Here is a 96,894-nt window from a genome sequence, read left to right on the forward strand (position 1 = left end):
CCCTCCAGCGCCGATGGTACTGCACTCGGGAGGGTGTGGGAGAGTAGGACACCGCCGGACAATCTTTCAGTTCAGGGCCACCCCTTTTCGGGGTGGCCCTGAACTGCGTTACGGCCCATTTTGGCGTGGCCGAGAGCCGAACCCTGCGGGGGGCCGGAGGCCGCAAGCCGGATCCCCCGGGACCGGAGCAGGGCCGATCGAGCGGCGGAATCGTTTCAGGGCAGGCCGCGGGTTCCCCGCCAGGAGCCGGGGACGCTCCGCCCGCACCACCTGCACTCCGCCCGCACCACCTGGACACCGCCCGCACCACCTGGACACCGCCCGCCTCACTTGGACACCGCCCGCCTCACTTGGGCTCGGGGCCGCACCCATCTGGACTCGGGCCGGGCCGCCAGAGCGTCAGCCTCGGGTCTGGATCTCCTCGCGCATGACGCGGAACAGCCCGCCGGAGTCGTCGACGGAGCGACCCGGGAACATCGCCATCACGACGCTGCCGTGGTCGGCCCACCCGCAGACCGCGAAGTCGCCGCCGTCGCCGCTGGTGGTGCCGCACTTCATCACGCCGCCGAAGCGCCCGGCGGGCACCTCGCGCAGCCCCGTCACCTTGCCGGTCTCGTCGGTCAGCAGGCCGAAGAGGCTGTCCAGGTCCCGCTCCGGCTGCCAGAGCAGGGTCGTCCCGCCGAAGACGAGCACCGAGCGCTTGTCGTCGGCGGGATCCCGGTAGACGGTGCCGAAGCTGCTGTCCAGGTCGATGTCGGCGGCGAACCCGCTGCGCAGGTAGTCGGAGGTGCTGCGGGCCCGGTCGCTGTCGTCGCGTACGAGGCCCGCCACCCGGTCCGGGGTGGCCAGATCGGCGTCCTTCTGCTGGGCGACCCGCCAGCCGGCCGTGCCGAGCACCGCGGCCCCCGCGAGCCCGACCACCGCCGCCACGGCCCACGCCACCCGCCGGCGCCCCGACCACGTCCCCCGCCGCTCCGGGGCGCTCTCCGGGTCCCGGTTGCTGAGCTGGATGGGCTCGTCGGTCAGGTCGATCGGTTCGGGCCCGTCGGCGACGGGGCGATCGGTGAGATGTGCGTCGGACATAGCCGACACCGTACGCGAACGGCAGGTGGCGCACGTCGGGTCCCGGGAAGCGCTCCGTAGACTTTCAGGGTGACCGAGAGACTGGATGCCCGACGCCCCGACGCCCCGACCCTTGCCGGCCAGTACCAGCCCGGCGAGGTGGAGCAGCGACGGTACGAGCAGTGGGTAGCCGCCGGCCACTTCCGGGCGTCGGCGGACAGCGACAAGCCCCCCTTCACCATCGTCATCCCGCCGCCCAACGTCACCGGCTCCCTGCACATGGGCCACGCGCTGGACCACACCGTCCAGGACGCGCTGGTGCGGCGCAAGAGGATGCAGGGCCACGAGGCGCTGTGGCTGCCGGGCATGGACCACGCCGGGATCGCCACCCAGAACGTGGTCGAGCGGCAGCTCGCCGGCCAGGGCCTGTCCCGGCACGACCTGGGCCGGGAGAAGTTCGTCGAGCGGGTGTGGCAGTGGAAGGCCGAGTCCGGCGGCGCGATCCTCGGCCAGATGCGCCGCCTCGGCGACTCCGTCGACTGGGACCGTGAGCGCTTCACCATGGACGAGGGCCTGTCCCGGGCCGTCCAGACCATGTTCAAGAAGCTCTACGACGATGGGCTGATCTACCGGGCCAACCGGATCATCAACTGGTGTCCGCGCTGCCTGACCGCGCTGTCGGACATCGAGGTGGAGCACACCGACGACGACGGCGAGCTGATCTCGATCCGGTACAGCGACGACGTCGTGGTCGCCACCACCCGGGCCGAGACGATGCTCGGTGACACCGCGGTCGCCGTCCACCCGGACGACGAGCGCTACCGGCACCTGATCGGCACCGAGGTGGCCGTGCCGTTGACCGACCGGCGGATCCCGATCGTGGCCGACGAGCACGTCGACCCGAGCTTCGGCACCGGCATGGTCAAGGTGACGCCCGCGCACGACCCGAACGACTTCGAGATCGGCCAGCGGCACGACCTGCCGTCGCTGACGATCATGGACGAGCGGGGCGTCATCACCGCGCACGGCCCGTTCCAGGGCCTGGACCGGTACGAGGCCCGCCCCGCGATCGTCGCCGCGCTGCGCGAGCAGGGCCGGATCGTCGCCGAGAAGCGGCCGTACGTGCACGCGGTGGGGCACTGCTCCCGGTGCCGGACGACCGTCGAGCCGCGGCTGTCGCTCCAGTGGTTCGTCAACACCGCCCCGCTGGCCGAGGCCGCCGGCGACGCGGTGCGCGACGGCCGGGTGAAGATCGAGCCGGCGGAGCTGGCCAAGCGGTACTTCGCCTGGGTCGACAACATGCACGACTGGTGCATCTCCCGCCAGCTCTGGTGGGGTCACCGCATTCCCGTCTGGTACGGCCCGGACGGCGAGATCGTCTGCGTCGGCCCGGACGAGGAGCCGCCGGGCGGCGAGTGCTGGCACCAGGACGAGGACGTCCTGGACACCTGGTTCTCCAGCGGCCTGTGGCCGTTCTCCACGCTCGGCTGGCCGGAGCAGACTCCCGACCTGGCGAAGTTCTACCCGACCAGTGTGCTGGTCACCGGCTACGACATCCTCTTCTTCTGGGTCGCCCGGATGATGATGTTCGGCCTGTACGCGATGGACGGCCGGCCGCCGTTCCACACGGTGGCCCTGCACGGCATGGTCCGCGACCAGCACGGCAAGAAGATGTCCAAGTCGTTCGGCAACGTGGTCGACCCGCTGGACTGGATCGACCGGTACGGCGCCGACGCCACCCGGTTCACCCTGGCCCGGGGCGCCAACCCGGGCGGGGACGTGCCGGTCAGCGAGGACTGGTGCCAGGGCTCCCGCAACTTCTGCAACAAGCTGTGGAACGCCACCCGCTTCGCGCTGCTCAACGGCGCGCACACCGAGGGGCCACTGCCGGGGGCCGACACGCTGTCGACCGTCGACCGGTGGATCCTGTCCCGGCTGGCGCACGTCACCGCCGCCGTGGACGAGCAGTTCGAGGCGTACGAGTTCGCGAAGGTCTGCGACCTGCTCTACCACTTCGCCTGGGACGACGTCTGCGACTGGTACGTGGAGCTGACCAAGCCGGTGCTCGCCGAGGGCGGCCCGGCCGCCGAGGCGACCCGCCGGGTGCTCGGGCACGTGCTGGACCAGCTGCTGCGGCTGCTGCACCCGGTGATCCCGTTCGTCACCGAGGAACTGTGGACCGCGCTCACCGGCGGCGAGACGGTGATGACTGCCGCCTGGCCGGTGGCCGACCGTACCGGAGTCGACGACGCCGCGGAGGTCGAGGTCGGCACCCTCCAGCGGGTGGTGACCGAGATCCGGCGGTTCCGCTCGGACCAGGGGCTGCGCCCGACGCAGCGGGTCGCGGCGCGGCTCGACGGCCTGGCCGCCGCCGGCATCGCCGCGCACGAGCCGCTGATCCGGTCGCTGGTGCGCCTCGACGCGGCCGGCGACGGCTTCCAGGCCAGCGCGACGCTCGCCATGCCCGGCGAGGTCAGCGTGGCCCTGGACACCCGGGGGACGATCGACGTGGCCGCCGAGCGGGCCCGGCTGACCAAGGACCGGGCCGCCGCCGAGAAGGAGGCCGCGCAGGCCCGGGCGAAGCTCGGCAACCCGGCGTTCGTCGACAAGGCGCCGGAGCCGGTGGTCGCCAAGATCCGCGACCGGCTCGCCGTCGCCGAGGCCGACCTCGTCCGCATCGACGCTGCTCTGGAGGCGCTGCCCTCGTGACCGACCGCACCGATTTCGCCGCCGTCGAGGCCGAGCTGGCCGAACGCGGGTTCACCCGCATGGCCTTCGAGCTGGACAAGATCGAGTCGCTGCTGGACCTGCTCGGCAGCCCGCAGCGGGCGTACCCGTCGATCCACCTGACCGGCACCAACGGCAAGACCTCCACGGCCCGGATGATCGACTCGCTGCTGCGGGCGTTCGGGCTGCACACCGGCCGCTACACCAGCCCGCACCTGGAGAGCGTCCGGGAGCGGATCAGCCTGGACGGCGAGCCGGTGGACGAGGGGCGGTTCGCCGCCACGTACCGGGAGATCGAGCCGCTGGCCCGACTGGTCGACGAGCGCTCGGCGGAGCCGCTGACGTACTTCGACCTGACGACCGCGCTGGCCTTCGCCGCGTTCGCCGACGCCCCGGTCGACGTGGCGGTGGTCGAGGTGGGTCTGGGCGGCGCCGAGGACGCGACCAACGTGATCCAGGCCGGGGTGTGCGTGCTCACCCCGGTCGGGCTGGACCACACCGAGTGGCTCGGCGACACCATCCAGGACATCGCACTGGCCAAGGCGGGGATCATCCACAAGGGCGCGACGGTGATCTCCGCGGCGCAGGAGGAGGAGGCCGCCGGGCCGATCCTGGAACGCTGCGCCGAGGTCGGCGCGACCATCGCCCGGGAGGGCGCCGAGTTCGGGGTGCTCCGGCGGGCCGTTGCCGTCGGCGGGCAGGTGCTCACCCTCCAGGGTCTCGGCGGCGTCTACGAGGAGGTCTTCATCCCGCTGCACGGCGCCCACCAGGCGCAGAACGCGGCGGTGGCGCTGGCGGCGGTCGAGGCGTTCCTCGGCGCCGGGGCCAAGCGGCAGCTCGACGTCGAGGCGGTCCGGGAGGGCTTCGCCACCGCCAGCTCGCCCGGCCGGCTGGAGCGCGTACGCAGCGCGCCCACGATCCTGCTCGACGGGGCGCACAACCCGCACGGGATGGCCGCCACGGTAACGGCGCTCCAGGAGGAGTTCGCCTTCAGCAAGCTGGTCGCGGTGGTCGGCGTCCTCGCCGACAAGGACGCGGCCAGCCTGCTGGAGCTGCTGGAGCCGGTGGTCGACCAGGTCGTGGTGACCACTAACAGCTCGCCGCGGGCGCTGCCGGCCCGGGAACTGGCCGAGCTGGCGGCCGAGGTCTTCGGACCGGAGCGGGTGGAGGTGGCCGAGGAGATGCCGGACGCGATCGAGACGGCGGTGGCGATGGCCGAGGAGGACGTACCGGGGGAGCTGAGTGGGGTCGGGGTGCTGGTCACGGGTTCGGTGGTGACCGTGGCCGACGCCCGTCGGCTGCTGAAGCGATGACCGGGCCGCAAAGCGCCCCCGCGGGCGACGACCGCCCGACCGGGGCACCCGACGGGCTCCCCGGCGACCTCCCCGCCGGCACGCCGGACGGCACCCCTGACGACGGCGCGGTCCGGACGGCCGCCGGCAACCCCGCAGGGCACCCGCCGCGCCGCTCCGGGCTGCGCAACCCGGAGCGGGCGGTACGGGGTCTCGGCGCCGGCACGCTCAGCCTGGAGGCGCTGGTGCTGGTGCTGGCCATCCAGCCGATCCGGATGGTCGGCGGCGACCTGGGCGGCGCCGCGATCGGGGCCGTGGTGGCGCTGGCCGTGGCGGCGGTGCTGCTCGCCGGCATGATGCGCCGGCCGTGGGCCTGGCACGCCGGCACCGCCCTGCAGGGACTGCTCATGCTGGCCGGCCTGCTGCACTGGTCGCTGCTGGTGCTGGGCGTCGTCTTCGCCCTGGTGTGGGGCTACGCCCTGCACGTGCGCCGGGTCATCCTGGGCTGACGGGTCAGGCCTCGGCGCGTTCCCGCCACTGGGTGAGGGCGATGCCGTGGCCGTCCGGGTCGCGGAACGCCGCCGCCCACACCTCCAGCTTCGTGCCCCGGTTGACCACCCGGGGGGCGTACGTGAACCGGACGCCCGTGCCGCGCAGCCGCTCGTAGGCGGAGCCGATGTCGTCGACCTCGAGGTTGACGTGCACCAGCCGGCGGCTGATCGGCGCCGCCTCGGTCACCTCGCGCAGCACCAGGCGGGTCGTCCCGGAGGAGAGGACCGCGTTGCCGGAGCCCCGGTCGACCTCGGCGAAGCCCAGGTCGCGGTAGAAGTCCAGCGAGCGGGGCAGGTCGGTGACCAGCAGGGTCAGCCCCACGCCGGCGATCGGTGCCCCGGCCTCGTCGCCGGCCGCCGCGGTCTCCCCGGCCTCGTCGTCGGCGTCGGTCGCCGGGCCCGGGCCGAAGATCGCCTCGTCCAGTTCCTCCGGGCTGATCCGGTCGTCGCGGACCCGGTCGTCGCGGACCCGGTCGCGCGGCGGGGCGGGATCGTCCAGGGGCAGGTCGAGCGGATCCGCCGGCGCGGACGGGTCGAGGCGCTCGCCGGGCGCGTCGAACCGCTCCTCGGCGGGCGGGCGGGGCGTCGGGGTGGCCCGGCGCGGCAGGGTGCCGGTGGTGGGCTGCTCGACGAGCGTGCCCTCCAGCACGACCGGCCCACCCGGACGCTGGTGCATCACGACGGGCTCGCGCTCCTCGGGCCGCCCGACCCGGTCCCCACCGAGCGGATCGCCCAGCGGATCCCCGACGGGGTCGCCCAGCGGATCGCCCACCGGCGCCCGGAAGTCGTCGCGGTAGTCGTCGCGGTAGTCGTCCCGGAAGTCGTCGTCCGGCGCCCGGTCCGCCCACGGCGGGGCCTCCTGCTGGATCAGCACGTCGTCCAGCGGCTCGGTGCCCGCGTACTCGGGCGGCAGGTCGGCCGCGACGGCGGCGGCGGTCTCCGCGTGGGTGGGCACGTCGTCCCAGAGCACCCGGACGTGGCGCTGGTCGTCCAGGGCCACCCGGATCGGCAGCGTCTGGCCCAGCGACGGCCACTTCGCCACCGGCACCCGCGGCTCGATGATCTTCTTGGACCGGGGCGGCAGCCCCGGGGCGTCGATCACCAGCTGGAGTTCGCAGCGGCCGAAGGCGTACTGGGTGGGCGGCTCGGAGGCGCTGTGCACGTGCCCTTCGCCGATCACCCAGGTGCGACCGCCCCCGCGCACCGTGGCCAGCGCGATGGCCAGCACCAGCAGGGCGACGCCGAGCGCCACGATCGCCCAGCTCGTCATGCCGAGGCCGAAGAGGACGACGAAGGTGGCCACGGTGCCCAGCACCGCGGCGATCAGCTTGCGTACCGGTGCGATGGGCCGATTCCCGCCATTCGCCACAGTGGACCTCCCGAGGGTCAAGGGCCAGGCTAGGCCGGATCGGCTGCCGGAGGAAGGACCGGCCGCCGCGCCGGTGCCGGGACCGGGTCGCTAGGCTGACCGTACCCAGCCCGACCGTCTTCCGCGCACAGGAGGAACCCAGCGTGTCCAGCAGCAGCCCCGATGAGCGCACCCTCGTACTGATCAAGCCCGACGCGGTCCGCCGCGGGCTGGTCGGCGAGGTGATCTCCCGCTTCGAGCGCAAGGGGCTGCGGATCGACGCGATGGTGTCCCGGACGATGGACGCCGCGCTGGCCGACGAGCACTACGCCGAGCACGTCGACAAGCCGTTCTACCCGCCGCTGAAGGACTTCATGACCGGCGGCCCGCTGGTGGCGCTGGTGCTCTCCGGCGACCAGGTCATCGACGTGGTGCGCGGGCTCGTCGGCGCGACCGACGGGCGTCGGGCGGCGGCCGGCACGATCCGCGGCGACCTCTCCCTGTCCAACCGCGAGAACCTGGTGCACGCCTCCGACTCGCCGGACAGCGCGAAGCGCGAGATCGCGCTCTGGTTCCCCGAGCTGGTCTGACGCACCCGCCGTCGCGGGGCCGGTGCGCGTCGCGCGCACCGGCCGCCTGCGTCGCGTCGCGGACCGTCACACGTCCGTGGGGAGGTCGGTGCGGCAGGTCACGGCGATCCGGTTCCACACGTTGATGGTGGCGATCGCCATCAGCAGGTCGGCGAGTTCCTTCTCGGACCACACCTTCGCCGCCGCGTCCCAGACGTCGTCCGGCACGCCGTGCTCGCCGAGCCGGGTCACCGCGTCGGTGAGCGCCAGCGCGGTCCGCTCCCGCTCGTCGAAGAAGGGCGCCTCCCGCCAGGTGGCGACGGCGAAGAGCCGCCGGTCCGACTCGCCCGACGCCAGCGCGTCCCGGCTGTGCATGTCGACGCAGAACGCGCAGCCGTTCAGCATCGACGCCCGCAGCTTCACCAGCGCCAGCACGGTGTGCCCGACGTTCGCCCGGACGTACTTCTCCAGCCCCAGCACGGCCTGGTACGCCTGCGGTGCCACCTCGGCCACGTTGATCCGTTGCATGACGGCCCTCCTCGGTCGGGTCTGTGTTGACACCCATCCGACGGTGCGCGCAGGCGCGGCGTGACACCGGCGGACGTGAGCCCGGTCACGCCGCCCGACGCCGAGGCTGATCGCGATCCGGGTGCGCGCCGGCGTCGGCTCGTCCCACCTGATCCGGATCACCCCGGCACCCTGGGCAACCGGTCACCGGCGGGTTTACTCGGCGGCGATCTTCGTGCGTGGTCGGGTAACCTTGGCGGTCGTAAGGCGATGACCCGGCCATCACCGGTGAGCCTCCGGAAGAACAGCCGGCTCACCCCGGCCCAGTAGAACCGGACGGGTCCGGCCCGTCACAGCCGGCCAACGAGCGGGCGGTCGATCCTGGCCGCCAAGCGGGGTGGTACCGCGGGCCTGCCCGGGGGCGCCGTCGAGGCGTACCCGAGAAGGTTCGTCCTCGCAGACCCACACGACAGTGAGCTGCGCGAGGAGAGCGACCCCCGATGGTCTATCCGTTGCACGAACCGACCGCCGCCGGCGTCCCGGCCAGCCCGGACCTGCCCGCGGTCGAGCGCCGGGTCCTGGAGCACTGGACGGCCGACAAGACCTTCGAGGCCTCCGTCGAGGCCCGGCCGGCCTCCGGCCGGCGACCGGAGACCGGAGACGCAGCCGGAGGCGGCGTCGCGGGTGACGCCGACAACGAGTACGTCTTCTACGACGGCCCGCCGTTTGCCAACGGCCTGCCGCACTACGGCCACCTCCTCACCGGGTACGTGAAGGACGTCGTGCCCCGCTACCAGACGATGCGCGGCCGGCGGGTGGAGCGGCGCTTCGGCTGGGACTGCCACGGCCTGCCCGCCGAGGTGGTCGCCGAGAAGCAGCTCGGCATCACCAGCAAGGCGGAGATCCTCGACCTCGGCGTGGCCCGGTTCAACGAGGCGTGCCGCTCCTCGGTGCTGGAGTTCACCCACGACTGGGAGCGCTACGTCACCCGGCAGGCCCGCTGGGTCGACTTCGCCAACGACTACAAGACCCTCGACCTGGACTACATGGAAAGCGTCATGTGGGCCTTCAAGACCCTGCACGACAAGGGCCTGGTCTACGAGGGCTTCCGGGTGCTGGCGTACTGCTGGCGCTGCGAGACGCCGCTGTCGAACACCGAGACCCGGATGGACGACGTCTACCGGGACCGGCACGACCCGACGCTGTCGGTCTGGTTCGCGCTGACCCCCGACGAGAGCGCGCCGGAGCTGGTGCGCGGGCCGGTGCGCCTCGGCGTCTGGACCACCACGCCGTGGACCCTGCCGTCCAACCTGGCGCTCGCCGTCGGCCCCGACATCGAGTACGCCGTGCTGGAGCGCGACGGCCAGCGGTACGTGGTCGGGGCGGCGCGGCTGGCCGCGTACGCCAAGGAGCTGGAGGGCTACGAGCAGGTCGGCACCGTCTCCGGCCGCGACCTGGCCGGGCGCCGCTACACCCCGCTGTTCGACTTCCTCGTCGAGCAGGCCGGCCCGAACGCCTACCAGGTGCTCGGCGCGGAGTTCGTCACCACCGAGGACGGCACCGGGATCGTCCACCTGGCCCCGGCCTTCGGCGAGGACGACCAGAACGTCTGCAACGCGGCCGGCATCCCCACCATCGTCACGGTCGACGACCACACCCGGTTCACCGCGCTCGTGCCGCCGTACGAGGGCGAGCAGGTCTTCGACGTCAACAAGCCGGTGATCCGGGAGCTCAAGGAGCGGGGGGTGGTGCTCAAGCAGGACACCTACACCCACTCGTACCCGCACTGCTGGCGCTGCGACACCCCGCTGGTCTACAAGGCGGTGTCGTCGTGGTTCGTCGCGGTGACGCGGTTCAAGGACCGGATGGTCGAGCTGAACCAGCAGATCAACTGGACGCCGGGGCACATCAAGGACGGCTCGTTCGGCAAGTGGCTCGCCAACGCCCGGGACTGGTCGATCAGCCGGAACCGGTTCTGGGGCTCGCCGATCCCGGTGTGGAAGTCCGACGACCCGAACCACCCGCGGGTCGACGTCTACGGCTCGCTGGAGGAGATCGAGCGGGACTTCGGCGTACGCCTGAGCGACCTGCACCGGCCGGCGGTGGACGACCTGGTCCGCCCCAACCCGGACGACCCGACGGGGAAGTCGACGATGCGCCGGGTGCCGGAGGTGCTGGACTGCTGGTTCGAGTCCGGCTCGATGCCGTTCGCCCAGGTGCACTACCCGTTCGAGAACCGCGACTGGTTCGAGCACCACTACCCGGGCGACTTCATCGTCGAGTACATCGGGCAGACCCGCGGCTGGTTCTACACCATGCACGTGCTGGCCACCGCGCTGTTCGACCGGCCGGCGTTCCGCAACTGCCTCAGCCACGGCATCCTGCTCGGCTCCGACGGGCGCAAGATGTCCAAGAGCCTGCGCAACTACCCGGACGTCTACCACGTGTTCGACTCGTACGGCTCGGACGCGATGCGCTGGATGCTGATGTCCTCGCCGGTGCTGCGCGGCGGCGACATGGCCGTGACCGAGCCGGGCATCCGCGACGCCGTCCGGCAGGTGCTGCTGCCCCTGTGGAACGTCTGGTACTTCTTCTCGCTCTACGCCAACGCCGACGGGTACACCGCGAAGCGGAACACGACCAGCACCCACCTGCTCGACCGGTACGTGCTGGCGAAGACGAACGAGCTGGTGTCGACGGTCCAGGAGCAGATGGACGCGTACGACATCTCGGGCGCCTGCGTGACCGTCCGGTCCTACCTGGACGCGCTGACCAACTGGTACGTGCGGCGCTCCCGGGACCGGTTCTGGTCGGGCGACGCCGACGCGTTCGACACGCTGTGGACGGTGCTGGAGACGCTGTGCCGGGTGGTGGCGCCGCTCGCGCCGCTGACCGCCGAGGAGATCTGGCGCGGCCTGACCGGCGAGCGGTCGGTGCACCTGACCGACTGGCCGTCCGCCGGGGAGTTCCCCGCCGACCACGACCTGGTCGCCGCGATGGACGCCACCCGGGAGGTCTGCTCGGCGGCGCTGTCGCTGCGCAAGGCCAAGGGCCTGCGGGTGCGGCTGCCGCTGTCGACGCTGACCGTGGCCTCGCCCGTCGCGGCGCAGCTGCGGCCCTTCGGTGACCTGGTCGCCGACGAGGTCAACGTGAAGGCGGTGGAGTTCACCGACGAGGTGTCGGCGTACTGCCAGCAGGTGCTGACCGTGGTGCCCCGCGCGCTCGGCCCCCGGGTCGGCAAGCAGGTGCAGCAGGTCATCAAGGCGGTCAAGGCGGGGGAGTGGGAGCTGGTCGACGGCGCCCCGGTCGCCGCGGGCGTCACCCTCGCCGAGGGCGAGTACGAGCTGCGCCTGGTCGCCGCCGACGCCGAGCACTCCGCGCCGCTGCCCGGCGGCGAGGGCGTGGTCGTGCTGGACACCGAGGTCACCCCCGAGCTGGCCGCCGAGGGGCTGGCCCGGGACGTCGTCCGGGTGGTGCAGCAGGCCCGCCGCGACGCCGACCTGGACGTCTCGGACCGGATCGTGGTGGCGTTGTCGGCCGGCGAGGAGGTGCGCGCGGCGGTGGCCGCGTACACCGACTTCGTGGCCCGCGAGGTGCTGGCCGACTCCGTCGACTTCGCCGACGGAGTGGACGGTTTCACCGGGGAGGTCGGCGAGGGCGAGCGGGTGACCGTGGCCGTCCGCAGGGTATGAGTCGGTGAGACGGGGGTGGTCCGGCGGAGTGTCGCCCGACCGCCCCCACCTGCCCCGACAGGCCTGCTCAGCAGGCGGTCGACCCGCCACCCGGGCGACGACGCGTGGACCCGTCGGTTACGGTGACACCGCCTGTTCGCACACACTCCGCCGGAGGACCAGTGCCCCTGCTCTACACCATCGGCAAGCTCACCGTGGCGCCCGCGCTCCGGCTGGCCTTCCGTCCGACCGTGGAGGGGTTGGAGCACATTCCGGACACGGGGGGCGCGATCTTCGCGGGCAACCACCTCTCGGTCGCCGACGAGCTGTTCCTCGGCACCGTGGTTCCCCGGCACCTGGCGTTCTGGGCCAAGTCGGAGTACTTCAAGGGCACCGGCCCGAAGGGCGCCCTCTCCAAGCACGTGCTCACCGGCCTGGGCGCCATCCCGGTCGAGCGGGCCGGCGGTCGGGCGGCGCTGTCCGCGTTCGACGCCGCCATCCCGGTGCTCAAGGCCGGCGACCTGGTCGCGGTCTATCCGGAAGGGACCCGGTCGCCGGACGGCCGGCTCTACCGGGGGCGCACCGGTGCGGTCCGGCTGGCGGTGGCGGCCGGCGTGCCGGTCATCCCGGTCGGCATGACCGGCACCGACAAGGCCCAGCCCATCGGCACCCGGGTGCCCCGCCCCGGCCGCGCCAAGATCACCATCCGGTTCGGCAAGCCGCTCGACTTCACCGGCCGGTCGGACGACCGCACGTCGCTGCGCGAGATGACCGACGAGGTCATGGCCGAGATCCAGAAGCTCACCGGCCAGGAGTACGTGCCCCGCTACGCCCCGCCGCGCGGGCACTCCGCCACCCCGGGCGACGCCCCGGCCTGAGCCCGGGCGCGGGGCGGCCGGAGCCGCGCCGCTGCCCCGTCGTCGCGGCGCCGAACCGGTGGAGCCGCTACTTCTGGCTCGTCGTGACCATCTGCTCCCGCAGGGTGCCGAGCAGGGTGGCGCTGTCGTCGAGGGAGAGCCGGGTGAAGACCGCGGTGGCGATGCTGCCATGGTCGACCGAGGTGCACACCACCACGTCCTGGCCGTCGGCGCGCCCCACCGCGCACCGCTGGTGCCGGCCGCGTACGCCGGTGTCGACCACCTGGGCCTCGCCGAGGGAGTACTGCCCGGTGAGCCGGGTGATCTCGTCCTCCGCGTCGGACTCCGGGGTGAACCGGAAGCCGGTGCCGCCGAAGACCGTCACCCGCTTGCCGGCGGGCGTGGCGTAGACGCCGGCGAAGGTCTTCTCGGCCAGCCAGTGCGCCTTGCGTACGTCCGCCTCCAACTGCTTGGCGGTCGCCTTGCTGGTGTTGTCGTCGCGCAGCCGCAGGTCGGCCACCTCGGCCGGCAGGCTGGCCTCGGCCGGGTACTGCGACGCCATCGGCACCCCGTAGTAGGCCGGGCAGCCGCAGCAGCAGGCCAGCATGAGCAGCAGGTACCACGGCCAGCGGCGGCGCTTGCGGGCGGGCGTCGGGGCGTACCCCCTGGGGGCCTGCTGGCCGGGTGGCGGGCCGACCGGCGGCGCCGTCGCCCGACGTTGCCTCGGCGGCGCGGGCGGCGCAGGCGGGGGTGGCGCCGGGCGGGCCGGGGCGGGCGCCCGGGAGACCGGCGGCGGGGAGACGGGATAGGCCGCGGGCGGCGGGGAGACGGGGTACGCCGACGGCGGCGGGGCGGCCGGGTACGCGACCCGCGGCGGCGCGGGACGCGGTGGCGCGGGACGCGGTGGCTCCGGCGGCGCGGGGGAGTGCACGGGTGGCGCAGGCGGCCCGGAGTACGGCCTGGGCGACGGCGCGGCGGGGTAGGGCAGCGTCGGCGAGGGCGGCGGGGGCGGCGGCAGGTCCCACCCCCCGGTGTCGGCGCCCGCCCACGGGTCGACCGGAGTGCGGTGCTCGGCGGGCTGCTCGGGCGGGGGCGCCGGCGGAGGAGCCGGCACCGGGGGGATCACGGCCGACTCGCCCCAGGCCCGCTTGCGCGGCTTCGGCGGGGGCACCGCCGCCGAACCGCTCCACCGGGGCGCGGGCGGTTCGGGCGGTAGCTCGTCGGGGGAGAACATCCGGGTGCCCTGCGGCCCCACGGCCGGTCGCTCGTCGCCGGGGAACATCCGGGTGCCCTGCGGCCCCATGGCCGGCGGGCCGTCGTCGGGCAGCAGGCGGGTGCCCTCCGGGCCGGTGCCGGCGACCCGCCCGGGCCCGGCGTCCCGGGTGCCCTCGGCCCCGGCGTCGTCGGCGTCCTGCGGCGCGGTGGCGTCGCCCGTGTCCGGCCGGTCGGCGGCGTCGCCCGAGCCGTGCGGCGCCGTGGCGTCACCCGTGTCCGGTAGCGCGGCGTCGGCCCCGGCGTCGTCCGGGTCCTGCCCGCCGTCGGTCGGCCCGGGGTCGTCGGTGGGCAGCTTACGGGTGCCCTCCGGGCCCGTGCCGCCGGCGGGGGCGGGCGTTGCGGGGGAGGTCGGGGGCTCCTCGGTGACCGCCGGATCCGGACCCTGGTCCTGACCCGGGGGGCTCCCGTCGGCCGGCCGGTCCGTGCCCGGCTGCGGCTGCGGCATCGCGGCAATCTCCTCTCGCGCCGGTCCGAGGTTAGTACCGATGCGCCAGCGGGGCGATTCCGGCCACCTCCGTCGCCGGTACCGCAAGGCCGGACGGGCGCCGCGACGTGCCGAGGGGGGCGGCGGACCGGCGACCCGGGAGCGCGGGGACCGGCGTGCGCGCGGTGGCCGCCGCCGGGCCGCGTACCCTTGGGCATCATGAGCGTCCCGTCCACCACGCCGCGCCCCGCCGCGGCCAATTCGGTCTGGCCCCGGCTCGAGCCGCTGCTGCCCCAGGTGACCAAGCCCATCCAGTACGTCGGTGGCGAGCTGGGCGCGGTGGTCAAGGACTGGGACGCGGCGGCCGTGCGCTGGGCGCTGATGTACCCCGACGCCTACGAGGTCGGCCTGCCCAACCAGGGCGTGCAGATCCTCTACGAGGTGCTCAACGAGCTGCCCGACGTGCTCGCCGAGCGGACCTACGCGGTCTGGCCGGACCTGGAGAAGCTGATGCGCGCCCACGGCGTGCCGCAGTTCACCGTCGACGCGCACCGCTCCGTGCGCGACTTCGACGTCTTCGGCGTCTCCTTCTCCACCGAGCTGGGCTACACCAACCTGCTCACCGCGATCGACCTGGCCGGCATCCCGCTGCTCGCCGCCGACCGCACCGACGCCGACCCGGTGATCGTGGCCGGCGGCCACGCCGCGTTCAACCCGGAGCCGATCGCCGACTTCGTCGACGCCGCAGTGCTCGGCGACGGCGAGGAGGCGGTCCTGGAGATCACCGGGATCGTGCGGGAATGGAAGGCCGAGGGCTCCCCGGGCGGGCGCGACGAGCTGCTGCTGCGCCTGGCCCGCACCGAGAGCGTCTACGTGCCGCGCTTCTACGACGTGGACTACCTGCCCGACGGCCGCATCCAGCGGGTCGTGCCGAACCGGGCGGACGTGCCGTTCCGGGTGCACAAGCGCACGACCATGGACCTGGACGCCTGGCCGTACCCGAAGAAGCCCCTGGTGCCGCTGGCCGAGACCGTGCACGAGCGCTACGCCGTGGAGATCTTCCGGGGCTGCACCCGGGGCTGCCGGTTCTGCCAGGCCGGGATGATCACCCGGCCGGTACGCGAGCGCTCCATCACCACCGTCGGGCAGATGGTGCGGGAGGGGCTGGAGTTCTCCGGCTTCCACGAGGTGGGCCTGCTGTCGCTGTCGTCGGCCGACCACTCCGAGATCGGCGACATGTGCTCCGGCCTGGCCCAGCAGTACGAGGGCACCAACGTCTCGCTCTCGCTGCCGTCGACCCGGGTCGACGCGTTCAACATCGACCTCGCGCAGGAGCTGTCCCGCAACGGCCGGCGCACCGGCCTGACCTTCGCCCCCGAGGGCGGGTCGGAGCGGATCCGCAAGGTCATCAACAAGATGGTGTCGAAGGAAGACCTGATCCGCACCGTCGTCACCGCGTACACGAACGGCTGGCGGCAGGTGAAGCTCTACTTCATGTGCGGCCTGCCCACCGAGACCGACGAAGACGTCCTCGAGATCGCGGACATGGCCCACGAGGTGATCCGGGCCGGCCGGGCCGCCACCGGCTCGAAGGACATCCGCTGCACGGTCTCCATCGGCGGGTTCGTGCCGAAGCCGCACACCCCGTTCCAGTGGGCGCCGATGGAGCGGCCGGAGGTCATCGACGGCCGGCTCAGGATGCTCAAGCAGGCGATCAACGCGGACCGGTCGCTCGGCCGGGCGATCGGCTTCCGCTACCACGACGGCGAGCCGTCGCTGATCGAGGGCCTGCTCAGCCGGGGTGACCGGCGGGTCGGCGCGGTGATCCGGCGGGTGTGGGAGAACGGCGGCCGGTTCGACGGCTGGAGCGAGCACTTCTCCTACCAGCGCTGGGTGGAGGCGGCGACCGAGGTGCTGCCGGCCTTCGGCGTCGACCTCGACTGGTACACCACCCGCCGGCGCGACGAGCTGGAGGTCCTGCCCTGGGACCACCTGGACTCGGGCCTGGACAAGGACTGGCTCTGGCAGGACTGGCAGGACTCGCTCAGCGAGTACGAGCAGGACGACTGCCGGTGGACCCCGTGCTTCGACTGCGGCGTCTGCCCGTCGATGGACACCGAGATCCAGATCGGCCCGACCGGGAAGAAGCTCCTCCCGCTCACCCCGATCAACGGTCTGAAGCTCCCCACCGGCGCCCAGCAGTAGCTCCGGCGCACGGCGGGCGCGCCCGCCGTGCGCCGGATTGATCATGTGGTTATCGTCAGCGGCACGCGAGTCGCGAGCAGTGCCGTCACGATCAACCGGTTCCGACACGAGGAGCACGACGATCAGTAGGAAACCACAGCCAGAGGGCGGCCAGGCACCCGTCGTGCAGCGGGTCCGGATCCGGTACGCCAAGCGCGGCCCGCTGCGCTTCACCTCGCACCGGGACTTCGCCCGGGCGTTCGAACGGGCGCTGCGCCGGGCGGGCGTGCCGATCGCCTTCTCCCAGGGCTTCACCCCGCACCCCAAGATCTCGTACGCCAGCGCGGCCCCGACGGGCGTGGCGAGCGAGGCCGAGTACCTGGAGATCGGCCTCCGCGAGCAGGTCGACCCGGCGGAACTGCGCGCCGCGCTGGACGCCGCCCTCTCGCCCGGTCTCGACGTGCTCGACGCCGTCGTGGCCGCCGGCGGGAGTCTTGCCGACCGGATCGAGGCGTCGCACTGGCGCATCGAGCTGCCCGAGGTCGACCCGGCCGTCCTGCAACGGGCGGTTTCCGCCTTCACGGCCGCCGGGGAAGTGCTGGTCGAGCGGATGACCAAGCAGGGCCGGCGCACCTTCGACGCCCGGGCGGCGGTGATCCGCATCGATGTGATCGCGTCACCGGAGACGCCTTCCGGGGCACCGGCCGTACCGTGTGCGATACTCGAACTGGTCGTGCGGCAGGTCACCCCCTCCGTGCGGCCCGATGACGTCCTTTCCGGCCTCCGCGTGGTGGCCGACCTGGAGCCGCCGGTCTCGCCGAGGGTGATCCGGCTGGCACAGGGCACGCTGACCGCGCAGGATGCGATCGCGGATCCGTTGGAAGCGGACCGCGACGGGGCAACCATCGGTGAACGCTGACCGTCGGTCGACGTTCAAGTAGGCAGACTTCGGCGGTCGCGCACCGTGCGTGCCCGGCGGAAACACTTTTGCGGCGACCCTGCGTGGCAGCGCTCACCCGCGCCCGGGGCAGCCAGAACTGGAGAACGTCCATGCTCGAGAACGAGCCCGAGGGCGGCGAACGGACCGGTTCACAGCCGGCCGATGAGACCGCTGACAACAGCACCGTCGAGAACGCCGCCGGGGCGGAGAACGCCGCCGGCACCGCCGACGCCGACGCTGGCGGGGCCGAGCAGGCCCCGGCCGCGCCGGTCCGACGGCGTACGACCCGGCGGCGGGCCACGCCGCTGAACCAGCCGGAGCAGACCGAGGTGCCGGTCGAGGCGTCGACTGCGCCCGTGCCGGGCAGCGGCGAGGCGCTCCAGGCCGAGGTGTTCGCCCCCGTCTCCGGCGACCTCGACGCCGCCCCGAAGGCGACGCGCCGCCGCCGCAAGGCCACCACCGCGAAGGCCGCCGAGGACACCACCGCGCCGCCCGCCGAGGACACCGGGCAGGCGCCCGACGTCGCCGCGGAGGCGCCGGTCGCGGCGGACCAGGCACCCGCCGAGCCGGCCGCGCCGCCGGCCAAGGCGACGCGTACCCGCCGGAAGAAGGCCGCCCCCGCCGCGGCCGAGCCGGCCGCGGAGACCCCGACCGACGTCGTCGGGCCGCCCGTCACGGCCGACCGGACCGGCACCGCGCCCGCAGAGCAGCCGCCGGCCGCCGTCAGCATCGAGCCGGAGGCCGGCACCGGGTTCGGCGCCGCCGCCCCGCCCGCCGCGGTCAGCGGCGCGGGAAGCCGTTCCGGCGAGGTCCCGCCCGGCGTGGCGGTCACCCCGCCCGCCGAGGAGGAGGAGCCGACCGAGGCCGTCGAGCCCGAGTCGGCCGTCGAGCCCGAGCCGGTTGTCGAGCCCGAGCCGGTTGTCGAGCCTGAGCCGCGCACCCGCCGCCGGCGGGCCGCGCTCTCCGCGCCCACCGTGCTGTTCATGGCCCCGCAGCCGGAGGACGTCCCGGTCGCCCGGGTCGTGGCGCCCGCTCCGGAGCCGGAGCCGGAGGAGCCCGCCGCCGAGGAGCCGGCCGAGCCGGCGCGCCGCCGCCGGCGTGGCCGTCGCGACGTCGAGGCGGTCGAGGTCGTCGAGCCCGAGGAGCCGACCGAGGAGGCCGAGGAAGCCGCCGAGGACGAAGACGAAGACGAGGACGAGAGCGCCGCGGCCCGCCGCCGGCGCCGCCGTGGCCGCCGCGGACGCGGTCGGGGCAAGGGCGGCGCGGAGGACGCCGAGGACGAGGAGTCCGAGGAGGCCGCGCAGGCCGAGGCGGAGGAGTCCGAGGGCGACGAGGACGAGGAGGCCGAGGGTGGCGACGCGCTGACCCGTCGCCGCCGTCGTCGCCGCCGCCGGGGCGCCGGTGACGTCGAGGCGGGCGCCGACGACGGCGTGCCGACCGTCGTCAAGATCCGCGAGCCGCGCAAGACCGTCGACGAGGTGCAGGGCGTCTCCGGCTCCACCCGGCTGGAGGCCAAGCGGCAGCGCCGCCGCGACGGCCGCGAGCAGCGCCGGACCCGGCCGCCGATCCTCAGCGAGTCGGAGTTCCTGGCCCGCCGGGAGGCCGTCGACCGGGTGATGGCGGTACGCCAGCGCGGCGACCGGACCCAGATCGCCGTCCTGGAGGACGGGGTGCTCGTCGAGCACTACGTCACCCGCAACTCCTCCGGCACCATGGCCGGCAACGTCTACCTCGGCAAGGTGCAGAACGTCCTGCCCAGCATGGAGGCGGCGTTCGTCGACGTCGGGCGCGGCCGCAACGCCGTCCTCTACGCCGGCGAGGTCAACTGGGACACCAGCGGCCTGGAGGGGCGGGCCCGCTCGATCGAGCAGGCGCTGCGCTCCGGCGACTCGGTGCTGGTGCAGGTCACCAAGGACCCGATCGGCCACAAGGGCGCCCGGCTGACCAGCCACATCGCGCTCTCCGGCCGGCACCTGGTCTACGTGCCCCACGGCAACGCGTCCGGCATCAGCCGCAAGCTGCCCGACACCGAGCGCAAGCGGCTGCGGGACGTGCTGAAGAAGCTGGTGCCGGACGGCGCGGGCGTGATCGTCCGGACGGCCGCCGAGGGCGCCAGCGAGGACGAGCTGGCGCGCGACGTCAAGCGGCTCCAGGCGCAGTGGGAGGACATCCAGGCCAAGGCGGCCGAGGGTGGCGCCCCGGTGTTGCTCTACGAGGAGCCGGACCTGGTCATCCGGGTCGTCCGGGACCTGTTCAACGAGGACTTCCGCGAGCTGGTGATCGAGGGCGAGCAGTCGTACGACATCGTCGAGTCGTACCTGTCGCACGTCTCGCCCGACCTGGTCGCCCGGCTGCGCCGGCACGTCGGCACCACCGACGTCTTCGCCGAGTACCGGATCGACGAGCAGATCATCAAGGGGCTGGACCGCAAGGTCTTCCTCCCCTCGGGCGGCTCGCTGGTGATCGACCGGACCGAGGCGATGACGGTCATCGACGTCAACACCGGCAAGTACACCGGCTCCGGGGGCAACCTGGAGGAGACGGTCACCCGGAACAACCTGGAGGCGGCCGAGGAGATCGTCCGCCAGCTCCGGCTGCGCGACCTCGGCGGCATCGTGGTGATCGACTTCATCGACATGGTGCTGGAGTCCAACCGTGAGCTGGTGCTGCGCCGGCTGACCGAGTGCCTGGGCCGGGACCGGACCAAGCACCAGGTCACCGAGATCACCTCGCTCGGGCTGGTGCAGATGACCCGCAAGCGGATCGGCGCGGGCCTGCTGGAGGCGTTCAGCGAGACCTGCGAGTGCTGCAAGGGTCGGGGCCTGATCATGCACACCGAGCCGGTGCCGGAGAAGCCGCGTTCCGGCGGTGGCGGCGCAGGGGAGAAGGTCAAGGCGGTCGCCTCGGCCGTGGCCGCCCCGGCGGCGGCGGAGCAGGGCGCCGGCTCGTCCCGGCGCCGGGCGCGCAAGAGCGCGCCGGCCGAGCGCACCGTGGCCGAGGTCACCGAGACCGTCGCCGACGCCGACGCCGCCCCGGAAACCGAATACCACGACACCATGGGCTACGACCTGTCCCGCTACGAGGCGGACACGGCCGCCGTCGGAGAGGTCGCCGACAGTCAGACGGGCGAGTCGGCCCGGCTGGCCGCCCCGGACGACCCGGACGCGCTCTCCGACGCCGACGGCGACGAGTCGGAGGGGGGCTCCGGTCGGCGCCGGTCCCGCCGCAGCGGCGCGCGGCGGCGTACCCGGCCGTGACCGGCTGACCGACCCGACGTGTGACAGGACCCCTTCCCCGGTGATGTCCGGCGGGAGGGGCCCTGTCGTATGGTCGATCCCCGGCCACGATCGGCCGCCTGCGGTCAGGAGAAGAATGATGCGCCGTCTGCTCGCCGTCACCGCGCTCACCGCTGTCCTGCTCTCCGGCGCCGGGTGCGCGGCCGAGCGCCCGGAGCGGGCCGGCCCACCCGGCGGCGCACCGAGCGGCGGCGTCACGCCGGGCGGATCCGTCGGCGGCGGGGCGCCGGGCACTGGGCCGGGGGCCGGCAGCGGGGCGGCCGGCGGCAACGCGCCCGAGGTGTGTGCCGCGGCACAGCGGGCCGGCGAGACGGCCGTACGGACGTACGTCGAGGAACTCGGCAAGATGGTCGCGGCGGTCGGGGCGGACGACGCCGCGGCGGCCCGGACCGCCCGGGACCGCATCTCCACCGCGCTGACCGACTGGCGCAGCACGCTGCGGCGCGAGTCGACCCGGGCCGAGGACGCGCAGCTCAAGACCCTCCTCGCGGACATGGCGGCGGAGGTCGGCACGCTGGGCACCGACGTCGACTCGATCGACGAGACCGGGCTCGACCGGCTCCGGCAGCGCCTCGACCAACTCTGCGCCCGCTGACCGGCGGGGCCCGGTTTGGGCGTCGGCCCTCCGATGGCGTACGCTGACCTGCGGTGCACTTTGGTGTACCGAGTTCTCGCGTGCCCGCGCCGCCGTGTCTCTGCTACCCGGCGAGCCGCCGCGGGAACACCCGCCAGCAGCCTCAACGACAGGGAGTCCGCCTCCGATGTACGCGATCGTCAAGACCGGCGGCAAGCAGTACAAGGTCGCCGAGGGCGACGTGATCGAGGTCGAGAAGCTCGTCGGTGCCCCCGGCGACGCGGTGAAGCTCACCGCGGTGCTCCTCGTCGACGGTGACGACCTGGTGACCGACGCGGCGAAGCTTGCCAAGGTCGCGGTGTCCGGCGAGATCGCCGCGCACACCAAGGGCCCGAAGATCCGGATCCACAAGTTCAAGAACAAGACCGGCTACCACAAGCGCCAGGGTCACCGCCAGCCGTTGACCCAGGTCAAGGTGACCGGCATCTCCAGCGGGAAGTAGGTCGTCCTCAGATGGCTCACAAAAAGGGTGCGTCCAGCTCGCGCAACGGCCGTGACTCCGCGGCGCAGCGGCTCGGCGTGAAGCGCTTCGGTGGTCAGGTCGTCAGCGCGGGTGAGATCCTCATCCGTCAGCGTGGCACCAAGTTCCACCCCGGTGACCTGGTCGGCCGCGGCGGAGACGACACGCTCTTCGCGCTGGCCGCCGGTTCGGTCCAGTTCGGCACCAAGCGCGGTCGCAAGACCGTCAGCATCGTGCCGCAGCAGTAGTTCCAAGGCGTTGCGGGCCGCGGACCTCGTGTCCCGGCCCGCTTCGTTTTTTTCGTGCGGGGCGTGAACCTCGCTGGAAGGATTGACGCCCGTGGCGACGTTCGTTGACCGGGTCGTCCTGCACCTGCAGGCCGGCGATGGTGGGCACGGTTGTGTCTCGATCCACCGGGAGAAGTTCAAGCCGTTCGGCGGCCCCGACGGCGGCAACGGCGGGCACGGCGGCAGCGTGTCCCTGGTGGTCGACCCGCAGGTGACGACGCTGCTGGACTTCCACTTCCGTCCGCACGTGAAGGCCGAGAACGGCAAGGGTGGCGCCGGGTCGAACCGGGACGGCGCCAACGGCCACAACCTCGTGCTCAAGGTGCCGAACGGCACGGTCGTGCAGGCCCCCGACGGCACGGTCCTGGCCGACATGGTCGGTGCCGGCACGACCTTCGAGGTCGCCCGGGGCGGGCGCGGCGGCCGGGGCAACGCGTCGCTGGCCAACGCCCGGCGCAAGGCCCCCGGCTTCGCCGAACTGGGCGAGCCCGGCGAGCAGCTCGACGCGGTGCTGGAACTCAAGAGCGTCGCCGACGTCGGGCTGGTCGGCTTCCCGTCCGCCGGCAAGTCGTCGCTGATCTCGGTGATCTCCGCCGCCAAGCCGAAGATCGCCGACTACCCGTTCACCACCCTGGTGCCCAACCTGGGCGTGGTCCGGCTGGACAACCACACCTTCACCGTCGCCGACGTGCCCGGCCTGATCCCCGGGGCGGCCACCGGCAAGGGCCTCGGCCTGGAGTTCCTGCGGCACATCGAGCGCTGCGCGGTGCTGGTGCACGTCATCGACACCGCCACCCTGGAGCCCGGCCGGGACCCGGTCGCCGACATCGACACCATCGAGGCCGAGCTGACCGAGTACGGCGGCCTGGCCGACCGTCCCCGGCTGGTGGCGCTCAACAAGATCGACGTGCCTGACGGCCGGGACCTGGCCGAGATCGTCCGCCCCGACCTGGAGGAGCGCGGTTTCCGGGTGTTCGAGGTCTCCGCGGCGACCCGGGAAGGGCTCAAGGAGCTCATGTACGCCATGGCGGAGCTGGTGGAGCAGGGGCGCAAGGCCGCGCCGCCGGCCGAGGCGACCCGGATCGTGATCCGGCCCCAGGCGGTCGACGACGCCGGCTTCACCATCGAGGCCGCGCCGGACGGCGCCTGGGTCGTGCACGGCGTCCGTCCCGAGCGGTGGGTGCGGCAGACGAACTTCGACAACGACGAGGCCGTCGGCTACCTGGCCGACCGGCTGGCCCGCCTGGGTGTCGAGGAGAAGCTGGGCAAGGCCGGCGCGGAACCGGGCGACCTGGTCCGGATCGGCGAGCGGGAGTTCGACTGGCAGCCGACCCTCTACGCCGGGGCCGACTTCATCCCCGGCAACCGGGGCACCGACGTCCGGCTGGAGGAGAAGTCCAGCCGGGCGTCCGCCGCGGAGCGGCTGGCGGCCCGCAAGGCCCGCCGGCAGCGCCCGGAGGACGACGTCGAGGGCACCGACGCCGACGTCTCCGACGACGTCGACCCGGCGGACGGCTTCGGCGCCGCCGGGCCGGTCCGGGAGGCCGACCCGTCCGACGGGCCCGGTCCTTCCCAGGAGCCCGGCCCGTCCCGCATCGCGGCGGCGGGCGACGCCGAATAGCCCGCCCAGGCGGGCGACGCCGAATGGCTCGTCGCGCTCCGTGCGCGGGTCGACTGCCGGAAACCTGCCCGAAATCCCCGCCGCCTGGCGTGGCCTGATGCTGATCGAGTCGCGTCCCGCCACCGATGCGGAGATCGACGCCCTGGTCACCGCCCAGCAGCGCGAGCTGCGGGCGGCCGACGGCGGGCTGGACGGCCAGGCGACCGTCACCCACGACGACATCCGCTACCTGGTGGTGGTCGCCGACGGCCGGGCGGTCAGTCGCCGGTGTGCGCGTGTTCGGCGGTGACCGGCTTCGACTCCGGCGACGCGTGCTGACGCAGGAAGATGCTCAGCACGATCAGCGTGCCGACGGCGAGGAACTCGCTCTGCCAGTTCTGCATCGACTGGAACCAGAAGTCGCTCGTGCCGAGGAACTCCCACGCCCCGATCGGCGGCGTCCCGCTCTGCAGCGCCTGCTGCTCGTTGTAGTCGGCGGTCCCGCCGAGCAGGTGGCCGACGAACGAGCCGGCGAAGATCAGCAGCAGCGCGATGGAGAGGCTGTTGTGGTAGACCACCAGCGGCAGCCCGCCGGCGCGTACGGGCCAGGGGGAGTCCGGGGTGGCCCGCCGCCCGTCGTCCTCGGGCCGGTCGGTCTGCCCCACCGGCTTCGACTCCGCCGACCCGCGCTGCACCAGGTAGGCGGTGAGCAGGACGTAGCCGCCCATCTGGAGGAACTCCGACTCCCAGTTCTCGAAGACCGACTCCATGAAGTGCCCGGTGCCCAGGTACGCGGGCCAGCTGGTCGGCGCGGCCCCGAACTCGGCCAGCTCCTGGTTGTGCGTCTGCCAACCGAACACGCTCTGCAACACCAGGAAGACGAGAAAAGCGCCGAACATCGCCACGGTCAGGGCGTTGTCACGCAACCACCTCGGCATGACGACCTCCTCGTCGACGGGCCTCCGGCCTCCGTGCCCGAAGGGCGCGGCGGGCAAACGCCGTCCCGCGCCGCGGGTCAGGGGCGGTCGAAGGGGTCGTCGACCCGGGTGCCCGTGCCCACCTGGTTGGAGAGCAGCAGCCCGAAGGCGAGCATGCCGAAGCCGAGGACCAGGTGCAGCCAGTTGTCGGCGTCGTTGACCGGGATGAAGTTCGCCGCGCTCTCCCGGTCGATCGCGAAGCCGTACAGCCACAGGCCGAGGTAGAGGGCGCCGCCGCCGGCGAGGAAGACCCGGGCCCCGGCGACGCTGCGGGCCAGCAGCAGGCCGGCCAGTCCGAAGCCCAGGTGCAGCGCGTTGTGCAGGATCGACACCTGGAACAGGCCGAGCAGCCGGGCCTCGGAGTGGTGACCGGCGAACGTCATGTCGGCGTAGCCGATGGTGATGCCGGGGATGAACCCGAGCACTCCGATCAGGGCGAAGACCCCGGCCGCGGCCACGGCGGCGAGCTGCACCTTCGGCTTCGGGCCCGCCGGGCCGCCGCGTGCGTGTCGTGCCATCGATTCACCTCCGTGGACCCGCGGAACGCCCTGCCCGCGGCGCCGGTGGCGGGGGAGCGTCCGCCACTGTGCGTGACGGGGCCGACACGCGATCCGGCGATCCTCCATTTTGTAGCGGCCCGACGGCGGTCCGCAGGGAAAGTCACGAAGGAGGTATGGAACCGGCGACGCAGGGTAGGTCAAGAGATGCGACGGCAGGAACCGGCCGGCGCATCCCCCCAGCACACACCCGCGAAGACTTTCCGAGCGGAAGGGAAATCATGACCTACGATCTGTCACCCACGACTTCCACGTACGGGCAGGATTCGAGCAACGGCAGCGGCGTCCGCGAGCAGGCCCGTCAGGTCGGCTCGGAGGCCAAGCACGCCGGCGGCGCCGTCGCCGAGACGGCTAAGGAGCAGGGCAAGGAGGTCGTCGGCGAGGCGAAGCTCCAGGCGCGCAACCTCTACGGCGAGGCCCGCAGCCAGCTCGCCAGCCAGGCCGGCGACCAGCAGCGGCGCGCCGCCGGTGGGCTCCGTTCGCTGGCCGACGAGATGCGCTCGATGGCGGAGCAGGGCGGCCAGGCCGGCCCGGTGAGCGAGATCGCCCGCCAGGCCGCCGACCGGGTGCACGGCGTGGCCGGCTGGCTGGAGCAGCGCGAGCCCGGCGACCTGATCACCGAGGTCCGCGACTACGCGCGTCGCAACCCGGGCACCTTCCTGGTCGGCGCCGCCGTGCTGGGTGTGCTCGCCGGCCGGCTGACCAAGAACATCTCGGCCGCCGGCGACGGCCAGGGTGGCAACGGCTACCCCGCGTACGGCTCGGGTGCCGGCTACGACCCGGAGCGGACCGCGGTCATCCCGACCCCGCCGGCCCCGCGTGCGGTGCCGGACGCCGTACCGCCGGGCGGCTACCTCGACCCGACCCCGGGCGCGTACGCCGACCCGCAGACCACCACCAGCTACGCCGACCCCGCCGGTGGCGTCGGCCAGCCGCTGCCGCCGGTGAGCCAGACCGACCCGCTGCCGGGCGTGCCGTCGACCGGAACCACCCGTCCGTGAGCCCACGAATCACCCGAAGGGAGGCGGCGGCATGAGCATGCCGACGCAGGGGGCGGGGCTGGACTCCGGCTACCACCCCCACGACGCGGACGAGGTCAGGGGCAGCTCGATCGGTGAGCTGATGCGCCAGGTCACCAGCGACCTGTCGACCCTGATGCGGCAGGAGGTCGAGCTGGCCAAGGCCGAGATCCGCCAGGAGGGCAAGAAGGCGGGCAAGACCGCCGGCTTCTTCGGCGGCGCCGGCTTCGGCGGCTACATGGTGGCCCTCTTCCTGTCGCTGGCCCTCTGGGCCGGGCTGTCCAACGTGATGGACGCCGGCTGGGCGGCCCTGATCGTGGCCGTCATCTGGGGCGCGATCGCCGCGGTCCTCTACTCCAAGGCCAAGAAGAGCGCCGAGCACATCCGCGGCCTCAAGCAGACCAACGACAGCGTGCAGCGGATCCCCGACGCGCTCAAGCCCCACCCGCAGGAGGTCACCCGATGAGCACCGACCCGGACCAGATCCGCCGGGAGATCGAAGCCACCCGGAACAACCTGAGTTCCGACGTGGACGCGCTGGCGTACAAGGTCAGCCCCGCCCGCATCGTCGACGACCGCAAGCAGCGGGCCCGCAACGCACTGCAGAATGTGAGGGACAAGGTGATGGGAACCGCTTCCGACCTGGGTCACAGCACCAAGCACGGCGCCCACGCGGCGGGCGATCACGCCTCCTCGGCGGCGTCCACCGTGAGTGACAAGGCCCACTCGGCCGCCTCGACGGTCAGCGACAAGGCGCACTCGGCGGCCTCGACGGTCAGCGACGCCGCGCAGCGGGCGCCGCACGTGATCCGGCAGAAGTCCGAGGGCAACCCGCTGGCCGCCGGCCTGATCGCCTTCGGCGTCGGCTGGCTCGCCTCCTCGCTGGTCCCGGCGACCCGCCGCGAGCAGCAGGTGGCGTCGCAGGTCAAGGAGAAGGCCGGTGAGCACGCCGGGGTGGTGAAGGAGAAGCTCGGCGAGGTCGCCAGCGAGCTGAAGGAGGAGCTGCGCGAGCCGGCGCAGCACGCCACCCAGTCGGTGCGCTCCACCGCCCAGGACGCGGTGCACGCCGTCAAGGACGACACCCGTTCGGCCGCGTACGACGTGAAGGACCAGGCGCAGCAGTCCCGCGAACAGGTGCGGTACTGACCAGCCCGATCACCGTACGCCGCAGCTCGCGGCCACTCCCGGAGCACCGTCCGGGGAGTGGCCGCGAGCTTGTCGTGTGCGTCCCGGGCACGCACCGCCGTGGGCGCGGGTGACGGTGCGGAGAGTCAGCGCAGGTGGCGGCGCAGGGTGCGGTCGAAGTGGGCGGCGCGACGCACCCGGCCGCCCCCGTAGCGGACCCCGCCGAGGAGCAGGCGCCGGCCGACGGCGAGCCAGCCGCACACGCCGCGCTCCAGCACCCAGAACGGGGCCGCCAGGGTGGTGGCCGGCGGGAAGACCGCGGCGCCCCCGCCCCGGCGCCGGCCCGCCTCGGCGAGCACCACTGTGGTCACGGCCGCCCCGAGCAGCAGCCTTGGCCGCCGGGTCGCGACCGCCGCCGCCAGCGCCGGCAGGACCGCGAGCGAGGTGACCAGGCGGGCCGGCTGGGCCAGGTCGTCGTACGCCTGGCGGACCCGCTGGCCCAGGAAGTGGGCGGTTTCCGGCGGCAGCCGGCGTACGTGCAGCCAGGCGGGTGCCGCCTCGGTCCCCCCGTACGCGCGCACGGTGCGGATCAGCTCCAGGTTCTCGAAGAGCACGTCCGGGTCGTACCCGCCCATGGCGAGGAAGGTGCTCCGGCGTACCGCCAGGGTGCCGGGGTAGTCGGCGCCGAGCGCCCGGTTGAGCAGGGTGCGCCCCGTGTCCCACCACGCGTGCCAGGGCAGCGGGTCGAAGTAGTTCTGCGGCCGGACCAGGTCGACGCGGTCGAGCAGCCGGTGCACGGCGAGCAGCCCCGCCTCGTCGTACCGGACGTCGTCGTCGGCGATCACCACGTGCTCGTGCCGCGCCGCGCTGACGCCGGTGAGCACCCCGGTCACCTTGCCGTTGACGCCGCGCAGGGCGGGATCGGGCCGCAGGTGCCGGACCAGGCCGCGCCAGGCCTCCGCGTGCCGGGCGAACACCTCCGGCGGCGACCCGTCGACCACGGTCACGTCGACCAGGGCGCTCAGCCGCCGCAGGTAGGCGGTCAGTTCGGTCAGGTCGCCGTCGTCGGTCCAGCGCAGCGGCAGCACGTACGCCATGGGAAGCTGGCGGTCGTCGGCGCTCCCGGCCGTCGGCGCGCCGGTGCCACGGCCGTCGCCGCCGGGAGCGGCACCGGCCGGGCGGGCCGGGGCGCTCACGCCTGCTCCGGGCGGCGGTAGACGGACACGTGCTCGCGGCTGTGGTCGGTGAACGGCCGGCCGCTCCAGTCCTCCCACCGGTGCTCGCGGCGCAGCCCGGCCAGCTCGGCCATCAGGTCCAGCTCCGCCGGCCAGGCGTAGCGGTGGTTGGCGGGCAGCAGGTGCACCCCGCCGTTGCCGATCCGGACCTTCGTGGTGGTCATCCGCTGCTCGGCGGGGTGCAGCAGGGCCGCCTCCAGCAGCACCACGTCCTCCGTCACCCGCACCGGGCGCAGCGCGCCGCCGGCGCGGAAGGCACCCGGGTCGGGCACCCATGCCTCGACGACGAACCGTCCGCCGGGGCGCAGGTGGGCGGCGGCGTTGCGGAAGCAGGCCACCTGGGCGGCCTGGTCCGGCAGCGCGAAGATCGTGTTGAACGCGAGCACCACCAGGGCGAACTCGCCGGGCACCCGGGTCTCGGCGAAGTCGCCGACGGCCACCTCGACCGCGTCCCCGCCGGGCTTGGCGCGCAGTCCGGCGGCCATCTCCGGGGAGCCCTCGACACCGGCGACGGTCAGTCCCCGGGCGACCAGCGGCAGGGCGAGCCGGCCGGTGCCGATGCCGAACTCGCACACCGGGCCGCCGTCGGCCAGTTCGGCGAGCCGCTCCACCGCCGCGTCCGGTGTCAGGTGCGCGTACGTCTCGTCGTAGACGTCCGCGGCGTGCCGGCCGTACTCGCTGGCGTCGAAGGACACGGTGCCTCCCGGCGATGGTGGGTGCCCGCAGCAGGTGCCCGGTTATCGACCGGGCAAACCGGCGCGTCGTTTCGGTGGGGCGGTCCGGGGGGCGGCGTCGTGTTCAGGCCGTGCGGCGGACGTTGGTGACCAGGAACCCGCTCGGCGGCAGCGCCGGCATCGAACGCAGACTGAGCGCCAGGTCCTGCGGTGGCACGTCGTACCGCATCGTCGTGGTCAGGTTCGTCACGGCCCGCTTCAACAGCTCGATCGTGATCCACTCCCCGGCGCAGCGGTGACCGGTCAGGTGCTCGCCGCCGCCCTGCGGCACGAGGGCGAACGGGTCGCCCCGCCAACCGGTGAAGCGCTCTGGCCGGAACCGCTCGGGTTCCGGCCAGAGCGCCGGGTGGTGGTTGGTGCCGTACAGGTCGAGCAGCACCCGCCGGCCGCGCGGGAAGTGGTAGCCCTGCCAGTCGAACGAGCGCCGGACCCGGGCGGCGGCCACGGCGAAGAAGGGGTAGTAGCGGCGTACCTCCTGCACGAAGCTCTCGGCGGCCTCGTCGCTCTCCCGGACGCGTTCCCGCCAGGCCGGGTGGTCGTGCAGGGCCAGCGCGGCGAAGACGACGAAGCGGTCGACGGCGACCGTGGGCCGCAGCACGTTGAGCAGCTCGACGGCCGCGATCCGGCGGGGGAGCAGCCGCCCGTGGGCGTCGCGGTGTTCGGCGATCACCCGCAGCGCGCTGCCGTCGGGGGCGGGGAGCATGCCGGCGCGCTGCCGGTCGACGACCTGGCCGATCCAGCGTTCGCCCCGGCGGCGGCCCCACAGGCCACGCCAGTGCTGGGGGCCGAGCGCCGCCGGCCCTTCGATCATCGCGTGCATCTCGGCGGTACGCCGGTCCACCTCGGAGTTCGCGAGCGGCACGCCGGCCCACGCGCAGACCGCGCGGGTCAGCATCCGGCCGACCTCGTCGTAGAGCACCACCGGCCTGCCCGACTCCCAGGACGGGACGCGGGCCCGCCACTCGTCGTCGAAGAGCTGCGCGAGCTGCCGGACCGCGGCCGGCGTCATGATCGACATGAACATGGCCTTGCGGTCGGCGTGGTCCGTCCCGTCGAGGCCCTGCACACCGCCGCGACCGGTGAGGGTGCGCTGCGCCCGCTTCGGCATGGCGCCCGCCCGGACGAAGCGCTCGGTGTCGTAGAAGAGCTCCGCCGCCGCCCGGCCGCGCAGGCAGATGGTGGGCTCCAGCAGCAGCCGGGCCTGGAAGATGTCGGTGCCGTGGCGGTCGCAGCGTCGGCCCACGAAGCGGTAGCCGTCGCGCAGGAACGCCACCGAGCTGTCCGGGCTGCGCTCCGTCGGGATGGTCGCCATCGGGCCTCCTGACCGAAGGTGGCGGCCGTTGCCGGCCGGATGCTGTCCGTGCCTCTGCGTCTACCCCGGCCGGCGTGCCTGAACCCCGCCGCCGGGTCGGCCGCGGCGCGGGGGGTGCCGGGGAGGGGCCAGCGGACGACGTGTCTGCTGGCCCCTCCCAGGGACGCGGCGAGCTGGTTGTCTCGGGGGAGCGGTCCGCGCCGGTCCGCCGCCGGCACGACCCCGGCGGTGGCCCGGACGGAACGCGGGCGGCCCACCGGAGGACGAGGCCGCCCACGATCGCCACGGGGAGGACAGATGCGTGACAACAGGCCGGCGTACTGGCGGCAACGGCAGGCACGGGAGGCGCTCGGCGCGGCCGGGGAGGCCGCCGGCGCGTCGTTGATCGCGCCGCCCCGCCGCTCGGCCCGGCCGGGCCGCTTCTTCACGGTGCACCTCGGCTTCACCGCCGCCGACCTGGCGTCGGCCCGGGAGCTGGCCGTCGGGTACGCGGAGGCGCTGAGTCTGCTGCGCCCCGAGGTGGCCCTGGGCGCGTCGGCGCTGTCGCCGGCCGAGGCGTGGCAGCAGGCCGAGCGGTTGTTCTGCGGCGCGTCCGGCCCGGACGGCGAGCGCTGCGCCGACGTCGCCGGCCATCCCGGTTTCCATCACGCTCCGGGGCCGGGCGGGCTCGGCTGGGGCGACGGCGACTAGCCCACCAGGCGGAACACCGACGAGGACACCCGGTCCCGTGCCCGCCGCGGGCCGGGGGAACGGCCAGTCCATCGATGATGTCCTATTGCGAAGCCGGCGTGACCACGAGTAGCTTGGCACCGTTGCAGAGCCGAGCCGGCCTCGCACCCGTACGTCGCACTCGTCACGAGCGCGCCGCGCACCGCGATCCGCGTGCGCCTGGGCAGGCGTGCCTGTGCCCCGATCCGTCGGGGCCTCACCCTGAGGTAGGCCATGAAGAGAAGGCTTCTCTCCGTCGGCGCTGCGTTGCTCGCCGTCGCCGCGTCCGTCCTGTTGTTCGTCAAGCCGGCGGACGCGGCCGTGGGACTGCACGTCGACGGACGCAACATCGTCGAGGCGAACGGCCAGCCGTTCGTCATGCGAGGTGTCAACCACCCCCACGTCTGGTACACGGGCGAGACCGACTCGTTCGCCGACGTCAAGGCGCTCGGCGCCAACACCGTCCGGGTGGTGCTGGGCAGCGGCAAGCGCTGGGGTCCGTCCACCGACGTCGCCGACGTGATCTCACTGTGCAAGCAGAACCGGCTGATCTGCGTACTGGAGGTCCACGACACCACCGGCTACGGCGAGGAGGGCGCCGCCGCGTCGCTCGACGAGGCGGTCGACTACTGGATCAGCCAGAAGAGCGCGCTCGTCGGCCAGGAGAACTACGTCGTCATCAACATCGGCAACGAGCCGATCGGCAACGTCAACGCCGGCCAGTGGACCGCCGCGACCACCGCCGCGATCACGAAGATGCGCGCCAGCGGCTTCGAGCACCTGCTCATGGTCGACGCGCCCAACTGGGGTCAGGACTGGCAGTACGTCATGCGGGACAACGCGCAGGCGATCCTGGACGCTGACAGCCGGCGGAACACCGTGCTCTCCATCCACATGTACGCGGTGTTCAACACGGCCACGGCCATCACCGACTACCTGGACCGGTTCGAGGACAACGGGTGGCCACTGGTCATCGGCGAGTTCGGCTGGCGGTTCAACGCCAACGAGGTCGACCACGAGACGATCCTGGCCGAGTCGCAGGCCCGTGGGCTGGGCTACCTCGGCTGGTCCTGGAGCGGCAACACCGACCCGATCCTGGACATGGCCACCAGCTTCGACCCCGCGCGGCTCACCAGCTGGGGCGAGCGGATCTTCAACGGCGCCAACGGCATCAGGGCCACCGCCAGGGAGGCCACGATCTTCGGCGGTGGGCCGAGCCCCACCGCGACGGTGACGCCCACGGTCAGCCCGACGGCTCAGCCGACCCCGACGGCTCAGCCCACCCCCACCCCCACGCCCACCGGCGGCAGCAAGTCCTGCACCGCCGCCTACCGGATCGTGGGCCAGTGGCCGGGCGGCTTCCAGGGGGAGATCCGGATCACCGCCGGGAGCGCGGCGATCAGCGGCTGGACCGTGACGTGGGACCTCGCCTCCGGCCAGGCCGTCAACCAGGCATGGAACGCGACGGTCACCACCAGCGGATCCGCCGTCGCCGCGCGCAACGTGAGCTACAACGGCAGCCTCGGCCCGGGTGCCGACACGGTCATCGGCTTCCTCGGCTCGTGGAGCGGCACCAACCCCGTTCCGCCGCTGACCTGCGCCGCCACCTGACGGCCGACCGTGCGGGCCGGGCGTGGTCAGCCCGGCCCGCACGGTCGGGCAGGCAGCGGTCGGCCCGACCTCAGTCCAGGTCGAACTCGCCGTCCTGGGCGCCGGCGACGAAGGCGTCCCACTCGGCCTGGGTGAAGACCAGGACCGGGCCCTCCGGCTCGGCGGAGTTGCGCATGCCGATCAGATCGTCGACGAAGGCGACCTCGACGGCGCTCTCGGAGGTGTCGCCCTCGGCCCGCTGCCAGACCGCCCGGGAGAGGTCGAAGTCACCCTTGGGGTGCGAAGCCATCGTTCAGTCCTCCAGTGCCAGGGGGTCATGAGGGAAACACGCACGGTTCCCCATCGGGCAGGATAAGCGGATGCCGAGCCTGACCCGTGTAGAGGCGACCGCGCGTGGCGCGGCGATCACCGTCGAGTCCTATCACGTGGACCTCGACCTGACCGGCGACGGCGAGCGGTTCCGCTCCGACGTCACCATCCGCTTCCGGGCGACCCCCGGCGCGGAGACCTTCGTCGAGGTCCAACCCGCGAAACTGCTGGCGGTACGACTCAACGACCGCGACGTCGACCCGGCCACGCTGGACGACAACCGGCTGCCGCTGACCGGGCTGGCCGAGGCCAACACGCTCACCGTCGCCGCCGAGATGGCGTACTCGAACACCGGGGAGGGGATGCACCGCTTCGTCGACCCCGCCGACGGCGAGACCTACCTCTACGCGATGTCCTTCCTGGACAACGCGCAGCGCATCTTCGCCGCCTTCGACCAGCCCGACCTGAAGGCCCCGGTCACCATGTCGGTCACCGCCCCGCCGGAGTGGACCGTCGCGGCCAACGGCCAGCTCGCCGCCACGCCGCGCCCCGGGCGCTGGGAGTTCGCCCCGACGGCGCCGCTGGCCACGTACTTCGTCTCGCTGATCGCCGGCCCCTGGCACATCCGGCGCGGCGAGCACGACGGCATCCCGCTCGGCGTCTACTGCCGGCGCTCCCTGGCGGCCCACCTGGACGCCGACGCCGAGGAGATCCTCACGGTCACCGGGCAGTGCCTCGACCGGTTCCACCAGCTCTTCGCCGAGCGCTACCCGTTCGGCAAGTACGACCAGGCGTTCGTGCCGGAGTTCAACGCCGGCGCGATGGAGAACCCGGGCCTTGTCACCTTCCGCGACGACTACGTCTTCCGCTCCGCGGTCACCGACACCGAGCGGGAGCAGCGCGCCACCACCATCGCCCACGAGATGGCGCACATGTGGTTCGGCGACCTGGTCACCATGCGCTGGTGGGACGACCTGTGGCTGAACGAGTCCTTCGCGGAGTACCTCGGCACCCGGGTGACCGCCGAGGCGACCCGGTTCGACCAGGCCTGGACGACCTTCGCCCTGCGGCGCAAGGCCTGGGGCTACGCGGCCGACCAGCGCCCCTCCACCCACCCCGTGGCGCCCGAGGAGGTCGCCGATGCCGCCGAGGGTCTGCTCAACTTCGACGGCATCTCGTACGCCAAGGGCGCCAGCGTGCTGCGGCAACTGGTCGCCTGGCTCGGCGACGACGCCTTCCTCGCCGGCCTCAACGCCCACTTCGCGAAGCACCGGTTCGGCAACGCCACCCTGACCGACCTGCTCGGCAGCCTCGCCGCAGCCGCCGGGCGCGACCTGTCCGGCTGGGCGGAGCGCTGGCTGCGTACGGCGCAGGTCGACACGCTGCGCGCCGAGGTCAGCGTCGACGCGGACGGCCGCTACAGCCGGGTGGCGATCCGGCAGAGCGCCCCCGAGTCGCACCCGGTGCTGCGCCCGCACCGCATCGGCGTCGGCCGGTACGCCGCCGACGGGACGGTCGTCCGGGCGGAGGTCGACCTCGACCCGGACGCCGACAACGGCCGTACGGTGCTCACCGGGCTGGTCGGCGAGCCGGCGGCCCGGCTGCTGCTGCCCAACGACGGCGACCTGACGTTCGCCAAGATCCGGCTCGACCCCGCGTCGGCGGACGCCGTGCCGCTGGTGCTGCCCGGCCTGGCCGACCCGCTGGCCCGGGCGCTGCTCTGGGGCGAGGCGCTGGACGCCGCCACCGACGGGGAGCGTCCGGTCGCCGGCCTGGTGGCCCTGATCGCCGCCGCCCTCCCCGCCGAGACCGAGGTGATCATCGCCGAGGACGTGCTCGCGCTCAGCCGCTCGCTGGTCGACCGCTACCTCGACCCGCCCGCCCGCGAGGCCGCCCTGGCGCAGGTCGCCGCCGCCTGCCGGAAACTGCTCGACGGCGCCCCGGCGGGCGGCTCGCTCCAGCTCGCGGCGGCCCGGGGCTGGATCGCCGCCAGCACCGACGCGGACCGGCTGGCCGGCTGGCTCGCCGGCCGGGACGTCCCGCCGGGGCTGGCGGTCGACGCCGAGCTGCGCTGGGCGCTGCTGCTGCGGCTGGTGGTGCTCGGCGCGGCCGGCGCGGCGGAGGTCGACGCCGAGGCCGCGGCCGACCCGAGTGCCGCCGGTGCCGAGCGGGCCGCCCGCTGCCGCGCGGCGCTGCCCGATCCGGCCGCCAAGCGGGCCGCGTGGGAGATCGTCGTGTCGAACACCGAGCTGTCGAACCGGCTCGTCGAGGCGACCGCGGAGGGGTTCTGGCAGCCGGAGCAGGCCGGGCTGACCGCCGGCTACGTCGAGCGGTACTTCGCCGACATGCCGGCCGCCGCGCGGGCGCGTACGCCCTGGGTGGCCGACCATGTCGCGAGACTGGCCTTCCCCCGGCACGCCGTGGCGCAGCCCACCCGGGAGGCGGCCGCGGCGCTGCTGGCCCGCGACGACGTCACCCCCGGCCTGCGCCGCGTGGTGACCGACGCGGACGACGACCTGCGCCGCGCCCTGGTCGCCCGGACGGCGGTCGCCGCGGCGGCGGCCTGACGGCCGACGGGGTGGCCGCCGGCGGCCACCCGAGGGCGCCGAGGCTGAGCCGCCGGACGGGGACGGTCCGGCGGCCCCTCGGGGCCGCCGGTTCCGCCCGGCCTAGGATCGCGGGGTGGAGGAAGACATCCGGCGGGTCGGGATCATGGGCGGCACCTTCGACCCGATCCACCACGGGCACCTCGTCGCGGCCAGCGAGGTGGCGGACCGGTTCGGGCTGGACGAGGTGGTCTTCGTCCCCACCGGCCAGCCGTGGCAGAAGGCGGACGAGCCGGTCAGCCCGGCGGAGGACCGCTACCTGATGACGGTCATCGCCACCGCCTCCAACCCGCGCTTCCAGGTCAGCCGGGTGGACATCGACCGGGGCGGGCCCACCTACACCGTCGACACCCTGCGTGACCTGCACGCCGAGTACGGCCCGAAGGTGCAGCTGTTCTTCATCACCGGGGCCGACGCGCTGGAGCGGATCCTCTCCTGGAAGGACCTGGACGAGATCTTCGAGCTGGCCCACTTCATCGGGGTGACCCGGCCGGGCTTCGAGTTGACCGCCGCGCACCTACCGGCCGACACGGTGAGCCTGGTGCAGGTCCCGGCCATGGCCATCTCGTCCACGGACTGCCGGGCCCGGGTCGCCCGGGGGGAGCCGGTCTGGTATCTGGTGCCGGACGGTGTGGTGCAGTACATCGCCAAGCGACGGCTCTATCAGCCGTGATTCGGCCCGGTATGGGACGGTTCGGGCGGGTAACGCGCCAGAACTGACGAGTCGGGATTCCACCGGGTGTGAGACGCTTGGAGGATCGCACGGTTGATCGAAGGAGAACGGTGACAATTTCCGAACGCGCCCACGAGTTGGCCATCGCCGCCGCCCAGGCCGCGGCCGACAAGAAGGCGCAGGACATCGTCATCATCGACGTGGGCGACCAGCTCGCCATCACCGACGCGTTCCTGCTCGCCGCGGCTCCCAACGAGCGTCAGGTGCTCGCCATCGTCGATGCCATCGAGGAGCGGCTGCTGGAGCTGCCGGAGAAGGCCAAGCCGATCCGGCGCGAGGGCGAGCGGGGCGGCCGGTGGGTGCTGCTCGACTACGTCGACGTCGTGGTGCACGTCCAGCACACCGAGGAGCGCGAGTTCTACGCCCTCGACCGGCTCTGGAAGGACTGCCCGACGATCCCGTTCGTCGACCGCGACCTCGTCGACGCCGAGTCCGGCACCGGCTCCACCACCGCGGAATGACCCGCCTGATCATCTGGCGGCACGGCAACACCGACTGGAACGCCGCCAGCCGGGTCCAGGGGCAGACCGACGTACCGCTCAACGACCTCGGCCGCGAGCAGGCCCGCACCGCGGCGCCCCTGCTGGCCGGGCTGCGGCCCGACGCCATCGTGGCCAGCGACCTGAGCCGCGCGGCGGACACCGCCGACGCGCTGGCCGCGCTGACCGGGCTGCCGGTGCGCACCGACCCACGGCTGCGGGAGCGGCACTTCGGTTCCTGGCAGGGGCTCGCCCTCACCGAGGCCGCCGAGCGGCACCCCGCCGAGTTCGCCCGCTGGCGGGCCGGCGACCCGGACCCGGGCGCCGGCATCGAGACCCTGGACGACCTTGGCAAGCGGATGGGCGCGGCCCTGTCCGACGCCGCCGACGCCGTGCCCGGCGGCACCGTGGTGGTGGCCACCCACGGCGGCGCGGCCCGGCAGGGCTGCGGCCACCTGCTCGGCTGGGAGCATGCCGTCCTGCGCACCATCGGCCCGCTGCAGAACTGCCACTGGACCGAGCTGCGCCACGACGCCACCCGGGGCTGGCACCTGCGCGCCCACAACGTCGGCCTGATCACCGTCCCGGCCACCGAGGCCGTCTGACCCGGGCGTTCACCGACGACATCGGCTAGCGTGCCGGGCATGCCCGTCGCGGTCGTCACCGACTCCACCGCCTACCTCCCGCCCGAGCTGCTGCATGTGCACCGGCTGACGGTGGTGCCGCTGGCCGTCGTGCTCAACGGCGCCGAAGGGCTGGAGGGGGTGGAGACCACCCCCTCCGACGCCACCCGGGCGCTCGGCGGCCGGCGCGTCTCGGTGAGCACCTCCCGCCCCGCGCCGGAGCAGTTCGCCCAGACGTACCGGGAGCTGTTCGACGCGGGCGCCGACGGGATCGTCTCGGTGCACCTGTCGGCCGAGCTCTCCGGCACGGTGGAGGCCGCCCGGCTGGCCGCCGCCGGGTTCGACGACCGGGTCGCCGTGGTCGACAGCCGCTCGACCGGCATGGGCCTCGGCTTCCCCGCCGTCGCCGCCGCCACGGCCGCCGAGCGGGGCGAGGACCTGTCGGCGGTGCGCGACGCCGCCGTCGACGCCATCGCCCGTACCAGCATCTGGTTCTACGTCGACACGCTGGAGTTCCTCCGCCGGGGCGGCCGGATCGGCGCCGCCGAGGCGCTGCTCGGCACCGCCCTGTCGGTCAAGCCGATCATGCACATGCCGGACGGCGCGATCGTCCTCAGGGACAAGGTGCGTACGGCCAGCCGGGGCGTGGCGCGGCTGGCCGACCTGGCCGTCGAGGCCGCCGGCGACGCCGACGTCGACCTGGCCGTGCACCACCTCGCCGCGCCGCAGCGGGCGGAGGCGCTGCTGGAGGCGCTGACGGCCCGGCTGGGCGACCGCCTGCACGACTCGTACGTCTCGGAGGCCGGCGCCGTGGTCGCCGCGCACGCCGGGCCCGGCCTGGCCTGCGTCGTCGTGCACCGCCGCCCGCCGGTCAGCGGCTAGGTGTCCTGCCGGCCGTGATCGCTGTCGATCAGGCGGGGCAGCGACGGCACCCGTCCGGATGCCATCGTGACCCGATGAAGGACGACCTGCACAGCTACCTGAGGGGCGGCCGTGACGCGCTGCTGTGGAAGCTCGACGGCCTCAGCGAGTACGACGCCCGGCGCCCGCTGACCCCGACCGCGACCAACCTGCTCGGCCTGGTGAAGCACGCGGCGGCCATGGAGATCCTCTACTTCGGCGTCGTGTTCGGCCGGCCGTTCGAGCAGGAGCTGCCGTACGTCGGCGACGCCGCCGAGGCCAATGCCGACATGTGGGCGACCGCGGACGAGAGCCGCGAAGAGATCGTCGCGTTGTACCGTCGCGCCAGCTCCCACGCCGACACCACCATCGAAGCCCTCGCGCTCGACGACGTCGGCCGGGTGCCGTGGTGGGGCGATGCCGCGGTCACACTGCACCGCGTCCTGGTCCACGTCGTCGCGGAGACACAACGGCACGCCGGCCACGCGGACATCGTGCGCGAGCTGATCGACGGCGCGGCCGGGCTGCTTCCGAGTAACGACAACCTGCCACCCGCTGACGAGCCGTGGTGGCGGGACCACCGCCAGCGGGTGGAGCAGGCTGCCCTCGCCGCCAGCAACCGCTAGGACGGGGCAGGTGAGCGGTCCGGGTTTCGACGCGCGCTGAGCTGCCGTTCCTCGCCGCCCTAGCACATCACCCGCATGATCAGGCGGTTGTCCACAGGCGGTGCCGTCATCCACAGCCGTGCCCCGGCCGGCCGCGCGCCCCGGGCTCGCGGACCTAGCTTCGCGTCGTGTCAGAAGACGAGGAGACGGTGGTCCGGGAACGACTGCGTCAGCTGGTGGCGGGCTGGCCGTCGGGCGCCGCACCGGCGCACCCCGGCGGGTCCGCCGATCCCCTGGAACGGACCGGCGAACCCGCCGGGCAGTTCGACGACCGTCAGGGGCCGGCCGGGCTGTCCGGCGGTCATCGGAGGCCCGCCGGGCTGTCCGGCGACCGTCTGGGCCCGGTCGGGGTGCCGGAGCCGGTCGTGGCGCTGCCGCCCCGCACACCGGCGTCGCTGCCCGGCACACCGGCGTCGCCGCCCCGTACACCGACGTCGCCCGCCGGCGCGGCGGGGCCGCCGGAGCCCGACCTGCCGACCCATGCCCCCGAGGCCGGTGTGGCGTCCCGGTTGCCGGGGCCCGGGGCGTTCGACCCCGGCCGGCGGGGAGTGCGGGCGTTGGCCGCCGTCGCCGTGCTGGTGGTGCTCGGGGCCGGCTTCTGGGCCTGGCGGTCCCGGCCGCAGACCGAGCCGGTCCGCCCGGTCGCCACCGCCGAGGCATCCGATGCGACGGTGACCGGCCTCGCGGAACCGGCCGCCACGTCGGCCGGCGAGCTGGTGGTCGCGGTCGCCGGCAAGGTACGCCGTCCCGGGCTGGTCCGGGTGCCGGCCGGCGCGCGGGTCGCCGACGCCGTGGAGGCAGCCGGCGGGGCGCTGCCAGGGGTGGACGTGGCCCTGCTCAATCCCGCCCGCAAGGTCACCGACGGGGAACTGATCCTGGTCGGCGTCACGGCACCGCCAGGGGCGGCACCCCCGCCCGGGGCGGCTCCCGGCGGCGCGCCGGGGGCGCCCGGCGCGGGTGGCCGGCTCAACCTCAACACCGCGACGCTCGCGCAGCTCGACGCGCTGCCGGGCGTCGGGCCGGTGCTCGCCCAGCGCATCCTCACCCACCGCGACCAGCAGGGCGGCTTCCGCTCGGTCGGCGACCTGCGCCAGGTCGACGGCATCGGCGACGCCCGCTACGAGCAGCTCAAGGACCTGGTGACGGTGTGACGACCGGCGGCGCGCTGGGCTCGCCCGACTCCGGTCCTGGCCCTGGCTCCGGCTCGTCCGGCACCGGCCCGTCCGGTCCCGAGGCCTCCGGCGTCGACGCCGGGGGCGAGCGGGCCGCGGCGGCCATCGACCTGCGGCTGGCCGGACTGGCGGTGGCCACCTGGCTCGCCGCGCTGGCCGGGCTGCACCTGACCGTCAGCGGGACCATGCTCCTGGCGGCGGTGGCCGCCGGGGCGGCCGGGCTGGGCGGGCTGCACCTGGCCGGCGTCCTCGGGCGGCCGGCCGACCCCGTCCGGCGGTACGGCTGGATCGCCGTCGCCGTGCTGCTCGGCGTCGTCTGCGGCGCGACGGCCACCGCCGCGCGGCTGTCCGTGCGCGACTCCGGTCCCGTCCGCGCCCTGGTCGAGGAGCGGGCGGTCGTCACCGCCGAACTGGTCGTCCGCGACGATCCACGCCCCGTACGCGGCGTCGCCGGGCGCCCGGCCACCCTGCTCGTGCCGGCCGAGCTGACCTGGTTCACCGGCCCGGACGGACGACGGGTCGCGACGCCGGCCCACGTGCTGGTCCTCGCCACCGATCCCGCCTGGCGGGGGCTGCTGCCCGGTCAGCGGCTGACCGCAGAAGGACGGCTCGCCGCCCCGCGCGGCGGCGACCTGACCGCGGCGGTGCTGAGCGCGGCCGGACCGCCGGTGCCGCACGGGGCCGCCCCGTCGCCGCAGCGCGCCGCCGGATCGTTGCGGGCCGGCCTGCAACGCGCCTGCCTGCCGCTCCCCGACGAGCAGGGCGGGCTGCTGCCCGGCCTGGTGGTCGGCGACACGAGCCGGCTGCCGCCCACCGTCGAGGAGGACTTCCTCGCCACCGGCATGACCCACCTGAACGCGGTCTCCGGTTCCAACGTGGCCATCGTCGTAGGGGCGGTGCTGCTGCTGGCGCGGTGGGCGCGGGCCGGGCCGTGGCTGGCCGCCGGGCTCTGCGGGCTGGCGTTGGTGGGCTTCGTCATCCTGGTCCGTCCCTCGCCGAGCGTGGTACGCGCCGCCACCATGGGCGCCATCGGGCTGGCGGCGTTGGCGGCCGGACGCCCCCGGGCGGCGCTGCCCGCCCTCTCCGCCGGGGTGGCCGTGCTGGTGCTGGTCGACCCGGAGCTGGCCGGCGACGCCGGCTTCGCGCTCTCCGTGCTGGCCACCGGCGGTCTGCTGCTGCTCGCCCCGAGGTGGCGCGACGGGCTGCGTCGGCGCGGGGTGCCGGCCGGGCTCGCCGAGGCGCTGGCCGTGCCGGCGGCCGCGCAGCTCGCCTGCGCCCCGGTGGTGGCCGGGATCTCGGGCACGGTGAGCCTGGTCGCCGTGCCGGCGAACCTGCTGGCGGTGCCGGCCATCGCGCCCGCCACGGTGCTCGGGGTGCTGGCGGCGGCGGTGTCGCCCGTCTGGCCGGCCGGGGCGGAGTTCGTCGCGTGGCTGGCCAGCTGGCCGGCCTGGTGGCTGGTCATGGTGGCGCGGCACGGCGCGCGGCTGCCGGCGGGCACGCTGCCGTGGCCGGGCGGGGTGCCGGGGGCCCTGCTGCTGACCGGGCTGACCGTCGCGCTGCTGGTGGCCACCCGGCACCCGGTCGTCCGCCGGCTGGTGGCGGTGGTCGTCGTCGCCGTCGTGGCCGGCACGCTGCCCGTACGGCTGGCCGCCCCCGGCTGGCCCCCGGCGGGCTGGGTGGTCGCCGCCTGCGCGGTCGGCCAGGGCGACACCGTCGTGCTGCCGGTGGCGGCCGGCCGGGCGGTGGTGGTCGACGCCGGGCCGGACCCGGGGGCGGCGGACGGCTGCCTGCGTCGGCTGGGCGTACGGGAGGTCGCGCTGCTGGTGGTCAGCCACTTCCACGTCGACCACACCGGCGGCGTGGCGGGCGTGTTCCGGGGGCGACCGGTGGGTGCCGTGCTCACCCCGCAGTGGTCCGAGCCCGCCGCAGGGCGGGAACTGGTCCTCGCCGAGGCCGCGGCGCACTCCGTCGACGTGGTGGCGGGCGCGGCCGGGTGGCGGTACCGGGAAGGTGGCGTCGAGTTCACCGTCATCGGCCCGCCCCGCCCGATGCGCGGCACCCGGTCGGATCCCAACAACAACTCGCTGATGCTGCTCGCCACCGTCTCCGGCGTACGGATCCTGCTCGCCGGGGACGCCGAGACCGAGGAGCAGCGGGCGCTGCTGGACGACACCTCGCCGGGCGGTCTGCGGGCCGAGGTGCTGAAGGTCGCGCACCACGGGTCGGCCTACCAGGACCCGGCCTTCCTGGACGCGGTGCGTCCCGTGGTGGCCCTGGTGCCGGTGGGAACGGGCAACACCTACGGGCATCCCAATCCGGCGGTGCTCGGGCGGCTGGCCCGGGGCGGGGCGCGGGTGCTGCGTACCGACACGGAGGGGGACGTGGCGGCGGTGCTCGGCCGAGCCGGTCTGGGGGTGGCGACACGCGGCACGCCGCCGGGCCGACAACGGTAGGAATCGACGTCGATTATCGGCTTTGGTGGTCCACTGAGGTAAATGTCTGGATTTGCGCTGAGTGCGGGCTCCGCAACCGGAGTGCCGACGAGCAGACTGGATCCGGCCGCCGGCCGTGCGAATATGGGCGGCGTGACCGCCGCCAGCCTCGCTCCTATTCTGCTCGTCCTCGGCGACGAGGAGCTGCTCGCCACGCGCGCGGTCACCGAAGCCGTCGCGAAGGCCCGCAGCGTCGACCCCGACGTGGACGTCCGCGAATACCAGGCCGGTGCCCTCGTCGTCGGCGAGATCGCCGAGATGCTCAGCCCGTCCCTCTTCGGCGGGCGACGGGTGCTGGTGCTGCGCGCCGGCCAGGACGCCCGCAAGGACCTGGTGGCGGCCCTGCTGGCGTACGCGAAGAATCCCGACCCGGACGTGCAACTGATCGTGCTGCACCTCGGCGGGGCCAAGGGCAAGGCGTTCGCCGACGGGCTGAAGGCGGCCGGCGCGACGGTGGTGCCGGCGGCAAAGCTCAAGGGGCACCGCGACCGGGTGGCCTTCGTCCGGGACGAGATCCGCCGAGCCGGCGGGAAGTGCACCGACGACGCGGCCGAGGCGCTCATCGCGGCGGTCGGCAACGACATGCGCGAGCTGGCCGCCGCCTGCTCCCAGCTGATGGCCGACACCGACGGGCGCATCGGCGCCGACACGGTCTCCCGCTACTACCGGGGCCGGGTCGAGGTGACCGGTTTCACCGTCGCCGACGCCGCCATGGTGGGCGACGTGCCGGCGGCGCTGGAGGCGCTGCGCTGGGCGCTGCACGTGGGGGTCGACCCGGTGCCGATCGCCGACGCGATCGCCGACGGCGTCCGCACCGTGGCCCGGGTGGCCGCCGCCGGTCGGGGCGACCCCTTCCAGTTGGCGAGCACCCTCGGCATGCCGGCGTGGAAGATCAGGTCCGCCCAGCAGCGGGCCCGTGGCTGGACGCCCGAAGGGCTGGTCGAGGCGATGCGGGCCGCGGCCGAGTGCAACGCGGCCGTCAAGGGTGGCTCGGACGACCGCGCGTACGCGCTGGAGCGGGCCGTGTTCTCGGTCGCCGCCGCCCGGCAGGGTGGCGCCCGGTGAGCGGAGCACCCCGCGGCTCGTGGGCCACGATCCCCGCCGACGAGGAGCGGTACCGTCCGCTCTACGCGCGCCTGCTCCGGCTGCGCTTCGTCAACCCGGGCGGGGTGCTCTGCTTCCTCTTCTTCGAGGGCGCCGTCGCGCTCGCCGCGCTGCTCGCCCTCGCCGAGCTGGTCACCTGGTGGTCGGTGCTCGTCCTGCCCGCCACGGTGGCCGCGATGGTGAAGCTCAACGACATGGTGGCCGCGATGGTGGTCCGCACCGCCGCCCTCGTGCCCGAGCAGGAACGGGACCGCTTCCGCCAGCAGATGGAGCCGGTGGTCGGGCGGGCCAGGGTCGACTGGGTCGCGCACACCGTGCCGGGCGTCGTCGTCACGGCGTCGCCGGCGCCGCACGCTACGCGTGCCGTACGCGACCGGCAGGTGTACCTGGACGCGCAGCACGGCTTAGGGGAGCGCGACGGCGGCCGGGCGGACGCCGAGTTCGGCCCGCAGCGTGCCCACCCCGATCCGCTGAGCTGACGATCCGCCGCCGACCGGAGGTCGGTCACGGCGACCTGGCAACCGACCCGACGGCGACCTGGCAACCGACCCGACGGCGACCTGGCAACCGACCCGACGGTGACCTGGCAACCGACCTGACGGCGACCTGGCAACCGACCCGACGGCGACCCGGCGACCGATCCGTGCCTGGCAGGCCGTGGCCCACCCGGAGTCGCCCCGCTTGAGACCTTGGAAGGCAACGGCCCCGGTGAGGGCCCGTTCCTGCCAAGATCTGCTGTGCGACCGACAGCGAGCCACGAGAGCCCCCGCGAACGACGCTCGACCGCCGCGAACGACGCCCGGCCACGGCAAGCCACAAAGAGCCGCCGCGAACGACGCTCGCCACGGCGAACGACGCCCGGTCGGGCCGACCTGCGGGGTGGGCCGAGGGGCCGCCGGCGAGCCGACGTCAGGCCACGGCGGACGACGTCAGGCCATGGCGGACGACGTCAGGCCATGGCGGACGACGGCGCACCCGCAGCACAGCGCGTGAAACGCAGACAGCCGGATGCCCCGGGTCGTGCCCCGGGGCATCCGGTCAGGTCTGAGGTCGCCTCGTCAGGCGGAGAGCGACACCACGCGCTTGGCGATCGCGGACTTGCGGTTCGCGGCCTGGTTCGAGTGGATCACGCCCTTGCTGACCGCCTTGTCCAGCTTGCGCGAGGCGTCCCGCATGAGGATGGCGGCCTTCTCGGCGTCACCAGCCTCAGCGGCCTCGTTGAACTTCCGGACCGCGGTCTTCAGCGACGACTTGACCGACTTGTTACGCAGCCGGCGCTTCTCGTTCTGCCGGTTGCGCTTGATCTGGGACTTGATGTTCGCCACGCGACAGCCTCGTCTTGATAGCTCGGGTTGGTCTGCTTCCGCGCCCGACGAGCATGCGTCATCGCTGCGCGAAGAGCCAGGTTACCAGGTCGCCTGGGGCGAGCCAAAACGGCTCGGTCCCCGCCCTGGTGGGCGCCGCGCCCCACGGCGAACGGTCAGGTCCAGCCCTGCCGGCGGGCGAGCCAGCCGAGTGACTGCTCGCCGCTCCACCGCTGGTGCGCCGGGAGGTGCGGTGACGCGGTACCGGGCGCCGAGGCGGCGGTGGTGAGGAAGTAGCCGGAGAGGGCGGCGAGGCTGGCGTCCAGCGCGTCGGGGGGCGCGCCCGCCGATGCCGGGTGCCGGGCGAAGAGCGCGTCGGCGTCCAGGCCGTCGGCGTACGCGGTGAGCAGGAGGGTCACCAGGTCGAACCAGGGCGGCCCCTGGCAGAGCCACGTCCAGTCGCAGAACCAGGCCCGCCCCGCCCCGTCGATCAGCACGTTGTCCAGCCGCAGGTCGCCGTGGATCAGACCGGTCGCGCCGGCGGCGTACGCGGGGAGGCGGGACTCCAGCGCGACCAGCTGGGGCAGGCGGTCCCGGAGCGGCGCGGGCAGCGGCGGTGCCGGCTCCCGGCCGGCGGCCACCTCGCCCCACCAGAGGATGTCGTCGCGGGCCAGGTCGGCGAGGTGGGGCAGCCCGAGTTCGCGCAGTCCGGCCGGCGCACCGGCCAGCGCGGCGGCGATGTCGGCGTACCCGGTCAGGGTCGCGGTCAGCTCGGCGGGGTCCCAGGGCAGCCGGGGCGTGTGCCCGTCGACGGCGTCCAGGCAGAGCGCGAACCAGCCGGCCTCGTACAGCGTCCACCGGGGGCGGGGCGCCGGGAGCCCGGCCGGGAGCCGGTCGAGGATCGCGGCCTCCCGGGCGTACCAGTCGACCAGTCGCGGTTGCTCGGCGGTGGCCGCGGCCTTGACGAAGGCCCGGCTCCCGGCGGCGGTGCGGAGCACGGCGGCGAAGCCGCGGGTGAAGCCGGCGCAGGCGACCCGGGCCGCGACCACGGGCGCGCCGAGGCGGTCGCCGATGGCGGTACGCAGCGCCGCCGGCAGCGTCGCCCACTCCGGCCGGCGGGCGGTCGCGTGGTAGGGCACGGGCAGCGGGGACGTCGGGGTCACGCCACCATGCTGCCGGGTGGCGGGTCGGCCCGCACCGCCACTGCGCCCCGCCGGCCGCGACCCGCCGTGCCTCCCGTGGCGGGGTGGGAGCGGCGCGCGGTCTGCCAGACTGCCAGGCCATGAGGACCGACGACTTCTGGCAGTTGATCGACCGGGCCCGGGCCGGCGGCGGGGGAGAGCCGCACGCGGTCGCCGCGCGGGCCGTCGCCCTGCTCGCCGAGCGGGACCCGGAGGACATCGTCGGGTACGCCCGCCACCAGGCGCGGGTGCTGTCCGCCTCGCACAAGGTCGACCTCTGGGGCGCCGCCTACCTGATCAACGGCGGCGTGTCCGACGAGGGCTTCCACCACTTCCGGGGCTGGCTGATGACCCAGGGGCGCGAGGTGTTCGCACGTGCCGTCGCCGACCCGGACTCGCTGGCCGGGCTGTCCCAGGTGAGGGCGGCCTCGCTCAGCGGTGAGGAGTTCTCGGCCGCCGAGATGCTGGCGGCGCCGTGGGACGCGTACCGCCGGGTCACCGCCGCCGAGCTGCCGGCGGACCCGGAGCCGGCGCCGGTGCCCGACCTCAACGACTTCTGGGACTTCGACGACGAGGAGGAGGCGAAGCGGCGGCTGCCCAAGCTGGCCGCCCTCTTCGTCGAGCCCCCCGCCGAGTAACCCGCTCGCGGGGTGGTCCCGGCGGCGGGGATCGCCCGCGCAGCGGACGCGCGGCGGCGACGTGGGAGCATAGAGGGGGCCGGCGTCGTGCCGGCCCGCTCACGTCAGCCGACCAGAACGGACCGCTGTGCCACCGACGCTCGATTCCGGCGCGAACGCTCCTGGTTCCACCGACCCGGCGCGCATCCGGAACTTCTGCATCATCGCCCACATCGACCACGGGAAGTCGACCCTGGCCGACCGGATGTTGCAGCTCACCGGCGTGGTCGACCCACGGCAGATGCGTGCGCAGTACCTCGACCGGATGGACATCGAGCGCGAGCGCGGCATCACGATCAAGAGCCAGGCCGTCCGGATGCCCTGGACCATCCGGGAGGGCGACCGGACCGGCGAGTCCGCCGTGCTCAACATGATCGACACCCCGGGTCACGTCGACTTCACCTACGAGGTGTCCCGGTCGCTGGCCGCCTGCGAGGGCGCGGTGCTGCTGGTCGACGCCGCGCAGGGCATCGAGGCGCAGACCCTGGCGAACCTCTACCTGGCGCTCGAGAACGACCTGCACGTCATCCCGGTGCTCAACAAGATCGACCTGCCGGCCGCCCAGCCGGAGAAGTACGCCGAGGAGCTGGCGCACCTGATCGGCGGCGACCCGGCGGACTGCATCCGGGTCTCCGGCAAGACCGGCGAGGGTGTGCCGTACCTGCTCGACGAGATCGTCCGGCAGTTCAAGCCGCCGGTCGGCGACGCGGAGGCACCCGCCCGCGCCATGATCTTCGACTCGGTCTACGACGTCTACCGGGGCGTGGTCACCTACGTCCGGGTCATCGACGGGCGGATCAGCGCCCGCGACCGGATCAAGATGATGTCCACCGCCGCCGTGCACGAGCTGCTGGAGATCGGCGTCATCTCGCCCGAGATGGTGAAGGCCGACGCGCTCGGCGTCGGCGAGGTGGGTTACCTGATCACCGGCGTGAAGGACGTCCGCCAGTCCCGGGTCGGTGACACGATCACCATCAACTCCCGGCCGGCGAAGGAGGCACTCGGCGGCTACAAGGACCCGAAGCCGATGGTCTACTCGGGCCTCTACCCGATCGACGGTTCCGACTACCCCAACCTGCGCGAGGCGCTGGACAAGCTCAAGCTCAACGACGCCGCGCTCGACTACGAGCCGGAGACGTCGGGCGCGCTCGGCTTCGGCTTCCGGTGCGGCTTCCTCGGCCTGCTGCACCTGGAGATCATCCGGGAGCGGCTGGAGCGCGAGTACAACCTCGACCTCATCTCCACCGCGCCGAACGTGGTCTACCGGGCCATCACCGAGGACGGCGAGGAGATCGTCGTGACGAACCCGAGCGAGTACCCCACGGGCAAGATCGCCGAGGTGTACGAGCCGGTCGTGCGCGCCACGGTGCTCACCCCGAACGACTACGTCGGCGCGGTGATGGAGCTCTGCCAGGGCCGCCGGGGCAGCCTGCTCGGCATGGACTACCTCTCCGCCGACCGGGTGGAACTGCGCTACACGCTGCCCCTCGCGGAGATCATCTTCGACTTCTTCGACCAGTTGAAGAGCCGCACCAAGGGCTACGCCTCGCTGGACTACGAGCCCTCCACCGAGCAGGCGTCCGACCTGGTGAAGGTCGACATCCTGCTGCACGGTGAGCCGGTGGACGCGTTCAGCGCGATCGTGCACAAGGACAAGGCGTACAACTACGGCGTCACGATCGCGGCGAAGCTGCGCAACCTGATCCCGCGCCAGCAGTTCGAGGTGCCGATCCAGGCGGCGATCGGCAGCCGGGTGATCGCCCGGGAGACCATCCGGGCGATCCGTAAGGACGTGCTCGCCAAGTGCTACGGCGGTGACATCAGCCGCAAGCGCAAGCTGCTGGAGAAGCAGAAGGAGGGCAAGAAGCGGATGAAGATGGTGGGCCGGGTGGAGGTCCCCCAGGAGGCCTTCATCGCCGCGCTCTCCTCCGACTCCGGCGACGGCAAGGCCCCCGGCAAGAAGTGACCCGCCGCCGGTGCGTCCGGCGGATGACGACGTACGACGGCCGGCGCCCCGGCCGGGCTGCGGACCCCTCGGTGGTCCCGCCCGGCCGGGGCGCCGGCCGTTCGCGTCGAAGGAATTTTTCGGCCCGGTAGCCCCCCGCTCCGCCCGCTGGCGGGAAGGGCGCCACCTGCGCGAATGATCGCGCGGGTGCGGTCGCCGGCCGGTGCGCCATTGATGTACGACGTCGTCCTCGTCGGTCGAGCCGGTTTGGGTTTTCGGCGGGTCGGGAACTTAGCGGTCACGACAGGAACACCACAGACAGTGGAACTGATTCTTTTTGAAGGAGGAGGGCGACGTGGAGCTCACCGTTTGGGGCATCGTCACTGCGCTCATCGTTGGTCTTATCATCGGCGCTCTGGGTCGCCTGCTCGTGCCGGGCCGCCAGAACATGCCGATGTGGCTGCACATGCTGATCGGTGTCGGCGCCGCGCTGCTGGGCACCGTGCTGGCCCGGGCGATGGGTATCGCCACGGAGACCGCTGGTATCGACTGGGGCGAGCTGCTGGTCCAGGTGGTGCTGGCTGCGATCGCCGTGGCGCTGGTCGCCGGTGTGGGTCGTCGCCGCAGCGTCACCCACCGGTAATCCCCGTACCGCTCGACGGGCGTCCGACCGCACAGGTCGGGCGCCCGTTTCGCGTGCGCCCCGGGGCCCTTCGCGGGCAGCCGGGGCGTCCGTCCGCCCGGTCCCGGCCGGCCCCGGCGGCCCTGCGGCGGTGCCGGAAGTCGGGTCTGGACGGCTGTCGAACCGGTGCCTCGGAAATCCGGTTTGGAATTTCGGCGGGTCGGGAACTTAGCGGTCACGACAGGAACACCACAGACAGTGGAACTGATTCTTTTTGAAGGAGGAGGGCGACATGGAGCTCACCGTTTGGGGCATCGTCACTGCGCTCATCGTCGGTCTCATTGTCGGCGCTCTGGGTCGCCTGCTCGTGCCGGGCCGCCAGAACATGCCGATGTGGCTGCACATGCTGATCGGTGTCGGCGCCGCGCTGCTCGGCACCGTGCTGGCCCGGGCGATGGGTATCGCCACGGAGACCGCTGGTATCGACTGGGGCGAGCTGCTGGTCCAGGTGGTGCTGGCCGCGATCGCCGTGGCGCTGGTCGCCGGTGTGGGTCGTCGCCGCAGCGTCACCCACCGGTAATCCCCGTACCGCTCGACGGGCGTCCGACCGCACAGGTCGGGCGCCCGTTTCGCGTACGCCCCGATCGTCTCGGTGCGCCCGGTTTCGCCCTCGCGCCCGGCCGCGCATGATCGACCCGCTGCGGTACCGTCGCCTCTCTTTCGCCAACCGCCCACTGTCGTAAAGGAATTTTTCCTACTAAGGTGCGGCGGAGAAGGTTAGTGCCAAGCGGCGCGAGGGAGATGTGGCGTGAACAGGTGGAAGCGGCTGGCCCCGGTCACCGCCGTCGTGGCCTCGGCCGCGATGGTCCTGGCTGGTTGCGGTGGCTCCGATGACGACAAGGCCGCCGACAACAGCAAGCTGACGGTCTGGATGATGGGCGAGGGCAGCGAGGCCCAGACCAAGTTCCTCGACGGCGTCGAGACCGAGTTCCGGCAGAAGCACCCGGACACGGACGTGGTGGTCCAGTACATCCCCTGGCTCGAGGCGCCGAAGAAGTTCCAGGCCGCCCTCGCCGGTGGCGAGGGGCCGGACATCACCGAGCTGGGTAACACCGAGACCCAGGGCTGGGCGGCGCAGGAGGCCCTGGCCGACGTGACCGACCGGATGAACGGCTGGACCGAGGGCAAGGACCTCCTCCCCGACCTGGTCAAGAACGCCCAGCTCGACGGCAAGCAGTACGGCGTCCCGTGGTACGCCGGCGTCCGGGGGATGTACTACCGCGCCGACTGGTTCGCCGAGGCGGGCGTGAAGCCGCCGACCAACTGGGACGAACTGGTCGCCGCCGCCAAGACCGTGCAGGCCAAGAAGCCGGGCACCTACGGCATCGCGCTGCCGGGCAACTCCGAGCTGCCCTTCTACTCGTTCCTGTGGGGCGCCGGCGCGGAGATCGCGACGCAGCAGGGCGACTCCTGGAAGTCCGGCTACAACACGCCCGAGGCGCAGAAGGCCGTCAAGTTCTGGACCGACATGGTGACCGTGCACAAGGTGGCCCCGCCGGCCGCCGCGGGCTGGAACGAGATCGACGCCCGGACCCAGTTCGCCACCGGCAAGGCGGCGATGGCCTTCGGCGGCAGCTGGCAGCAGGGCGCCATCAAGAAGGACAACCCGGAGATCGAGAAGGTCTGGGGTACGTTCCCGATTCCCGGCCCCGACGGCAAGGCGGCGCCCGGCTTCGCCGGCGGCTCCGACGTCGCGATCTGGAAGGACAGCAAGCGGCAGGACCTCGCCTGGGACTACCTGACGGTGCTGGTGAACAAGAAGAACGACCAGGCCTTCGCCGACAGCCTCGGCTTCTTCCCGGTCTACAAGGACCTGGTCGGCGGCGACAAGTACGCCAACGACAAGATCATGTCGGCGTTCGCCACCACGATGCAGAACACCAAGCTCACGCCGCTCACCCCGAAGTGGGTGGAGGTCAGCCGGACCAAGACGGTGACCCAGGCGATGAACAGCTCGGTCATGAAGGGTCAGAAGACGGTCGAGAAGGCTACCGCCGACGCGGCCGCGGAGATGGAAAGCATCCTCAACGCCAAGTGACCACGCTGACCGAGGCGCCGGAGACGGCCGCCGCGCGGGAGACCCCCGCGCGGCGGCGTCGCCGGGTGGACCGCCTGCCCTACCTGCTGCTCCTGCCCTGCCTGGTGATCATCGGCGTGCTGCTGCTCTGGCCGCTCGGCCAGGTGGTGGTGATGTCCTTCCACCAGCTCAACAACGTCCGACAGCTGCGCGGCGACCGTGAGTGGCCGTGGGTGGGCTTCGGCAACTACGCCGAGATCCTCAGCGATCCGTTCTTCCTGACGGTGCTGCGCAACACCGTGCTCTTCGCGGTGGCCAACGTCGCGCTCACGATGGTCCTGGGCACCCTGGTCGGGCTGCTGCTCAACCGGCTCGGCAAGAAGATGGCCGCCTTCGTGGCCAGCTGCGTGATGCTCGCCTGGGCCACCCCGGCGCTGACCGGCACGATCGTCTGGAAATGGATCTTCGACGACACCAGCGGCCTGGTCACCTGGTTGTTCAACGCGCTGCCCGACGGCCTGTCGCAGAGCCTCTTCGGGCGCAGCGACTGGACGGGCTACGGCTGGTTCAACTCGCCTCTGCTGTTCTTCTCGATCCTGACGCTGGTGGTGGTCTGGCACTCGTTCCCGTTCATCGCGGTCAGCGTGCTCGCCGGCCTGAAGAGCGTGCCGAGCGAGCTGCACGAGGCGGCCCGGGTCGACGGGGCCGGACCGTGGAAGGTGTTCTGGAAGATCACCTTCCCGCTGCTGCGGCCGGTCTTCGGGATCCTGATCGTGCTCTCCACGATCTGGGACTTCAAGGTCTTCACCCAGCAGTTCGTGCTGGCCGGCGGCACGCAGGACCGGCCGACGTTCATGCTCTCCATCTACTCGTACGCGGAGGCGTTCTCACCCCCGCCGAAGTACGGTCTCGGCGCCGCGATCGCGGTGATCCTCACCCTGATCCTGCTGGTGGTGACCGGCCTGTACGTCCGCATGGTGCTCAAGCAGGAGGAGGACGCGTGACGCGACGCGGAGGCGGCGGGGGCGCGAAGCGACTCGCGCTCAACGGCGCGGGGCTGCTGGTGGCGCTCTTCGCCGCGTTCCCGGTCTACTGGATGATCGCGACCTCGCTGAAGCCGAGTTCGGAGATCTTCTCGTCCACTCCCCGGCCGGTGCCCACCGAGCCGACCCTGGAGCACTACCGGCAGATCCTCACCGGGAACCTGATCCCGGGCGTCACCTTCGGCGACTTCTTCCTCAACAGCGCGCTGGTCGCGGTCTGCACCGTGGTGCTCAGCGGGCTGGTGGCGCTGCTGGCCGCCACCGCCGTGGCCCGGTTCCGGTTCAAGCTGCGGACCACCTTCCTGATCATGCTGCTGATAGTGCAGATGATCCCGCTGGAGGCGCTGGTCATCCCGCTGTTCCTGATGATCCAGCGGCTCGGGCTCTACAACACCCTGCCGAGCCTGATCCTCACCTACCTCGGCTTCTCGCTGCCGTTCGCGGTGTGGATGCTGCGCGGCTTCGTCGCCGCGGTGCCCAAGGAACTGGAGGAGGCCGCCGCCATCGACGGGGCCAGCCGGGCGCAGATCTTCCGCAAGGTCCTCTTCCCGTTGGTGGCGCCCGGGCTGGTGGCCACGAGCATCTTCTCGTTCATCACCGCCTGGAACGAGCTGATCTTCGCGCTGACCTTCATCAACGACCAGGAGAGCTACACCCTGCCGGTCGCGATGACGTTCTTCTTCGGTCGCGACGACACCGCCTGGGGCCCGGTGATGGCCGCGTCCACGCTGTTCACCCTGCCGGTGATCATCTTCTTCCTGCTGGTGCAGCGGCGGATGGTCTCCGGGCTGGTGGCCGGCGCCGTCAAGGGCTGACCCCGCACGCGCTGGGGCGGCCGGCGGGGCGGGCTAGGCTGGCCGCCATGACGGGCAGGCTGGCTTCGGTGAACCTCGGCGGCGTGACCGAGGCGGAATGGGCGGGCGACGCGAGCGGTCGCAGCGGCATCGACAAGCGGCCGGTCGGCGGCCCGGTGCTGCTGCGCGTGGACGGGGTGGCCGGCGACTTCATCGGCGAACGCGCCCACCACGGCGGTCCGGAGCAGGCGGTCTACGCGTACGCCGAGGAGGACGCGTCCTGGTGGGCGGGGGAGATGGGCCGCAGCATCCGCCCCGGCGGCTTCGGGGAGAACCTGACCACGTACGCGGTGGACGTGACGGGCGCCGTGATCGGCGAGCAGTGGGCGGTCGGGTCCGCGCTGCTCCAGGTGACCAAGCCACGCACGCCGTGCACCACCTTCGCCGGCTTCTGGGGCGTACCCGACCTGATCAAACGGTTCACGGTACGGGCGACGCCCGGGGCGTACCTGCGGGTGCTGCGCGAGGGGGAGGTCGGGGCGGGGGACCCGGTCGAGGTGGTGGACCGGCCGGCGCACGGGGTGACCATCGGCGAGGTGTTCCGTGCCCTGAGCCTGGAGCCTGAGCTGCTGCCCCGGCTGCTCGACGCGCCCGACCTGCCGGACGGGGTCCGGGAAAAGGTGCGCCGCCGGCTCGCCGGCCGGAGCTGACGGCGGGCGGGTGAACGGGAACGGGCCCCGTCCCGTGGGGGAGGGGGCCCGTCCGACGTCGACTCGGCGCGCGCCGGGTGACCGGCTCAGCGCAGCCAGGGCACGTTGCGGTCGAGCAGGCCGCGCTGCTTGAGCTCCTTGCGCAGCGGGATCTCGTCGTCGATGTAGCCGTCCCAGTTGATGCCCCAGTAGTTGGCGGTGTGGGTGCCCTCACCGCAGAGCTGGCGCTGCACCGGCGTGCGGTTGGCCCACCACTCGCCGTCCTTGTCGATGTGCAGCTCGTCCAGCGGCCGGATCCACCGGTAGGTGTAGCCGACGAAGAGCATCTTGCGGGTGATGGTCGACAGGTTGGTGGACCGCGAGTGCCACTGGCGGCGGTCGAAGATGAAGGCGTCACCGGGGTTGGCGGTGATCTCCACCGTGCCCTCCGGGTCCGGGTTGTGTACGGAGGTGTCCTTCGGGCGGGGCAGCGAGTTCCACAGGTGGCTGCCCGGGATCACCTTGGTGGCGCCCCGGCCGTTCTCCGACAGGTCGGAGAGGACGTAGGCCACCTTGAGCGAGAACATCGGCCGGGGCAGGTTCGGGTCCATCGTCTCCGGGTCGGAGTTCTGCCGGTAGCCGTCCTGGTGCCACCCCCAGTAGGGCTTCTCCGGCTCCGCCGCCGGCGGGGTGACGTCCAGGTGGTTGTGGTGGGTGTAGATGTTCCAGCCGGCCAGGCCCCACATGTACGGGAAGGCGATCGGGTGGGTCAGCAGGTCGCCGAAGAGCTCGTCGCGCTCCAGGAAGCCCAGCAGGTGCAGGGTGCCGTCCTTGGTGGTGGTGCCCTTCGCCTTCTCCTCGGCGTAGACGCGGTCCACCGCAGCCTCCAGCGCCGCCCGGTGGTCCTCCGTCAGGACGTTGCGCAGCAGGAGGAAGCCCTGCTCGTGGAACTCCTTGCGGTCGGTGTCACTGATCGGTTCGTAACCGGTCCGGTCGCCGTAGTCGAACACTTCGACGTACCCCTCCCCATGAGGCGAAACCATTGCTGGCACAGGCCGCCGATCGTAACCCGCTGGTTCCGGGGCGGGGTACTGCCCAGCACGATATGCGACCGTTGTCCGGACTGTGGGGAGCGGCGCGGTGACGATCCGTCAGAGCCTGGCGGCGCGATGGGAGTTATTGCCGGTAATGCCGGTTTACGCGGTGACTGCTGGTAAGGAGATCGGGGCCACTACGCCTCGGCGAAGACCTCCGCGACGACCCGCCCGGTGGCCGGCGTGTCGTCGGTCCGGTTCCAGGTGCCGCCGCGGGCCGTCCACTCCAGGTCGCCGAAGCGCACCCGCTTCACGCCGTGGTCCTGGGCGTGCGAGACCAGCCAGTGCGCGTACCGCCAGCCCCGCAGCTCGTCGGCGACCGGGACCGTCAGGCCCGTCAGGTCCGCCGCGGTCGTCGCGCCGGCCAGGCCCCAGTCCAACGACAGGCCGCGGGTCAGCGCGGTCGCCGCGGCCTCGCCGCGCATCGCCGGGTCGCGGCCCACCGTGCAGGCGACCGCGCCGGTGGCGTGCCCGACCAGGGCCCGGGTCAGCACCTCGGACTCGTCGGCCCACTTCTCGTACGCCTCCGGGAAAGCCGAGCGCTGCACCTTCTGCGCCGCGTCGGTGACCCGCATCTGCTCCCAGCCGCGCACCTTCTTCAGCCCGGCGTAGAACTTCCTGGCCGCGTACCGGGGGTCGCGGATCTGCTCCGGGGTGCCCCACCCCTGGCTGGGGCGCTGCTGGAACAGCCCGACCGAGTCGCGGTCACCGCCCGCGAGGTTGCGCAGGCCGGACTCCTGGTAGGCGGTGGCCAGCGCCACGACGACGGCCCGCTCGGGCATCTTCCGCTGGATGCCGATGGCCGCGATCGTCGCCGCGTTGGCCATCTGATCGGGGTCCAGCGCCACCCGGCCGTCCGCCTGTACCGTGCAGGTCCGGCTGGCCAGGGGGAGGCGCAGCTGCCCGCCCATCTGCCGGATGACGATCCAGATCCCGACCGCGGCGAGGACGACGAGGACGACACCGCCCGCCACGACTGCCCGAGTACGCACCCACACCCCCTGATCGACAGTCCGACAAGCGTACGTCCCTCGTGGTGCCTTCCGGGTCGTCCGACCGGATCTCCACGAGCACCGCTACCGGTCGGCGCCCGCGTCACCGTCGGCGGGCACCCAGCGCGCCGGCCGCTTCTCCCGGAACGCCAGGACGCCCTCGCGTCCCTCCTCCGACAGGAAGTACCCGGTCGAGAGGGTGGACAGCTCGGCGATCTCCGCCCGCAGGTCCGCGGCGGGCGGCCGGCGCAGCAACTGCTTCGCCCCGGCCAGCGCGCCCGGTGCCCCCCGCACCAGAGAGTCGCAGTACCCCGCAACCGCCGCGTCCAGTCCGTCCGCCGGCACGGCGGCGGTGACCAGGCCGATCTCGGCCGCCCGCCGGCCGTCGAAGGTGTCGCCGGTCAGGTAGAGCTCGGCCGCCGCGCGGGCGTGCAGGCGGGGCAGCACGGTCGCGGAGATGACCGCCGGCACCACGCCGATCCGCACCTCGGTGAAGGCGAACGTCGCCTCCCGCGCGCACACCGCCAGGTCGGCCGCCGCGATGAGACCGAGGCCGCCCGCCCGGGCCGGGCCGGCCACCTTCGCCACCACCGGCTTCGGGCACTCCCAGACCGCCGCGAGCACGTCGCCGAGCATCCCGGCCGGCACGGTCCCACTGGCGTACGCGGCGGCCGTCTCCTTCAGGTCCGCGCCGGAACAGAAGACCGGTCCGGCGTGGTCGAGCACGACCACGCGTACGGCGTCGTCGGCGACCGCCTCGGCGAGGCCGGCCAGCAGCTGGGTCATCAGCGGCGTGGAGAGCGCGTTGCGGTTGTGCGGGCTGTCCAGGGTGAGGGTGGTCACCCCACGGGCCGTGGCGACCCGTACGAGCGCGTCGGGAGAGGTCATGGAAGGGCACACTAGTGGCCATGCCCGGCGTCCTTCCAGAAGGCGAATCCGTCCCCGTCGACGGGTCGCTGCCCGCCACCGCCACCCGCGCCGTCGGCGCGCGCGGCTTCGGCGTGTACGTGCACGTGCCGTTCTGCGCCAGCCGCTGCGGCTACTGCGACTTCAACACGTACACAGCCGCCGAACTGGGTGGCGGGGCGGGCCGGGAGGAGTACGCCGACACCGTGCTGGCTGAGCTGGCGCTCGCCCGCCGGGTGCTGGGCGACGCACCGCCGCCCCGGGTGGACACGGTCTTCGTCGGCGGCGGCACCCCGACCCTGCTCCCCGCCGACGACCTGGCGCGGATCCTCGACGGCATCGACCGCACCTGGGGGCTCGCGCCCGGCGCCGAGGTGACCACCGAGGCCAATCCGGAGTCGGTCACGCCCGAGTCGCTGAAGGCGCTGCGGGCCGCCGGCTACACGCGGATCTCGCTGGGCATGCAGTCCGCCGCGCCGGGGGTGCTGGCGATCCTCGACCGCACGCACAGCGCCGGCCGGGCCGTCGCCGCCGCCCGCGAGGCCCGCGACGCCGGGTTCGACCACGTCAACCTGGACCTGATCTACGGCACGCCGGGGGAGACCGAGGCCGACTTCGCCGCGTCCCTCGACCAGGTCGTCGCCGCCGGGGTGGACCACGTCAGCGCGTACGCCCTGATCGTGGAGGACGGCACGCGGCTGGCCGCCCGGATGCGGCGCGGCGAGCTGCCGTACCCCTCCGACGACGTCGCCGCGGACCGCTACCTCGCCGCGGACGCCGCCCTCGGCGCGGCCGGCCTCTCCTGGTACGAGGTGTCGAACTGGGCCCGCGACGAGGCGGCCCGGTGCCGGCACAACCTGCTCTACTGGACCGGCGCCGACTGGTGGGGCCTCGGCCCGGGGGCGCACAGCCACGTCGGCGGCGTGCGCTGGTGGAACGTCAAGCACCCCACGACGTACGCGAAGCGGCTCGCCGGCGGCGAGTCGCCCGGCCTGGCCCGCGAGGTGCTCACGGCCGACGAGGCGCACATGGAGGACGTCATGCTCCGGCTGCGCCTCGCCTCCGGGCTGCCCCTGGACGCCCTCGACGACGCCGGTCGGGCCGGCGCCGCGCGGGCCCTCGCCGACGGGCTGCTGGCCGCCGACGAGCACGCGGCCGGCCGGGCCGTGCTGACCCTGCGGGGCCGGCTGCTCGCCGACGCGGTCGTCCGCGACCTGCTGCCCTGAACCGCGTGCCGGGGCCGGCCGGGGGAGCGGCCGACCCGGGTCACCTGGTGAAGCTGTAGGTCATCGGGTAGCGGTAGAGCACGCCCTCGTTGGCCTTGAGCCCGCCGACGATGCCGAAGATCAGCGGCACCAGCGTGACGAGCATGGGAACGAAGAACAGCACCCCGCAGGTGATCAGCGTGACCACCCAGCTCAGCACCCCGACGATCGTCCAGGTGAGCTGGAAGTTCAGCGCCGCGACGGCGTGCGCCCGCGCGGTCGGCGACTGCTGCCCCCGGACCATCAGCGCGATGAGCGGCGCCAGCCAGCCGAGCATGCCGCCGCCGACGATCACGCCGGCCGCGCCGCCGAAGTGGGCGATCAGGGCCCAGTTCTTGTCCTCGTTGCTGGCGTAGCCGCCCGTCGGCGGTCCGTAGCCGCCACCGGTCGGATAGCCGGCCCCCGGCGCTCCGTAGCCGCCGGGCGGTCCGTAGCCGCCGGGCGGTCCGTAGCCGCCGGGCGGTGGGTAGTCGCCGGGTGGGGGATAGTCGCCGGGCGGAGGGTAGCCGCCCGACGGCGGCTGGTCACCGGTGGGCGGCGGATAGCCACCGGGTGGAGGATGGCTGCCCGGGCCCGGTGCCCCGGACAGTGGTGCGGTGGGGTCGCCGTAGCCGGCGGGGCCGGGAACCCCCGACGGGGCGGTCGGGTCCGGCTGGAAGCCGGGGTCCCCCGCTCCGGGAGGGCGAGGTGGTTCAGTCATGAAGGTCACGGTAGGGGCAGCCGGCAAGGCGGCACCAGCGCGACACCGGCCGGCACGCCCGGAACACCGGCCCCGCGGGGGCGTCGGGCGGGCCCGCGCGGTCGCCGATCGGACTGATCACCCCAGGTCGATCATCGCGCGGGCGGCCCCGCCGACGTAGACTGGCACTCGCTACAGTCGAGTGCCAGCAGCCCGCCCCGGCCCCCCGCGTGCCGGGGCCGACGTGCGACAGGAGGTGGGGAGGATGGGTCTCGACGACCGCAAGCTCGCCGTGCTGCGCGCGATCGTCGAGGACTACGTCGCCACGCAGGAGCCCGTCGGCAGCAAGGCGCTTGTCGAGCGGCACCAGCTGGGGGTCTCACCGGCGACCGTCCGCAACGACATGGCCGTGCTGGAGGAGGAGGGCTACATCCGCCAGCCGCACACCAGTGCCGGCCGGGTGCCCACCGACCGGGGCTACCGGCTCTTCGTGGACCGGCTGTCCCGGGTGAAGCCGCTCAGCCCGGCCGAGCGCCGGGCGATCGAGCGTTTCCTGGTCGGCGCCGTCGACCTCGACGACGTGGTGCACCGCACCGTCCGGCTGCTGGCGCAACTCACCCGGCAGGTCGCCGTCGTGCAGTACCCGAGCCTGGCCCGTTCCTCGGTGCGCCACCTGGAGCTGGTGCCGATCTCCACCACCCGGCTGATGCTGGTCATGATCGCCGACACCGGCCGGGTCGAGCAGCGGCTGGTCGAGCTGCCCGCGCCGATCCCCGCCGAGGACGTCACGGACCTGCGCCGGCTGGTCAACGAGAAGCTCGTCGGCACCCGGCTGTCGGAGACCCCGCCGCTGGTGCAGGCGCTCGTCGAGGAGTCGGTGCCGCACCTGCGCCCGGCCATGACCACCCTCTCCACCGTGCTGCTGGAGACGCTGATCGAGCGGCACGAGGAGCGGATCGCGCTGGCCGGGACGGCCAACCTCACCCGCGGCGGGCTGCTCGACTTCCAGGGCTCCCTGCGCCCCATCCTGGAGGCGCTGGAGGAGGAGGTCGTCATGCTCAAGCTCATCGGCGAGGCGGAGCCGAGCACGACGCGGGTGCTGATCGGCGACGAGAACGAGATCGACAACCTGCGCGCCGCCTCGGTGGTCAGCACCGGCTACGGGCCGGGCGCGACAAGCGTCGGCGGCCTCGGCGTGCTGGGGCCGACCCGGATGGACTACCCCGGCACCATCGCCACGGTGCGGGCCGTGGCACGCTACGTGGGCGAGCTGCTGGCCCAGAACTGACCAGTCAGGGCCGACGGCCGGCTCCGGCCGCCGACCGGCGCAACGCGAGACGAACATGAGGACACGGAACGCAGTGGCCAGGGACTACTACGGCATTCTCGGCGTGAGCCGGGAAGCCTCCGACGACGAGATCAAGCGCGCCTACCGCAAGCTGGCGCGGCAGTTCCACCCGGACGTGAATCCGGATCCGGAGGCCCAGGAGAAGTTCAAGGACATCAACGCCGCGTACGAGGTCCTCTCGGACGACCGGAAACGGCAGATCGTCGACCTGGGCGGTGACCCGCTCGCCCCCGGCGGCGGGGGCGCGGGTGGCCCGGGCGGCCCCGGCGGCGCCGGCCCGTTCGTCGGCTTCCAGGACATCATGGACGCGTTCTTCGGCGGCGCGGCCGGCGGTTCGCGGGGTCCCCGACCGCGTACCCGGCCCGGCGCCGACGCCATCCTGCGGCTGGAGCTGGACCTGCACGAGACCGCGTTCGGCGTCGAGGCGCCGATCACCGTCGACACCGCCGTGCTCTGCACCACCTGCTCCGGCGCCGGCACGGCGGCCGGCACCCACCTGGCCACCTGTGAGGCGTGCGCCGGCCGGGGCGAGGTGCAGTCCGTGCAGCGCACCTTCCTCGGCCAGGTCGTGTCCGCCCGGCCGTGCACGGTCTGCCAGGGGCACGGCACCACCATCCCGCACCCGTGCCCGACCTGCGCCGGCGACGGCCGCGTCCGCACCCGCCGTTCGCTGACCGTCAAGATCCCGGCCGGCGTCGAGGACGGCATGCGCATCCGCCTCGCCCAGCAGGGTGAGGTCGGCCCGGGCGGCGGCACGGCCGGCGACCTCTACGTGGAGATCCACGAGCGGCCGCACGACGTCTACTCCCGTAAGGGCGACGACCTGCACTGCCGGGTCACGGTGCCGATGACCGCGGCGGCCCTCGGCACCCGGCTGACCATCAAGACGCTGGACAGCGAGGAGACGGTCGACGTCAAGGCCGGCACCCAGCCGGGCAGCACGCTGCGGCTGCGCGCCCGGGGCGTGCCGCACCTGCGTGGCACCGGCCGGGGTGACCTCTACGTCCACCTCGACGTGCGCACCCCCACCAAGCTCGACGCCGACCAGGAGAAGATGCTGCGCGACTTCGCCAAGACCCGGGGCGAGGAGGTCGCCGAGCTCACCAAGCAGGGCGGCTTTTTCTCCCGGATGCGCGACGCCTTCAACGGCCACCCCTGAGCGGCCTGACCGCCCCGGCGTCCGCCGGGGCGGCTAGCCTGATCGTCGTGTCCGCGCCGCTGTTCCTGGTCGAGTCGCTGCCCACCGCCGACCAGCTCACCCTGGGCGGCCCCGAGGGGCACCACGCCGCCACGGTGCAACGACTGCGCGTCGGCGAGGAACTGCTGCTCGCCGACGGCAGGGGCGGCACCGCGTCCGCGGTGGTCACGGCCGTCGGCCGGGGCAGCCTCGAACTCGACGTCATCTCCCGGGGGTACGTCGACGCAGCCGTCCCCCGGCTCGTCGTGGTGCAGGGCATCGCCAAGGGCGACCGGGGCGAGCTGGCCGTGCAGGCGATGACCGAGGTCGGGGTGGACGAGATCGTGCCCTGGGCGGCGTCCCGCTCGGTGGCGCAGTGGCGCGGCGACCGGGGCGCCCGGGCCCGGGAGAAGTGGGTGGCGACGGCCCGGGAGGCGGCGAAGCAGGCCCGCCGGTCGTGGCTGCCGGTGGTGGCCGGCGCCCCCGACGAGTCCACCGCGACGGTGGCCCGCCGGATCGCGGGCGCCGCCGCGACGTTCGTCCTGCACGAGGAGGCGCGGGAGCGGCTGACCACCGTCGAGCTGCCCACCGCCGGTGAGATCGTGCTGGTCGTCGGCCCGGAGGGCGGCATCGCCCCGGCCGAGCTGACCGCCTTCACCGAGGCAGGCGCCCGGCCGGTGCGGCTGGGGCCCTCGGTGCTGCGTACGTCGACCGCCGGGGTGGCTGCCCTCAGTGTCCTGGCCACCCGCCTCGGCCACTGGTGACCGCCGGCGGTACTCGACTCGACGGGTCGGTCATCAGCGGTGCGGGCCTCGTCGGTGACCGTCGCCGGCCAGGACATCTCGTCCGGCATGGTCGGGGCGCGCGTCCGGCGGAGGTCAGAGCCTGGGAAAGACGTGCACCGTCTGTTCCTCCGGGTCCAGGTCCAGCCCGGCCGGGCCGATGATCAGCGGGTCCGGTACGCCGACCACCTCGTGGTCCTTGTCGTGGTAGTCGAAGCGGCTCAGCACGTGGCGCATCGCCTCGATCCGGGCCCGCTTCTTGTCGTTGCTCTTCAACACCGTCCACGGTGCGTCGGCGGTGTCGGTGTAGAAGAACATCGCCTCCTTGGCCTCGGTGTACTCGTCCCACTTGTCGAGCGAGGCGATGTCCATGTCGGAGAGCTTCCACTGCCGCACCGGGTCCACCTGGCGGACGGCGAACCGGGTGCGCTGTTCGTTCTGGGATACCGAGAACCAGAACTTGACCAGGCGGATGCCCGAGCGCACCAGCATCCTCTCCAGTTCGGGGGCCTGGCGGAGGAACTCGAGGTACTCCTTGCGGGTGCAGAAGCCCATCACCCGCTCCACCCCGGCGCGGTTGTACCAGGACCGGTCGAACAGCACGATCTCGCCGGCCGCCGGCAGGTGCCCGAGCCACCGCTGGAAGTACCACTGGGTGGACTCCCGCTCGTTCGGCTTGGCCAGGGCCACCACCGACGCGCCGCGCGGATTGAGGTGCTCCATGAAGCGCTTGATGGTCCCGCCCTTGCCGGCCGCGTCGCGCCCCTCGAAGAGGATCACGAGCCGCTCACCGGACTCCCGGATCCAGTCCTGGAGCTTCAGCAGCTCGATCTGGAGCAGCCGCTTGTGGTGGTCGTACTCCGTGCGCTCCATCCGCTCGTCGTACGGGTAGTCCTCCCGCCAGGTGTCCACCGGGCTGCCGTCCGGGCGCAGCAGTACGGGATCGTCGTCGTGACCGTCGACCACCTGGTAGTCGTCGGTGAGGTCCAGCACGCTGTCCGTCATGCCGGCAACCCTTACCCCGGCAGTGCCCACCGTCACCCCCGCCACGCTGGGAGTTCGCTGAGGGACCGGGCCGGTCAGCTGCGCAGGTAGGAGGCGCCGTTCAGGTCGACGATGGTGCCGGAGGCCCACTCCGCCTGCGGGGAGGCGAGCCAGTGCACGGCGGCGGCGATCTCCTCGGGGCGGGCCACCCGGTTGAACGGGCTCTGCGCCCGGATCGCGGCGCCCCGCTCCCCGCTCAGGTGCCCGGTGGTCATGTCGGTCTCCACGAAGCCCGGGGCGACCGTCGCGATCGTGATGCCGTACGGGGCGAGGGCCACCGCCAGCGACTGCCCCAGCGCGTTCAGCCCCGCCTTGCTCGCCCCGTACGCCGGCTGCTCCGGCTCGCCCCGGAAGGCGCCCCGGGAGGAGACGTTGACGATCCGGCCGCCCCGGTCGCGCATGTGCTGTGCTACGCACCAGATGACGTTGCCCGCGCCGGTCAGGTTGGTCTCCAGCACCTGCCGCCACTGCGCGCGCCACTGCTCGTAGGAGGCGCCGAAGACCGGGTGCGGGGCGTCCCGCTCGCCGTACACCCCGGCGTTGTTGACCAGCACGTCGAGCCCGCCGAGCAGGCCGGCCGCCTCGTCGACCATGGCCCGTACGGCGTCCGGGTCGGTGAGGTCGGCGCGGACCACGACGTGCCCCTCACCGGGCAGTTCGGCGCGTAGCCGCTCGGCCAGCTCCGCCGAGTCCCGGTGGTGGATCGCCACCCGGTCGCCGCCTGCCGCGAACGCGGTCGCCACCGCCCGCCCGATGCCGCGCGAGGCCCCCGTCACCAGTACCGCCCGTGAAGTCACGCCGGCCATCATGCCCGGCCGGCCCTGGTGCGAGGAAGGGACCCTTCCGCTACCGAAGGCGTTGACAAGGTGCCCTTCCTTACACTGCCCCGATGGGAACCGACTGCCTCTTCTGCCGCATCGTCGCCGGGGAGATCCCGGCCACGATCGTCCGGGAAACCGCCACCACGCTCGCCTTCCGCGACATCGACCCGAAGGCGCCGGTGCACGTGCTGGTCATCCCGAAGGAGCACTACGCCGACGTGGCGGCGCTCGCCCAGGGCGATCCGGCGCTGGCCGGGGAGGTGCTCGCCACGGCCGCCGCCGTGGCCGAGGACGAGGGGCTGCTCGGCGACGGCTTCCGGCTGATGTTCAACACCGGCGCGTACGGCGGCCAGGAGGTCTTCCACGTGCACGCGCACGTGCTCGGCGGGGCGCCGCTGGGCCCGATGCTGGCCCGGAACCTCGCGTGACGGCGGTCGGCGACCGCCTGTCGCGGATGGTCCGGACGGTCCAGGCGCAGGCCCGGGTACCGGCGGTGTCGGCGGCCCTGCACCGGGCGGACCGCCCGCTCTGGACGTGCGCCGTCGGCGGGACCGGCAACGACACCGAACTGGGGCCGGGCACCCGGTTCCGGATCGGGTCGGTCACGAAGACGTTCACCGCCGTGCTGACCCTCCAGTGCCGCGACGACGGCCTGCTGGACCTCGACGACCCGCTGGGCCGGCACCTGGACCTGCCGGCCCACGGCGAGCTGACGGTGCGCCGGCTGCTGTCGCACACCGCCGGCCTGCAACGCGAGCCGTACGGCGACGTCTGGGACACCCTGCGCACGCCGGACGCCGACGGCCTGGTCGCCGACCTGGCCCGGGCCGAGCGGGTGCTGCCCCCGGGCCGCCGCTACCACTACTCGAACCTCGGCATGGCGCTGCTCGGCCGGCTCGTCGGCCACCTGCGGGGCGGCACCTGGGCGGAGGTGCTCGCCGAGCGGGTCCTGACCCCGCTGGGGCTGGCCGAGACCTCGACGGAACCCGGGCCGCACGCCGCGACCGGGTTCCTGGTCGACGCCTACTCCGACGAGGCGCGCCCCGAGCCGCCGACCGACTTCGGGGCGGTCGGTCCGGCGGCGCAGCTCTGGAGCACCGCCTCCGACATGGCCCGCTGGGCGGCCTTCCTCGCCGACCCGGCGGCGCTGGACCCGGCCAGCGCCGTGCTCGCCCCGGCCACGCTCGACGAGATGCGCTGGCCGGCGACCGTCACCGACGAGACGCTCTGGGCCGGCGGCTTCGGGCTGGGGCTGATCCTGGTGCCGCAGGGCGAGCGGATCATGCACGTCGGCCACGACGGCGCGATGCCCGGATTCCTGGCCGGCGTCTACGGCCGGCGCGGCGGGGAGGGCACTCCCGGCGCCATGGGGGTCGCGGTGCTCGGCTCCTCCGGCACCGCCGGCGAGGTCCTCGACCTGCCGCACCGGCTGCTGGCCGCCGCGGTCGAGCACGACCCCGCCGACGTCACGCCGTGGCAGCCGGGCCCGCCCGCCCCCGAGGGCGTACGCGGGCTGCTCGGCCGCTGGTGGGGGGAGGGTTTCGAGTACGTCTTCTCCTGGCACGACGGCGAGCTGCGGGCCCGGGGCGCCGACGATCCGGCGGGCAAGCCGCCGTCGGTCTTCGTCACGCTGCCGGACCGGCCGGACGTGTTCCGCACGGTCTCCGGCCGGGAGGCGGGCGAGCTGCTCCGGCTGACCCGGGACGAGCACGGCACGGTGGTCCGGATGCACTGGGCGACCTACCGGTTCACCCGGCACCAGGAGACCTTCGAGCGGTACGACTTCCGAGCCGGCTCCTGACGGGCGCGCGACCGGACGGGCCGGGGACCCGCCCCGTCCGGTCCGCCCCGGCCGCGGACGGGGTGACTGGTCCGCCCGTGCCCCACGCGCGGAAATGGGCAGGGTGCCGCCGCTGTTGGAAAGATAAGATGGCAGTAACGTCAGCGCGCCGCGCCAGCAGGCCGGCGCCGAGATCGAGAGCAGGTGCGCAGGGCCCGTCGGCCCGACCTATGACCGGCACCCCACCTCCCGGCCCGCCCCGGGTGCAGACCAGGATCACCGTCCCGGATTCCAAGATCATGGTCAACCTGCTCGGCGCGGGTGACGAGATCCTGCGACTGGTCGAGCGCTCGGTCGACAGCGACGTGCACGTCCGGGGCAACGAGATAACCATCACCGGCGCCCCCGCCGACAACGCCCTCGCCGAGCGGATCTTCAGCGAGCTGCTGGAACTCATCGAGAAAGGCGAGACCCTGACCACTGACGCCGTCCGGCGTACCGTCGGCATGCTCGAGCAGGGCGGCGCCGAGCGGCCCGCCGAGGTCCTGACGCTCAACATCCTCTCCCGGCGCGGCCGCACCATCCGTCCCAAGACGCTGGGGCAGAAGCGCTACGTCGACGCTATCGACGCGCACACCATCGTCTTCGGCATCGGCCCCGCCGGCACCGGCAAGACCTACCTGGCGATGGCGAAGGCCGTCCAGGCGTTGCAGGCCAAGCAGGTCAACCGCATCATCCTGACCCGGCCGGCGGTCGAGGCGGGGGAGCGGCTCGGCTTCCTGCCCGGCACGCTGAACGAGAAGATCGACCCCTACCTGCGCCCGCTCTACGACGCGCTGCACGACATGCTCGACCCGGATTCCATCCCCAAGCTGATGGCGGCGGGCACGATCGAGGTCGCGCCGCTGGCGTACATGCGGGGGCGGGCGCAGCCCTATGACGCCCGGGTCCTGACTCCGGAAGGCTTCAAGCCGTTCGGGTCGCTCCGGGTGGGTGATCTGGTGATCGGCTCGAACGGGACGCCCACGCCGGTGATCGGCATCTTCCCGCAGGGACGCAAGCAGGTCTACCGGGTCACCGCCCAGGACGGCGCGTCCACCCTCTGCTGCGGCGAGCACCTCTGGACCGTAGCGACACTGGAGGACAAGCGACGCGGCCGTCGGCGCACCCTCGAGACGCGCCAGATGGTCGGCAAGGAGCGGCGGGGGCACGCCCGCCGGTACGAGCTTCCGGTCGTGGCGCCCGTGCACATGGAGCCGCAGGACGTCCCGCTCGACCCGTACGCGGTTGGTCTGTTGCTCGGGGACGGCTCGATCTCGTCACGAGCGACGCCCGCCTTCTGCACGGCGGATCCGGAGCTCGCCGTCGCACTCGAGGAAGCGCTGCCCGACATCGAACTCGTCCGCAAGGGCGACTACGACTACGTCCTCCGGCACGTCAACGGGCACCGGGGCGGGGTGATCGTCGCCAACCCGGTCACGCTCGCCGTCCGCGAGCTGGGTCTGGCCGGGGCCACGTCGGGCACGAAGTTCGTGCCCGACGTCTACAAGAACAACAGCGTCGACGTCCGTCTGGCCGTGCTTCAAGGTCTGCTGGACAGCGACGGTGGGCCGGTCGTCCAGGCCGGGCGCACGTGCCGGGTGCAGTACTCGACGACCTCCCCGCGGCTGCGGGACGACGTGGTGCACCTGGTCCAGTCGCTCGGCGGCGTGGCCACGTGGCGGGTGCGGGAGGCCGAGGGCCGCAAACCAGGGCTGGCCAAGGGACGTCCTGTTCCCTACCGCGCCGACGCGTACGTCGTGGAGATCCGGCTTCCCGCCGGTGTGTCGCCGTTCCGCCTGTCGCGCAAGCGCCGGCTGTACGACGAGCACGGGGGCGGTCGGCCGATGCGCTTTATCGACTCGATCCTCCCGGCGGGGTTTCAGGAGACGATGTGCATCCAGGTCGCGGCGGAGGACTCGCTGTACGTGACCGACGACTTCCTGGTCACGCACAACACGCTCAACGACGCGTTCATCATCCTCGACGAGGCGCAGAACACCACGCCCGAGCAGATGAAGATGTTCCTCACCCGGCTCGGCTTCAATTCCAAGATCGTCGTCACCGGTGACGTCACCCAGGTGGACCTCCCCGGCGGCACGACCAGCGGCCTGCGGGTGGTCCGGGAGATCCTGGAGAACGTGGAGGACGTGCACTTCGCCGAGCTCTCCAGCTCCGACGTGGTCCGCCACCGGCTGGTCGGTGAGATCGTCGACGCGTACGCCCGCTGGGACGAGCGGGAGAACCAGCAGGCGCAGAGCGTGCACGCCGTGCCGGGGCGATCCGCCCAGGGCGGCCGGGCCGGCCGGCGCCGCTAGACCGAGGGAAGACTGTTGTCCATCGAGATCGCCAACGAGTCGGGTGTCGACGTCGACACCGACGCCGTGCTCGCCGTGGCCCGGCACGCCCTCGACGAGATGGGGGTCAACCCCCTCGCCGAGCTGTCCGTGCTGCTGGTCGACATCGACTACATGACCGAGCTCAACCACCGGTGGATGGGCGGCGACGGCCCGACCGACGTGCTCGCCTTCCCCATGGACGAGGGCAGCGTCGACCACGGGCCCGGCGAGACGTCCGCCGCCGGCGGCGAGCCCGCACTGCTCGGCGACATCGTGCTCTGCCCGGAGGTGGCGGCCAAGCAGGCGGCCACCGCCGGTCACGCCGCCGCCGACGAGCTGCACCTGCTCACCGTGCACGGGGTGCTGCACCTGCTCGGCTACGACCACGCCGAGCCGGAGGAGGAACGGGAGATGTTCGCCCTCCAGGCCCGGCTGCTGGCGAGCTGGCGGTCGACCCGGTCCCGGTGATGGCCACCCCGACACTGGCGGCCGCCGCCACCGGCCTGCCCGACCTGCAACTACTGGTCATCGCGGCCGGCCTGGTGGTGCTGGCCGGCCTCATCGCCATGACCGAGGCGGCCCTCGCCGCGATCTCGCCCGCCCGCGCCGCCGAACTGGCCCGCGACGGCGCGCGGGGCGCACGGACGCTCCAGGCCGTCGCCGGGGACGTGGTCCGCCACCTCAACCTCCTGCTCCTGCTGCGGCTGCTCGCCGAGCTGACCGCCACCACCCTGGTGGCGCTGGTCGCGGTCGACACCTTCGGCGCGGGCTGGCGCGCGGCGCTGGTCACCGCCGGCGCGATGACCGTGATCAGCTTCGTGGTGGTCGGGGTCGGCCCCCGGACCATCGGCCGGCAGCACGCGTACGTGGTCGGGCGGTCCGTCGCCCCGCTGGTCCGCTGGCTGGGCCGGGCGCTCAACCCGCTCGCCTCGCTGCTGATCCTGATCGGCAACGCGGTCACACCCGGCCGGGGCTTCCGGGAGGGTCCGTTCGCCACCCAGGTGGAGCTGCGCGAGCTGGTCGACCTGGCCGAGCAGCGCGGTGTCGTGGAGCACGGCGAGCGGCAGATGATCCACTCGGTCTTCGCGCTCGGCGACACCATCGCCCGGGAGGTGATGGTGCCGCGTACCGAGATGGTGTGGATAGAGGAACGCAAGACGCTCTCCCAGGCGTTGGCGCTCTTCCTGCGCTCCGGTTTCTCCCGGATCCCGGTCATCGGCGAGAGCGTCGACGACGTGCTCGGCGTGCTCTACCTCAAGGACCTGATCCGGCGGACCCAGGGCGGTGCCCCGGAGGACCGGCAGCTCCCGGTCGCCGAGCTGATGCGCCCCGCCACCTTCGTGCCCGAGTCCAAGCCGGTCGACGACCTGCTCTCGGAGATGCAGGCCGCCCGCAACCACCTGGTCATCGTCGTCGACGAGTACGGCGGCACCGGCGGGCTGGTCACCATCGAGGACATCCTGGAGGAGATCGTCGGTGAGATCACCGACGAGTACGATGTCGAGCGCCCGCCGGTCGAGCACCTCGACGACGGGGCGGTGCGGGTCACCGCGCGGCTCCCGGTGGAGGATCTGGGCGAGCTGTTCGACACCGACCTCCCCACCGACGAGGTGGAGACCGTCGGCGGCCTGTTGGCCCAGTCCCTGGGCCGGGTCCCGATCCCCGGGGCGCAGGTCGAGGTCGCCGGGCTCCAGTTGGTCGCCGAGGGCACCACCGGCCGACGCAACCGGATCGACACCGTGCTGGTGAACCGGGCGGAGTCGACCGACACGCAGAACGGCCCGGGGCGTGGCGAGCACGCCGAGCCCCGGGACGACACGAACCGATCCGAGGAGAGGCAACCCGCCGATGCCTGAGTCACCCGCCGTACCGGCCGCCCGGCCCACCCCGTCCGACCCGGTCGAGCTGAGCGCCGAGGACGGCAAGCTGGTCGTCCTGGCCCGGGGCGCGCGTGGCCGGGTGGGCGCCGTGGAGGGCGCGGCGGTCCGCGACCAGGACGGTCGGACGTACGCCGCGGCCAGCGTGTCGCTGCCGTCGTTGACGATCACCGCGCTCCAGCTCGCGGTGGCGTCCGCGGTGGCGGCCGGCGCGATCCGGCTGGAGGCCGCCGTGGTGGTCACCGAGGCGTCGACGCTGGACGGCGCGGGGCACGCGGCGGTACGCGACCTCGCCGCGGACGCGCCGATCCACGTGGCCGCCCCGGACGGGTCCGTCCTCGGCACGGTGGTCGAGTGAGCGATCTCCAGCCGCGCCCCTACCGGGCCGGTTTCGCCTGTTTCGTCGGTCGGCCGAACGCCGGCAAGTCGACGCTGACCAACGCGATCGTCGGGCAGAAGATCGCCATCACGTCGAACAAGCCGCAGACGACCAGGCACATCATCCGGGCCGTCCTGCACCGCCCGGAGTCCCAGCTCGTGCTGGTCGACACCCCGGGCCTGCACCGCCCCCGTACGCTGCTCGGCGAGCGCCTCAACGACCTGGTGCGGCAGACCTGGAGCGAGGTCGACGTGATCGGCCTCTGCATCCCGGCGGACGAGCCGATCGGGCGGGGCGACCGGTTCATCACCGGCGAGCTGGCCGAGTTGAAGGCCACCGTGCTGGCGGTGGTCACGAAGACCGACCTGGTGGACCGCAAGCGGCTGGTCGAGCAACTGCTCGCGGTCAGCGAGCTGGGTGAGTTCGCCGAGGTGGTGCCGGTCAGCGCGGTCTCCGGGCACCAGGTGGACACCCTGGTCGACGTGATGACCGGCTACCTGCCCGAGTCGCCGCAGCTCTACCCCGACGACATGCTCACCGACGACCCGGAGCAGGTGCTGGTCGCCGAGTTGATCCGGGAGGCCGCCCTGGAGGGCGTCCGCGACGAGCTGCCGCACTCCATCGCGGTGGTCGTCGAGGAGATGGTCCCCGAGGGCCGGCTCATGAAGATCTACGCCGATGTCTACGTCGAGCGACCCAGCCAGAAGGCGATCGTGATCGGCCACCGGGCGAGCCGGCTCAAGCACGTCGGCACCACCGCCCGCCGGCAGATCGAGGAGCTGCTCGGCACCCGGGTCTACCTCGACCTGCACGTCCGGGTGGCGAAGGACTGGCAGCGGGATCCGAAGCAGCTGCGCAAGCTGGGCTTCTGACGCCGGGGCCGGGACGCGCCGCGTCCCGGCCCAGAGGCCGTCCGACGCATGATCGGTATCGGTCGGACGTATGGAAGATGTCACCTTCTGGTGGGTTCTCTTCTGTTTGGCGTGCTCGGCCCGGAGGGTAGGGGGTAGGACAGCCCCCGTATCCCCGGACATAGATGCAGGCTGATGCGTAACCGATACCTGGACCTGCTCCGCTTCCTGGCCATCGTTCGAGTCGTCGTCTACCACGTCACCGGTTGGGCCACGCTGACCCTCGTCTTCCCGGCGATGTCGGTGATGTTCGCGCTCGCCGGCTCGCTGATGGCGGCCTCACTGCACCGGTGGGGGCCGGGGGCGGTCGTGCGCCGGCTGCGGCGCCTGCTGCCGTCGCTGTGGGTGCTCGCCGCCGTCTTCGTACCGGCCATGCTGCTCACCGGGTTGCCGCTGAGCCCGAAGGTGCTGCTCTGGCTCTTCCCCATCGCCGACCCGCCGGCCAACGGCTGGGGTGCGATCGCGCTCAGCGTGATCTGGTACCTGCGCGACTACCTCTGGTTCGTGCTCGCCTCGCCGGTGGCCCTCTGGCTGTTCCGGCGCGCCCCGGTGCCCACCCTGATCGCCCCGTACGCCCTGCTCGCGGCGGCCGAACTGGGTCTGCTCCCGGCGCTGCCGGTGGCGCTGCACCAGTTCGGGCTCTACTTCGGGGCCTGGCTGCTCGGCTTCGCCCACCAGGCCGGCATGCTGCGCCGCCTGGCCAACCGGGTGCTGGTCCCGGTCGCGCTGGCCCTCGCCGCCGTCGGGGCCGCCTGGATCGTCACCCACCCCGGACCGCGCGGGTACGACCTGAACGACAACCCCCTGGGCAACGCCCTCTGGTCGGCGGCCTTCGTCCTCGTGCTGCTCGGTCGGGGGCCGGCGAGCGCACCCTGGGTGGACCGCAGCGCCGCGTTCGGCCGGGTGGTGACCATCTTCAACCGGCGGGCGCTCACCGTCTACCTGTGGCACATGCCGTTCGTGGTGGCGCTCACCCCACTGGTCGACGTGGTGGGCTGGTCGCACCAGGACCCGCTCGGCCTGGCGATCCGGGTGGCGCTGGTCTTCGCGCTGGTCGCGGCGGTGACCGCCCTCGTCGGCTGGGTGGAGGACGTGGCCGCCCGCAGGCCGCCGCAGCTGGTCCCCGGCCGGGCCCGCCCCGGCCCGGCCACCGTGGACGCGGCCGCCGACGGTAGGGCCGGCGGACCGGTCACCCGGCACGGGGTCGACGGTAGGGCCGGCGGACCGGTCAGCGGGCGGACGGTGGTGCCGGCGCCCCGGGCCGCGCGGGAGCCGGAGACCGTCGAGATCAACGCTGGGTGACCGTGATGTCGCCGCTGCCCGTGGAGAGGTCGAGCACCAGCGTGGCGGACGGGTCGTCGGTGACGCCCAGTTCGGCGTCGCCGCCGTCGGTGTTGGAGCGGACCCGGTAGCGGCCCGCCGGCACGACCAGCTCGACGCTCCCGCTGGAGGCGTGCACCCGCGCCGAGGCGGGCGTCGTGAGGTCGACGGCGATGTCCCCGGAGCCCGTCTCCGCGTCCACCCCGCCGCCGAGGCGGTGCCCGGTGATGTCGCCGGACGAGGTCCGCAGCGTGGCCGCGGCGGCAACCTCGTCGACCTCGACGTTGCCCGAGCCGGTCTGCGCGCGGACGGGCCCGCCGGCGCCGACCACCTGGATGTTGCCGGAACCGGTCTCCGCGCGTACGGGGCCGCTGGAGGCGGTCACCCGGATGTTGCCCGAGCCGAGCCGCATGTCCACCGGGCCCACCCTGCTCAGGTCGACGTCACCGGAGCCGGTCTCGCCCTTCACGCTCACCCCGTCCGGGGCGGTGACCTCGTAGGAGATGCTGCACCGGGAACCGCAGTCGGTGTCCAGCACCAGTTCGCCGCCCTTGACCTCGTACGTCGCGTCGGGTTGACCGCCCTGGTAGCGCACCACCCGCTTGATCCGCACCTCGTCCTGCGCGCCGATGGCGCGGACGGTCACGTCGCCGGCCCCCGGGAGCACCCGGATGCTGTTGATCCGGACCGCCTCGGTGTTGTTGTAGTCGAGCCGGCGGAAGGACAGGTTGTCGCACCCGGCGGAGACGATCAGGGTGGTGGCCGCAGCGAGCGCGGCGGCGGTGCGGTGCAGAGCCATGCGAGCACGCTACGAGGCGTGACGGCCCCCGCGCATCGGGGTTCCGCGCGCGGACACCCCGAGCTGACCCTGATTCCGCACCCCGAGAGAGAATGGTCCGATGGCCGGGTACCGCCGACAGCTCTACCGCGACGACGCGGTGGTCCTGCGCGTGCAGAAGCTCGGCGAGTCCGACCGGATCATCACCCTGCTCACCCGCCGGCACGGCCGGCTCCGCGCGGTGGCCCGGGGGATCCGCCGCACCACCAGCAAGTTCGGTGCCCGACTGGAGCCGTTCGGTCACGTCGATCTCCAGCTCGCCGGCGACCCGAAGGGCAACCTGGGCAGCTCGCTGCACACGGTCAGCCAGGTCGAGGGCATCGACCTCTACGGCAAGCGGTTCCTCGGCGACTATTCCCGCTACACGGCGGCCAGCGCGATCGCCGAGACCGCCGAGCGGCTCACCCCCGTCGAGCGGGAGCCGTCGCTGCGGCTGTTCCAGCTCACCCTGGGCGCGCTGCGGGCGCTCGCCGAGGGCAGCCACGCCACCACCCTGGTGCTCGACGCGTACCTGCTGCGGGGCATGACGCTCGCCGGCTGGGCGCCGGCGCTGACCGCCTGCGCCGTCTGCGGCACGCCGGGGCGGCACCGGGCGTTCTCCGTACCGGCCGGGGGCGCGGTCTGCCCGGACTGCCGGCCGCCCGGCGCGGCCCACCCCGCCCCGGCCACCATCGACCTGATGTCCGCGCTGACCAGCGGCGACTGGCGGGTCGCCGACGCCACCGAGACCGGCGTACGCCGGGAGTGCAGTGGCCTGGTCGCGGCACACCTGCAGTGGCACCTGGAGCGCGCGCTACGCTCGCTGCCGCTGGTCGACCGGGGCGCCCCGGCGGCCGGCCCGGTCCCGCCGCCGACTGGCGCCGGGCCCGGTGCGGACGGCGTGAACAGGGGGAGAACTGAGTGATCCGATCGATGAGGGCCGGGCGTCGCGAGCCGGTGCCGCCGACACCGCACCCGTCGGGCGCCCGGCCGCCGGCGCTGCCCGCCGACGCGGTGCCGAAGCACGTCGCCGTGGTGATGGACGGCAACGGCCGGTGGGCCAAGGATCGCGGGTTGCCCCGCACCAAGGGCCACGAGGCAGGGGAGTTCTCCCTCTTCGACACGGTCGAGGGCGCCATCGAGCTGGGCATCCCCTACCTGTCGGCGTACGCCTTCTCCACCGAGAACTGGCGGCGCTCGCCGGACGAGGTCCGGTTCCTGATGGGCTTCAACCGCGACGTCATCCGCCGCCGCCGTGACCAGCTGGTCGACCTGGGGGTGCGGGTGGTCTGGTCCGGCCGGGCCGGCCGGCTCTGGAAGAGCGTCATCTCCGAGTTGCAGACGGCGGAGGAGATGTCCCGGGGCAACTCGACGCTGACCCTCCAGTTCTGCGTCAACTACGGCGGCCAGGCGGAGATCGCCGACGCCGCCGCCGCCATCGCCCGCGACGTGGCGGCGGGCCGGCTGGACCCGGAGAAGGTCAACGAGAAGACCGTCGCGAAGTACCTCTACCACCCGGAGATCCCCGAGGTGGACCTGTTCCTGCGTCCCTCCGGCGAGGAGCGGATCTCGAACTTCCTGCTCTGGCAGACCGCGTACGCCGAGCTGATCTTCCTCGACACGCTCTGGCCCGATTTCGACCGCCGCCACCTCTGGTACGCCTGCGAGCTGTACGCGCAGCGGGACCGTCGCTTCGGCGGCGCGCTGCCCAACCCGGTCGCCCCGCCGCCCGCCTGAGGCTTACCGCCCGGTCGGACGGGGTACCACGGTGGTCAGCAGCCACCGACGGAGGTGAACCCACATGATCCAGAAGCGTATTGCCCAGTGGGCGATGATGGCCGTCGCCGTGCCGTTGGCGGCGGCGGGCGCGCGCCGGCTCAGCCACGGGTTGGAGGCCCGCCGCGGCCCGACCGGGGTGAGCCGCCTGCTCACCAAGGGCGCCGACATGCTCCGCCCGCAGAAGGCGAAGCGTCGTCGCTTCTTCTGACCCAACCCGGCCGTGACCTGACCCCACCCCCGACCCGTTCGTCGATCATGCAGTCGTGGTGCCCCGCGAAAGCCCCACACCGGGGCGTTCCGCCCACCAGAAGTGCATGATCGACTCGCGGGTCGGGGGTTCCGGGGGTTCGGGTCAGGTTCTGGTTTCGGTGCGGTCGGTGGGCCAGCGGGTGTGGAAGGTGCCCTCGCGGTCCACACGCTGGTAGGTGTGCGCCCCGAAGTTGTCCCGCAGCGCCTGGATCAGGGCGGCCGGCAGCCGCTGGGCGCGCAACGCGTCGAAGTACGCCAGCGACGAGGCGAACGCCGGGGCCGGCACGCCCGCCCGCGCCGCGTCGGCCACCACCCGCCGCCAGCTCGGCACGCCGTCGTTCACGGTGTCCGCGAACCACGGCGCCACCAGCAGCGTCGGCAGGTCGGGCCGCTCGTCGTACGCCTGGCGGATACGGTCGAGGAAGCGGGCCCGGATGATGCAGCCGCCCCGCCAGATCGTGGCGGTGCCGCCCAGGTCGATGCCCCAGTCGTACTCGCGGGAGCCGGCGCGGATGTGGTCGAAGCCCTGCGCGTACGCGACGATCTTCGAGGCGAGCAGGGCGCGGCGGACGTCCTCGACGAAGGCGTCGGAGTCCTCGACCCGCCAGGTCGCGCCCGCCTCCGGGAACGCCCGCCGGGCCGCCTCGCGCTGGTCGGCGTGCCCGGACAGCGAGCGGGCGAAGGTCGCCTCGGCGATGCCGGTGATGGGGATGCCCAGGTCGAGCGCGCTCTGCACCGTCCAGCGGCCGGTGCCCTTCTGCTCGGCGCGGTCCAGCACGACGTCCACGAACGCCCGCCCGGTGGCCGCGTCGGTGTGCGCCAGCACGTCGGCGGTGATCTCGATCAGGAAGGACTCCAGCTCGCCGGAGTTCCAGCCACGGAAGATCTCCGCGATCTCCGCCGGCTGCGCGCCCAGTCCGGCCCGGAGCAGGTCGTACGCCTCCGCGATGAGCTGCATGTCGGCGTACTCGATGCCGTTGTGCACCATCTTGACGAAGTGCCCGGCGCCGTCCGGCCCGATGTGCCGGCAGCACGGCACCCCGTCCACCTGGGCGGCGATCTGCTCGAAGATCGGCCCGAGCGTGCGGTACGACTCCGCGGATCCGCCCGGCATGATGCTCGGGCCGCGCAGGGCGCCCTCCTCGCCACCGGAGACGCCGGTGCCGACGAAGTGCAGGCCGTGGGCCCGTAGCGCCTCCTCCCGCCGGCGGGTGTCGGCGAAGTGCGCGTTGCCGCAGTCCACGACGATGTCGCCCGCGTCGAGCAGCGGGACCAGTTCGTCGACCACGGCGTCGGTGGGGCCGCCCGCTTTGACCATCACGATGACCGCGCGGGGCCGCTCCAGCGACGCGACGAAGTCGGCCATCGACTCGGCGGGCAGGAACGTCCCCTCGTCCCCGTGCTCCGCGACGAGGCTGCGGGTGCGCTCGGGCGATCGGTTGTGCACCGCCACCGCGAGGCTGTTGCGGGCCAGGTTGCGGGCCAGGTTCCGGCCCATCACCGCCAGCCCGGTCACGCCGATCCGTGCCGTCGCCCGCCCGGCCATCCGTCCGCCCTCCGCCGTCGACACCCGCCGGTGCGACCGTATCGCCGGGCAGGGCGTCCCGGAGGCATGTCGGGCACCCGTCACCGCCACGTGGCGGTCGCCCCGCAGGACGCGAGGGCCGGACGAGATCCTTCGCCGGGGTGGCCTCCGTGGGGCGCGACCGGCCGGCCGCACCCCGCCGGGCGGCCTCCGTGGGACGCGACCGGCCGGCCGCGGACCCCGCCGTTTAATTCGGCTGCGCGAGACCGGTGGGGCGGCTAGCGTGTGGGCATGCGCAACTGACGCCCCACTTCCGAGCCGACCCGCCGCCGCATCGCCGCGGGTCCGCGTGCTCCCGGGCGTCCGCATTCCGCACCTGCCGTCGAGCGGCGGTGCTCCTCGTGGCCGATCCCGGCAGCTGTCCCGATCCCGCCCGACCGTCGCGCGACGGTCGCCGAACGAGGCGGGCCCCGGTCACCGGACGTTGCTCCGGTGTGGCAGGGCCCGCAGACCGAGGAGGCACCGGATGCCCGCCAGGCGCAACCCGAAGAAGTCCCGTACCACCGTCCCCACGCCATCCGTCGCGGACCTGACGCCCGTCAACCTCGACGAGGTGGCGGTCGCGCCGGTCGTGCCGGCGCTGCCGGTCGACCGACCGGCGGCGCCGAAGGCCGGTCCGCCGGTCTCCGGCGCCGGCCGCTCCGGCACGCTGCGCGGCCAGAAGGCCGGGCAGGCCCGCCGGTACGCCTTCCGGCGCAGCTGACGGTGCCGGCCGGGTGGAGCCGTCATCACCGGCGACTCCACCCGGCCCGCCCGTCGCCCGACCACCCGGGCAGGCGCCTGCACCCCGGCCCGCCCGCCGTCTGCCCGGCCCGGTCGGCGCCTCCGCCCGCCGTCTGCCCGGCCCGGTCGGCGCCTCCGCCCGGTCCGTCGACCGACCACCGGGCGGCGTCAGCCGATCAACGGGCGGAAGGTGCCGAGCAGCACGCTGACGGTCAGCGCGGCCCCGGCGAGCACCGCCGCGCCGGCGATCAGCAGGCCGTCGGCGGCGACGAAGCGCTGTCGCCGGGCGACGGTGCGCGGGACCCCGGCGTCGAAGCCCCGGGCGTCCATCGCCACGGCCAGCCGGGTGCCCCGGCGGATCGCCCCGACGAGCAGCGCGAAGGCCGTCGACACGAACAACCGAAGTTTCGCCAGTGGGTTGCGGCCGGCCTCGACCCCCCGGGCGCGACGCGCCATGGAGATCATCTGCCACTCCTGCCCCAGCAGCGGCACGAGCCGGAACGCGGCCAGCGCCCCGATGGCGAACCGGGCCGGCGCCTTCGCGTTCTGGATCAGCGCGTCCGCCAGGTCGGTCGGGTCGGTGGTGGCGAAGACGATCACGCCGGGCAGCGCCACCGCGAACATACGCAGCACCAGGCCGAGCGCGGTGAGCAGCACCCCGGAGGTGACCACCACCGGACCGGCCTCGACGAGGACCCGGCCGGAGCGCTCGGCCGCGAAGAGCACCAGCGTCACCACCACGCCGACCGCGCCGACGAGCAGCGGCCAGGCCCGCCGCGCCAACACCCGGAAACGGACCCCGAACAGCGGCAGCAGGGCCAACTCGACGGCGATCGCGATGGCCGGGGCCACCGGGTCGAGGGTGGCGATCAGGATGAACGAGAACACCAGCGCCGCGGCGAGCTTGGCCACCGGGTTGCGCCTGGCCAGCGGCGCCTCGGGCGCGGCGACCGGCTCGAAACTGATCACGCCCGACCCAGGGTGGAGTGGCGGTCCGGGTGGGTGACCGGTGCGGCGGTTCGGTCGCTGGTCATGGGCGTTCCAGGGTGGGGTGGCGGTCTGGGTGGGTGACCGGTGTGGCGTTCGGTCTGGTCACGGGCGTTCCAGAGTGGGGTGGCGGTCTGGGTGGGTGACCGGTGCGGCGTTCGGTCTGGTCACGGGCGTTCCAGAGTGGGGTGGCGGTCTGGGTGGGTGACCGGTGCGGCGTTCGGTCTGGTCACGGGCGCTCCAGGGTGAGGCGGCGGTCTGCCAGGGCGGCGACGAACTCCGGGTCGTGGGTGACGGCGACCAGGCCGTGCCCGGCGTCGCGCAGCTCGGCGAAGAGGTCCACCAGCTCCAGCCAGGTCCGCCGGTCCTGGCCGAAGGTCGGTTCGTCGCAGACGAGCAGGCGGGGCGCGGTGGCCAGGGCGGTCGCCACGCTCAGCCGCCGCGCCTCCCCGCCGGAGAGGGTGTACGGGTTGGCGGCGGCGAGTTTCGTCAACCGCAGCCGGGACAGCAGGGTCTCGACGGTGGACCGGACCGCCGCCTCGGGCTGGCCGGTGCGGCGCGGGCCGAGCGCCAGCTCGTCGAAGACGGTGTTGGTGACGAACTGGTGCTCTGGATCCTGGAAGACCGAGCCGATCCGGTGGGCCAGTGCCGGGGCGCGCCAGCGGTGCGGGGGAGTGCGGGCGTCGCCACCGGCCAGTGCCGTCGTCGCCGCGATCCGGCCCGTCCCGGGCTTGAGCAGGCCGCCCAGCAGCAGGGCGAGGGTCGACTTGCCGGCCCCGTTGGGCCCGACGACGGCGAGCGCCTCGCCGGCGCGTACCGCCAGGTCGACGGGGGCCAGCCGGGGCGGCAGGCCGAGCCGGTCGGCGGCGACCAGCACGTCGCCGGGGGGCGCGGTCGCGTGGCGGGGCGGTACCGGGCGGCCGGGCACCCAGACGCCCTCGTCGGCGAGCGCGTCGCCGTGCGTACCGAAGACGGCCTCGGGCGTGCCGTCGGCGCGGACGCCGCCGCCGGGTTCGAGCACGACCACCCGGTCGACCAGGGGCAACGCCTCGGCGACGCGGTGTTCGACCAGGATCAGCGTGGTGTCGGCGTCGAGCGCGCCGGCCACCGCCGCCCGGATCAGCGCCGCGCCGGTCGGGTCGAGGTTGGCGGTCGGCTCGTCGAGCAGCAGCAGGCCGGGGCGCAGGGCCAGCACCCCGGCCAGGGCGAGCCGCTGCTGCTCGCCGCCGGAGAGCGCGGCGGTGGGGCGGTCCCGGGGGTACGGGAAACCGACCCGGGTCAGCGCCTCGTCGACGCGGGGCCAGATCTCCCCGGCGGGGATGCCGCGGTTCTCCAACCCGAACGCCACGTCGTCGCCGCTGCGGGCCATCACGAGCTGGGTCTGCGGGTCCTGGAAGACGATGCCGACCCGCTCCCGGCCCTTGCGGGGGTCGAGCCCGTCGATCTCGACGGTGCCCTCCTGCTCGCCCGAGTCCTCGGGCAGCAGCCCGGCCAGCGCGGCGAGCAGCGTGCTCTTGCCGGCCCCGGAGGGCCCCAGCAGCAGTACTCGCTCCCCGGCTTCCACGCGCAGGTCCACCCCGCGCACAGCCCAGGCCCGCCGCCCGGCATGCCGCCACCCGAACCCCCGCAACGTAACCGCCCCCACGCCGCCCCCCTCCTTCCTTGATTCCTGCCCGCCCGCGGGCGTTGATCATGAGGTTGTTGTCGTTCGGCACGGCGTGTCGTGGCAATAACTTCATGATCAACGCGGCCGGGTGGGGGTGGGGTGGGGAGGGGTGGGGGGAGGGGAGGGGGTGGGGTCAGATTGGGGGGCGGTTGCGGGCGGCGGGGAAGCGGTCCAGGGCGCCCGTGGTGGCCAGGGCGCGGGTCAGGGCCCAGCCGCCGGCACCCGCGACGATCGTGGCGCTGACGATGGTGAGCAGGGCGTAGGGGATCCGGTAGCTGCCCAGGGCGTACTCGCTGTTCCAGACGAAGAAGTCGAACAGGGCCGCGCCGAGGCCGGTCAGCGCGCCCGCGATCAGCGCGGTGGGCAGCCGGAACGAGCGGTACCGGAACGCGGCGAAGGCCAGCTCGGCGCCGAGCCCCTGGATCAGGCCCTGGACGATGGTGACGCCGCCCCACTCCGAGCCGAGCAGCGCGGAGACCGTCGCCGCCACCGCCTCGCAGAAGAGCGCCGCGCCGGGCTTGCGGATCACCAGACCGCCGAGGACGGCCGGGACCAGCCACACGCCGTACATGATCGCCTGGCCGGCGGGGAAGAACGCGAACGCCGGGTCGACGGCCCGCCAGAGCAGGCCCCAGGCCCAGAAGATGACGCCGAAGGCCACCGCGATCACGGCCGCGACGACGACGTCGACGGTACGCCACCGGGTGGCGGTGTTGTTGTCTCGCATGATTGCTCCCAGTCCCGAACGAGAACCAGGAGAAGACGCACGCCGCGCCCGGAACGTGCCGGACGTCGACGCGGCTGGAGGTCGACCGAACTCCCTGCGCTGGCATTACCCAGATCAGGTTCGAGGGTCTGCGGGCGGTGCCCGCACTCTCAGCGCTGTGCGCTCCCCTGTCGGATGTGAAGTTGTGGCCCGACGCTAACACCTTTGAAGATCATCGGGCAAAGTGATCTTTCCGCAGCTCACCAGCGCAGTCGATCGACGCCGTCGATTCCGGCCCGGTACTCTCGGGCGGCCATAGGGAATCCGGCAGAGGGACACGTACGTGACATCCGAGGCTGACCGCCGCGCGCCGGACGGGTCGCACGCGGGTGCGGTGGGCGTGGCCGCCCCGGGCGTACGCGAGGGAAAGCCGGCGGCGCCCCGCGGCCCGGACCGGCGGGTCGGGTCGGTGGAGGTCCTCGCCGGCCTGCTGATCCTGCTGGTCGTCTTCCGCGAGCCGCTCGCCCGGGCCCTCTCCGCGCCCCGGTTGCAGACCTGGACCACCGTCTTCGTCTCGGTCATGGTGCAGGCGGTGCCGTTCCTGGTCTTCGGGGTGCTGCTCTCCGCGGTGATCGCCGTCTTCGTGCCCCGGTCGTTCTGGGCCCGGGCGCTGCCGCGTCACCCCGCGCTCGCGGTGCCGGTGGCCAGCGCGGCCGGTGTGGTGCTGCCCGGCTGCGAGTGCGGGGCCGTGCCGATCGCCGGGTCGCTGATCCGGCGCGGGGTCACCCCGGCCGCCGCGTTGGCGTTCCTGCTCGCCGCCCCGGCGATCAACCCGATCGTGCTCACCGCCACCGCCGTGGCCTTCCCGGACGACCCGGCGATGGTCCTCGGCCGGGCCGTCGCGAGCCTGCTCGTGGCGATGGTCATGGGCTGGCTGTGGCTGCGCCTCGGCCGGGCCGACTGGATCCGGCTGCCGCGCCGGCCGGAGCTGGACGGCGGCCCGCGCGGGCGGGCGTTCTGGGGGGCGGTCCGGCACGACGTCACGCACGCCGGCGGCTTCCTGGTCATCGGCGCGGCGGCCGCCGCCACGATCAACGTCGTGGTGCCGGAGCGCTGGTTGCAGACCCTCGCCGACGAGCCGGTGCTCTCGGTGCTCGCGCTGGCCGTGCTCGCCGTGCTGCTCTCCCTCTGCTCCGAGGCGGACGCCTTCGTCGCCGCCTCGCTGTCGCAGTTCTCGCTGACCTCCCGACTGGTCTTCCTGGTGGTGGGGCCGATGGTCGACCTCAAGCTCATCTCGATGCAGGCCGCAGTCTTCGGCCGGCGGTTCGCGCTGCGGTTCGCCCCGACCACCTTCGCGGTGGCCGTCGCGGTGGCCGCCGCGACCGGGGCGGTGCTGCTGTGAACCGGCAGGCGCAGGCGGTCGTCCTGCTGCTGCTCGGCGGCGCGGTGGTCCGGGCCAGCCTCACCGACCTGCACCTGCGCTACGTCAAGGAGGGGCTGCGGCCCTTCCTGATCGCCGCCGGCCTGCTGCTGGTGGCCGCCGCGGTCATGACCCTCTACTACGAGCTGCGCCCGCTCCTGCGGCGCACGCCCGCCGGCCAAAACGACGGCCCGGCCGGTGGGTGGCGGTCCCGGCGCACACCCGGCCCCGACGCTCACGGCGACGGCGACGACGGGCACGAGGGCGACGGCGGGTACGACGGTGACGGCGGGCACGGCGGGCACGACGGCGACGGCGGGCACGGGCATCGCGAGCCGCGGGTCGGCTGGCTGCTGATCCTGCCCGTGCTGGGCCTGCTGCTGGTCGCCCCGCCGGCCCTGGGCTCGTACGCGGCCGGGCAGGCCGGCACCGCCGTCACCACCCGGCAGCAGCCGTCCGACTATCCGCCGCTGCCCGCCGGCGACCCGGTGCGGGTGGCCGTGCTCGACTACGCCTCCCGGGCCCTGTTCGACCGGGGCACCTCGATCGGCGCGCGCCGGGTCCAACTGACCGGCTTCGTCACCACCGGCCCCGACGGCCGGCCGCTGCTGGCCCGGATGGTGCTCTCCTGCTGCGCCGCCGACGGGCGGCCGGTCAAGCTGGGGTTGACCGGCGCGGCCCCCGACGGGCTCGCTGACGACACCTGGATCGAGGTGACGGGCCGCTACAGCGACCGCATCGCCCGCGACCCGGTCAACGACGCCGAGATTCCCTACCTGGACGTGGAGTCCTGGCGGCAGGTGCCCGTCCCCCGGCAACAGTACGAGTGACCCGTGGGCCCGGCAGTCCCGGGCGGCCAGGTGCGGCGCTGGGTAGGCTCACGATCATGCGGATCGAGGCCCGGGGGTTCACGTTCGACGTCCGCGTCGGCGGACCGGAGGGCGGCACGCCCGTCCTGCTGCTGCACGGCTTCCCCCAGCACGGCGGGGAGTTCGACGACGTGGTGCCCGCGCTGCACGCCGCGGGCCTGCGCACGTACGCGCCGGACCAGCGCGGCTACTCGCCGGGCGCGCGGCCCGAGGTGGTCGAGGCGTACCGGCTGCCGGAGCTGGTCGCCGACGCGGTGGGCGTACTCGACGCGCTGGGCGTCGACGCGGCGCACCTGGTGGGGCACGACTGGGGCGCGGTCGTGGCCTGGGCCGTCGCGGCCCACCATCCCGATCGGGTCCGCACGCTGACCGCGGTCTCCGTGCCGCACCCCGCCGCCATGGCGTGGGCGCTGGCCGAGGACACGGGGCAGAAGGCGCGCTCGGCGTACATGACGGTGTTCCGCAAGCCGGGCACGGCGGAGAAGGCGCTGCTGGTGCTGGGCGCGACCGGGCTGCGCCGGATGCTGCACGGGGTCGGCGACGACGCGCGGGTGGCCTCGTACGCGGATCCGATGCGCGAGCCGGGCGCGCTGACCGCCGCCCTGAACTGGTACCGCGCGATGTCCCGCCGGGACCTGGCCGCCACCGGGCCGGTGGCGGTGCCGACCACGTTCGTGTGGAGCGGTCGGGACATCGCGATCGGCCGGACCGCCGCCGAGGCGTGCGCCGAGCACGTGACCGCCGACTACCGCTTCGTCGAGCTGCCCCGGGTCAGCCACTGGATCCCCGACGAGGCGCCCGCCGCGCTGGCCGAGGCGATCCTCGCCCGGGTGCACGACCCGGTCTGACCTTCCCCGCGACGCCGGCCGACGGACGCCGGGCCCACCCTGACGGAGGTACGACATGGACCGAGCAGACACGACGGTGAAGGCCGAGGACTTCCTGGCCGTGGTGACCGCCACGATGCACCGGGTCGCCGAGAGCCAGCGCGAGGCGGTGGGGCGCGCCGCCGACCTGATCGCCGAGGCGGTACGCGCCGACGGCGTGGTCCACGCGTTCGGCACCGGCCACTCCGAGGCGCTGGCCATGGAGATCGCCGGGCGGGCCGGCGGGCTGGTCCCGACGAACCGCATCGCCCTGCGGGACCTGGTGCTGCGCGGCGGCGCCCCGGCCGACGTGCTCGGGCCACTGCTGGAGCGCGACCCGTCGGTGGCGCACCGCCTCTACGAGCTGGCTCCCGTCAGCCCCCGGGACGTCTTCGTGCTCGCCTCCAACTCCGGCGTGAACGGCGCGATGGTGGAGTTCGCGTCGCTGGTCAGGGAGAAGGGCCACGGGCTGGTCGCGATCACCTCGGCGCAGCACTCCGGACAGATGGCCTCGCGCCACCCGTCGGGACGCAAGCTCGCCGACTTCGCCGACGTGGTGCTCGACAACGGCGCCCCGTACGGCGACGCGACGCTGCCCCTGCCCGGCGGGGGCGCGGTCGGCGCGGTCTCGTCGATCACCGCGGCACTGTTGGCGCAGCAGATCACGGTCGAGGTGGTGGCGCGGCTGCTGGCGGCGGGGGAGCGGCCCCCGGTCTACCTGTCAGCCAACATCGCCGGGGGCGACGAGCACAACAACGCCCTCGAGGCCCGGTACGCGGGCCGGATCCGCCGCGGCTCCTGACGCATTGTGGCTACGGTCGGCCGCATGACGATCGACATGGAATCGGCGCGTCAGACAGTGACGTGAGTCGGTTTCGCGCGTCGACGGGTGGGGCATCAGCGATGCTGCCGCCGGCCGCCCCCGCCGGCAGTACCGTCTGACCGGAGGTAGCGCGTGTCCAAGGAAACCGAGAAGCAGCGCTGGCAGCGCAACTTCGCCGACCTGCTCCAGGAGCTTCGGGTCGCCCAGACCGGCGTGCAGATCCTCTTCGCGTTCCTGCTCACCCTGCCGTTCAGCAACGGCTTCACCCGTACGAGTGGCTTCCAGAAGGACGTCTACATCGTCGCGTTGCTGGCCGCGGCCGCCGCCACCGCGATGATCATCTCTCCGGTGGCGTTCCACCGCGCGCTGTTCCGGCAGGGCCGCAAGCCGGAGCTGGTCCGGTTCGCCCACCGGATGGCCAGCGGCGGGCTCGCCTTCATGCTGATCTCGATGGTCAGCGCGGTGCTGCTGATCACCGACTTCGTGCTGGACCGGGGCATCGCCCTGGTGCTCAGCGGCCTCACCGGCCTATGGTTCCTCACCTTCTGGGTGTTCCTGCCGTTCTCCCGCCGCAACTGGGGCGACGACGACGAAGACGACGAGAACGAGCCACGGTCCCTCGGCGACTGACCAAGGTCGACACAACTCGATATTTACCGATCGCTACCCCTGGGTAACGCCCGGGGGTAGCGTGCTGTTCGTCGAGCACGTTGACGCATCCGGACCGAGGTTCGAGGGGGCCGCCGTGACCGCGACACACAACAGCCGACCCGCGCCCGACGGATCAGGCGCCGACCAACCGCCGCCGTCGGCCGACGCCCCGCCTGCCGCCGCCGACATCCCGCCTGCCGCCGCCGACACACCGCCCGCTGCCGGCGGGGCCGGGCCCCTGCCGACCGAGGCCGGCCAGGTCTCCGAGAAGGAGGCCCGACAGGTCGCCGAGGCGGCCCGGGAGTCCTCCTGGGACCGTCCCAGCTTCGGCAAGGAACTCTTCCTCGGCCGGTTCCGGCTCGACCTGATCAACCCCTGGCCGCGCTCCGACCCGGCGGACGTCGCCCGCGCCGACGAATTCCTCGGCCGGTTCCGCGAGTTCCTCGCCTCCGAGGTGGACGGCGCCGCTATCGAGCGGGACGCGTCCATCCCGGACGAGGTGTTCCAGGGCCTGGCCCGGCTCGGCGCCTTCGGCATGAAGATCGACCGGTCGTACGGCGGGCTCGGGCTCAGCAACCTGCACTACTGCCGGGCACTCATGCTGGCCGGCTCGGTCAGCCCGGCGATCGGCGCGCTGCTCTCGGCGCACCAGTCGATCGGGGTGCCGCAGCCGCTGAAGATGTTCGGCACCGCCGAGCAGAAGCAGCGCTTCCTGCCCCGGCTCGCCGCCGGTGAGGTCTCCGCGTTCCTGCTCACCGAACCGGACGTCGGCTCCGACCCGGCCCGGCTGGCCACCACCGCCGAGCCCACGCCCGACGGCACGGGCTACCGCCTCAACGGCGTGAAGCTGTGGGCCACCAACGGCACCGTCGCCTCCCTGCTCGTGGTGATGGCCCGGGTGCCCGCCGCTGAAGGGCGGCGCGGCGGGATCACCGCCTTCGTCGTCGAGGGCGACACCGAGGGCATCACCGTCGAACAACGCAACGCCTTCATCGGCCTGCGCGGCCTGGAGAACAGCCTGACCCGCTTCCACGACGTCTTCGTACCGAAGGAGAACGTCATCGGAGGCGAGGGCAAGGGCCTGAAGATCGCGCTGACCACCCTGAACACCGGGCGGCTGTCGCTGCCGGCGATGTGTGTCGGCGCCGGCAAGTGGGCGTTGAACGTGGCCCGGGAGTGGGCCGTCGACCGGGTGCAGTGGGGGCGGCCCGTGGGCGAGCACGAGGCGGTGGCCCAGAAGCTCTCCTTCATCGCCGCGACGACGTACGGCATGGAGACCATGCTGGACCTCTGCTGCCTGCTCGCCGACGACGACCGTAACGACATCCGGATCGAGGCGGCGCTGGTCAAGCTCTACGCCAGCGAGATGGCCTGGAAGATCGCCGACGAGCTGGTGCAGATCCGGGGCGGTCGCGGCTACGAGACGGCCGACTCCCTCGCCGCGCGGGGCGAGCGACCGGCCGCCGTCGAGCAGCTGCTGCGCGACCTGCGGATCAACCGCATCTTCGAGGGCTCCACCGAGATCATGCACCTGCTCATCGCCCGGGAGGCGGTCGACGCGCACCTGTCGGTCGCCGGCGACATCATCGACCCGGACGCCGGGCTCGGCCGCAAGGCGAAGGCCGGGGCGCGGGCCGGCGCCTTCTACGCGAAGTGGCTGCCGACTCTCGCCGTCGGCAGGGGACAGCGCCCGTCGGCGTACGCCGAGTTCGGCCCGCTCGCCGGCCACCTGCGGCAGGTGGAGCGCGCCTCGCGCAAGCTGGCCCGGTCGACGTTCTACGCGATGTCCCGCTGGCAGGGAAAGATGGAGCGCAAGCAGGCGTTCCTCGGCCGGGTGGTGGACATCGGCGCGGAGCTGTTCGCGATGTCCGCGGTCTGCGTGCGCGCCTACGCCGAGCGGGACACCCGCCCCGAGAACGTCGAGCTGGCCGACCTGTTCTGCCGGCAGGCCCGGGTACGCGTCGACGCGCTCTTCACCGCCCTGTGGGACAACACCGACTCCGTCGACACGGCAGCCGCGAAGCGGATCCTGGCCGGGCGCTACGCCGCCCTGGAGGACGGCGTGATCACCCCCGCCGACGACCTCCCGTGGGTGGCCCCCTGGTCGCCCGGCCCGTCCACCGCCGACGACACCCGCCGCCGCATTCCACCCCCACCCTCCTCCTGACCCGCCCCCACCCCTCACCCTGGCGTCGATCATGCAGTTGTGGTGCCCCATAGAAGCGGCGAAAGTGGCCGTTCCGGGCACCACAACTGCATGATCGCCGGGGCGCGGCGGGGCCGGGGCGGGCCGGGCGGGGTGGGGCAGGGGGTCAGCGGTTGGGGCGTAGGCCGAGGTGGCGTAGTTCCAGGGCGGCGAGGGCGTCGACGGTGGCGTCGTCGCCGCGCCGCCACGACTCGGCCACGTCGGGCGCGATCCGGGTCAGCCGGCCCAGCGGCTGGGTGGCCAGCGCGCGCAGGGCGAGCAGGTCCCGGCCGGCCGGGACGGCGGCCAGTTTCGCGGCCGAGCCGGCCCGGCGCATCCAGCGCACCCGCAGCGGCAGCCAACCGAAGAGCACCAGGCCGAGCGGGAAGACCAGCACGGCGACGGCCAGCGCGAGGGCGAGCTGGTCGACCAGCTCCTGCTGGTCGCGCCCCGCCTCGGCCAGCGAGCGGGCGGCGGTGGCGGCCCGCTCGAACGGCGCGGTCAGCTCGTCGCCGACCAGCGGCACCCGGCCGACCTTGCCGCCCGCCTCGGCCAGGCTGTCGGCCAGGCCGCCGCCGGCGCCCTCCAGCTTCTGCCCGGGTACGGCGAGCTTCTGGACCAGGTCGTGCAGCCACAGCGCGCCACGGATCGCGCCGTACACCCAGGCGACGACGAGCAGGTCGGTGATCAACTGTCGGACGGCGGTCGGGAAACGATCGGCGTAGATCTTCACGCCGGACAGCGTGCCACGCCCGGCGCCGGCCGGCACGCGCCGCGAACGACGCCGGGCCCTCGGGGCGGGGTCAGCTCGCGCAGGCCGGGCAGGTGCCGAAGATCTCCAGGGTGTGGCTGACGTCGGCGTAGCCGTGCTTCGCCGCCACCCGCTCGGCCCAGCTCTCCACCGTCGGCCCCGCCACCTCCACGGTGCGGCCGCAGGTCCGGCAGACCAGGTGGTGGTGGTGGCCCTCGCTGCACCGGCGGTAGAGGTGCTCGCCGCCCGGCGGGCGCATCACGTCGATCTCGCCCGAGTCGGCGAGCCCCTGGAGCGTGCGGTAGACGGTGGTCAGCCCGACCCGCTCGCCGCGCTCGCGCAGCATCGCGTGCAGCTCCTGCGCGCTGTGGAAGCCCTCCAGCTCGCCGAGCAGCGCGCTCACCGCCGAGCGCTGCCGGGTGTTGCGGACCGTGGAACCCGCCATGATCATGATCCCTCCCCGGCGTGGCTCACCGCGTCGGCCACGATGTGTGCGACGTGCTCGTCGACCAGCGCGTACGCGATCTCGCGACCCCGCCGGGAGCCGCGCACCACGCCGGCGCCCCGCAGCACCCGCAGGTGCTGGGAGACCAGCGGCTGCGCGGCGCCGAGCTTGTCGACCAGCTCGTGCACGCAGCGCTCGCCCTCGGCGAGCTCGCTGACGATGGCCAGCCGGATCGGTGCCGAGAGGGCACGCAACAGCTCGCTCGCGCCCTCGAAGGCGTCGTAGCCTGATCCGTCGGTCACCCTGTAACGGTAACCAATCCCACTGACACGGCGCTGACCAGGATCAGTGGAGCACGACCTCGTGCGGCTCCGGCGTGGGCGCGGCGGCGGGGGTGCGCCGTCGGCGCAGCATCCGCCACGCCGCGCCGAGGACGGCGACCACCCCGAACGAGGCGATCGCCATCAGCACCACCGAGGCGCCGGGGGCGGTGTCGGCGTTCGCGGCCACCCAGACCCCGGAGCCGGCGGCGAAGAGCCCGAGCGCCATCGCCGCCGCCATCGTGCTGCGGAACCCCCGGGTCACCTGCTGCGCAGTGGCCACCGGCACCACCATCAACGCGCTGATCAGCAGCACCCCGACGGCCCGCATGGCGATCGTCACCGTGACGGCGGTGGCCACGGCGAGCAGCAGGTTGAGTGTGCGCACCGGCAGGCCGGAGACGCGGGCGTACTCCTCGTCGTGGCAGACCGCGAACAGGGCCGGGCGCAGCACCAGCATGGTCACCCCGATCGCCGCGCCGAGCACCGAGATGGTGGTCAGGTCCGCCAGCGTGATGGTGCTCAGCGACCCGAACAGGTAGGCGTTGAGGGTGGCGCTGGTGCTGTCGGAGAGCCCGACCAGCGTCACGCCGCCGGCGATGCCGCCATAGAAGAGCAGGGCCAGGGCCAGGTCGCCGGAGGTGCGCCCGCGGGCGCGGACCAGCTCGATGGTGATCGCCCCGAGGGTCGCCACGACCACCGCGACGAGCACCGGGGACCGGTTGAGCAGCAGGCCCGCGCCGACGCCGGTGAGCGCCACGTGCCCCACCCCGTCGCCGACCAGGGCGAGCCGCCGCTGCACGAGGTAGATGCCGAGCGCCGGGGCGGCCAGGCCGATGATCAGCGCCCCGATCAGGGCCCGCTGCATGTGGGGGTACTGGAAGAGTTCCATGCTCAGCTGCTCCACAGCCCGGCGGGCTCGTCGGGACCGTGCGGGTGCACGTGGTCGTGGTCGGGCTCCGCGTGGTGGCCGGCGGGCTCGGGCACCGCACCGTCGTGGCAGATCCCGCCCTGGTGTACGACGACCGCCCGGGTGATCAGCGGTCGCAGCGGCCCGAGCTCGTGGGCCACCAGCAGCACCGTGCCGCCACCGGCGACGAAGTCGTGCAGAGCCCCGGCGAACGCCTCCTGGCTGGCTGCGTCGACCCCGGCGGTCGGCTCGTCGAGGACCAGCAGTTCCGGCTGGCCGGCCAGCGCCCGGGCGATCAGGGTGCGCTGCTGCTGCCCACCGGAGAGGGTGGCGACCGGATCGCGGACCCGGTCGGCGAGCCCGACGGACTCCAGCGCGGCGGTCACCGCGGCCCGGTCCGCCGCGCCGGGCGGGCGCAGCACGCCGCGTCGGGCGAGCCTGCCGGAGGCCACCACCTCGCCGACGGTGGCCGGCACGCCGCTGCCGGCGCCGAGGCGCTGCGGGACGTACCCGATCCGGTGCCACTGCCGGAACCGGCGCAACGGGCGGTCGAAGAGGGTGACCGACCCGGAGCTGAGCGCCACCAGGCCGAGCGCGGCGCGGATCAGGGTGGACTTGCCGGAGCCGTTGGCGCCGAGCACCGCGACCACCTCGCCGGCGGTGACGGTCAGGGAGACGTCGCGCAGCACGGGGCGGCCGTCGTAGCCGACCACCCCGTGCGCGACGGTGATGACTGGGGTTGTCACTGGCAGCTCAACGCCGTCCTCAGGGTCGCAAGGTTGGTACGCATCACCGAAAGGTAGTCGCCGCCGTCGGTCGACAGCCCTTCCAGGGGGTCCAGCACGGCGGTCTTCGCGCCGACCTGCTTGGCGATGGTCTCGGCCACCTTCGGGCTGACCAGCGTCTCGAAGAAGATCGTGGTGGCCCTGTGCTTCCGGGCCTCCTCGATCACCTCGGCGAGGCGTTGCGGGGCGGGCTCGTTCTCCGGGCTCAGCCCGGTGATGCCGATCTGCTCCAGCCCGTAGCGCTCGGTCAGGTAGCCGAAGGCGGTGTGGCTGACCACGATCTCCCGCCGCTGGCAGGTCTTCAGCCCGGCCGTGAACTCGGCGTCCAGCTTCGCCAACTCGGCGCGCAGCGCCGCGGCGCGGGCCGTGTAGTCGGCGGCGCGGTCCGGGTCGGCCCGGCCGAGCCGCTCGGCGAGCTTGTCGCCGACCGTGGCGAGGCGGGTCGGGTCCAGCCAGAGGTGCGGGTCCTTGGCGCCGCCCTGCTCATGGCCGGGTTCCTCGGCCTTTCCCGACTCCTCGGGGTGGCCGTGCTCCCCGCCCTCGTGGTCGTGGCCGCCGGCTGCGGCGTCCCTCAGGGGCTGCACCGTCGACACGTCGAACGCGCGGTCCCCGGCGTTCTGCTCGACGGCCTCGTCCAGCGCCGGTTGGAAGCCCTTGAGGAGGACGACCAGCTCCGCCTCGACGACCTGGCCGACCTGGCCCAGGCTGAGTTCCAGGTCGTGCGGCTCGGCCCCGGGCTTGACCAGGTTGGTCACCTTCACCGCGTCGCCGCCGATGCGCTCGGCGAGGAACTGCAACGGGTAGAAGGCCGCCACCACGTCGACCCGCTGCGGGTCGGCGCCGGCGGTGCCGTCGTCGGAGCAGGCCGTGACACCACCCAGGGCGAGCAGGGCGGTGGTGGCGACGGCCAGGGTGCGCGGGGCGGAGCGGATGTTCATGCCATGAACTCTCCGCGACAACGATAATGATTGTCAAAAACGCATGCTTGCATGTCAGAGCAGCTTCACCAGGCCCGCGGTGACCAGCAGGGTGAGCGCCACCAGCCGGATCACCCGGGTCGGCGCCGTCTGCACGGACCAGGTGGTGACCAGCAGCGCGGCCATGGCCGCGGCGAGCAGCAGGGTCAACAGCCCGCCGACCACGCCGGGGGTGAAGAACGCGACAAGCACCAGCACGAGGGTGACCAGGAACACCGTCGTCGGGTTCGCCCGGGCCAACCGGGCCGGCATCCGGCTCTGCGTACGCTGCATCCCACAGACTCTACGAGGAGGAACCCCGTGCTGGTGACGAACCGGTTCGTGGTGGACGTCGATGTCGCCGACGAGTTCACCGAGCGGGCGCACGCCGCCCTCGCCGCCCTCGCGGCCCGCCCCGGTTACCTGCGCGGCCAACTGGTCCGGGCGCTGGACGACCCCCGGCACTGGTGCCTGGTCACCGAGTGGGAGTCGGTCGGCACCTACCGGCGGGCCCTGGGCGGCTTCGACGTCAAGATCACCGCTGTGCCGCTGCTCGCCGAGTCGCTCGACGAACCGTCGGCGTACGAGGCGCTCGCCACCGCCGCCCCGGGCGGGGACGTCGTCCCGGCCGCCAGTGATCGGGCCGCTGGTCCTTACCGCTGAGCCCGTGGGCACTACATTGCTTGCATGACCGCTCCCGGACCGGCGACCCCGCCGGCGTACCCTCCGTCGCCCGGCCAGCAGGGGGCGCAGCCGCCTGCCGTGCCCGGCCCGCCGGCGGACCCGGGCGTGCCCGCCCCGCCGGCCGGGCCGGGGGTCACCCCGCCGTTCGCGGCGCCGCCCACCGAGGGGCGCAACACCCGGCTCTGGCTCGGGCTGGGAGCCGGGGCGCTCGCCGTGCTGCTCTGCTGCGGCGGTGGCGGCGCGGCCGTGGTGGGTCTGGCCGTGACCGGGGTGCAGGCCGTGCGTGAGCAGGGACGCACCGTCTCCACCGACTACTACCGGGCACTCGTCGAGCGGAAGTACGGCGCGGCGTACGACCAGCTCTGCGACGACGCGCAGCGGCGCGAGTCACGCCGCGAGTTCGAGCGCCGGGTGGCCGCCGAGCCGCAGATCGCGACCTTCCAGGTGGGCGACGTGGACGCCGTCTCCCTCACCGTGCCCGTCGACGTCACCTACACGGGCGGCCGGCAGGACCGGCAGGAGGTCACCCTCGGGCAGGACCAGCAGACCGGCGGCATGGAGGTGTGCGGGGTGAGCTGACCCGCCCCCGGTATTCTGCTGGGCCCGGGACGGCACGGGTCGTACCGTTGTCCCGAACTGTTCCTTCCGTCCTTACCGCGTCCCCGCCGACCGCCAGTCGGCGTAGGAGGAAACATGCCAGCCGACCGTATCGACGCCGTCGTCAGCCTCGCCAAGCGCCGAGGCTTCGTCTTCCCCTCCAGCGAGATCTACGGAGGCACCCGGTCGGCGTGGGACTACGGTCCGCTCGGCGTGGAGCTGAAGGAGAACGTCCGCCGGCAGTGGTGGAAGACGATGGTCCAGCAGCGCGACGACGTGGTCGGCCTCGACTCCGCCGTGATCCTGGCCCGCGACGTCTGGGCCGCCTCCGGCCACCTGGACGCCTTCGTCGACCCGCTGACCGAGTGCCAGTCGTGCCACAAGCGGTTCCGGGCCGACCACCTCGAGGAGGCGTACGAGGCCAAGCACGGCAAGCCGCCGGCCTCGCTGACCGAGCTGAACTGCCCGAACTGCGGCAACAAGGGCACCTTCACCGAGCCGAAGATGTTCAACGGCCTGATGAAGACCTTCCTCGGCCCGGTCGAGAGCGAGGAGGGCATGCACTACCTGCGGCCCGAGACCGCCCAGGGCATCTTCGTCAACTACAAGAACGTCGAGACGGTCGCCCGCAAGAAGCCGCCGTTCGGCATCGCCCAGACCGGCAAGTCGTTCCGTAACGAGATCACCCCGGGCAACTTCATCTTCCGCACCCGCGAGTTCGAGCAGATGGAGATGGAGTTCTTCGTCGAGCCGGGCTCGGACGAGCAGTGGCACGAGTACTGGCTCTCCGAGCGCTGGAACTGGTACCTCGACCTGGGCCTGTCGGAGAGCAACCTGCGCTTCTACGAGCACCCGAAGGAGAAGCTCTCCCACTACTCGAAGCGCACCGTCGACATCGAGTACCGCTTCCAGTTCGGCGGGACCGAGTTCGCGGAGCTGGAGGGCATCGCCAACCGCACCGACTTCGACCTCACCACGCACAGCAAGCACTCCGGCGTCGACCTGTCCTACTTCGACCAGGCCAAGGGCGAGCGCTGGATGCCGTACGTCATCGAGCCGGCCGCCGGCCTCACCCGCGCGGTGCTCGCGTTCCTGCTGGAGGCGTACGACGAGGACGAGGCGCCGAACACCAAGGGCGGCGTGGACAAGCGCACGGTGATGCGCTTCGACCCGCGGCTGGCCCCGGTCAAGGTGGCCGTGCTGCCGCTGTCGCGCAACGAGGCGCTCTCGCCGAAGGCGAAGGGCCTCGCCGCCGACCTGCGCAAGCGCTGGGTGGTGGAGTTCGACGACTCGCAGGCGATCGGCCGCCGCTACCGCCGCCAGGACGAGATCGGCACCCCGTTCTGTGTGACGGTCGACTTCGACACCCTGGACGACAACGCGGTGACCGTCCGGAACCGGGACACCATGGCCCAGGAGCGCATCGCGCTGGACCAGGTCGAGCGCTATCTGATCGAGCGCCTCCCCGGCTGCTGAGCTGCGGCGGGCCCCGGCCGGTGCGGAAGTTGCGCCGGCTGGGGCCCGTACACTTGTCCGGTGACCGCGCCGACCGTTCCCGCATTGCGCCCGCTGACGATCGGGCGGCACGAGGTGTGGCCGCCGGTGGTGCTCGCGCCGATGGCCGGCATCACCAACGTCGGCTTCCGGCAGCTCTGCCGCGAACAGGGCGGCGGCATCTACGTCTGCGAAATGATCACCACCGTCGCGCTGGTCGAGCGGAACCCGAAGACGCTGCGCATGATCGCGTTCGGCGACGACGAGCGGCCCCGCAGCCTCCAGCTCTACGGCACCGACCCCGAGATCACCGCCGCCGCCGTGCGGATCGTGGTGGAGAAGGACCTCGCCGACCACATCGACCTCAACTTCGGCTGCCCCGTCCCCAAGGTCACCCGCAAGGGCGGCGGCTCGGCCCTGCCGTGGCGCCGCCGGCTCTTCGCGCGGCTGGTCAGGGCCGCGGTGGAAGCCGCGTCACCCGCCGGGGTGCCGGTCACGGTCAAGATGCGCAAGGGCATCGACGACGACCACCTGACGTACGTCGAAGCGGGCCTCGCCGCCCAGGACGCGGGCGTGGCGGCGGTCGCCCTGCACGGGCGTACGGCCGCGCAGCGCTACTCCGGCACGGCGGACTGGGACGCCATCGCGACGCTCAAGCAGGCCCTCGACGTGCCGGTGCTCGGCAACGGCGACATCTGGGAGGCCGACGACGCGCTGCGGATGGTGGCGCACACGGGCGTCGACGGGGTGGTCATCGGCCGTGGCTGCCTGGGCCGCCCGTGGCTCTTCGCCGACCTGGAGGCCGCGTTCGACGGCCGCCCGGAACGCCGCCTGCCCACCCTCGGCGAGGTGGCGCGGACCATGCGCCGCCACGCCGAACTGCTGGTCGACCAGTTCACCGCCGGCTCCCGCACCCCCGCCCGGGGCGAGCGGGACGGCTGCACGGACTTCCGCAAGCACGTCGCCTGGTACCTCAAGGGCTTCCCGGTCGGCAGCGAGCTGCGCCGCGAGCTGGCCATGATCGAGAACCTGACCCAGCTCGACGACCTGCTCGCCAAGCTGGACCCGACCGAGCCCTTCCCCGTGGCCACATTGGGCCAGCCGCGCGGCCGCACCAACTCGCCCGGCAAGGTCTTCCTGCCGGACGGCTGGCTGGCCAGCCGTGACGACGACACCGTCCCGGAGGGCGCCGAGCTGGCGGACTCGGGCGGCTGAGCCCTCGGCCGCCGGCTGCGGGTCCCTGCTGCCCCCGGCCCTCGGTCGCCGCCCGGGGCCCGGCTGCTCCCCGGCCCTCGGTCGCCGCCCCGGGCCCGGCTGCCGCCCCGGGCCTCGGCTGCGGCTCGGCCCCGGCCTGCTCGGCTGCGGACGCCGGGTGAAGGTGAAGACTCGGCTGCCCCCCCCGGGGGGGCTACAGCTGCGGCTAGGGCCTGTGTCGAAGTCGGTGCCAGGGCTTGAGCTGTTGAGTGAGGATCTTCGCGTGTCGGTGTTCGAGATGT

Annotated in this window: 92 protein-coding genes, 3 pseudogenes and 1 riboswitch; of the genes and pseudogenes, 65 read left to right on the forward strand and 30 right to left on the reverse strand. The window is 73.4% G+C overall.

The features are described from left to right. Positions 1-399 precede the first annotated feature (399 nt). Positions 400-1,083 carry a hypothetical protein gene (locus ACPXCB_RS26785; RefSeq protein WP_425878493.1) on the reverse strand — a complete coding sequence of 228 codons (684 nt, stop codon included), beginning with the start codon at positions 1,081-1,083 and terminating at the stop codon, positions 400-402. Between the two features lie 69 nt (positions 1,084-1,152). Here ACPXCB_RS26785 and ACPXCB_RS26790 point away from each other — a divergent pair, with 69 nt between their 5' ends. Genes ACPXCB_RS26790 through ACPXCB_RS26800 form a run of 3 tightly spaced genes read left to right on the forward strand, consistent with a single transcriptional unit; the run spans position 1,153 to position 5,590 of the window. Next, a complete protein-coding gene (locus ACPXCB_RS26790; RefSeq protein ID WP_425878495.1) occupies positions 1,153-3,771 on the forward strand; it encodes a valine--tRNA ligase in 2,619 nt (872 codons plus the stop codon). Then, a complete protein-coding gene (locus ACPXCB_RS26795; RefSeq protein ID WP_425878496.1) occupies positions 3,768-5,102 on the forward strand; it encodes a bifunctional folylpolyglutamate synthase/dihydrofolate synthase in 1,335 nt (444 codons plus the stop codon). The genes ACPXCB_RS26790 and ACPXCB_RS26795 overlap by 4 nt, the downstream gene beginning before the upstream one ends. Continuing rightward, a complete protein-coding gene (locus tag ACPXCB_RS26800; protein ID WP_425878497.1) occupies positions 5,099-5,590 on the forward strand; it encodes a DUF4233 domain-containing protein in 492 nt (163 codons plus the stop codon). The genes ACPXCB_RS26795 and ACPXCB_RS26800 overlap by 4 nt, the downstream gene beginning before the upstream one ends. 4 nt (positions 5,591-5,594) lie before the next feature. On the opposite strand, the gene ACPXCB_RS26805 is transcribed toward ACPXCB_RS26800, so the two are convergent. Next, positions 5,595-7,001 carry a VOC family protein gene (locus ACPXCB_RS26805; RefSeq protein WP_425878499.1) on the reverse strand — a complete coding sequence of 469 codons (1,407 nt, stop codon included), beginning with the start codon at positions 6,999-7,001 and terminating at the stop codon, positions 5,595-5,597. Positions 7,002-7,144: 143 nt separating this feature from the next. On the opposite strand from ACPXCB_RS26805, the gene ndk reads away from it, so the two are divergent. Continuing rightward, positions 7,145-7,570, forward strand: a complete 426-nt coding sequence (gene ndk / locus ACPXCB_RS26810; RefSeq protein WP_132240451.1) for a nucleoside-diphosphate kinase — start codon at positions 7,145-7,147, stop codon at positions 7,568-7,570. A 66-nt stretch (positions 7,571-7,636) separates the two neighbouring features. Here the strand turns inward: ndk and ACPXCB_RS26815 are convergent, their stop codons facing one another. After that, a complete protein-coding gene (locus tag ACPXCB_RS26815; RefSeq protein ID WP_425878501.1) occupies positions 7,637-8,077 on the reverse strand; it encodes a carboxymuconolactone decarboxylase family protein in 441 nt (146 codons plus the stop codon). A 479-nt stretch (positions 8,078-8,556) separates the two neighbouring features. On the opposite strand from ACPXCB_RS26815, the gene ileS reads away from it, so the two are divergent. Further along, positions 8,557-11,748 carry an isoleucine--tRNA ligase gene (gene ileS / locus ACPXCB_RS26820; RefSeq protein ID WP_425878502.1) on the forward strand — a complete coding sequence of 1,064 codons (3,192 nt, stop codon included), beginning with the start codon at positions 8,557-8,559 and terminating at the stop codon, positions 11,746-11,748. A 161-nt stretch (positions 11,749-11,909) separates the two neighbouring features. Then, the gene (locus tag ACPXCB_RS26825) at positions 11,910-12,605 is read left to right on the forward strand and encodes a lysophospholipid acyltransferase family protein (RefSeq protein ID WP_421453384.1); all 696 of its coding nucleotides are present in this window, start codon (positions 11,910-11,912) and stop codon (positions 12,603-12,605) included. A gap of 67 nt (positions 12,606-12,672) precedes the next feature. Here the strand turns inward: ACPXCB_RS26825 and ACPXCB_RS26830 are convergent, their stop codons facing one another. After that, on the reverse strand, positions 12,673-13,866 hold the full coding sequence (locus ACPXCB_RS26830; RefSeq protein WP_425878605.1) for a hypothetical protein: 1,194 nt from the start codon (positions 13,864-13,866) through the stop codon (positions 12,673-12,675). 636 nt (positions 13,867-14,502) lie between these two features. On the opposite strand from ACPXCB_RS26830, the gene ACPXCB_RS26835 reads away from it, so the two are divergent. The 8 genes from ACPXCB_RS26835 (at position 14,503) to ACPXCB_RS26870 (ending at position 23,994) form a co-directional block, all read left to right on the forward strand. Then, positions 14,503-16,488 carry a TIGR03960 family B12-binding radical SAM protein gene (locus ACPXCB_RS26835; RefSeq protein ID WP_425878504.1) on the forward strand — a complete coding sequence of 662 codons (1,986 nt, stop codon included), beginning with the start codon at positions 14,503-14,505 and terminating at the stop codon, positions 16,486-16,488. A gap of 163 nt (positions 16,489-16,651) precedes the next feature. After that, positions 16,652-17,386, forward strand: coding sequence for a TIGR03936 family radical SAM-associated protein (locus tag ACPXCB_RS26840; protein ID WP_425878505.1), 735 nt, complete (start codon positions 16,652-16,654; stop codon positions 17,384-17,386). Between the two features lie 131 nt (positions 17,387-17,517). Further along, positions 17,518-20,664: an Rne/Rng family ribonuclease gene (locus ACPXCB_RS26845; RefSeq protein ID WP_425878507.1), complete on the forward strand. Its 3,147-nt coding sequence runs from the start codon at positions 17,518-17,520 to the stop codon at positions 20,662-20,664. Positions 20,665-20,782: 118 nt separating this feature from the next. Continuing rightward, on the forward strand, positions 20,783-21,298 hold the full coding sequence (locus ACPXCB_RS26850; protein WP_425878509.1) for a hypothetical protein: 516 nt from the start codon (positions 20,783-20,785) through the stop codon (positions 21,296-21,298). Positions 21,299-21,464: 166 nt separating this feature from the next. Then, a complete protein-coding gene (rplU, locus tag ACPXCB_RS26855) occupies positions 21,465-21,779 on the forward strand; it encodes a 50S ribosomal protein L21 (RefSeq protein ID WP_088975625.1) in 315 nt (104 codons plus the stop codon). Positions 21,780-21,790: 11 nt separating this feature from the next. Then, positions 21,791-22,045: a 50S ribosomal protein L27 gene (rpmA, locus tag ACPXCB_RS26860; protein WP_013288010.1), complete on the forward strand. Its 255-nt coding sequence runs from the start codon at positions 21,791-21,793 to the stop codon at positions 22,043-22,045. A gap of 91 nt (positions 22,046-22,136) precedes the next feature. Then, positions 22,137-23,705 (forward strand): GTPase ObgE, encoded by a 1,569-nt coding sequence (obgE, locus tag ACPXCB_RS26865; RefSeq protein WP_425878511.1) that lies wholly within the window; start codon positions 22,137-22,139, stop codon positions 23,703-23,705. Positions 23,706-23,802: 97 nt separating this feature from the next. After that, on the forward strand, positions 23,803-23,994 hold the full coding sequence (locus tag ACPXCB_RS26870) for a hypothetical protein (protein ID WP_425878512.1): 192 nt from the start codon (positions 23,803-23,805) through the stop codon (positions 23,992-23,994). On the opposite strand, the gene ACPXCB_RS26875 is transcribed toward ACPXCB_RS26870, so the two are convergent. Together ACPXCB_RS26875 and ACPXCB_RS26880 are read right to left on the reverse strand one after the other, a co-directional pair. Next, complete coding sequence (locus tag ACPXCB_RS26875) at positions 23,963-24,622, reverse strand: DUF6766 family protein (protein WP_425878513.1); 660 nt, start codon at positions 24,620-24,622, stop codon at positions 23,963-23,965. The genes ACPXCB_RS26870 and ACPXCB_RS26875 overlap by 32 nt on opposite strands. A gap of 77 nt (positions 24,623-24,699) precedes the next feature. Beyond that, complete coding sequence (locus ACPXCB_RS26880; RefSeq protein WP_425878515.1) at positions 24,700-25,179, reverse strand: DUF4383 domain-containing protein; 480 nt, start codon at positions 25,177-25,179, stop codon at positions 24,700-24,702. A gap of 260 nt (positions 25,180-25,439) precedes the next feature. Between ACPXCB_RS26880 and ACPXCB_RS26885 the strand changes: the two genes are divergently transcribed. From ACPXCB_RS26885 to ACPXCB_RS26895, 3 genes are read left to right on the forward strand one after another with little or no spacing between them, the layout of a single operon-like run. Continuing rightward, complete coding sequence (locus tag ACPXCB_RS26885; RefSeq protein ID WP_425878517.1) at positions 25,440-26,219, forward strand: hypothetical protein; 780 nt, start codon at positions 25,440-25,442, stop codon at positions 26,217-26,219. A 31-nt stretch (positions 26,220-26,250) separates the two neighbouring features. Continuing rightward, positions 26,251-26,703, forward strand: a complete 453-nt coding sequence (locus ACPXCB_RS26890; RefSeq protein ID WP_088998863.1) for a phage holin family protein — start codon at positions 26,251-26,253, stop codon at positions 26,701-26,703. Continuing rightward, positions 26,700-27,383, forward strand: a complete 684-nt coding sequence (locus ACPXCB_RS26895) for a DUF3618 domain-containing protein (RefSeq protein ID WP_425878519.1) — start codon at positions 26,700-26,702, stop codon at positions 27,381-27,383. The genes ACPXCB_RS26890 and ACPXCB_RS26895 overlap by 4 nt, the downstream gene beginning before the upstream one ends. Before the next feature lie 125 nt (positions 27,384-27,508). Here ACPXCB_RS26895 and ACPXCB_RS26900 read toward each other — a convergent pair whose 3' ends face one another. The 3 genes from ACPXCB_RS26900 to ACPXCB_RS26910 form a co-directional block, all read right to left on the reverse strand. Further along, positions 27,509-28,558 (reverse strand): glycosyltransferase, encoded by a 1,050-nt coding sequence (locus ACPXCB_RS26900; protein ID WP_425878521.1) that lies wholly within the window; start codon positions 28,556-28,558, stop codon positions 27,509-27,511. Then, positions 28,555-29,292: a class I SAM-dependent DNA methyltransferase gene (locus ACPXCB_RS26905; RefSeq protein WP_425878523.1), complete on the reverse strand. Its 738-nt coding sequence runs from the start codon at positions 29,290-29,292 to the stop codon at positions 28,555-28,557. The genes ACPXCB_RS26900 and ACPXCB_RS26905 overlap by 4 nt, the downstream gene beginning before the upstream one ends. 103 nt (positions 29,293-29,395) lie before the next feature. After that, complete coding sequence (locus tag ACPXCB_RS26910) at positions 29,396-30,643, reverse strand: cytochrome P450 (RefSeq protein ID WP_425878524.1); 1,248 nt, start codon at positions 30,641-30,643, stop codon at positions 29,396-29,398. A gap of 297 nt (positions 30,644-30,940) precedes the next feature. Here ACPXCB_RS26910 and ACPXCB_RS26915 point away from each other — a divergent pair, with 297 nt between their 5' ends. Together ACPXCB_RS26915 and ACPXCB_RS26920 are read left to right on the forward strand one after the other, a co-directional pair. After that, on the forward strand, positions 30,941-31,333 hold the full coding sequence (locus tag ACPXCB_RS26915) for a hypothetical protein (protein ID WP_425878526.1): 393 nt from the start codon (positions 30,941-30,943) through the stop codon (positions 31,331-31,333). Between the two features lie 252 nt (positions 31,334-31,585). Continuing rightward, positions 31,586-32,962: a cellulase family glycosylhydrolase gene (locus ACPXCB_RS26920; protein WP_425878528.1), complete on the forward strand. Its 1,377-nt coding sequence runs from the start codon at positions 31,586-31,588 to the stop codon at positions 32,960-32,962. 70 nt (positions 32,963-33,032) lie between these two features. Here the strand turns inward: ACPXCB_RS26920 and ACPXCB_RS26925 are convergent, their stop codons facing one another. Continuing rightward, positions 33,033-33,251, reverse strand: a complete 219-nt coding sequence (locus ACPXCB_RS26925) for a DUF397 domain-containing protein (RefSeq protein WP_151452795.1) — start codon at positions 33,249-33,251, stop codon at positions 33,033-33,035. Between the two features lie 70 nt (positions 33,252-33,321). On the opposite strand from ACPXCB_RS26925, the gene pepN reads away from it, so the two are divergent. The 10 genes from pepN to ACPXCB_RS26975 all read left to right on the forward strand — a co-directional run bounded on the left by pepN (position 33,322) and on the right by ACPXCB_RS26975 (position 44,524). Next, positions 33,322-35,838 carry an aminopeptidase N gene (gene pepN, locus ACPXCB_RS26930; protein WP_425878529.1) on the forward strand — a complete coding sequence of 839 codons (2,517 nt, stop codon included), beginning with the start codon at positions 33,322-33,324 and terminating at the stop codon, positions 35,836-35,838. 115 nt (positions 35,839-35,953) lie between these two features. After that, the gene (nadD, locus tag ACPXCB_RS26935) at positions 35,954-36,550 is read left to right on the forward strand and encodes a nicotinate-nucleotide adenylyltransferase (protein WP_132240431.1); all 597 of its coding nucleotides are present in this window, start codon (positions 35,954-35,956) and stop codon (positions 36,548-36,550) included. 110 nt (positions 36,551-36,660) lie between these two features. Further along, the gene (rsfS, locus tag ACPXCB_RS26940; RefSeq protein ID WP_425878531.1) at positions 36,661-37,071 is read left to right on the forward strand and encodes a ribosome silencing factor; all 411 of its coding nucleotides are present in this window, start codon (positions 36,661-36,663) and stop codon (positions 37,069-37,071) included. Then, positions 37,068-37,694: a histidine phosphatase family protein gene (locus ACPXCB_RS26945; protein WP_425878533.1), complete on the forward strand. Its 627-nt coding sequence runs from the start codon at positions 37,068-37,070 to the stop codon at positions 37,692-37,694. The genes rsfS and ACPXCB_RS26945 overlap by 4 nt, the downstream gene beginning before the upstream one ends. Positions 37,695-37,733: 39 nt before the next feature. Next, a complete protein-coding gene (locus ACPXCB_RS26950) occupies positions 37,734-38,594 on the forward strand; it encodes a DegV family protein (protein WP_425878535.1) in 861 nt (286 codons plus the stop codon). A 74-nt stretch (positions 38,595-38,668) separates the two neighbouring features. Further along, positions 38,669-39,238 (forward strand): DinB family protein, encoded by a 570-nt coding sequence (locus ACPXCB_RS26955; protein WP_425878537.1) that lies wholly within the window; start codon positions 38,669-38,671, stop codon positions 39,236-39,238. Between the two features lie 359 nt (positions 39,239-39,597). Then, on the forward strand, positions 39,598-40,428 hold the full coding sequence (locus tag ACPXCB_RS26960; protein WP_425878607.1) for a helix-hairpin-helix domain-containing protein: 831 nt from the start codon (positions 39,598-39,600) through the stop codon (positions 40,426-40,428). Further along, the gene (locus ACPXCB_RS26965; RefSeq protein WP_425878539.1) at positions 40,425-42,902 is read left to right on the forward strand and encodes a ComEC/Rec2 family competence protein; all 2,478 of its coding nucleotides are present in this window, start codon (positions 40,425-40,427) and stop codon (positions 42,900-42,902) included. Before ACPXCB_RS26960 ends, ACPXCB_RS26965 begins: the two co-directional genes overlap by 4 nt. 123 nt (positions 42,903-43,025) lie before the next feature. Then, entirely contained in the window at positions 43,026-44,006 is a 981-nt protein-coding gene (holA, locus tag ACPXCB_RS26970) for a DNA polymerase III subunit delta (protein WP_425878541.1), read from the forward strand. Beyond that, the gene (locus ACPXCB_RS26975) at positions 44,003-44,524 is read left to right on the forward strand and encodes a hypothetical protein (protein WP_425878542.1); all 522 of its coding nucleotides are present in this window, start codon (positions 44,003-44,005) and stop codon (positions 44,522-44,524) included. The genes holA and ACPXCB_RS26975 overlap by 4 nt, the downstream gene beginning before the upstream one ends. 579 nt (positions 44,525-45,103) lie before the next feature. Here ACPXCB_RS26975 and rpsT read toward each other — a convergent pair. Further along, a complete protein-coding gene (gene rpsT / locus ACPXCB_RS26980) occupies positions 45,104-45,370 on the reverse strand; it encodes a 30S ribosomal protein S20 (protein WP_425878544.1) in 267 nt (88 codons plus the stop codon). Positions 45,371-45,525: 155 nt separating this feature from the next. Further along, entirely contained in the window at positions 45,526-46,512 is a 987-nt protein-coding gene (locus tag ACPXCB_RS26985; RefSeq protein ID WP_425878545.1) for a phosphotransferase, read from the reverse strand. A gap of 119 nt (positions 46,513-46,631) precedes the next feature. On the opposite strand from ACPXCB_RS26985, the gene ACPXCB_RS26990 reads away from it, so the two are divergent. From ACPXCB_RS26990 to ACPXCB_RS27025, 8 genes are all read left to right on the forward strand, one after another. Beyond that, on the forward strand, positions 46,632-47,168 hold the full coding sequence (locus ACPXCB_RS26990; RefSeq protein ID WP_425878547.1) for a DUF4240 domain-containing protein: 537 nt from the start codon (positions 46,632-46,634) through the stop codon (positions 47,166-47,168). A gap of 127 nt (positions 47,169-47,295) precedes the next feature. Beyond that, positions 47,296-49,173: a translation elongation factor 4 gene (lepA, locus tag ACPXCB_RS26995; protein ID WP_425878548.1), complete on the forward strand. Its 1,878-nt coding sequence runs from the start codon at positions 47,296-47,298 to the stop codon at positions 49,171-49,173. A 334-nt stretch (positions 49,174-49,507) separates the two neighbouring features. Continuing rightward, a complete protein-coding gene (locus ACPXCB_RS27000; RefSeq protein ID WP_121400214.1) occupies positions 49,508-49,795 on the forward strand; it encodes a GlsB/YeaQ/YmgE family stress response membrane protein in 288 nt (95 codons plus the stop codon). Between the two features lie 271 nt (positions 49,796-50,066). Further along, positions 50,067-50,354: a GlsB/YeaQ/YmgE family stress response membrane protein gene (locus tag ACPXCB_RS27005; RefSeq protein ID WP_132240420.1), complete on the forward strand. Its 288-nt coding sequence runs from the start codon at positions 50,067-50,069 to the stop codon at positions 50,352-50,354. A 228-nt stretch (positions 50,355-50,582) separates the two neighbouring features. Next, the gene (locus tag ACPXCB_RS27010) at positions 50,583-51,872 is read left to right on the forward strand and encodes a sugar ABC transporter substrate-binding protein (protein WP_425878550.1); all 1,290 of its coding nucleotides are present in this window, start codon (positions 50,583-50,585) and stop codon (positions 51,870-51,872) included. After that, positions 51,869-52,855 carry a carbohydrate ABC transporter permease gene (locus tag ACPXCB_RS27015; protein ID WP_425878552.1) on the forward strand — a complete coding sequence of 329 codons (987 nt, stop codon included), beginning with the start codon at positions 51,869-51,871 and terminating at the stop codon, positions 52,853-52,855. Before ACPXCB_RS27010 ends, ACPXCB_RS27015 begins: the two co-directional genes overlap by 4 nt. Then, on the forward strand, positions 52,852-53,709 hold the full coding sequence (locus ACPXCB_RS27020; protein ID WP_311413787.1) for a carbohydrate ABC transporter permease: 858 nt from the start codon (positions 52,852-52,854) through the stop codon (positions 53,707-53,709). Before ACPXCB_RS27015 ends, ACPXCB_RS27020 begins: the two co-directional genes overlap by 4 nt. A gap of 47 nt (positions 53,710-53,756) precedes the next feature. After that, positions 53,757-54,398, forward strand: coding sequence for an MOSC domain-containing protein (locus ACPXCB_RS27025; RefSeq protein ID WP_151452810.1), 642 nt, complete (start codon positions 53,757-53,759; stop codon positions 54,396-54,398). Positions 54,399-54,484: 86 nt separating this feature from the next. On the opposite strand, the gene ACPXCB_RS27030 is transcribed toward ACPXCB_RS27025, so the two are convergent. The 3 genes from ACPXCB_RS27030 to ACPXCB_RS27040 all read right to left on the reverse strand — a co-directional run bounded on the left by ACPXCB_RS27030 (position 54,485) and on the right by ACPXCB_RS27040 (position 57,351). Then, positions 54,485-55,387: a phytanoyl-CoA dioxygenase family protein gene (locus ACPXCB_RS27030; RefSeq protein ID WP_425878555.1), complete on the reverse strand. Its 903-nt coding sequence runs from the start codon at positions 55,385-55,387 to the stop codon at positions 54,485-54,487. 221 nt (positions 55,388-55,608) lie between these two features. Beyond that, entirely contained in the window at positions 55,609-56,469 is an 861-nt protein-coding gene (locus tag ACPXCB_RS27035; RefSeq protein ID WP_425878557.1) for a hypothetical protein, read from the reverse strand. Positions 56,470-56,547: 78 nt separating this feature from the next. Further along, positions 56,548-57,351 (reverse strand): enoyl-CoA hydratase-related protein, encoded by an 804-nt coding sequence (locus ACPXCB_RS27040; RefSeq protein WP_425878558.1) that lies wholly within the window; start codon positions 57,349-57,351, stop codon positions 56,548-56,550. A gap of 20 nt (positions 57,352-57,371) precedes the next feature. Here ACPXCB_RS27040 and hemW point away from each other — a divergent pair, with 20 nt between their 5' ends. After that, on the forward strand, positions 57,372-58,595 hold the full coding sequence (gene hemW, locus ACPXCB_RS27045) for a radical SAM family heme chaperone HemW (RefSeq protein ID WP_425878561.1): 1,224 nt from the start codon (positions 57,372-57,374) through the stop codon (positions 58,593-58,595). A gap of 40 nt (positions 58,596-58,635) precedes the next feature. On the opposite strand, the gene ACPXCB_RS27050 is transcribed toward hemW, so the two are convergent. Further along, positions 58,636-59,334 carry a DUF4870 domain-containing protein gene (locus ACPXCB_RS27050; RefSeq protein ID WP_425878563.1) on the reverse strand — a complete coding sequence of 233 codons (699 nt, stop codon included), beginning with the start codon at positions 59,332-59,334 and terminating at the stop codon, positions 58,636-58,638. A gap of 244 nt (positions 59,335-59,578) precedes the next feature. On the opposite strand from ACPXCB_RS27050, the gene hrcA reads away from it, so the two are divergent. From hrcA to ACPXCB_RS27065, 3 genes are all read left to right on the forward strand, one after another. Then, entirely contained in the window at positions 59,579-60,601 is a 1,023-nt protein-coding gene (gene hrcA, locus ACPXCB_RS27055; protein WP_425878565.1) for a heat-inducible transcriptional repressor HrcA, read from the forward strand. Between the two features lie 73 nt (positions 60,602-60,674). After that, positions 60,675-61,820: a molecular chaperone DnaJ gene (gene dnaJ, locus ACPXCB_RS27060; RefSeq protein ID WP_425878608.1), complete on the forward strand. Its 1,146-nt coding sequence runs from the start codon at positions 60,675-60,677 to the stop codon at positions 61,818-61,820. A 47-nt stretch (positions 61,821-61,867) separates the two neighbouring features. Then, the gene (locus ACPXCB_RS27065; RefSeq protein ID WP_425878566.1) at positions 61,868-62,602 is read left to right on the forward strand and encodes a 16S rRNA (uracil(1498)-N(3))-methyltransferase; all 735 of its coding nucleotides are present in this window, start codon (positions 61,868-61,870) and stop codon (positions 62,600-62,602) included. A gap of 114 nt (positions 62,603-62,716) precedes the next feature. Here the strand turns inward: ACPXCB_RS27065 and ppk2 are convergent, their stop codons facing one another. Together ppk2 and ACPXCB_RS27075 are read right to left on the reverse strand one after the other, a co-directional pair. Beyond that, positions 62,717-63,625 carry a polyphosphate kinase 2 gene (gene ppk2 / locus ACPXCB_RS27070; protein WP_327029322.1) on the reverse strand — a complete coding sequence of 303 codons (909 nt, stop codon included), beginning with the start codon at positions 63,623-63,625 and terminating at the stop codon, positions 62,717-62,719. A 74-nt stretch (positions 63,626-63,699) separates the two neighbouring features. Further along, entirely contained in the window at positions 63,700-64,461 is a 762-nt protein-coding gene (locus tag ACPXCB_RS27075; protein WP_425878568.1) for an SDR family NAD(P)-dependent oxidoreductase, read from the reverse strand. 92 nt (positions 64,462-64,553) lie between these two features. Here ACPXCB_RS27075 and ACPXCB_RS27080 point away from each other — a divergent pair, with 92 nt between their 5' ends. The 10 genes and pseudogenes from ACPXCB_RS27080 (at position 64,554) to ACPXCB_RS27125 (ending at position 73,112) form a co-directional block, all read left to right on the forward strand. Further along, a complete protein-coding gene (locus ACPXCB_RS27080) occupies positions 64,554-64,913 on the forward strand; it encodes a histidine triad nucleotide-binding protein (protein ID WP_327029320.1) in 360 nt (119 codons plus the stop codon). Continuing rightward, on the forward strand, positions 64,910-66,286 hold the full coding sequence (locus tag ACPXCB_RS27085) for a serine hydrolase domain-containing protein (protein ID WP_425878570.1): 1,377 nt from the start codon (positions 64,910-64,912) through the stop codon (positions 66,284-66,286). The genes ACPXCB_RS27080 and ACPXCB_RS27085 overlap by 4 nt, the downstream gene beginning before the upstream one ends. 209 nt (positions 66,287-66,495) lie before the next feature. After that, positions 66,496-67,237 (forward strand): annotated as a pseudogene (locus tag ACPXCB_RS27090) (PhoH family protein); the annotation flags it as partial. A 278-nt stretch (positions 67,238-67,515) separates the two neighbouring features. Next, positions 67,516-67,998 (forward strand): annotated as a pseudogene (locus ACPXCB_RS27095) (LAGLIDADG family homing endonuclease); the annotation flags it as partial. 264 nt (positions 67,999-68,262) lie between these two features. Beyond that, a pseudogene (locus ACPXCB_RS27100) lies at positions 68,263-68,622 on the forward strand (PhoH family protein); the annotation flags it as partial. Positions 68,623-68,637: 15 nt separating this feature from the next. Next, on the forward strand, positions 68,638-69,111 hold the full coding sequence (ybeY, locus tag ACPXCB_RS27105; protein ID WP_132240405.1) for an rRNA maturation RNase YbeY: 474 nt from the start codon (positions 68,638-68,640) through the stop codon (positions 69,109-69,111). Beyond that, positions 69,087-70,499, forward strand: a complete 1,413-nt coding sequence (locus tag ACPXCB_RS27110; RefSeq protein ID WP_425878609.1) for a hemolysin family protein — start codon at positions 69,087-69,089, stop codon at positions 70,497-70,499. Before ybeY ends, ACPXCB_RS27110 begins: the two co-directional genes overlap by 25 nt. Then, on the forward strand, positions 70,492-70,878 hold the full coding sequence (locus tag ACPXCB_RS27115) for a cytidine deaminase (RefSeq protein ID WP_425695122.1): 387 nt from the start codon (positions 70,492-70,494) through the stop codon (positions 70,876-70,878). Before ACPXCB_RS27110 ends, ACPXCB_RS27115 begins: the two co-directional genes overlap by 8 nt. Next, positions 70,875-71,771: a GTPase Era gene (gene era, locus ACPXCB_RS27120; protein ID WP_425878572.1), complete on the forward strand. Its 897-nt coding sequence runs from the start codon at positions 70,875-70,877 to the stop codon at positions 71,769-71,771. Before ACPXCB_RS27115 ends, era begins: the two co-directional genes overlap by 4 nt. A gap of 174 nt (positions 71,772-71,945) precedes the next feature. Continuing rightward, positions 71,946-73,112: an acyltransferase family protein gene (locus tag ACPXCB_RS27125; RefSeq protein WP_425878573.1), complete on the forward strand. Its 1,167-nt coding sequence runs from the start codon at positions 71,946-71,948 to the stop codon at positions 73,110-73,112. On the opposite strand, the gene ACPXCB_RS27130 is transcribed toward ACPXCB_RS27125, so the two are convergent. Continuing rightward, positions 73,099-73,929, reverse strand: a complete 831-nt coding sequence (locus ACPXCB_RS27130; protein ID WP_425878575.1) for a DUF4097 family beta strand repeat-containing protein — start codon at positions 73,927-73,929, stop codon at positions 73,099-73,101. The two genes, ACPXCB_RS27125 and ACPXCB_RS27130, sit on opposite strands and share 14 nt — an antisense overlap. Before the next feature lie 100 nt (positions 73,930-74,029). Between ACPXCB_RS27130 and recO the strand changes: the two genes are divergently transcribed. The 3 genes from recO (at position 74,030) to ACPXCB_RS27145 (ending at position 75,934) form a co-directional block, all read left to right on the forward strand. Next, positions 74,030-74,872 (forward strand): DNA repair protein RecO, encoded by an 843-nt coding sequence (gene recO / locus ACPXCB_RS27135; RefSeq protein WP_425878576.1) that lies wholly within the window; start codon positions 74,030-74,032, stop codon positions 74,870-74,872. A gap of 8 nt (positions 74,873-74,880) precedes the next feature. Continuing rightward, a complete protein-coding gene (locus ACPXCB_RS27140; RefSeq protein WP_121400234.1) occupies positions 74,881-75,684 on the forward strand; it encodes an isoprenyl transferase in 804 nt (267 codons plus the stop codon). A 64-nt stretch (positions 75,685-75,748) separates the two neighbouring features. Next, on the forward strand, positions 75,749-75,934 hold the full coding sequence (locus tag ACPXCB_RS27145; RefSeq protein ID WP_151452829.1) for a hypothetical protein: 186 nt from the start codon (positions 75,749-75,751) through the stop codon (positions 75,932-75,934). 144 nt (positions 75,935-76,078) lie between these two features. Here the strand turns inward: ACPXCB_RS27145 and gndA are convergent, their stop codons facing one another. After that, positions 76,079-77,521, reverse strand: a complete 1,443-nt coding sequence (gene gndA, locus ACPXCB_RS27150) for an NADP-dependent phosphogluconate dehydrogenase (protein ID WP_425878610.1) — start codon at positions 77,519-77,521, stop codon at positions 76,079-76,081. Positions 77,522-78,026: 505 nt separating this feature from the next. On the opposite strand from gndA, the gene ACPXCB_RS27155 reads away from it, so the two are divergent. After that, positions 78,027-78,263 (forward strand): hypothetical protein, encoded by a 237-nt coding sequence (locus ACPXCB_RS27155; RefSeq protein ID WP_421453262.1) that lies wholly within the window; start codon positions 78,027-78,029, stop codon positions 78,261-78,263. 188 nt (positions 78,264-78,451) lie between these two features. On the opposite strand, the gene ACPXCB_RS27160 is transcribed toward ACPXCB_RS27155, so the two are convergent. The 3 genes from ACPXCB_RS27160 to ACPXCB_RS27170 form a co-directional block, all read right to left on the reverse strand. Continuing rightward, positions 78,452-79,252, reverse strand: coding sequence for an energy-coupling factor transporter transmembrane component T family protein (locus ACPXCB_RS27160; RefSeq protein WP_425878578.1), 801 nt, complete (start codon positions 79,250-79,252; stop codon positions 78,452-78,454). A gap of 247 nt (positions 79,253-79,499) precedes the next feature. Further along, on the reverse strand, positions 79,500-80,915 hold the full coding sequence (locus tag ACPXCB_RS27165) for an ABC transporter ATP-binding protein (RefSeq protein WP_425878580.1): 1,416 nt from the start codon (positions 80,913-80,915) through the stop codon (positions 79,500-79,502). A gap of 154 nt (positions 80,916-81,069) precedes the next feature. Beyond that, a complete protein-coding gene (locus tag ACPXCB_RS27170; RefSeq protein ID WP_425878582.1) occupies positions 81,070-81,663 on the reverse strand; it encodes an ECF transporter S component in 594 nt (197 codons plus the stop codon). 73 nt (positions 81,664-81,736) lie between these two features. Then, positions 81,737-81,842, reverse strand: a riboswitch (TPP riboswitch). 200 nt (positions 81,843-82,042) lie between these two features. Here ACPXCB_RS27170 and ACPXCB_RS27175 point away from each other — a divergent pair. From ACPXCB_RS27175 to ACPXCB_RS27200, 6 genes are all read left to right on the forward strand, one after another. Further along, a complete protein-coding gene (locus ACPXCB_RS27175; protein ID WP_425878612.1) occupies positions 82,043-83,044 on the forward strand; it encodes a permease in 1,002 nt (333 codons plus the stop codon). Then, positions 83,041-83,892 carry a TIGR03943 family putative permease subunit gene (locus tag ACPXCB_RS27180; protein WP_425878584.1) on the forward strand — a complete coding sequence of 284 codons (852 nt, stop codon included), beginning with the start codon at positions 83,041-83,043 and terminating at the stop codon, positions 83,890-83,892. Before ACPXCB_RS27175 ends, ACPXCB_RS27180 begins: the two co-directional genes overlap by 4 nt. 56 nt (positions 83,893-83,948) lie before the next feature. Beyond that, positions 83,949-84,779: an alpha/beta fold hydrolase gene (locus tag ACPXCB_RS27185; RefSeq protein ID WP_425878586.1), complete on the forward strand. Its 831-nt coding sequence runs from the start codon at positions 83,949-83,951 to the stop codon at positions 84,777-84,779. Positions 84,780-84,834: 55 nt separating this feature from the next. Further along, complete coding sequence (locus tag ACPXCB_RS27190; RefSeq protein WP_425878588.1) at positions 84,835-85,599, forward strand: sugar isomerase domain-containing protein; 765 nt, start codon at positions 84,835-84,837, stop codon at positions 85,597-85,599. A gap of 153 nt (positions 85,600-85,752) precedes the next feature. After that, the gene (locus ACPXCB_RS27195; RefSeq protein WP_425878590.1) at positions 85,753-86,250 is read left to right on the forward strand and encodes a DUF6328 family protein; all 498 of its coding nucleotides are present in this window, start codon (positions 85,753-85,755) and stop codon (positions 86,248-86,250) included. A 115-nt stretch (positions 86,251-86,365) separates the two neighbouring features. After that, positions 86,366-88,438, forward strand: a complete 2,073-nt coding sequence (locus ACPXCB_RS27200; RefSeq protein WP_425878591.1) for an acyl-CoA dehydrogenase family protein — start codon at positions 86,366-86,368, stop codon at positions 88,436-88,438. 145 nt (positions 88,439-88,583) lie between these two features. On the opposite strand, the gene ACPXCB_RS27205 is transcribed toward ACPXCB_RS27200, so the two are convergent. The 7 genes from ACPXCB_RS27205 to ACPXCB_RS27235 form a co-directional block, all read right to left on the reverse strand. Beyond that, the gene (locus ACPXCB_RS27205) at positions 88,584-89,189 is read right to left on the reverse strand and encodes a hypothetical protein (RefSeq protein ID WP_425878593.1); all 606 of its coding nucleotides are present in this window, start codon (positions 89,187-89,189) and stop codon (positions 88,584-88,586) included. Positions 89,190-89,259: 70 nt separating this feature from the next. Then, a complete protein-coding gene (locus ACPXCB_RS27210) occupies positions 89,260-89,652 on the reverse strand; it encodes a Fur family transcriptional regulator (protein WP_425878595.1) in 393 nt (130 codons plus the stop codon). Positions 89,653-89,654: 2 nt separating this feature from the next. Next, on the reverse strand, positions 89,655-89,954 hold the full coding sequence (locus tag ACPXCB_RS27215) for an ArsR/SmtB family transcription factor (RefSeq protein ID WP_088998913.1): 300 nt from the start codon (positions 89,952-89,954) through the stop codon (positions 89,655-89,657). A gap of 43 nt (positions 89,955-89,997) precedes the next feature. Further along, entirely contained in the window at positions 89,998-90,864 is an 867-nt protein-coding gene (locus tag ACPXCB_RS27220) for a metal ABC transporter permease (protein WP_425878597.1), read from the reverse strand. Between the two features lie 2 nt (positions 90,865-90,866). After that, the gene (locus ACPXCB_RS27225) at positions 90,867-91,628 is read right to left on the reverse strand and encodes a metal ABC transporter ATP-binding protein (protein ID WP_425878599.1); all 762 of its coding nucleotides are present in this window, start codon (positions 91,626-91,628) and stop codon (positions 90,867-90,869) included. Then, the gene (locus ACPXCB_RS27230) at positions 91,625-92,605 is read right to left on the reverse strand and encodes a metal ABC transporter substrate-binding protein (RefSeq protein ID WP_425878601.1); all 981 of its coding nucleotides are present in this window, start codon (positions 92,603-92,605) and stop codon (positions 91,625-91,627) included. The genes ACPXCB_RS27225 and ACPXCB_RS27230 overlap by 4 nt, the downstream gene beginning before the upstream one ends. Positions 92,606-92,659: 54 nt before the next feature. Beyond that, a complete protein-coding gene (locus ACPXCB_RS27235) occupies positions 92,660-92,917 on the reverse strand; it encodes a hypothetical protein (protein ID WP_425878603.1) in 258 nt (85 codons plus the stop codon). 27 nt (positions 92,918-92,944) lie between these two features. Here ACPXCB_RS27235 and ACPXCB_RS27240 point away from each other — a divergent pair, with 27 nt between their 5' ends. The 4 genes from ACPXCB_RS27240 to dusB all read left to right on the forward strand — a co-directional run bounded on the left by ACPXCB_RS27240 (position 92,945) and on the right by dusB (position 96,613). Further along, positions 92,945-93,286 (forward strand): antibiotic biosynthesis monooxygenase family protein, encoded by a 342-nt coding sequence (locus ACPXCB_RS27240; protein ID WP_311414944.1) that lies wholly within the window; start codon positions 92,945-92,947, stop codon positions 93,284-93,286. 126 nt (positions 93,287-93,412) lie between these two features. Beyond that, positions 93,413-93,886 carry a hypothetical protein gene (locus tag ACPXCB_RS27245; RefSeq protein WP_425878613.1) on the forward strand — a complete coding sequence of 158 codons (474 nt, stop codon included), beginning with the start codon at positions 93,413-93,415 and terminating at the stop codon, positions 93,884-93,886. A 114-nt stretch (positions 93,887-94,000) separates the two neighbouring features. After that, positions 94,001-95,380 carry a glycine--tRNA ligase gene (locus ACPXCB_RS27250; RefSeq protein ID WP_101412337.1) on the forward strand — a complete coding sequence of 460 codons (1,380 nt, stop codon included), beginning with the start codon at positions 94,001-94,003 and terminating at the stop codon, positions 95,378-95,380. A 60-nt stretch (positions 95,381-95,440) separates the two neighbouring features. Beyond that, on the forward strand, positions 95,441-96,613 hold the full coding sequence (dusB, locus tag ACPXCB_RS27255) for a tRNA dihydrouridine synthase DusB (protein ID WP_425878604.1): 1,173 nt from the start codon (positions 95,441-95,443) through the stop codon (positions 96,611-96,613). Positions 96,614-96,894 lie beyond the last annotated feature (281 nt).

Source organism: Micromonospora sp. DT62 (assembly GCF_049847285.1).
GTDB lineage: Bacteria > Actinomycetota > Actinomycetes > Mycobacteriales > Micromonosporaceae > Micromonospora > Micromonospora reichwaldensis.

What these genes read in the sequence shown, in the direction of transcription:
- ACPXCB_RS26950 (WP_425878535.1), top strand. Translation starts at nt 37,734, where the DNA reads ATGCCCGTCGCGGTCGTCACCGACTCCACCGCCTACCTCCCGCCCGAG.
- ACPXCB_RS27155 (WP_421453262.1), top strand. Translation starts at nt 78,027, where the DNA reads ATGCCCGCCAGGCGCAACCCGAAGAAGTCCCGTACCACCGTCCCCACG.
- ACPXCB_RS26890 (WP_088998863.1), top strand. Translation starts at nt 26,251, where the DNA reads ATGAGCATGCCGACGCAGGGGGCGGGGCTGGACTCCGGCTACCACCCC.
- ppk2 (WP_327029322.1), bottom strand. Translation starts at nt 63,625, where the DNA reads ATGACGGACAGCGTGCTGGACCTCACCGACGACTACCAGGTGGTCGAC.
- ACPXCB_RS27130 (WP_425878575.1), bottom strand. Translation starts at nt 73,929, where the DNA reads ATGGCTCTGCACCGCACCGCCGCCGCGCTCGCTGCGGCCACCACCCTG.
- ACPXCB_RS26785 (WP_425878493.1), bottom strand. Translation starts at nt 1,083, where the DNA reads ATGTCCGACGCACATCTCACCGATCGCCCCGTCGCCGACGGGCCCGAA.
- ACPXCB_RS26920 (WP_425878528.1), top strand. Translation starts at nt 31,586, where the DNA reads ATGAAGAGAAGGCTTCTCTCCGTCGGCGCTGCGTTGCTCGCCGTCGCC.
- hemW (WP_425878561.1), top strand. Translation starts at nt 57,372, where the DNA reads ATGCCCGGCGTCCTTCCAGAAGGCGAATCCGTCCCCGTCGACGGGTCG.
- ACPXCB_RS27235 (WP_425878603.1), bottom strand. Translation starts at nt 92,917, where the DNA reads ATGCAGCGTACGCAGAGCCGGATGCCGGCCCGGTTGGCCCGGGCGAAC.
- ACPXCB_RS27230 (WP_425878601.1), bottom strand. Translation starts at nt 92,605, where the DNA reads ATGAACATCCGCTCCGCCCCGCGCACCCTGGCCGTCGCCACCACCGCC.
- gndA (WP_425878610.1), bottom strand. Translation starts at nt 77,521, where the DNA reads ATGGCCGGGCGGGCGACGGCACGGATCGGCGTGACCGGGCTGGCGGTG.
- ACPXCB_RS27190 (WP_425878588.1), top strand. Translation starts at nt 84,835, where the DNA reads ATGGACCGAGCAGACACGACGGTGAAGGCCGAGGACTTCCTGGCCGTG.
- ACPXCB_RS26895 (WP_425878519.1), top strand. Translation starts at nt 26,700, where the DNA reads ATGAGCACCGACCCGGACCAGATCCGCCGGGAGATCGAAGCCACCCGG.
- ACPXCB_RS27115 (WP_425695122.1), top strand. Translation starts at nt 70,492, where the DNA reads ATGCCTGAGTCACCCGCCGTACCGGCCGCCCGGCCCACCCCGTCCGAC.
- ACPXCB_RS26915 (WP_425878526.1), top strand. Translation starts at nt 30,941, where the DNA reads ATGCGTGACAACAGGCCGGCGTACTGGCGGCAACGGCAGGCACGGGAG.
- ACPXCB_RS26990 (WP_425878547.1), top strand. Translation starts at nt 46,632, where the DNA reads ATGAGGACCGACGACTTCTGGCAGTTGATCGACCGGGCCCGGGCCGGC.
- ACPXCB_RS27140 (WP_121400234.1), top strand. Translation starts at nt 74,881, where the DNA reads ATGAGGGCCGGGCGTCGCGAGCCGGTGCCGCCGACACCGCACCCGTCG.
- ACPXCB_RS27250 (WP_101412337.1), top strand. Translation starts at nt 94,001, where the DNA reads ATGCCAGCCGACCGTATCGACGCCGTCGTCAGCCTCGCCAAGCGCCGA.
- ACPXCB_RS26800 (WP_425878497.1), top strand. Translation starts at nt 5,099, where the DNA reads ATGACCGGGCCGCAAAGCGCCCCCGCGGGCGACGACCGCCCGACCGGG.
- ACPXCB_RS27185 (WP_425878586.1), top strand. Translation starts at nt 83,949, where the DNA reads ATGCGGATCGAGGCCCGGGGGTTCACGTTCGACGTCCGCGTCGGCGGA.
- holA (WP_425878541.1), top strand. Translation starts at nt 43,026, where the DNA reads ATGGGCGGCGTGACCGCCGCCAGCCTCGCTCCTATTCTGCTCGTCCTC.
- ACPXCB_RS26850 (WP_425878509.1), top strand. Translation starts at nt 20,783, where the DNA reads ATGCGCCGTCTGCTCGCCGTCACCGCGCTCACCGCTGTCCTGCTCTCC.
- ACPXCB_RS27025 (WP_151452810.1), top strand. Translation starts at nt 53,757, where the DNA reads ATGACGGGCAGGCTGGCTTCGGTGAACCTCGGCGGCGTGACCGAGGCG.
- recO (WP_425878576.1), top strand. Translation starts at nt 74,030, where the DNA reads ATGGCCGGGTACCGCCGACAGCTCTACCGCGACGACGCGGTGGTCCTG.
- ACPXCB_RS27220 (WP_425878597.1), bottom strand. Translation starts at nt 90,864, where the DNA reads ATGGAACTCTTCCAGTACCCCCACATGCAGCGGGCCCTGATCGGGGCG.
- ACPXCB_RS27050 (WP_425878563.1), bottom strand. Translation starts at nt 59,334, where the DNA reads ATGACTGAACCACCTCGCCCTCCCGGAGCGGGGGACCCCGGCTTCCAG.
- ACPXCB_RS27170 (WP_425878582.1), bottom strand. Translation starts at nt 81,663, where the DNA reads ATGCGAGACAACAACACCGCCACCCGGTGGCGTACCGTCGACGTCGTC.
- ACPXCB_RS27040 (WP_425878558.1), bottom strand. Translation starts at nt 57,351, where the DNA reads ATGACCTCTCCCGACGCGCTCGTACGGGTCGCCACGGCCCGTGGGGTG.
- rpmA (WP_013288010.1), top strand. Translation starts at nt 21,791, where the DNA reads ATGGCTCACAAAAAGGGTGCGTCCAGCTCGCGCAACGGCCGTGACTCC.
- ACPXCB_RS26910 (WP_425878524.1), bottom strand. Translation starts at nt 30,643, where the DNA reads ATGGCGACCATCCCGACGGAGCGCAGCCCGGACAGCTCGGTGGCGTTC.
- ACPXCB_RS27145 (WP_151452829.1), top strand. Translation starts at nt 75,749, where the DNA reads ATGATCCAGAAGCGTATTGCCCAGTGGGCGATGATGGCCGTCGCCGTG.
- ACPXCB_RS26945 (WP_425878533.1), top strand. Translation starts at nt 37,068, where the DNA reads ATGACCCGCCTGATCATCTGGCGGCACGGCAACACCGACTGGAACGCC.
- ACPXCB_RS26835 (WP_425878504.1), top strand. Translation starts at nt 14,503, where the DNA reads ATGAGCGTCCCGTCCACCACGCCGCGCCCCGCCGCGGCCAATTCGGTC.
- hrcA (WP_425878565.1), top strand. Translation starts at nt 59,579, where the DNA reads ATGGGTCTCGACGACCGCAAGCTCGCCGTGCTGCGCGCGATCGTCGAG.
- ACPXCB_RS27210 (WP_425878595.1), bottom strand. Translation starts at nt 89,652, where the DNA reads ATGGCGGGTTCCACGGTCCGCAACACCCGGCAGCGCTCGGCGGTGAGC.
- pepN (WP_425878529.1), top strand. Translation starts at nt 33,322, where the DNA reads ATGCCGAGCCTGACCCGTGTAGAGGCGACCGCGCGTGGCGCGGCGATC.
- ACPXCB_RS27125 (WP_425878573.1), top strand. Translation starts at nt 71,946, where the DNA reads ATGCGTAACCGATACCTGGACCTGCTCCGCTTCCTGGCCATCGTTCGA.
- ACPXCB_RS26870 (WP_425878512.1), top strand. Translation starts at nt 23,803, where the DNA reads ATGCTGATCGAGTCGCGTCCCGCCACCGATGCGGAGATCGACGCCCTG.
- ACPXCB_RS26845 (WP_425878507.1), top strand. Translation starts at nt 17,518, where the DNA reads ATGCTCGAGAACGAGCCCGAGGGCGGCGAACGGACCGGTTCACAGCCG.
- ACPXCB_RS26925 (WP_151452795.1), bottom strand. Translation starts at nt 33,251, where the DNA reads ATGGCTTCGCACCCCAAGGGTGACTTCGACCTCTCCCGGGCGGTCTGG.
- ACPXCB_RS26830 (WP_425878605.1), bottom strand. Translation starts at nt 13,866, where the DNA reads ATGTTCCCCGGCGACGAGCGACCGGCCGTGGGGCCGCAGGGCACCCGG.
- ACPXCB_RS26875 (WP_425878513.1), bottom strand. Translation starts at nt 24,622, where the DNA reads ATGCCGAGGTGGTTGCGTGACAACGCCCTGACCGTGGCGATGTTCGGC.
- ACPXCB_RS26955 (WP_425878537.1), top strand. Translation starts at nt 38,669, where the DNA reads ATGAAGGACGACCTGCACAGCTACCTGAGGGGCGGCCGTGACGCGCTG.
- ileS (WP_425878502.1), top strand. Translation starts at nt 8,557, where the DNA reads ATGGTCTATCCGTTGCACGAACCGACCGCCGCCGGCGTCCCGGCCAGC.
- ACPXCB_RS26815 (WP_425878501.1), bottom strand. Translation starts at nt 8,077, where the DNA reads ATGCAACGGATCAACGTGGCCGAGGTGGCACCGCAGGCGTACCAGGCC.
- ACPXCB_RS26880 (WP_425878515.1), bottom strand. Translation starts at nt 25,179, where the DNA reads ATGGCACGACACGCACGCGGCGGCCCGGCGGGCCCGAAGCCGAAGGTG.
- ACPXCB_RS27005 (WP_132240420.1), top strand. Translation starts at nt 50,067, where the DNA reads ATGGAGCTCACCGTTTGGGGCATCGTCACTGCGCTCATCGTCGGTCTC.
- rplU (WP_088975625.1), top strand. Translation starts at nt 21,465, where the DNA reads ATGTACGCGATCGTCAAGACCGGCGGCAAGCAGTACAAGGTCGCCGAG.
- ACPXCB_RS26885 (WP_425878517.1), top strand. Translation starts at nt 25,440, where the DNA reads ATGACCTACGATCTGTCACCCACGACTTCCACGTACGGGCAGGATTCG.
- ACPXCB_RS27080 (WP_327029320.1), top strand. Translation starts at nt 64,554, where the DNA reads ATGGGAACCGACTGCCTCTTCTGCCGCATCGTCGCCGGGGAGATCCCG.